This window comes from Streptomyces sp. NPDC020884 (genome assembly GCF_044333935.1).
Classification (GTDB): Bacteria; Actinomycetota; Actinomycetes; order Streptomycetales; family Streptomycetaceae; genus Streptomyces.
On sequence record NZ_JBIRRY010000013.1, the window covers coordinates 1 to 110298 of the forward strand.

The window sequence follows — 110298 nt, forward strand, 5'->3', positions numbered from 1 at the left end:
CAGGGGGGACCCTGTGGGAGAGTAGGACGCCGCCGAACAATTTTTCCGGGAAAGCCCCGTGCCATTGGCACGGGGCTTTTCTGCGTTCCGGACCCCTACATCGGGGTGACCAGACGGGTGTCATAGGCCAGGATGACGGCCTGGACGCGGTCCCTCGCACCGGTCTTCGCGAGGATGCGGGTCACATGGGTCTTCACGGTGGACTCGGCGAGGTGAAGGCGGGCGGCGATCTCCGTGTTGGACCATCCCTGGCCGATGACCGTGAGGATCTCCCGCTCCCGTTCCGTCAGCGCGGTGATACGGGGGTCCGATGCGGCCGGTGCGCCGGGTACGGCCGGGAGGTGGTGGACGTACGCGTCGAGAAGGCGGCGGGTCAGGGCCGGGGCGACCACCGCGTCGCCGGCGGCCACCGCGCGGATGCCGGCGAGGAGTTCCTCGGGCAGGGCGTCCTTGACCAGGAAGCCGCTGGCGCCGGCGTCCACGCCCTGGATCCGGAGTTCGTGGAGCGGGCCGGAGGGGGCGGCGTCGGTGGTGAGGGTGGGCGTGGTGGTGATGTTCACGCCCGGGGCCGTCAGGCGGGCGCTCAGTGCTTCCGGCTGGGGGGTGACGACCTTGACGGACGCCCCGCCCGCCGAGCGGATCAGCTCGGCCACCGTGGTGTCGGCGAGGAGTCTGCCGCGGCCGATGACGATCAGGTGGTCGGCGGTGAGGGCCATCTCGCTCATCAGGTGGGACGAGACGAGGACCGTACGGCCTTCGGCGGCGAGGGAGGTGAGGAGGTTGCGGATCCACAGAACCCCTTCGGGGTCCAGGCCGTTGACCGGTTCGTCCAGGAGGACGGTGGCCGGGTCGCCGAGAAGGGCGGCGGCGATGCCGAGCCGCTGGCCCATGCCGAGCGAGAAGCCCTTGACCCTGCGGTGCGCGGCCCCGGTCAGTCCGGCGAGGTCGATGACCTCCTCGACGCGGCGGCGCGGGATGCCGTGGGTGTGGGCGAGGGCCATCAGGTGGTTGAGGGCGGACCGGCCCGGGTGGACCGAGCGGGCCTCCAGCAGGGCGCCGACCTGGGTCAGGGGTGCGGGATGGGTGGCGTAGGAGCGGCCGTTGATGGTGCAGCGCCCGTGGGTCGGGGCGTCGAGGCCGAGGAGCATGCGCATCGTCGTGGACTTCCCGGCGCCGTTGGGGCCGAGGAAGCCGGTGACCGTGCCGGGGCGGACGGTGAAGTCGAGGTCCTGGACGACGGTTCTGTCGCCGTAGCGTTTGGTGAGTCCCTGTGCCGTGATCATGCGGTCGACGCTACGGAGCCGGCGGGCGGCGGTCGTCCGACCGGGGGCTGGGTGTGGGCCCGGGTGTAGTACCGGGGTACGACGGGGGCCCGGGGGCGTGCGCGGGAGGGTGGTCTCCCGTTGGTGGCGGAAGCCCTGGTGGTGGCTGTGGGTGGGGCCGTGGTGGGGGGTTTAGTCGGTTGAACGGGGGGCGGGCGGGGGTGAGGATCGGGACATGGACTATGTGATGCGTGCCGTGCGGGCCGACGAATGGCCGCAGGCCAGGCAGTTGCGGCTGGATGCCCTGAAGGACCCGGCGGCCCCTGTCGCGTTCCTGGAGACGTACGAGGATGCCGTGGCGAGGTCGGACGTCTTCTGGCAGGAGCGTGCGGCCGCGGCGGCCGAGGGCGGGAAGGTCCGCCAGTTCGTCGCGGAGTCGCCCGAGGGGGTCTGGGTGGGCACGGTCACCGTGCTCGTCGAGAGCCCGCGGGACGAGGTGCGCTTCGGGGAGGCCGCCGTGGTGGACCAGGCTCACCTGGTCGGTGTGTTCGTCCGTCCCGAGTCGCGGGGGACCGGGGTGACGGACGCGCTGTTCCGGGAGGCCGTCGCGTGGGCCTGGTCGCTGTCCGCGCCCCGGCTGGAGCGGGTGCGCCTCTATGTGCACGAGGACAACCCGCGGGCTGCCGCCTTCTACCGGCGGTTCGGGTTCGCCCCTTCCGGGCAGCGGATGCCGGTTCCGGGTGGCCGGGGCGAGCAGGAGCTGGAGTACGTCCTCGGGCGGGAGGGGTAGGGGCGGGGCTCCGCCGGGCAGTCCTCAGCCGATGCCCGGGGCCGGAGCGTGCAGCTGTTCCTGCCAGCGGGCCCGGCCCTGTTCCCGTGAGCGGAGCAGCACGAGGGCGGGCATGCCCCGGGTCTGGCCGGTGGCCAGCAGCTCCGGGAGTTGGGGAAGGGGCGCCACGGCCGCGACGTCGTCGAGGACGAGCGTCATTGGTGGGTCGAGCCGACCGTCAGATGACCGTGCGGCCATGCGGCGGCCGTGCTCGACCACGTCTGCGGCGAGCGCGGTGAGGAGGGGCATCGCGCCGGGGCGGGAGCGGGAATCCTCGATGGGGTCGCCCACCAGATAGAGCGTTCCCCCTTCGGCCGCAAAAGATTCCAGCGCGAGGGAATCCGCTCGGTTCGCCGTGCAGGCCTCGCGGATGTGCACCGTGGACAGCGCGGCGAACGCCCGTACCGTCAGTTCCTGGGCCACTTCGCGCCGTTCCGGATAGGCGGTGAGGGCGGACTCCAGCAGTCCGGCGAGTCCGGACGCGGCCTTGGGGTGCGTACGGAGGAGGCGTACCGGTTCGTGGGCGCCGGCCCCGGAGGCCCAGCGGACGACCTGGCGGAACGGGCGGCCGTCCACCGCCGCGGCGTGCAGCCAGCACTGGAGGAGCGTCTGCGCCGTGTCGGCCACCGCCGCGTCGATCCGGGCCTGCGGGCGTACCGGGGCGAGGAGGGCGGCCGCGCGGGCGGCGGCGACGTCGGGGAGTTCGCAGCCCGTGGTGGGCGACCAGTGGAGGCGGGCCGGGGTGTCGCAGAGGTGGCCCGGGTCGTAGAGGAGGACCGGGCCGAGCTTGCCGCGGGCGTCCTTCGTCTCGGCCCAGACCGTGGGGTCCGAGGTGACGACGAGTGCGGGGCCGTTGGCGTCATGGATGGCCTGGACGACGGTGGGGCGCCGGTCGGGGGCCCCGGCGTAGACGAGGAGAGGGGCGCGGGGGGAGGGGAGGAGCGTGGAGGGGGCGGTCTCGGGGGAGGGCGTGGTCCCGGCCCCGGGTGAGGGCTTTGCCTCGGCTGCGGGTGAGGGCTGTGCCTCGGCTGTGGGCGAGGGCGTTGTGTCGGTTGTGGGCGGAGGCGTTGTGCCGGCTTCGGGGGAGGCGGGCAGGTGTGCGGCCGGGGGTGTGTGGGGGCTCGGGTGCGGGTGGGGGCTGGGGGGTGCCGCGGTGGTGGCCTGCTTCTCGTATGGCCCGAAGGCCTGTTCCTCGCGGCGTCGTTCCCGTACGGCACGGCCACGGGCCACGACTCCGAGGACGAACACCGTGAGGACCAACAGCACCATCAGTTCGCCGATGAACAGGCCCCAGAACAGGCCGTATCCGGAGAGCTGGGCCGGGGGTGTCTGCGGCCAGGCGGCGGCGAGGTCCTGGGGGGCCGTGGCCAGTTCGCGCAGGGCGAGCGGGGACCGGGCCAACGTCAGGCCGTCCGGCCAGGCCCCGTGGGCGAAGAGCCCGGCCAGGCCGGTGGCCGTCCAGGCGATCAGGGTGGCCGCGAAGAGGAGGACCAGGAGGCCGATCAGCAGGCCGTCGGGGATGCCGCCGCCGCCCTGGGACCGGTCGGGTCCGTCGTGATGGGCAGGGCCCCGGCCCCGCGCTGCCTGGCGTGCCATGTCATGCCACCGTTGACTCTGAGGACTCGTTCATCCGTTGCTGGTGCTCGATCCGGGCCGCCCGTTGTTCCGCCTCCAGTTCGGCGGCGCGGATGTCCTCGGGGAGCTGGTCGTCCGAGGAGCCCTCGGTCATGGCGCGGTCGGTGAAGACCAGGGGGCGTTCGGCTTCGGTGATCAGGTGTTTGACGACCTGGACGTTGCCGTTGACGTCCCAGACGGCGATGCCGGGGGTGAGGGTCGGGATGATCTCGACGGCCCAGCGGGGCAGGCCGATGACCCGGCCGGTCGCTCTGGCCTCGTCCGACTTCTGGGCGTAGATCGTGCGGGTGGAGGCCATCTTGAGGATGGCCGCCGCTTCCTTCGCCGCGGCTCCGTCCACCACGTCGCTGAGGTGGTGGACGACGGCGACGAAGGAGAGGCCGAGCCGGCGTCCGAACTTCAGGAGGCGCTGGAAGAGCTGCGCGACGAAGGGGGAGTTGATGATGTGCCACGCCTCCTCGACCAGGAAGATGCGCTTCTTGCGGTCGGGCCTGATCCAGGTGTGCTCCAGCCAGACGCCGACGATCGCCATCAGGATCGGCATCGCGATCGAGTTGCGGTCGATGTGCGAGAGGTCGAAGACGATGAGGGGCGCGTCGAGGTCGATGCCGGCGGCGGTGGGGCCGTCGAACATGCCGCGCAGGTCGCCGTCGACCAGCCGGTCCAGGACGAGGGCGACGTCCAGGCCCCAGGCCCGTACATCGTCTATGTCCACGTTCATCGCCTCGGCGGACTGGGGCTCGGGGTGGCGCAGCTGTTCCACGATGTCCATCAGGACCGGCTGACGGTCGGTGATGGTCGCGGTCACGTAGGCGTGGGCGACCTTCAGCGCGAAGCCGGACCGTTCGTCGAGCCCGTGACCCATGGCGACTTCGATGATCGTACGGAGCAGGGCGAGCTGGCCGGTGGTGGTGATGGAGGGGTCGAGGGGGTTGAGGCGGATGCCGCCGTTGAGTGCTGCGGTCGGGTCGAGACGGATGGGGGTTATGCCCAGCTCCTGGGCGATGAGGTTCCATTCGCCGACGCCGTCCTCGCCCTGGGCGTCGAGCACGACGACCTGGCGGTCCCGGAAGCGGAGCTGGCGCAGGACGTAGGTCTTCTCCAGGGCGGACTTGCCGTTGCCGGACTCGCCGAGGACGAGCCAGTGCGGGGCGGGGAGCTGTTGTCCGTACAGCTGGAAGGGGTCGTAGATGTAGCCCTTGCCGCTGTAGACCTCGCGGCCGATGATCACGCCGGAGTCGCCGAGGCCGGGGGCGGCCGTGGGGAGGTAGACGGCCTGGGCCTGGCCTGTCGACGTACGGACGGGGAGGCGGGTCGTTTCCACCTTGCCGAAGAGGAAGGAGGTGAAGGCATCCGACAATGCGGACAGGGGGTCTCGCATGGTGGGGTGCCCTCTCTTGTGGCGGTGGTGGCGGTGTGGCGGTTGCTGCGGTTCTGCCTGTGGGTGGGGGTGGAGCCGGGGTTGGTCGATACGTCGTCAGCGGCGGATGCCCGTGGCGAACGGGAGCGTGTTCACGAAGGCGCGGTGGTGCTCGCGGTCGCACCACTCCAGCTTGAGATAGGACTTGCCGGCCGAGGCGCGGATCGTGCGCTTGTCGCGGGCGAGCGCCTCGGGTGAGCGGGACGACACCGTGATGTACCCCACCAGGTTCACTCCGGCCGCGCCGCTGGCGAGATCTTCACCCCGCTGGTCGAGCCGGCCGTGGGCGGCGATGTCGCGGGGGTCGACGGTGCGGTTCATCTTGGCCTGGCGGCTGGCCTCGGCGTCGTCGTTGGTCTTCTCGGTCAGCATGCGTTCGATGGCGACCTCGGTGGGTTCGAGGTCCATGCAGACGGCGACCGTACGGATGACGTCGGGGGTGTGGACGAGGAGCGGGGCGAGGAAGTTGACGCCGACGGGGGTCATCGGCCATTCCTTCACCCAGGCCGTGGCGTGGCACCAGGGGGCGCGGGTGGTGGACTCGCGGGTCTTGGCCTGGAGGAACGTCGGCTCGACCGCGTCCAGTTCGGCGGGCCAGGCGTTGCGCTTGGTCATGGCCTGGATGTGGTCGATGGGGTGGTCGGGGTCGTACATGGAGTGCACGAGGGAGGCCAGCCGGCTCTGGCCGAGCGGCTGCCGTACCCGGATGTCGGCCTCGGCGAGGCGGGCGCAGATGTCGGTGAGCTCGCGCGCCATGACGACGGCGAGGCCGGCGTCGCGGTCGAGCTTGCGGCCGCCGTGGGGGCGGGCGGCGCGGGCCATGGCGTTGGCCTCGGCGGCCAGTTCGCGGCTGTAGTGCATGCAGGCGACGAGGTAGGCGCGGTGCTGCTCGCTGGAGGTGGAGACCATGGACTGGAGCTGGTCGTAGGACTCCTGGAGCCAGCCCGGGGAGGCCTTGTCGCCGCGCTGGGCGACGTCCTTGGCGTGGGCGTCGGGGTCGGCGGGGAGGGTGCGGGCGAGCATCTGGAGGCGGGTGACGAAGCCGTCGCCGTTGGCCACGTGCTTGAGGAGGGTGCCGAAGCGGTCGACGAGTGCTTCCTGGTCCTCGCTGTCGCGGAGGCCGACGCCGGGGCCCTCGATCTCGATGGCGGCGGTGACGGTGCGCCGGTCGGCGTGGAGGAGGACGGCGATCTCGTCGGGGCCGAAGGGGGCGGCGAGCCAGCTGATCCGGCCGATGCCGGGGGGCGGGCCGATCTCGACCTCACGGCCGTCCGCGCTGACGCCCGCTTCCATGGCGGTGGAGCGGTAGGCGGTGCCGCGGCGCAGGGAGCGTTTGAAACTGCGGTTGATCTCGAACCACTTGTAGAAGGTCCGCCCCTTGTACGGGACGTACACGATGGCGAGGGCCAGCATGGGGAAGCCCACGAGGCAGACGATGCGCAGGGAGAGGACGGGGACGAGGAGTCCGCTCATCATGCCGAGGAACGCGCCGACGATGATCAGGGCGATCTCGCCGGTCTCGCGGTTCTTGCCGACGATCGCGTTCGGCCGGGCGCGGCCGATGAGATACGTGCGGCGGGGCGTCATCGTGTGGGACTGGGTCGTCAACGCCCGCCACCTCCTGTGCTCGAGTTGCCTGTGCTGCCGAAGCCGCCTCCGCCTCGGGAGGGTCGGCTGCTGTGGGGGGTGCCGGAGGTGGGTGCGGAGCCGCTGCGGGGCGAGGGTGCGGCGGAGGGGACAGATCCGCCGCCTCCTCCGCCCCCGCCTCCGCCGGAGGAGCGGGAGCTGTGGGCGGCGACGCCGCCGCTGGCCGGGTTGGCGGGACGGGCGCCGCCTCCGCCGCTGTTCTGGTCGTTGCGGCCGCTGTGGGTCTTGATGCCCTGGGAGACGAGGGCGGCCGGGGAGCTGATCAGGGCGGCGGCCTGGGCGCCGTCGGTGGCCTGCTTGCGGTTGGTGCGGGCGCCCTGGATCTCGTCGCCGAAGCCGGGGACGAAGCGGTAGATCATGGCGGAGGCGAAGATGGCCAGCAGGATGATGGAGAGGCCGGAGACGACGGCGGAGAAGGCGTCGGGGCCGTCGCCCGCGGAGAGCGCTCCGGCGAGGCCGAGGACGATGACGATGACCGGCTTGACCATGATCACCGCGATCATGATGCCGGCCCAGCGGCGGACGTGGCCCCACATGTTCTTGTCGACGAGGCCGGCGTAGACGACGATGCCGAGGAGCGCGCCGACGTAGAGCAGGGCGGCGCGGATGACGAGCTCCAGCCACAGGATGCCGGCGGCGAGGATCGAGACGAGCGAGACGACGATCAGCATGATCGGGCCGCCGCCGATGTCCTCGCCCTTCTTGAGGGCTTCGGCGAACGAGCCGAAGAAGACGTCGGTCTGGCCGCCGGTGGCGGAGGAGATGACCTCGGTGACGCCGTCGGTGGCGGAGACGATCGTGTAGAGGATCAGCGGGGTGAAGGCCGAGGCGAGGACGGTGAGCCAGAGGAAGCCGACGGCCTCGGAGATCGCGGTGGTGAGGGGGACGCCGCGGATGGCTCGTTTGGCTACGGCGAGGAGCCAGAGGACGAGGGTGAGGATGGTGGAGGCGGCGAAGATGACGGCGTACTGCTGGAGGAACTTGGGGTTGGTGAAGTCGACGTTGGCCGTGGAATCCACGGCCTCGCTGAGCTTGCCGACGATCCAGGAGGCGGCGTCGGCGCAGCCTCGGGCCAGGGAGGAGAGGGGGTCGAGGGCGTCGGTGGAGGGGACGTCCTGGGTGCGTGCTCCTGCTCCTTCGCCGCCTTCACAGTAGTCACGAGCCGGGCCTGCGATCAGCTCGCAGGGGTCGCTGCTGCCACTGGGCGTCGGTGTGGGAGTCGGGGCAGCTGCTGCCCGAGTCGCGAACACAAGTACCGAGGCTTGCGCGGCTGCCGTGGTGAAGCCGAGTGACCAACGACGACGGCTATCGGGCATAGGTGAACCCCCCGAACTGGTTGACCGCGTCCGCGATCTCATCCGATCCGGACACGGGGTTGTCGCCCGTTACAGGGGAAGGCCCATTCCGCTGGCTGGTTTTGAGTACCTTCCAGTCGGAACCGTTCCACTTCAGCTGCATGGTCACGGTGAACCATCCACTGGTAACCGGTTTTGTCGACTTATCACCGGTCAGTCCGAAAAGGCCGGAGCACCAGACTTCGACCTCTGCCGTACTCGATGAGTAGGACTTCAGCTTCGTTCCGGCCGGGAGAGTGCGGTTGACGAAGGTGGAACCGTCCGGGGCACTCCCGTCGGTATCGAGGCCAATCTGCGCCAGGAACCCCTGCGAGTAGTCGGCATCGAATCCGGACTGGAGCTTCGCTGTCGTACTGCTGTCCGCGATGGACTCAACGATCTCTCGACGTCGATCCTCGTTGAACATCTCCGCAGAACCCAGCGCCACCGCATAGTTCGCCGCTGCGCTCTGCGCCCCCTGCTCGTCGCGGGCGAAACCGGAGGCGATCGTGCCGTTCTTGCCCGGGACGGGCTTGGTGCCCGTGGCTGCCGTCGGGCCGCTTCCCGCGGTTCCGGTTCTCTTGGCGCCGGGGGAGGCGTCGTCGTCGCTGCTGCCGCCGCCGCGGTTGGCGAAGGCGATGGCAGCGATGAGGAGGACCACGACACCGGTGATCGTCACGAGGGAGCGGGAGTTCCGGACGGGGCGGCGCGTGTGAGGGTGGCCCGCGTCGCCGTCGGGCAGACGGGTGCGGGTCTGCCGGGTGCCGCCGAGGGTGCTGTACGGGTCGTCCGGGCGGCTCCCCTGGTCCTTGCCGCGGTAGTCGTGCTCGTCACCGGGACTCATGCCGCGTTCGCTCCCTCGGTCGTGTGCGGATCCGCGCAGGACGACGGTAGCTGTGCTGGTTGCCGCTTGAGCGCGGTGTGGTGACTCGACATCAGGGAAACGCAACCTCAGCCGGTGGGCACGACGGGCGGATGGTGGGGAGCGGGCGGGGACGGCCCGGAGAGGGATGGCCGACGGTGGGTCAGACGGCCATTCCGTACACGATCGTGAACAGGGTCCCCAGGGAGCCGATGATGAAGACCCCTGTCAGTCCTGCCACGATCAGGCCCTTGCCCTGTTCCGCGCTGAACGTGTCGCGCAACGCCGTCGCTCCGATGCGCTGCTTCGCCGCGCCCCAGATCGCGATGCCGAGGCAGAGCAGGATGGCGATGGCCATCACCACCTCGATCATGATGCGCGCCTCGTTGCCCAGCGTCCCGAACGGCCCCCAGTCCGGAGCGATTCCGCCGATGATGGTGGTGATATCGCCCTTCTCTGCTGCCAGGATCATGTAAGTCACCGCCCCTGTTGGGTAGTTCGCTGCCCGTGCCGTCCGGCGCGGGTCGCCTTCTATCTTCGCTGATGAAACGGCGCTCGCACGACGCCTTCCCGGGTCTCTTTACCCGGATCTCGCACGCTTGACCGGGGCGGCCGCCCTGACCTGCGGCTCGTCCCGGCTGCTCACGCATATGCCTGGTTACTCTGTGTATCACGGAGTGTGACCATGAGCAACGACGGTGGCCATGGGTTCCTGATGCGGTTGCAGCGTTCGCGGGCCATGCCGTGTTCGTATGCGCCGTTCGAGAGCCGTCGGTGCGCCGGTCGGCATCCGGTCCGATGCTTCGTCAGGCGTCGCTGGGGAACGGTGCGCTGCGGGTGGGTGGGGAAGTGGCCGGGGCTCCCCGGCGCTCGCCGGCGAACGACCGCTCGTCCTTCCACTTCACGTGTTCCCCGTACTCCGCGTACGTCGCTTCCACGCAACCCGCGCATCCACGTGCGGTCCGGCGGGGGTCAGCGGTCGGTGCGGTGCCGGGGCAGCCGGGTGCGGCGGGTGCGGCGGTAGTAGGAGACGGTGACTGCCCCGAGAAGGGGGCCCCAGAGAACGAGCGGCTGGTAGATGACGCCGACCAGGAGACGGCCTGCGGGGGTCATGTCCGCGTGGGGGTACGTCCACCACAGCGGCATCGCGGCCCAGATCGCCGTCAGCGCCAGAGCCCCGGCGGCGGCCGGTACGACAGCGGCCAGGGGGTGAACGGGGCGGCTGCCGATGACGGGTACCCAGCGGGGCACCGTCTCGCCCCACTGCCGCACCAGCCCGAGGGACAGCAGGGCGAGCAGCTCGCAGACGACGCTCAGCGTCAGCATCCACAGCTTGCCGCCCGGGGTGTCGAACGGTGCGAACCCCGCCTCGGTGTACCCGGACGGGAACCCGGACGCCATCGCCAGCCGCCACAGTCCGGTCGGCAGCACGACCAGCGTGATCAGCTGAGCGGCGCGGACCGCCCACCGCGGCGGGGGTGGGTGCGGGGGAGGAGAGGGAGGCGCGGGGGTGGAGCCGGTGGGTCGTTCCTGCCGGGTGCGCGTCATGCATCCCATCGTGGTCCGGGGGGCGTGGTGTGGCGTCAGCTTCTGATCCCGAGTGCGCGGTTCTGCGGTACGAGGCCGGGGGCGGGGCCTCCGCCGTGCGGCGGAGGGGGGCTCGGCCGCGGGCCCGGCGCGGGAGCGGCGAGCGGTGCGCCCGTGCCTGTCCAGGTGCGCGTGTTCGTGGCCGTTCCCGCCTCCCCTTCGTTCGGGTGAACCGTCCGGCTCCACAGCAACGGCGCGTCCGCTTCGCCCGGCCGGGAATCACGGGACCGGGCGTGTACGGAGCGGGGCTCCGGAGCGGTGGCGGACGGCATGTCGTACACCGCGGATTTGGCACAGTGCCGCTCCACGATCAAGAGAATGGGGTGAGCGGTGTGGGTGGAGCAACCGTGGTCGGGCAGCCGAACGACGGCTCGGGGCAGCTGGGGGCGCCGGCTGGATCGGCGGGGCCGGCCGAGGACGGGGACCTCCGGCACAGCGGTGCTCCGTGGCTGCGGGCCGCCGGTGGAGCCGACCATCTGGTCACACACCTCGGCCCGGTGAAGAGCGAACTGGAGGCGGCGCACCGGGGTGTGACCGCCGGAGCCGGAGCGCTGTCCGCGCTGGCCGAACTGAGCACCGTCCGGGCTTCCTGGGAACGCCGGATCGAGGAAGCGCGCGGCGAGTGCGGGAGCCTCGCCGGGAAGCTGCGGGCGGTCGTCCGAGGCCAGGCGCAGGTCAACGAGGCGGTGAGGAGCGGCTTCGACGGGGTGAAGATGCCGAGCGGTGGCGGCGCGCGGTGAGCGGGCGGGGTGGCGGGGCGGGTGCCACGCTGACCTGGGCCGCGTTACGTGAGGTGAGGTGCGGCGAGCTGGAGGAAGCCGCGGACGGCTGGGGCCGGGTGAGCAACCGTGCCGACGCGGCCCGGGACCGTGTCGAGGGCCAGCTCCTGCCCGGTCTGCGGGATACCCAGAAGGGGGAGGCGGCCGGAGCGGCGGTGAGGCGGTTGCGCCGGCTGGGGGCGAACCTTCAGTACGTCTATACCGAGTGCGGGCTGCTGCGGACCACGCTGAACAGCCTGGCCCATGAGATCAGGACCCAGCAGCGGGTGTTGCAGGGGGCGCTGGACGATGCGGCGGCACTGAGGTTCACGGTGCACGCGGACGGTTCGGTGACGTATCCGGCGGCGGGCGAGGGGCTGGTCGACGGGAAGCCGTTGGCGGGCGGGACGGCGTCCGGGGTTCCGAATCCGGGCATGGTGACGCCTTCGGGGCTCGTCGCACCCAACCCGAACGCGGGCAAGGCCCAGGACATCGCGGACCGGGTGGCGCAGGCCGTGCGGACGGCGGCCGATGCGGACTGGCGGTACGCCAAGATCCTTCGGTCGCTGAAGGCCCATCAGGGCCTGGGCGTTCCGACCGCGACGTGGACGGACGCCGCGGCCGATGCGGCGGCGGTGCGGCAGGCGGCGCGGAGTTACCTGAGGAACGCGATCCCGCACGAGGCGAGTCCGGCCGAGCGCAAGGAGTGGTGGGCCGGTCTGACGGACGAACAGCGCGAGGAGTACCTCGCGGTGTACCCGGATCAGATCGGCAACCTGGACGGGATCCCGGCCCTGGTGCGGGACGCGGCCAACCGGGACAACCTCCAGCTGTTGATGGGGAAGCTGGAGGGGCGGGACGACGACGATGCGGCGACGAAGCTCGCGGCGCTGCGGGAGATCGACCGGCAGTTGCGGGCGGAGCGGGGGGCGGGTGAGCCGCCCATGTACCTGCTCGGGATCGGGGATCAGGGGAACGGTCGGGCGATTGTCTCGTATGGGAATCCGGATACGGCGCGGAATGTGGCGGCTTATGTGCCGGGGTTGAATACGTCGTTGGATGAGGAGTTTGCTGTGGGGGATTTGAAGAGGGCGCGTGATCTGTCCATCGCGTCCAATCGTCATGGGGCACCGGCTGCTGCTATCACCTGGCTCGGATACGACGCGCCGCAGTCGCCAGATGGGCTCAGTACGCTTTCTGTTGCTGCAGGCAGCAGGGCAGAGGAGGGTGGCCTGGCTTTCCGTGGGTTCATGAATGGAATCGAGGCTACCAATGAAAATCAAGATCCACATATGACTGCTATCGGTCATTCCTACGGTTCACGGACCGTAGGTGCTGCTACGCAACATCCCGGTGGAATTCCGGGTGTCGACGACATTGTGTTCGTCGGTAGTCCAGGGGTGGGAGTCGACAGAGCCGAAGATCTGGGAGTGGGGCGAGAGCATGTATTTGTCGGAGCTGCGGCGAACGATGTCGTGACCAAACTTCCCTCGAAGGGCGAGTCGGTTGTGGGGGCGGCTGAGGTGTTGTTCGGCGGTCCGGTGAGCTATGCCGTCGGAGGTGTTGCCGACCGAGGGAACGACGATGTCTGGTTCGGCAAGGATCCGGCCAGCGAAGCGTTCGGGGCGAGGCGATTCGAGGTGGGGGATGGTCCGCCCCTGATCGGGAGAGGGAAAATGACGATTGACGCGCATTCCGAATATTTTAATCCGGAGCTGGACAAGACGTCGGTGGAGAATATGGCGCTGATCACTGCGGGGCGTTCGCAGAATATCAAAACGGAAAACCCGCGGTGAACTCTCGAAACCAGTCGACAATGGTGATCTTCCTTGCGGGGGCGTTGCTGACTGGCTGTATCGGAACGCGAGGGGAAAATATGAACATGCAGGGAGCTGCCGAGCGCGCGGACGAGATCCTCGATAGCGTTCTCGCTGAGATCGAGCCGAGTGTCAAGTGGGTGCATGGCCCTACGACCGCAGGGAGCTGTACCGTCACTCGACGGAGGACAGTCATGACCGTGGTCTCCGCCCGGCGGCGGGGGAGTCTCCTCGGTGTGGTGGACCGTTTCTGGCGCAAGAATGGCTATCGCATGACAGCCATCAACAACGATGTGGACGTCCCTGCGATCTATGCGAAAACCCAGGACGGGTTTCAAGTGACCTTGATCGTGGCCGACAAGGGGCAAGTGCACTTCGATGTGGACAGCCCATGCGTCCGCCGCTCCGAGGTCGCCGATTCCACCAGCCGGGCCACCGCGTTCCTCGAGCCGGAGGCGAAGCTCATCCCCCGCCCCAACATCCACTCCGACTTCTGGTCGGCCGGCGCCCCCGAGATGGCCGCGGCAGGCGGGTCGTGATCCGGGCAAGTTGACTCAACTGTGCTGCTGCGTGGGGACTTTGAGCCCTCGATTGGGCCCTGGGGCCCATGTCGTGTCCCCCGCCCGTGTGGTCGCATACGCGGAGTGACTGATCTGTCGCCCGTTCCGCCCACTCATGAGGTAGGGGACTGCTCTTGTCCGGCATACGAAGAAGCGCGGTTCCTGTAGGCGTCGATGTAAGCGCTGCCGTAGCGGGTTCGGGTGGGCGGTTGATGCCCCGGGCGTTGCAGGCGGCCCTGATCCTTCTTCATGTTCTCTTCGTGGCCACCCTGGTGGGTGCGATTCGGGCCCTGTCCACGGCGTCATCGGTGGACGCGGTCGACGGGTACCTCCTCGGGCTGCTGCTCTACGCGTCGTTACCCGGTGTCGGCGCCTTCGTGCTGTCGCTGTACGTCCGCAACGGTGGGGTCCGGGTCTGGTACGGGCTCCTCGCCGTTCAGGTCTGGATCGTCCTCGGCGCGCTCGCGGAGCTGGGCGGCGGGGCCGAGGGCCAAGGTGTCGCGCGGTTGGTGATACCGGCGGCCGGCATCGTGCTGCTGTGCCGGCCGGAGAGTCGGCGATGGTTCCGGAGCGGTCTGGAGCAGCGGGCCGAGCAGCGGCTGTTCAGTTTCGGCCGGATGATGAAGCTGCGCCGCGACGGCGGGCAGACCGCGCTGGAGTACCTGGGTCTCGTGCTGGTGGTCGTCGCTCTCGTCGGCGGGCTGACGGCCACGGGGACCGGTCAGCAGCTCACCGCGGAGATCCGCAGCGCGATCTGTGAACTGACCGGCGGTTCGTGTCCTGCGCCGGGGCGCGACGTCGTGGCCGGTGGCGGAGACGCCGAGGGTGGCACCGATGGTGCCGGCGGCGCCGACGGCGGTGTCGCCCAGGGCGCCGGTGCCGACGCTGGTACGGAGGGCGGCTCGGAGGGCGGCTCGGACGGCGGCAGCAGCGCGGGCAGGGGCGACGAGTCGAGCCTCACCGGTGGTACCGGCAGCACCGGTACCAGCGGTGACACCGGAGGGGCCGCGACCACCGGAAGCACAGGCGGTACCGGAAGCACCGGAAGCACCAGCAGTACGGGCAGTACGGGCAGTACAGGCGGTACAGGCGGTACGGGCAGTACCGGCGGTACGGGCGGTACGGGCGGAAGCGGTGGCAGTCGGGCCGGTGGCGGCGACGCCGGCGGTCCCCAGGGCAACGCCTCGTCTCCCGTCGGCGACGGCACCTTCCCCCAGAGCGACGTCATCGTGCCGGTCAACGCGGGTAGACCCGCGGGTCCCAACGGCGGCGGGTTCCTCGACGGGTTCCTCGGGGACGGGCTGGGCGGTGACGTCCAAGGGATCGTCGACGCGGTCCTGCGGCCGGGCGAGAGCGGGCGGAGCATCGTCGACCAGTGGGGGCGCGACACCCACGGTGCGGGCGAGAAGTGGGCGGAGGGCGACTACATCGGCGCCGCCTGGGACTGGAACAAGGCCGTCGGCGGTGCGGGCGCGGGGCTGGTGATACCCGGTTCCGGGGCGCGGGTCGACACCGAGGTGCGGGACGCCGAGCGCGCGCACCTGAGCGAGCGGATCCCGCAGAACGCCACGCCCGCCGAGCGCAAGGCCTGGTGGGACGGGCTCTCGCCGGAGGAACGCGAGCGGTACATCGAGCTGGTCCCGGAGCGGATCGGCAACCTCGACGGCATCCCGGTCCTCGCGCGCGACGCCGCCAACCGCCGTAACCTCCCGGCGCTGATCGACAAGCTGGAGGGGGTCGACACGGACAAGGCCCGTGACCAGCTGGCCGGGCTGCGGGAGATCGAGCGGCAGCTCAAGGAGGACGGCAAGCCGCCCATGTACCTGATCGGCATCGGCGACGAGGGCAACGGGCGCGCGATCGTCTCGTTCGGCAACCCCGACGCGTCCCAGCACGTGTCGGCGTACGTACCGGGGCTCAACACCTCGCTCGACGAGGAGTTCGCCAAGAACGACCTCGGGCGGGCCCGGGACACCGCGATCGGGGCGCAGGGGTACGACGACTCCACCGCGTCCATCGTCTGGCTCGGGTACGACGCGCCGCAGCTGCCGGACAAGGACGGGGTGGCCGGCTACTTCGCCGTCATGGGGACGGGGCGTGCCGAGAAGGGCGGGGCGGCCTACCGCGACTTCATGGGCGGGATCTCCGCGACGAACGGGAACAAGGACCCGCACCTGACGGCCATCGGGCACTCCTACGGGTCCCGGACCGTCGGCGCCGCGGCGGCCCGCCCCGGCGGGATCCCCGGGGTCGACGACATCATCCTCGTCGGCAGTCCGGGCGTCGGCGTCGATCACGCCGTGGACCTCGGCGTCGGCAGTGAGCATGTCTTCGTGGGGGCCGCCGCCAATGACCCGGTGACCAAGCTGCCCTCCAAGACACAGGTCGTGGTGGGCGGCATCGGGCTCATCGCGGGCGGACCTGGCGGGGCCTACCTCGCCGGGGATCTGGCCGATCCGGGTGACGACGACCTGTGGTTCGGGAAGGATCCGGCGAGCAGGGCGTTCGGTGCCCGGCGCTTCCCGGTGGCCGACGGGCCCCCGCTCGTGAGCGGGAGCGGTGTCAGTCTGGACTCGCACTCGAACTACTTCAGCCCGGAACGCGACGCCGTGTCCGCGGACAGCATCGCCCTGATCGTGTCGGGCAACGCCGACCGGCTCAAGATGGAGGAACCGAAGTGAGGCGAGCGAAGCGGACCCTGCCCCTCGTCGCGGTGGTCCTGGCCCTGGGCGTTGCGCTGTCCGGGTGCGGGACCGAGAGCGCGCGCGGCGACGGCGTACAGAGGGGAACGGAGGGTGAGGTGGGAAGCGGGATGGACATGCAGGAGGCCGCCGAGCAGTCCGACGCGATGCTGGACGCCGTGCTGAAGGGCATCGACCCCGATGTGCAGTGGGCGCACGGGCCGACCACCACCCGGGCCTGCGGGGTGACCCGCCGGCGGACTGTCATGACCGTCGTCTCCGCCGAACGCCGGCAGACGTTCCTGGACCGGGCGGAGACGTTCTGGCGGAAGAACGACTACCGGATCAAGGCCGTCAACAAGGACGAGAAGTTTCCGGCGGTCTACGCGGTCACCAAGAGCGGATTCGGCGTCAGCGTCTCCTTCCGCGGCAAGGGGCAGGCCTTCCTGGAGGCCGACAGCCCTTGTGTGAAGGAGTCGAAGGTCGCCGCCCCCGCCGCCGAGCCGAACGGCCCCGCGTACAAGGACGTCTATCCGCTGCCCCGCCCCAACGTCCGCTCCGACTTCTGGTCGGGGAGCGGCGGCTGAGAGCCCATCAGGCCGGATCCGAGCATCAGGCCTGTTCCTGGCATCAGGTCTGTTTCGAACAACTGGCCTGTTTCGGCCGTCAGGCCTGTTGTTCGTGAGCCGTCGACGCCCCCGTGTGCTTCGGGTGCGCCGGTGGTGTGCCGCGGATGACTCGTACACACCGTCGAAAACACCTCTGAAGCGCGCCTCGATGGGGGATGGTTGAGGGGTGCGGAAATTCTGGGTGTTCGGTGGCATCGGCGTCGGCATGGTCATGTGCTTCCTGGCGCTGCTCGTCGTCGGTACGTACTCGGCCGCCGCCGGTCTCGCCGGGTCGGGAGGCGGCGGTGCCGTCGCGCTGGCCAAGGGGGCGGTTCCGGCGCGGTTCCAGCCGCTGGTGCAGAAGTGGGGCAACCTCTGCCCTGCCATCAACCCGGCGCTGCTGGCCGCGCAGCTCTACCAGGAGAGCGGCTGGAACCCGAGCGCGCAGAGCCATGCCGCCGCACAGGGCATCGCCCAGTTCATTCCCGGTACCTGGGCCACGCACGGGATCGACGGCAACAAGGACGGGAAGCGGGACGTCTGGGATCCGGCCGACGCGATCCCCTCGGCCGCCTCGTACGACTGCGAGCTCGCCGGGTATGTGAAGAAGGTCCCCGGTGACCCGACGAGCAACATGCTCGCCGCGTACAACGCCGGCGCCTACGCGGTGATCAAGTACGGCGGCGTCCCGCCGTACAAGGAGACGCAGAACTACGTCAAGATCATCCGCTCGCTGGAGAAGAGCTTCGCCCGGCCCGTCGGCCGGGTCGCGCCCTCCCGGCAGGCCGCCGGGGCCATCTACTTCGCGCAGAAGAGGCTCGGCACTCCGTATCTGTGGGGCGGCAACGGGACGCCGGAGCAGCAGGGCCGGTTCGACTGTTCGGGGCTGACCCAGGCGGCGTACCGCACCGTGGGCATCGAGCTGCCGCGCGTCGCCAACGACCAGTACAACGCGGGTCCGCACCCCTCGCGGGACGAGCTGCTCCCGGGGGATCTGGTGTTCTTCTCCGACGATCTGACCAACTCGCGCGCGATCCGGCACGTCGGGCTGTACGTCGGCGGCGGCTATATGATCAATGCGCCGTTCACCGGGTCGGTCATCCGGTTCGACAAGATCGATACGCCGGACTACTTCGGTGCGACACGGGTCACCAAGGACGGTGCCGCCGCGCTTCCGACGGATCTGCCCACGGGGTGACGGATCTCTCCGCTCGGGGCTCCCGGAGGCGTCAAGGGTGCTGACGGGCAGTCGGCCGTGGCCGGAACTCTCCGTGAAGCCTGGGCCCTGAGCTGCGACGACGAGTCACTCTTCGATAACGTCATGGTGATCATTCGGTGGAGAACGGAACGCGCACGACAGTCGGGCCGTTCCCTGGACAGAGTGACGGGAACGGAATGCGCACTGACCATGCGTCGCAGTGATGCAGTGTGCAGTGGAGTGCAGCGATGCAGTGCACTGCGGTAGCGGATCGCACCGGACACGGGGGTTCGACCACGGCGGCGCGCAAGGACGCGCGTCGCAGCAGATGAAGCAGACAAGGCAAGGGGCCGCAGCAGATGGCTGGACTCGAACTCGACGGGTCGAACCCGGACGTCAGCCTGCTCTACGACATCAACGGACTCGCCAAGGCGGCTCCGACCTGGTTCGACCGGGTCATGGAGTTCGTCGGTGAGTACGGGATCATGCTCGGCCTGGTTCTGGTGGGTCTGTGGTGCTGGTGGAGCATGCGCAAGCGCGGGACGGCCGAGGACTCGGTGACGGCTGCCGCCGCCATCGTCTGGGCCCCGCTCGCCGCCGCCATCGCGATCCTCATCAACATCCCGATCCGTGGCTTCGTCGAACGGCCGCGCCCCTTCAACGATCATGACGGCCTCGATGTCCTGATCCACGGCAAGACGGACTTCTCGTTCGTCAGCGACCACTCCACCCTGGCGATGGGCATCGCCGTCGGCATCTTCGTGGCGAACCGCAAGTTCGGCTTCGTCGCGATCGGCCTCGCGCTCTTCGCGGGCTTCAGCCGGATCTACATGGGCGTCCACTACCCGACCGATGTGATCGGCGGGTTCGCCCTCGGCACGGCCGTCGCCCTGCTGCTGGCACCGCTCGCCATGGCCCTGCTGACTCCGCTGATGGCGGCGGTCGCCCGCTCACCGCGCGTCGGATGGTTCGTCCGGTCGAAGAACGCCGCTGCGGACGCGGACGAGCAGGGTGGGGCGAGGGGTATCCCCGAGCCGCGGCCCGGCTCCGGACGGGGCGACCCGGGGGAGAAGGACCTGGCGGCCTGAGGGCCTCCCCTCTCCCCGCTCCCCTCTTGCTCCCTCTCCTGCTGTTGCTTCTTCTTCGGTGATCGATCTGTTTTCCCGTTCCCCCAGGCGCTCCGAGCGCCTGGGGGAACGTGCTGAACAGGCTCGGGTGCGGTCAGGGGGTGGCGATGTGGTTGGCGGCGTCGGTACGGGCCAGGTCCCGGGATCTGCGCGCCGGTCCCGACCAGCCGCAGGTGCAGCGGGCCAGGCAGAACGAGCCGCGTTCGATCGTCGTGGCGCTGTGTCCGGCCGGCGGGTCCGAAGGGGACGCTGCCGAGAGGGCCGCCGAAGGGGCCGTTGAGACAGCCGCCGAGGGAGCCGTCGATACAGCCGCCGAGGGGGCCGTTGATACAGCCGCTGAGGGGGCCGGGGCGGTCCGGAGTCGGGTGTGCGGGGCGGTGGTGCGGGCCAGGGCGGGGGGATCCTCATGCACCCGACCACGGTACTGGCCGCAGCCGGCGAACGGGGGGTCCGGGGCTGGGCCTCCCGCCCCACCGGGGGCCTCACCCGACCGTCCCGCCGCCCCACCCGCTCCTCCCCGCGCGCTCGGCACCCCCTCCCTGCCCCCTCCCTGCCCCTGCCCGCCCCCGCATCCTGCGGGTGGGACGCGCCGGGGCGGCGTGACGGGGGGCGTCGGCGGTCGTTATGCGGGGCGGGTGAGGGCTCGGCCGGGCGGTAGTCGTTGGGGGTTGGCAGGCGATGGTGGTGCAGCAGTACAGGGACGGAGGCGGGGCCCTTGCTGCTCGCGCCTTCGCCGTGGCCGGGGTGATCGCGGTCACCGGCGGGTGCTTCGGCGGGGGCGGGGGAAGCGGCGCGGGCGACGGCTCCGGGCAGCGCTCCGTGGCCGCCGATCGTCCGCTCGACGTGCTCGGGCAGGCGGCGGACGTGCTCGTCGAGGCGGGCGGTGCGGAGACCCGTACGTCGATGGAGACGGCGGCCGGCGGGACGCGGGTGACGATCCGGGGGCAGGGGGCGTACGACTTCCGCAAGCAGATGGGGCGGCTCAAGGTGGTGCTGCCCGAGGACGCCGCGGGCGCGGACGGCCACCGGCCGATCACCGAGCTGCTGACCCCCGGGGCGCTGTACATGAAGAACCGCGGCGCCGGGGTGCCCGACGACAAGTGGGTCCGGATCGACACGACCACGCTGCGGGACGGGAATCTCGTCACCGGCGGGGTCACCGACCCGATGGCCGCCGCCGAACTGCTGCGCGGTGCGGCCGATGTGACGTATGCGGGGAAGTCCGAACTGGCCGGGGTGACGGTGCATCACTACCGGGGCGTCGCGGACCTCGGCCGGGCCGCGCGGGCCGCCTCGCCGCAGTCGCGCGGGGCGCTGAGCGCGGCGGCGAAAGGGTTCAGCAAGGACGCCGTCCCGTTCGACGCCTACCTGGACGAGGAGGGCCGGCTGCGGAAGGTCCGGCACCGCTTCACCTTCTCCTCGGACGGTCCGGAGGTGTCGGTGGTGTCGACGCTGCTGCTGTACGGGTTCGGGCTGCCGGTCACGGTGACGCTGCCGGACGAGGACGCCATCTACACCGGCGAGATCCGGCAGGGCTGAGCGGTGGAGGGCCCGGCGGGGCGGACCGGACGGCGTGGGTGTCACCCGGGGCGGGGGCCGGAAGCCGCGCTGCCCGAGAGGGTCACCCGGGGGCCGGAAGCCGGCCTGCCCGAGAGGATCACCCGGGGCCGGACGCCGCCCCGGGGCGGCGCTGTGCGGCCCGTCGTGGTTCCCGGGGGAGGGAGGCGGCCGGGACGGGCCGGGCGGTGGGGGGCCGGTTGGGAGGGGGCCCAAATGGTCCGTCCGTGCCATGCGCGGTGCGTATCGCGCTCCCTACGCTAGGAAGCCGGTGTGGCCAGTGGCCGGGGACGGCCGGTAGACGGCAGAGAGAGGTGACGCAGGTGGTGACGCTCAGCGCTCCGAACGCTCAGGACTGTGTGGCCCTCGCCGAGATCGAGCTGTGCGGTGAGCTGATGATCGCCGCGTCGGCGGCGGGTGAGGAACGCCTCAGTCCCGACCGTATCGACGAGGTGCTCGACGTACGGGGCGCGGAGTGCTGGGCGACGGTCCCCCGGCAGGCCGCTCGTCAGGGGTGACATCCGCGACACCCGTACCGCCACCGCTCGGGCCGCCGCGCCTCAGGTGCGGAGCAGCCGGGCGATGGCCTTCGTCGCCTCTTCGACCTTCGCGTCGATCTCGCCGCCGCCCTTGACGGCCGCGTCGGCGACGCAGTGGCGCAGGTGCTCCTCCAGCAGCTGGAGGGCGAAGGACTGGAGGGCCTTGGTGGACGCCGAGACCTGGGTGAGTATGTCGATGCAGTAGACGTCCTCGTCGACCATGCGCTGGAGGCCGCGGATCTGGCCCTCGATCCGGCGCAGGCGTTTGAGGTGCTCGTCCTTCTGGTGGTGGTAGCCGTGGATGCCGCGGTCGTGGTCGGTGACGATGTCCGCAGGGGCGGCCGCACCGGTGCCCGGGGCCGCCACGCCCGCCGATTCCGTCCCTGTGGTCCCGGTCGTGGTCATCTGCGTCCTCCCGTTGTTGTTCTCAAGTGTCCCGCTGAGTGCTGGATTGTTGAACGTCACGCTCTGGCGTCTTATACCCCCACCGGGTATATCGTAACGAATCCTGTCGAAACGTGACCGGGGGCCCGTGCTGATCGCCCTGTTCGATGGGCGACACTGAAGAACGCCGGTTAGCCGTGGCCGGATGATGCGCCTAGCATCAGCCTGACCGAATCCAAAGCATCCCGAGGACCCCACGTGCGCTTTCGTCTGACCCCCAGGGAGACGAGCTTCTACGACATGTTCTCCGCGTCTGCGGACAACATTGTCACGGGCTCGAAACTCCTGATGGAACTGCTCGGGGCGGATTCTGCCTCCCGAGTCGAGATCGCGGAGCGTATGCGGGCAGCGGAGCACGCGGGGGACGATGCCACCCACGCGATCTTCCACCAGCTGAACTCCTCCTTCATCACGCCGTTCGACCGCGAGGACATCTACAACCTCGCCTCGCAGCTCGACGACATCATGGACTTCATGGAGGAGGCCGTCGATCTCGTCGTCCTCTACCAGGTCGACAAGCTCCCCAAGGGCGTCGAGCAGCAGATCGAGGTGCTGGCGCGGGCCGCTGAACTGACCGCCGAGGCCATGCCGGGGCTGCGGACCATGGACAACCTCACCGAGTACTGGATCGAGGTCAACCGCCTGGAGAACCAGGCCGACCAGATCCACCGCAAACTGCTGGCCCAGCTCTTCAACGGCAAGTACGACGCCATGGAGGTGCTCAAGCTCAAGCAGATCGTGGATGTGCTGGAAGAGGCGGCTGACGCGTTCGAGCACGTCGCGAACACCGTGGAGACCATCGCGGTCAAGGAGTCCTGAACCTCGTGGACACCTTTGCGCTGATCGTGACCATCGGCGTCGCGCTCGGCTTCACGTATACGAACGGCTTCCACGACTCGGCGAACGCCATCGCCACCTCGGTCTCCACCCGGGCGCTGACCCCGCGTGCGGCTCTGGCGATGGCGGCGGTGATGAACCTCGCCGGCGCCTTCCTGGGCCAGGGGGTCGCCAAGACCGTCAGCGAAGGCCTGATCGCCACGCCCGTGGGGCAGAAGGGGATGGGGATCCTGTTCGCGGCGCTGGTCGGCGCGATCATCTGGAATCTCGTCACCTGGTACTACGGCCTTCCCTCCTCGTCCTCGCACGCCCTGTTCGGCGGCATGGTCGGGGCGGCGTTGGCCGGCGGCACGGACGTCATCTGGTCCGGGGTGCTGGAGAAGGTCGTCATCCCGATGTTCATCTCCCCGTTCGTCGGCCTGATCGCCGGCTATCTGGTGATGGTCGGCATCATGTGGATATTCCGGAAGTCCAACCCGCACAAGGCCAAGCGCGGCTTCCGGATCGCGCAGACGGTCTCGGCGGCGGGCATGGCGCTCGGCCACGGCCTCCAGGACGCGCAGAAGACGATGGGCATCGTCGTGATGGCCCTGGTCATCGCGGACATCGAGGGCCCCAACGACGAGATCCCGGTCTGGGTCAAGATCGCCTGTGCGCTGATGCTCTCGCTCGGTACGTACGCGGGCGGCTGGCGCATCATGCGGACCCTCGGCCGCAAGATCATCGAGCTGGACCCGCCGCAGGGCTTCGCGGCGGAGACGACCGGCGCCTCCATCATGTTCGGGTCGGCGTTCCTGTTCCACGCCCCGATCTCGACGACGCACGTCATCACCTCCGCGATCATGGGCGTCGGTGCCACCAAGCGGGTGAACGCCGTGCGCTGGGGCGTCGCGAAGAACATCATCCTGGGCTGGTTCATCACCATGCCGGCCGCGGCGCTGGTCGCCGCGCTGAGCTACGGAGCGGTTCTCCTGCTCTTCGGCTGAGTCGCCGGTGCGCGGTGATCCGGCCGGGTTGGTTACACGTGTGGGTCCGCCCCCGTTCTCGTACGAGAACGGGGGCGGACCCTTTCGCCTTGTGGTGGCACCGCCATGCAGCACCGCAAGGCTGTCTGTGGGGTGGAGCGGGTCGGGTCAGCCGAAGCGGCCGGAGATGTAGTCCTCCGTGGCCTGGACCGACGGGTTGGAGAAGATCCGCTCCGTGTCGTCCATCTCGATGAGCCGGCCGGGCTTGCCGACCGCCGCGAGGTTGAAGAACGCGGTGCGGTCCGAGACGCGGGCCGCCTGCTGCATGTTGTGCGTCACGATGACGATCGTGAAGCGCTCCTTCAGCTCGCCGATCAGGTCCTCGATGGCGAGCGTCGAGATCGGGTCCAGCGCCGAGCACGGCTCGTCCATCAGCAGGACCTGCGGCTCGACCGCGATGGCGCGGGCGATGCACAGGCGCTGCTGCTGGCCGCCGGAGAGTCCGGAGCCGGGCTTGTTGAGGCGGTCCTTGACCTCGTTCCAGAGGTTCGCGCCGCGCAGGGACTTCTCCACGACCTCGCTCAGCTCGCTCTTGCGGTAGCTGCCGTTCAGCCGCAGGCCCGCCGCCACGTTGTCGAAGATCGACATGGTGGGGAAGGGGTTCGGGCGCTGGAAGACCATGCCGACCGTGCGGCGCACGGTGACCGGGTCGACGTTGGCGTCGTAGAGGTTCTCGTCGTCCAGCAGCACCTTGCCCTCGACGCGGCCGCCGGGGGTCACCTCGTGCATCCGGTTCAGGGTGCGCAGGAAGGTGGACTTGCCGCAGCCGGACGGGCCGATGAAGGCGGTCACGGAGCGGGGCTCCACGGTCATCGAGATGTCCTCGATGGCCTTGTGGTTGCCGTAGAAGGCGCTGAGGCCGCTGATGTCGATGCGCTTGGCCATGGAAATCACTGCTTCTTTCGGGAGGTCGCTGTGGCCGCGTCAGCGACCGGTCTTCGGGGCCTTCCAGCGGGCGATGCCGCGGGCCACCAGATTCAGGATCATGACGAAGGCGATCAGCACCAGGGCGGCTGCCCAGGCGCGGTCGTAGGACGCGACCTCGCCGACCTTGTACTGCTCGTAGATGTAGAACGGCAGCGAGGACTGGTCGCCTTCGAAGGGGTTCGTGTTGATCAGCTGGCTGCCGAAGACCACCAGGATGATCGGTGCGGTCTCCCCGGCGACGCGGGCGATGGCCAGCATGACGCCGGTGGTGATGCCGCCGATCGCGGTGGGCAGGACCACCTTCAGAATGGTGCGCCACTTCGGGATGCCGAGGGCGAGGGAGGCCTCGCGGAGCTCGTTGGGGACGAGCTTGAGCATCTCCTCGGTGGAGCGGACCACGACCGGCACCATCAGGATGGTCAGGGCCAGGGAGCCCATCAGGCCCGACGACTCGATGCCGACGATCAGCATGATCGACAGGATGAAGAGACCGGCCACGATGGACGGGATGCCCGTCATCACGTCGACGAAGAAGGTGACGGCCTTGGCCAGCGCGCCCTTGCCGTACTCCACGAGGTACACGGCGGTCAGCAGGCCGAGCGGGGTGGAGATCACCGTGGCGATGCCGACCTGCTCCAGGGTGCCGATCAGCGCGTGGTAGACGCCGCCGGTGTGCTCGGCGCCGAGCACGCCGGCCATGGAGTGGGTGAGGAAGTAGCCGTCGAGGCGCTCCGAGCCGCGGACGATCGTCGTCCACAGCAGCGAGGCCAGCGGGACGATGGCGATGAGGAAGCAGACCCACATCACGCTGGTGGCGAGGCGGTCCCTGGCCTGGCGCTGGTTCTCCACGATCGTCGTCACGACGTAGGAGATGGCCAGGAAGAACAGGGCCGAGAGCATGCCCCACTGGATGCGACTGTGCCAGCCGGCGGCCAGCGGGATGCCGACGCCGAGCGCGACCGACACGACGGCGAAGCCGAGCGGTGCGAGGCGGGGCAGGGAGCGGCTGCCGAGGCTGCTCTTCGGAGTGGGCGATGCGGGCGTCGGGCGCTCGATGACGCCGGTGGGTGCGTGGCTCATGCGTTGGCCCCCGAGTACTCCTTGCGGCGGGCGATGATGAGCCGGGCCGCGCCGTTGACCAGCAGGGTGAGGACGAAGAGGACGAGGCCCGAGGCGATCAGGGCGTCCCGCCCGAACGGTCCGGCCTCACCGAACTTGGCCGCGATGTTCTGGGCGAACGTCCCGCCGCCCGGATTGAGCACGTGCAGCGAGATGAGGAAGCTCGGGGAGAGGACCGTGGCGACGGCCATCGTCTCGCCGAGCGCGCGGCCGAGGCCCAGCATCGAGGCGGAGATGATGCCGGAGCGGCCGAAGGGCAGCACCGAGAGGCGGATGACCTCCCAGCGGGTGGCGCCGAGCGCGAGTGCGGCTTCCTCGTTCATCTTCGGGACCTGGAGGAAGACCTCCCGGCTGACGCTGGTCACGATCGGCAGGATCATGATCGCGAGCAGGATGCCGACGGTGAAGAGCGAGCGGGGGATCCCGATCTCGGTCTTGTCGAAGAAGTACGTCCAGCCGAAGAAGTCGTCGAGCCAGAGGTTGAGCCCCTCCAGGTACGGCACCAGGACGAGGGCGCCCCAGATGCCGTAGACGATGCTCGGCACGGCGGCCAGCAGGTCCACCACGTACGCGATCGGGGCGGACAGCCTGCGCGGCGCGTAGTGCGAGATGAACAGGGCGATGCCGACAGCGATCGGAACCGCGATGACCATCGCGATGATCGAGCTGACGACGGTGCCGAAGAGCAGGACCGCGATGCCGAAGACCGGGGGGTCGCCGGCCGGGTTCCAGTCGAAGGTGGTGAGGAAGTTGCCTTCGTTGCCCGAGATGGCGATGGCGGAGCGGTAGCTGAGGAACACGGCGATCGACGCCATGATCACGAGCAGCAGGATGCCCGAGCCGCGGGAGAGGCCCAGGAAGATCTTGTCGCCCATGCGCCCGGTGGACCGGGGGCTGGGCCGTGGGACCGGCGGCGCCGGTGGCGTGTCTATCGGTGTGGTGGAAGCCATGGTCTTTCCGGTCTGTGTGAGGGAGCGGTGAGCTCCCCTGGCGGCGGTGCACCGGATGGAGAGTGGGCGGGAGGCGGGCCGGTCCGGAGGGGTGCGCCGGGCCGGCCTGCCGGGGACGCGTCGCGTCGGTGGCGCGGGGCCGGGGGGCGGCCGGGTCCGGGTGGGACCCGGCCGCCCCGGGTGTTACGAGAGGGAGCCGACGGTCTCGCGGACCTTGGCGTTGATCTCGGCCGGGATCGGGGCGTAGCCCGCGTCGGTCAGGATCTTCTGACCGTCGTCGGAGGCGGCGTAGGAGAGGAAGGACTTGACGGTGTCGAGGGTCTCGGGCTTGTTGCCGGTGTCGCAGACGACCTCGTACGTCACCAGGACCAGCGGGTAGGCGCCCTCGGCCTTGGTGGTGTAGTCGAGGTCGAGCGCCAGGTCCTTGCCGGTGCCCTTGATCTTGGCGGCGGCGATGGCCTTGGAGGCGTTCTCCGAGGTGGCCTTCACCGGGGTGGCGCCACCGGTGTTGATGTCCACCGTGGTGATGTCCTGGGACTTGGCGTAGGAGAGCTCGAAGTAGCCGATCGCGCCGTCGACCTGCTTCACCTGGGCGGCGACGCCGGAGGAGCCGGACGCGGCCTGGCCACCGGGGGCCGGCCACTTCTTCTCGGCCTCGTACTTCCAGTCGCTCGCGGCGGCCGCGCCGAGGTACTTGCCGAGGTTCTGCGTGGTGCCGGAGTCCTCGGAGCGGTGGAAGGCCTGGATCGCCTTGTCGGGCAGGTCGACGCCGTCGTTGAGCTTGGCGATGGCCGGGTCGTTCCACTTCTTGATCTTGCTGTCGAAGATCTTGGCGAGGGTCGAGGCGTCAAGCGTGAGGCTGTCGACGCCCTCCAGGTGGAAGCCGACCGCGACCGGGCCGCCGACCATCGGGAGGTTGATGCCCTGGCCGGTCTTGCACATCTTCTTGGAGTCGGCGACCTCTTCGGGCTTCAGCGCCGAGTCGGAGCCGGCGAAGCCGACGGTGCCCTGGTTGAAGGCGACGATGCCCTCGCCGGAGGAGGACGAGTTGTAGTTGATCTCCACACCGGAACAGGCGGCCATGTAGTTCTTGACCCAGAGGTCCATGGCGTTCTTCTGCGCGCTGGAGCCGGAGGCGCGCAGCTGGCCCTTGGCCTTGCCGCAGTCGACGTCCGACGCGGCCGTCGTCTTCTCGCCGGTGCCGGCGGTGCCGCCGCCCGTGTTGTCATCCGAACCGCACGCCGTGAGGACCAGGGCGCCGGAGACGGCGAGGGCACCGAGCGCGGTGGCACGAAGCCGGTTCTTGCGCTGAAGCTTCACTTTCGGGTGTTCCTTCCAGGAGCCGCCGTGGTCAGTTCGTTCTACGACGGCGTGCGATGAGGAGAGGTGCTGTGGCTTGCCGCCGCGCACCGTGTACGTCCGAAATTAGGCAGAACAGGTGAAGCCGCCTACGGGGGAGAGTGAACGGCAGGTGAACCGTGTCGGGCAGGCGGGTGCGGCCCGGCCCGGGGCGGTGGGCAGGACGCGGATCAGGGCCGAGGTCAGGGCGCTGATCAGGGCCTGGGGCAGGACGCGGCTCAGGACCCGGGGCAGGGCGCTGTTCAGGGCCCGAGGTAGGGCCCGGGGCAGGGCGTTGTTCAGGGTGCGGCGAGGGCGGCCAGCAGGGCGGTCAGCTGTCGGCCGTCGCGGGGCTGGGTGAGGCGGGCGCGGGCGGCGTCGGGGGCCAGCCACAGGATGCGGTCCACCTCGTCGTTGGCGGTGAAGGAGCCGCCCGTCGCCTCGGCCGCCCAGTACGCGACCTCCTTGGGCCGGCCGTCCACCTGGTAGCGGGAGGTCGGCAGCGGCTCGTCCGGGGCGCAGTGGTGGCCGGTCTCCTCCAGCACCTCCCGTACGGCGGCGGCCCGCGGGTCCTCGCCGCGCTTCAGCTTGCCCTTGGGGAAGGACCAGTCGTCGTAGCGCGGCCGGTGGACCAGACAGACCTCCACCCCGTGGCCGTCCGGGGCGCGTCGCCACAGCACGCAGCCCGCGGCCAGGACGGTGCCGGCCTTGGCGCGGTGTGCCGCGGGCCCGTGGCTCACGGGCTCCCGGCTCATGGGGCGGTCATGGCCGCGGCGTACGGCCAGGTCTCCCGGAACACCGCCCGCGCCGCCTCCACGTCGTGGCGCTGGTCCGCGTGGAGCACGCCCAGCGCGTACGCCGTGGCCGGCGCGATCCGGGGGGTGCGGGCCGCCGAGGCCGCCGCCGCGGCCGCCTCCACGGCGTCCCGGTGCAGGTCGAGGGCGTGCCCCGGAGCGGCCAGGACCGGGTCCGCCGCGCCGAGGACGACCTCGTGGGCGTACCGGTGCAGCCGCAGCAGCAGACGGGCCTGGTGCCACGCCGCGTCCTGCGCCTCGTTGTACGGCTCCGTGTCGTCGGGCGGCAGGACGGCCACCGCGGCGAGGAGGCGTTGCTCGGCGCGTTCGGCGGGCTCCAGGAGGGCCTCGGCGGTCCGGCCCGCGCTGCCGGGAGCCAGCGGTACGTCCGAGGCCAGGAGCGCGACGGCGTCGGCGACCGCGTGGAAGCGGGAGGAGCCCAGCGCCTGGAGGGCCGCGGAGTGGGACCGGGTCCGGGCGAGGGTGAGGCGGCGTTCCAGCAGCGCCCCGGCCCGTGCGGCCCCGACCCCGAGGGCGGCGCGGCCCTGGGCGTCGGAAGCGGCGCTCTCCCCGGGGGCGCGGGTGCCCCGGGCGGCGGGCAGGGCCGGGCCGGCGAGCTGGTGCAGGGCCTCGACGAGCCGGGTGAGATGGCCCGCGTAGGCGTGCTCGCGGGCGAGTACGCCGGAGAGCCAGGCCAGCTCGGCGCGGAGCTGATCGGCCCAGAGCGGGTCGAGTGCGGCCCGGAAGGTGTGCAGGGAGCCGCTGATCCGGCGGGCCGCGCGGCGCAGTGTGCGGGTGGCCGCCGCGGCGTCCTGGCCGCCGGAGTCGGCGGGGGCGCTGTGCTCGTGGTGCAGGCGCAGGCTGCGCAGGAAGTCCGCGGCCTGCCCCCGGAGGTAGGGCGCGAGGACCGCCTCCGTGGTCAGGTCCCCGGCGGGGGCGGGGGCGGGGGCGGGGGCCGGGCGGGACCCGGCGGGGTCGGGGAGGCGAGCCGCTGCGGTGCGGTCGGCGAAGCCCGCCGTACCCGGTCCCGTACCCGTACCCGGTCCCGTCTCCGTACCCGTTTCCGCCCCCGGGGCCTCGGCGGGCGGGGTGTCCGGGGGTGTGCCCGGGGCCGGGTCCGTCGTCGGCCGGGTCGTCGTCTGCTGGTCAGGGCGTCGCACGCCTGCGCCTCCGGGCGTCGATGAGCATTTCCTGGACGTGCCGCAGCGGCTGGCCGTCCGCGTCCGTGGCGTGCCGGGTCCAGTTCCCGTCGGGGCCCAGGTGCCAGGAGGAGGTGGTGTCGGCCATACCGGTCTCCAGGAGTCGGCTGAGTGCGGCGCGGTGGGCGGGGTCGGTGACCCGGACCAGGGCTTCGATCCGGCGGTCGAGGTTGCGGTGCATCATGTCGGCGCTGCCGAACCACACCTCGGGCTCGCCGCCGTTGCCGAAGGAGAAGACCCGGGAGTGTTCGAGGAAGCGGCCGAGTATGGAGCGGACCCGGATGTTCTCGGAGAGGCCGGTGACGCCGGGGCGGATGGCGCAGATCCCGCGCACCCAGATGTCGACGGGGACGCCCGCCTGGGCCGCCCGGTAGCAGGCGTCGATGATCGCTTCGTCGACCATCGAGTTGACCTTGAACCGGACGTAGGCGGGGCGGCCCGCGCGGTGGTGGGCGATCTCCTTGTTGATCCGGGCGATCAGCCCGTCGCGCAGGGACTTCGGGGCGACCAGGAGGCGGCGGTAGGTCTCGCGGCGGGAGTAGCCGGAGAGCCGGTTGAACAGGTCGGAGAGGTCCGCCCCGACCTGCGGGTCCGCCGTGAGCAGGCCGAGGTCCTCGTACAGCCGGGCCGTCTTGGGGTGGTAGTTGCCGGTGCCGACGTGGGAGTAGCGGCGCAGCGTGTCGCCCTCCTGGCGGACGACCAGGGAGAGCTTGCAGTGGGTCTTCAGCCCGACAAGTCCGTACACGACATGGCAGCCGGACTCCTCCAGCTTGCGGGCCCACTTGATGTTGGCCTGCTCGTCGAAGCGGGCCTTGATCTCGACGAGGACGAGGACCTGCTTGCCGGACTCGGCGGCGTCGATGAGGGCGTCCACTATCGGGGAGTCGCCGGAGGTGCGGTACAGCGTCTGCTTGATCGCCAGCACGTCCGGGTCGCCCGCCGCCTGCTCCAGGAACGCCTGGACGGAGGTGGAGAACGAGTCGTACGGGTGGTGGAGCAGGACGTCGCGTTCGCGCAGGGCGGCGAAGATGTCGGGCGCGGAGGCGGACTCCACCTCGGCCAGGTCCCGGTGGGTGCCCGCGATGAACTTGGGGAACTTCAGCTCCGGCCGGTCCAGCGAGGCGATGGCGAACAGGCCGGTCAGGTCGAGCGGTCCGGGCAGCGGGTAGACCTCCGCGTCGGACACCTTCAGCTCGCGGACCAGCAGATCGAGGACGTACGGGTCGATGGACTCCTCGACCTCCAGGCGGACCGGCGGGCCGAAGCGGCGGCGCATGAGCTCCTTCTCCAGCGCCTGGAGGAGGTTCTCCGCGTCGTCCTCCTCGACTTCCAGGTCCTCGTTCCTGGTGACCCGGAACATGTGGTGCGCCAGCACCTCCATCCCCGGGAACAGCTCCTCCAGGTGCGCCGCGATGATGTCCTCGATGGGCACGTACCGCTGGGGCGAGGCCTCCAGGAAGCGGGTCAGCAGCGGCGGGACCTTGACCCGGGCGAAGTGGCGGTGGCCGCTGACCGGGTTGCGGACGACGACGGCGAGGTTGAGGGAGAGCCCGGAGATGTACGGGAAGGGGTGCGCGGGGTCGACGGCCAGCGGGGTCAGGACCGGGAAGACGCGCTGCCGGAAGAAGGTGAACAGGCGGGCCTGCTCCTTCTCGGTCAGGTCCGGCCAGCGGATCAGCTGGATGCCCTCGTCGGACAGGTCCGGGGCGATGTCCTGCTGGTAGCAGGCGGCGTGCCGGGCCATGAGCTCGCGCGAGCGGGTCCAGATGAGGTCCAGGACCTCGCGGGGCTGGAGGCCGGAGGCGGAGCGGGTGGCGACGCCGGTGGCGATGCGGCGCTTGAGGCCGGCCACCCGGACCATGAAGAACTCGTCGAGGTTCGAGGCGAAGATGGCCAGGAAGTTAGCCCGTTCGAGGACGGGGGTGGCCGGGTCCTCGGCCAGTTCCAGGACGCGTTCGTTGAATGCGAGCCAGCTGCGTTCGCGGTCCAGGAAGCGGCCCTGGGGCAGCTCGTCGCCGTCCCGGTCGGGCTCGTAGGCGTCCGCGTCGGCGTCGAGGTCGGGATCCAGGTCGGCCGCGGTGGAGAAGCCGACCCCGTTCGAGGCGGGGGTGGCGTGCGGCCGGTGGGCGGCGAGTGAGCCGACCGACGGCTGGGCGGCGGGCTGGACCGGGACCTCGGAGCTGGGCTGCTGGCTCATGGACCCATTGTTCCGCGTGGAGGGCTCTGCGGGCGCGTCGGAGCCGGGAAAGATCGCGGAAGGCCCGGGAAACCCCGGGTCACGGCCGGGGGAGCCGCCGGAGGAGCCGTGGGGGGCGTTTCCCCGGGCTCTCCCGTTGCGGCGGGGGGCGGGCACAGCTGGCTGCATCCCGTGAGGGTCGCAAGGGCGTCTGAATGGCCGGTAACGGCGACATGACGTACAGGAAGCGGTGTGCCTGCGGGTGGGCCTCGTCGTCACCGTACGTGTTCGCCGTCCGGGCCCACCCCTCGCGGGGCCCGGACGGCGGGTTCCGCCGGACGGGTCCGCTCAGCCGTGGAGGCGGCGCAGGGTCCGGAAGGCGGCGAACACGGCGAGCGCGGCGAGGGCCAGCAGGATGCCGGTCTCGACGAGCTGGAGGGGCCAGTAGTGCGAGGCGGGATGGTATTCGGTGAACTGCCGGTCGGCCCCGAGTCCGGTCAGGCACTCCCGGGGGGCGGCGGAGGAAAGGCAGGTCTCGGCCGGGAGCCGTTCGCCCGTGTCCGTCAGGAAGCCGAGGTCGACCGTCCAGGCGTCCTCGGGGCGCCCGCGGGACCGGAGCACCTCGTGGACGTCGGTCCGGCTGGGCCACAGGCCGGCGCGCGTGGCGTGCAGCGTCGCGGTGACCGCTCCGTACGCGAGCACGGTCAAGGCCATCGCGGGAACGGTGCGCCGCAGCAGGAGGCCGACGAGGGTGCCGAGGGCCAGGGCGAACAGGGCGTTGGCGACCGGGACCGTGCCGGACACCGTGAAGGTGAACCACTCGTGCCAGGCGACCGGGTATTCCGCCCCGGCCCGGGGCCGGGCCCACGCGAGGACGGCGGCCGGCGCGACGGTTCCCGCGACCACCGGCACGGCCGGTGCGGCAAGGCGGGCGGTCAGCCATTGGACGGGCGACACGGACTGGGTCCAGGACAGCCGGAAGGTGCCGTTCTCCCATTCACGGGCGATCAACGGGCCCGCCACGAAGGCTCCGACGACCGCGGGCAGGACCACCAGCACCAGGCTCGCGTAGTCGGGTATCCGGCTGAGCTCCAGCATGCTGTCGGCGTAGTCGCGGGCCGGCTGGTAGCAGGAGCGTACGGAACCGTCCTGCGTACAGCCGCTGTTCGCGAAGTCCGCCACGAGGTGGTCGGCCCGCAGCGCCGCGGCGACCAGGACGGCGGCCATGGCGGCGAGGAACGCCCCGGCGCTCCACAGGCTCCGCCGGTGCACCCGCAGCAGCACCCGGGCGGGCCCGCGCAGGGTGACGGGCACGGCTGTGGCGGTGTCCGCGTCCGGACGGGTCAGGGTGCTCATGCCGCAGCCACCTCCTCACGGGCTCCGTCGGAGGCGGCGCTCGCGCTCGGCGTCAGCAGCGGCGGGGCGTCCGGGGAGCGGAGGTGGGCGAGGAGCAGCTCCTCCAGGGACGGTTCCGTGACGGCCCAGGCGGCGGTGTCCACGGGGCCCTCCTTCCTGACCAGGGCGGTGAGCTGACGTCCCGTCGTGCGGGCTTCGACGACGGTGTGCGGGGCCAGGTCGCGGGCCCGGCCGGTGAGCAGGGCGTGCGCGCCGACGATGTCGTCGCTCTCGCCGCCCAGCCGGATGCGCCCGCCGTCGACGAACAGGAGGTAGTCGCAGACGCCCTCCAGCTCGGTGAGGATGTGCGAGGACATCACGATGGTGGTGCCGTGCTCGGCGGTCTCCGCCATCAGGACGCCCATCAGCTCGTGCCGTGCGAGCGGGTCGAGGTCGGCCATCGGCTCGTCCAGCAGCATCAGTTCGGGCCGCTTGCCGAGCGCGAGGGCCAGCGCGAGCCGGGTCCGCTGCCCGCCGGAGAGGGTGCGGACGCGGGCGCTTCGCGGCAGCGTTCCGGCGATCCGGTCGGCGGTGGCGCGGTCCCAGCGCCCGGGGTTCAGCTCGGCCCCGGCCCACAGGGTGTCGGCGACGGTGAGCTGCGGGTACAGGGGCTTGTCCTGGGAGACGAAGGCGATGCGGCCGCGTACGTCGCCGGGGTCGGTGGAGCCGAGGACGGTGAGGGAGCCGGCGCTGGGCCGGTCCAGCCCGGCCGCCAGGTTCAACAGGGTGGACTTGCCCGCGCCGTTGGGCCCGACGAGGGCGCAGACGCGCCCGGCGGGCAGCCGGAACGAGCAGTCGTGCAGGGCCCGGTGGCCGCGGCCTCCGCGCCCGTAGGTCCTGCCGAGGCCGTGTGCCTCGATCGCGACGCCGGTCATCGTTCCTGGTCCCCCTTGTACGTGCTGTCCAGTACGGCGGCGAAGAGCGCGCCGACGTCGTCCTTCTCCAGGCCGGCCGACCGGGCCCGGCGGGCCCAGTCGGCGAGTTCGGTGCGCAGCGGTGCGTCGGCGGCGGCCGCGCCGCCCAGCGTCCGGCGGACGAAGGTGCCGAGGCCGCGGCGGGCCTCGACGAGGCCCTCGCGCTCCAGCTCCCGGTACGCCTTGAGGACGGTGTTCGGGTTGATGGCGGTGGCCTCCACGACCTCGCGGGCGGTCGGCAGCCGGTCGCCCGGTTCGAGCACGCCCAGGCGCAGGGCCTGCTTCGTCTGCTGGACGATCTGGAGGTAGGTGGCGACGCCGCTGCGCCGGTCGATGCGGAATTCGACCGCTGCGGACTCCCTCATGAACACCACCCTTTCACTAATTGAGTAGTGAAAGGGTGGTGCAAAGAAGGGGCGGCGTCAAGTGACGCCGCCCCGGACCGGTCCGACGGAGGGTTCAGGACTCCGTGCGGTACATCAGATCGACCTCGTGCGTGGTGAACCCGATCCGCTCGTACACCGTGACGGCCGCCGTGTTGTCCGCGTCCACGTAGAGCATCGCGGTGGGCAGCGCCTCGGACGCCAGGTGGTGCAGGCCGATCGAGGTCAGCGCCTTGCCGAGGCCGCCGCCCTGGGCCTCGGGCAGCACGCCGACCACGTACACCTCGCCGAGCCGCTCCTCGGCGTGCACCTTCGTCCAGTGGAAGCCGACGATCTGCCCGTGCTGCTCGGCCAGGAAGAAGCCCTTCGGGTCGAACCAGGGCTCCGCCTTGCGGTCGTCCAGGTCCTGCTGGGTCAGCGTTCCCTGCTCGGGGTGGTGAGCGAAGGCCTCGCGGTTCACGGCGAGCCAGGCCGCATCGTCACGGCCGGGCTCGAAGGTCCGTACGGTGACGCCTTCGGGCAGCACCGGATCGGCGAGGTCGAGCGGGATCAGGCTCCGCCTGAGCTGGCGCAGCTCGCGGAAGAGGGAGAGGCCGAGGACCTGCGCCAGGTGGCGGGCGGCGGAGCTGCCGCCGTGCGCCCAGACCCGCAGCCGCTTGCCGGTCGCGGCGAGGAGGGCCGCGCCGAGCGCCCGGCCGTGCCCGCTGCCGCGCCGGTCGGGGTGGACGACCAGTTCGGCGGCCGGGGCCTCGACCGGGTCGGTGTCCTCGAGCTGGGCGTACCCGGCGAGCGCGCCGTCGACGGTGAGGAGGAAGTGCCGTACGCCGTCGCGGTGTCCGCCCCGGATCCGGAGCCTGCCCTGCTCGGAGACCGCCTGTCGGCCGTCGGACCGGGCGGCCTCGGCGAGCAGGGCGAGGACGGTGTCGGCCTGGCCGGAGTCGAGTGCGTCGAGGGTCTGAACCTCGCGCCCGGGAGCGGGGAGGGGTGCGTCAGTCGTCATGCCTCCGAGCGTACGGCGAGGCGTGCGCCCGGCGGTGTGGCGCAGGGCGCACGCGCGACAGCCTGTCGCGCGGCTGTGTCCACCGGGCCGGTGGGCGCGCATCCGCCACGCCGTGACGGTTCTGCCCCGATATGTGATCCGAAGGGGTGAGGGTTCGCCCTCCTGACCGTCCCTGACAAGCCATTTGGCCGGATGGCAACCAGTCCGTAACCCCGAACACCTGTTGCGCTACGCGCGTTGACTCTAGGCTGCGGCACGCAGGATTCCCGACCTGACACCAGCGACACCACTGACACCACTGACACACAAGGGGACCGATGTCAGCGACTCCGCAGAAGAACCGTGCGACACGGCGGGTGCTCGCCGCCGCGGCCGGTCTGGCCACCGTGGGCGCACTCGTCGCCGCGATGCCGGCCGGTGCCCATGACCGGGGCAACGGGCACGGCCACGGCCACAAGCCCCGTACCGTCGACGTGCAGTTGCTGTCGTTCAACGACCTGCACGGCAACCTGGAGCCGCCGGCCGGTTCCGCCGGCACGGTCAGCAAGACGCACGAGGACGGCACGGTCGAGGCGATCCCGGCCGGTGGCGTCGAGTACCTGGCGACCTCGCTGCGCACCGCGCGCAAGGGCAACCCGTACTCCGTCACGGCGGCCGGCGGCGACATGGTCGGCGCGAGCCCGCTGCTGTCGGGCCTCTTCCACGACGAGCCGACGATCGAGGCGCTGAACGGCCTCGACCTGGACGTCACGGCGGTCGGCAACCACGAGTTCGACGAGGGCGCGGCCGAGCTGGCCCGCCTGCAGAACGGCGGCTGCCACCCGGTCGAGGGCTGCTACGAGAAGGGCAAGAAGTTCAAGGGCGCGGACTTCCCCTACCTCGCGGCCAACGTGACCAAGGAGAAGACCGGCAAGCCGCTGCTGAAGCCGTACACCGTCTGGAAGAAGAACGGCGTCAAGATCGGCTTCATCGGGGTGACCCTGGAGGGCACCCCGGACATCGTCACCGCGAACGGCGTCAAGGGCCTCAAGTTCCACGACGAGGTCGAGACGATCAACAAGTACGCCCGTGAGCTGGACCGCAAGGGCGTCAAGTCCATCGTGGCCCTGATCCACGAGGGCGGGGCCCCGGCCTCCACCTCGTACAACTACGACTGCGACAGCCCCGGCGCGGGCGACGGCATCTCCGGCCCGATCGTCGACATCGCCAAGGGCATCACGCCGAAGGTGGACGCCCTGGTCACGGGCCACACCCACCAGGCGTACGTGTGCACCGTCCCGGACCCGTCGGGCAAGCCGCGCATGGTCACTTCGGCCTCGTCGTTCGGCAAGCTGTACACGGACACCACGCTCACCTACGACCGCCGCACCAAGGACATCGTCCGTACGTCGGTGAAGTCCGCGAACCACGTCGTGACCCGGGACCAGCCCAAGGCCACCGACATGACGCGCCTGATCGACCGCTGGAACAAGCTGGCGGCCCCGATCGCCTCCAAGCCGCAGGGCTGGATCAGCGCCGACATCAACGGCCGCGGCTCCACGGCCCCCGAGAAGCCGCTCGGCAACGTCATCGCCGACGCCCAGCTCGAAGGCCTCGCCCCGGCCGACAAGGGCGGTGCGGAAGTCGCGTTCATGAACCCGGGCGGCATCCGCGCGGACCTGGTGCACAAGGCGTCCGGCAGTGAGGGCGACGGGGTCGTCACCTACGGCGAGGCGTTCACCGTGCAGCCGTTCACCAACATGATGAACGTCGTCGACCTCACCGGAGCGCAGTTGGTGACCGCCCTCCAGCAGCAGGTCAGCGGCGGCAACGAGGCCAGCCCGAAGATCCTCCAGGTCTCCAAGGGCCTCACCTACACGCTCGACCTGACGAAGAGCGGCGCGGACCGCGTGGTCGCCGACACCATCCAGCTGAACGGCGAGGCGATCGACCCGGCGCGCACCTACCGCGTCGCGATGAACGAGTTCCTCGCGGGCGGCGGCGACGGCTTCGCGGCCCTCGGCGAGGGCACGAACAAGCTGGTCGGCGCGTCCGACCTGGACCTGTTCAACGCCTACCTGGCGGCCCACTCCACGGCCGCCGCCCCGCTGGCCCCGCCGGCGACGGACCGGATCACGGTCGTTCAGTAGCAGTCGCCTCGCGCTTCCACGGCGCGTACGGGAAGGGGCGGCGGGCCGTGCGGGCCCGCCGCCCCCTTCCTGTTGCCCTGGCCGTTCGGCCCCCGGGGCGCGGCCCCTAAAGTAGGCAGCCGGTCGTCGGACGCACGGCTTCCCAGTCCCCAAGGAGCATGCCGGGTGAGCAACGTACTGACCATGACCGGCGTCCGGCGAAGGGCCCGGGACCACGCGCCGACGACGGTCCAGAACATGATCGACTTCAACGACGGGTCGGGGCCGCCCCGGGTGGTCGCGTACGTGGAGCGTGAGGTGCCGCCGGGCGGCGTACCCGCCTACCTCGCGGCCCGCGGGAGCGGTGCCCGCGCCTTCGCCCTGTGGGCCGACGAGCACCGCCGGGAGCGGGTGGCCGCAGTGGTGACCCGCTCGGCCGACGGGGGTGTCGCCACCTTCGAGGTGCTCGGCGCGCACGGCGAGCCCATCGGCACGATCGTCCGCGAGAAGGCGCTCCGAGGCCGGGGCCTGCGCACCCGCTGGACCGTGACCCCGGCCGGCGGCCCCGAGGCGGTGGGCTACAAGGGCCGGATCCTGTGGTGGTTCGTGTGGTGGCTCTGCCTGCCCCTGATGGTGCTGGTCCTGGTCCTGTCCGTCTTCGACGGAACCCCCGGCAACGAGGGGGGCGCGGCGCGCGGCCCCCGGCGCATCCGATGGCGCGCGGGCGGCCGGATGCCCCTGGAGTTCAGGTCCGGCGGCGACAAACTGCATCTGCACGCACCGGACCTGGACTGGCGGCTCGGGGCCGCGCTGGTCGCCCTGGTGCGCAGCTTCAGCACGGGGTGGGACGGCGGCAAGAAGTGAGGGTGGTGTTTCGGGGCCGCGCACAGTAGAACTGGGCCCATGGCCGATCAGCAGCCGCCCCCGCCCGCCCCGTGGGGCCGGCCACCCGGTGCGTCCTGGGCGTACGCGCCGCCGCGGGCCCCGGAGATCGATGAGGGCTACCGGCGGCGGGCGCGGATCTTCACGCGGCTCGCGATCGTCCTGGGGTCCCTCCTGGCGAGCGCGTTCGCGGCGAGCGTCGTCCTCCTGGTGCAGGCGGACAAGAGCGTGGACAACGCCGCCTACGGCTACCTCGCCCTCTTCCTCTGGGGCGGGATCTTCCTCGCGATCCCGCTCCTGCTCGCGTTCGCCATCCCCGCTGTGGTCATGAACCGGCGGGTACGGCAGCAGCGCCGGGCGTGGACCACCCCCGCGTAGGACGCATGAAGCGATGACCCTGCGTTCCGATGTGGCCGAGTTGCTCGCGGGGGCCGGCATCCTCGACGTGGACCTCGACGATGCCGTCGCGGACGAGCACGTGCGATCGTCCGCGTACCGACGCGTCGTCCTGGCCACCGCTTCCTCGCCGAGCCGCGACCGCGACCGCGCGATCGTGGCCACGATCCTGCGCGACCCCGTCGACCTGGTGTCCAAGACGGCGGTGGTCGCCCTCGTGGACGGGATCGCGATGGAGGCGACCGGTCCTGCCGAGTTCCGGCAGTGGGCGGCCGGACTCCTGCCGGAGATCGAGCGGGCCTTGGCGGAGGTATGGTGCGCGTTCATCCGCCACCGCATCCACGACTGGCTGTTCTCCCTGTCCGTCGCGGACGGTCACGTGCCGACGCCGGTCGAGCTGGCGAAGGTCACGGACTGGATGCAGCGACGCCTCGCCGAGAAGGCGACGTCCCCGGCGGCGCTGGCGCTGCTCGCCGAGTCGGGCAGGAGAAGGAAGACCCGGAACATCGCGAGGAACCGAGCCGGAAGCCGGAAGTGGAGAACGCCCTGAGCCGGTAGGGGATGGAGGCAGGTGCGCAGCGTGTTGAGCGCGAGGCCGGCCGGTCAACCTTGCGCCCGGCCATCGGGAGCCCGGCTCGGGCCGGCCCCTCGACCCGGCCGCCCCACCGGCCCGGTCGCCGTGCTGACCGGCTCGGGCAGGACCTTCGACGGCACCGGGATTCCGCCGCATCTCACGGAACCGGTCTTCACCGACGAGGAGTTCGACCAGAAGAGGGACTCGGCCTTCGACCGGGCGGTGAGCGTCCTGCGGAGCCCCGGCGCCGCTGTTCGTCCTTGACGCCGTGCGCGGGTCCGATCACTCTCGGACAGGCCGCGACGGATGGCCCGACGACAGGAAGGAGGGCCGTCGATGACTTTCGGACGCCCCGGCAGGACGGCCCGCCCGGAGGAGGAGCCACGCGTCGAGGGGCATCTCGCCGTCGGCGTGATCGAGGACTCGATCGAGGACGGCCCCAGCGAGGTGCAAGGCCCCGACACGCTCATCATCAGCGCCGACGTGCCGGGACACGGCGTTCTCCGCCGGAGAGCGACCTGCCCGCTGCCGGTACCCGGCAGCGGACGCCGCATGGTCGGACAGGCCGTCGGCCTCCGGCACCACACCCACGACCCCGACGACATGGACGACGTGCTCGTCGTCCGGTGGCCGGTCGAGGTCAGGAGGGCCCTGGAGCCGTTGCGTCCCGAGGGGCCCGGGGCGGGACGCGCACGGGCATGGAGGCTTCTCGCTCGGTGCAGTGCGCTCGTCACGGTGGGAGGCATCCTGCTGACCGTGGTGACGCTCATCGGCTTCGTGTTCACCGCCGGCGAGCTGTTCGCCGAACTCCCGGGATGGTTCCGGCCCGGCGCGGTGCTCGCCGCGAGTGCGGGCGCGGCGGTGCTGGGGCCGTTCGCGTTCGTCTTCTGCGCTTCCCGCAAGGCAGCGGCTCCGTCCCGCTCCCGGCTCACATCGCTGCGGCCGGCCACGAGAGGGCGAAGTACCTGACGCGTTCGTCCTCGCCGACCGGCCGCATGCCGGCCGCCGTCATCACGTGCTGGGACGCCGCGTTGTCGTGGTCGGCGTCGCCCTTCACCGAGGCGATGCCCTGGGACCGCGCGAACGACAGCAGGGCGCGGAGGGCCTCGGAGGCGTAACCCCGGCCCCGGGCCGACGGGGCGAGGCCGTAGCCGATCGTGACGCTGCCGTGCTCGTCCGGCGGGCGGTGGAAGCCGACGCCGCCGATCGCCCGGCCGTCCGTGATGCGGCGGATCACGTACGGGCCGAACGGCCGGGGATCGCCGGTGCTTGCGCAGGCTTCCAGGAAGCGCCGGGCCACGGCCACATCCCCCTCGGAGGGATAGCCGTCGTCCCAGCGCGCTTCGGCGTCCGGCTCGCCCGTCACCATCTGTTCGGCCTCGTCCACGGATATCGGATGCAGCAGGAGCCGCGCGGTCACCAGGTCGGTCATGGCAGGGAGGTGTATCACGCGGTAAGGGCGGGACGCGCGTGGATTTCGGACGCAGGGGCGGGGGCCGGAGGGAGAGGGCGGGGGCTGCTCAGGTGGGGAACTCCCCGCACCATGCCCGGCTGATCAGGTGCTTCGGCAGCCGCGGCAGCGTCGCGTCCACGGGGAACTCGCCGTCCTGGGCCAGGCAGGCCAGGGCGAGCGGGCCGAGGGCCACGTGGCCGCGGGGGTCCGGCGAGCCGGTCCAGTAGCGGTCGTGGTGGGCGACGGACTCGGCCAGGGTCTCCGCGAACGCCTCGTGGTTGCGGGTGATGAGGCGGTGGAAGAGGGCGGCGGGCTGGTAGTCGATCAGGTTCAGCAGGTCGGGCGCGGTGCCGGTCGCGACCTTGGGGTCGGACGCCTCCATCGTGGCGATGAGCTTCTGGACGATGTCGTCCATGGACTCGCCGCGCCAGTAGGTCTGGAGCGTGTCGATCCAGTGGAACAGGTAGGCGTCCTGGGCGGGTTCGGCGCGGCGCAGGTCCTCCAGCGGGACCTGGGCGAGGCGGGTCAGGCGGTCCCGTTCGCGGCAGACGAGGGCGAACCAGAACGCGTCCAGCCAGGCGCGGCCGTTCGCCTGCGGGGACGGGCCGGTGGCGGGCAGGGCGATCACGCGGTCGCCGACGCGGTATTCCGCCGGGCCCGCCTGCGGGAGGGCGGTGGCGAACAGGGCGTCGCCGAGCTGCATCGCGGTGACCCAGGCCTCCCAGGTCTCCAGCTTCGCGCCGTCGGGGTCCTCCGCGCAGCGGGCCAGCGCGTGCGCCGTCGCCGCGCGGAACGCCTCGGGGAGTGCGGTCGGGTCCTGGGGGAGGTCGGCGGTGAACTGCTGTGCGGTGGAAGCGAGTTGGTTGATGTCGGGGGTGGTGCTCGGCGCGGCCGGCTCCGGGGGGACCTGGCCTTCCGCGTGCAGGCTCCGCATCAGGTCCATCAGCTCCTGCGGCGGCACCACCTGCATCGCGCGGGTCTGCTCGTCGAACGAGGTGAGGCGGACCAGGCCGTCCCGACGCCACCAGTACAGCAGCGGGTTGAGGGAGCCGGGACCGTCCTCGTACGCGCCCATCGCGTACATCCCCAGGTCGTTGACCGCGTCCACCACCGTGCCGTCGACGATCGGGTGGAACGCCAGCAGATGCCGGGTCGGTACGACGACGAGCGCCCCGGCCTCCGGCAGGTCGTGGCCCGTGAGGGAGCGGGCCAGGTCGCCCAGGACCAGCGCCTTGCTCGCCACGAAGTGGGAGTCGCCGTACACCGAGTGCAGGAGCGCACCCGATGGCGTACGCAGCTCCTCGTGCTCCACCGGTTCGGCCAGCAGGTTCGCCCGGCCCGCCGCCTTCAGCGCGTCGAGGCCGGCGCGTTCGACGTCCGTGTCGGTGAGCATCCGCACGGAGTCGGGGGCGTCGAGGGCGAGCGCGGTCACCAGGCCGTCGGCCGGCTGCCAGACGTAGCCGTAGCCGGATCCTCCGTCCGCCGGGAGCGTCTCGGCCGGCAGCAGGCGCAGGACGGCTCCGCGCAGCAGTTCCTCCGGGCTCTCGCCGCCCCGCGCCACCGTGTCCAGCGACGTGAAGTGCTGGGCTATCAGCGCCGGCCAGCGTTCCGGGTCCTCGGCCCCGCAGCGCTGGGCCAGGGTCGTGAGGTTGTGCGTGGAGCGTTCGCGTACCGCTGTCGCTCCGTCCATCTGCGGGCGCGAGCCGTCCCGCGCGCTCAGGTCGTCGGCCACCAGGCGGCGCAGATGGTCGGCCCGGTCGGCGGTCAGCGCGGGCAGGTGGGCGTCGGGTGCGTTGCTGTCGTTGTCCTGGGTCACCCGGAAACCCTACTGAGGGGCTCCGCCTCCCGGAGCGCGCGGCCGCCCGGGAGGAGGATGCGCCGGCTACACGACCGCGGTCACTTCTTGACCGGGCACACCGCGCCCGCCGCCATGTTGTACGTCGGCGCGGACTTCGTCACCCCGCGGCCGGTGCCGAGCTGGATGAGGATCTCGTCGGAGAGCAGGTCCTCCTTGCCCTTCAGGGCGTCCGCGACCTTCGTGTCCTTGGGGAAGACCATCTCCGCCGCCACGTTGTCCTGCACGATCCGGGCGAGGTTGTCGAGGGCGGTGAACACCGGGTCGGCCGGGTTCTCCAGGCCGGGCAGGTCGATCAGGTGCGTGGCGACCTTCGCCGGGTTCATGCAGTCCTTGATGATGATCGTGTTCTGGTTCAGCACGCTCGTCGTCCACTGCGAGATCACCACGCAGTACAGGTCGGCCCAGCCGACCTCGCCGACCTTCGTGCGCCAGGCCTTCATCTGGTCCTGCACGCCCTTGATCTGGGCCTGCGCCGCATGCTCCATGTTGGTGCGGATGTCCGGGTAGACGCTGCCGGAGAAGTCCTCGAAGGTCTTCATGTCGAACGACCGCGTCGTCACCGAGGTGTCGATGAACCGGAGCGCGGCGTCCAGGATGTTGCCGCACGAGGTCGTCAGCGCGGCCGGGAGCCCGGCGTCGGGAAGGTTCCGGCGGGCGGTCGTGAGCGTGGCGGCGTACGCCTGGAGCGGCGGGATCCACGCGGTGGAGGTGTCGTCGTCGAACGCCACCATCAGCAGGTCGTGCGGGTCGATGCGGTCGGCGTTCGGGAGGTTGGGGAGGTGGTCCGCCAGATACGAGGCGATCACCGAGAAGATCCCGAGCGGTACGTGAGCGATGGACTTCGCCAGCTCGAACGTCTCCGCCACGGGGTTGGCGCTCTCCCGGCCGCTCTCCGTCACCAGCGTGAAACGGCCGCCCCTGGCGTCGTTCTGCACGACGATCACCGGGGAGAGGTGCTTGATCAGTTCTGCCTTCAGCACGGCGTAGTTGGTGCGCATGCCGGTGTTGACGGCGAGGAGCGAGTCCTTCGCCTGCTGCGGCGAGACCCTCACCGCGCCCGCCGCGCCGTCGGCGGTGGCCGCCGCTGCCTGCGGGGTCGCCGCGTAGCCCAGGAGGGCCGCGGTGCCGATGCCGGAAGCGCCGGTTATGAAACCTCTACGGGTAGCCATCTTCGTCTTCTCCGTTGGGGATAGTGGTGCGATCTCTGGCGGAGTGGGGGGAGTTGGGGGGCTGGGGGGAAAGTGCTCATGGGGTTCACTTCCGTTGGGGGGTGTGGGGGGCCGTGGGGGCATGGGGGTACGGGGGTGGCGCGGGGCGCTTCTCGGTGCGGCCCGCGCCACCGTCGGGGGAGGGCGGGGCTACGTCAGGGACTTCTGCGTCGGGACGACCACCCCGTACAGGTCCTGGACCGTGGCGAGAGCCGACTCGTGCAGCTGCCGCGCCGGAATGCCGTTCGGGTTGCCGTTGAGCGGCAGCGGACGGGTCGCGGAGGCGTCGGCCACCACGGTCGGGCTGTTGCCGTTGACGAACGCGCCCTGCGTGGTGAAGAGCGTGCACATGTTGGTCATGAACCCGGCGATGATGACGTTCTTGCGCCCGGCCTTCTTGACCTCGTCGGCGAGGTTCGTGCCGTGGAAGCCGTTCGGGACGCTCTTCTCGACGACGGGCTCGCCCTTGACCGGCTTCACGGCCGGGATGATCCGGCCGGCCTCGGACGTGAGGTCGTAGCCCTTGTCGACGATGTGGATGACCGGCGTCCTGGCCGCGCGGGCGCGCTTCAGCAGGGCCGCGGTGTTCTCCACGGCGGGCTTCCAGCCGTCGAGTTCCATCACGCCCTCGGTGTAGGTGTTCTGGTAGTCGACGAGGATCAGCGTCGCGTCGGCGAGCGTCGCGGGCGTCTCGTCCAGCTTGTTGAGCTCCCGCAGCGTGGTCGTGTCCTCGGCGACGTTCCCCGAGGCGTTCGTCGCGGGCGCGCTCGACGAGGGCGAGGCGCTCGCGGCGTCGTCCTTGCCGGTCGCCGCCTCGGAACTCCCGCCGCACGCGGTGGCGGTGGCGGCGAGGACGGCGGCGACGCCGATCGCGGTGGCGGTGCGGAGCAGCTTCATCGGGCGATCTCCTTCTGGGATGCGACGACGACCCCGTACAGGTCGCCGATGGTGGCCAGGGCGCTGTAGTGCACCTGGCAGGCGTCGAGGTCGGTCCCGGCGACCGGCAGGGAGCGGGTCGCGCAGGCGTCGGCGACGACGGTGGGGCGGTTGCCGCGCAGGAACGCGCCCTGCGCGGTGAACGCCACGCACATGTGGGTCATCCAGCCGGCGATGATCACGTCCCGGCCCTCGGGGACGTGCTCGCCGAGGTCGGTGCCGTGGAAGGCGTTCGGGGCCTGCTTGACGACGACGGCCTCCCCGTCGGCCGGGGCGACGGACGGGTGGATCTGTCCGATCTCGGCCCGGATGTCGTACGGGGTTCCCTCGCCGCCGTCGTTGATGACGTGCACGACCTTCGTCCCGGCCTCGCGGGCCCGGGTCAGCAGCTGCGCGGCGGCGTCCAACGAGGCCTGCCAGCCGTCGAGTTCCATCACGCCACGGGTGTAGGTGTTCTGGAGGTCGATCAGGATCAGCGTCGAGCCGGTCAGGGTGGCCGGGGTCGCGTCGAAGCCGTTGAGTTCGCGCAGGGTGGTTCGGGACATGGGTGTGCCGCCTCGGGGGTCGTACGCCGGAAAGGGAGGGAGGGATGAGCTCGGGTGGCGAGCTGTCCTCCACGCTAGGACCCGGCGGCGATGTCTACAATGACGTCTGACATGCAGATACCGACATGCGTCTCGGGTGGCCGCCGCCACCGGAGGCACGGCTGATCAGGGAGGTCGGCATGGGCGTCCCCGGACGGCTCGTCGTCATCGTCCTCTTCGAGGGCGTCGACCTGCTCGACGTCACCGGGCCGCCGGAGGTGTTCTCGCTCGCCCGGCGCGAGACCGACGACGCGGCGGGGTACGAGGTCGTCCTGGCCGCCGCGTCCCTGGAGCCCGTCACCACCGGGGCCGGGGTCCGCATCCTCCCCGACCTCACCTTCGACGAGGCGGCCGGGCGGAGCATCGACACCCTTATCGTCCCCGGCTCGGTGGAGGTCGACAGCGAGCGGCGGGTGCACGCCCTCGTCGACCCCGAGCTGGTGGAGCGGGTGAAGCAGCTCGCGGCGCGCACCCGGCGCGTCACCTCCGTCTGCGTCGGGGCGCATCTGCTGGCCGCCGCCGGTCTGCTCGACGGCAAGCGCGCCACCACCCACTGGTCGACCGCGCGGCAACTCGCCGCCGATCACCCGGAGATCGAGGTCGACGCCGACCCGATCTTCATCCGCGAGGGCGATGTGTGGACCGGGGCCGGGATCAGCGCCTGCCTCGATCTGTCGCTCGCTTTGATCGCCGACGACCTCGGCGAGGAGATCGCGCTGCGCGTCGCCCGGCAGCTCGTGATGTACCTGAAGCGGCAGAGCGGGCAGAGCCAGTTCAGCGTTCCGCTGGAGCAGATCTCCACGACGCGGCGCATCGAGGACCTCCGCCACCACATCCTGCGCAACATCGGCCTTCAGCTCACCGTCGTGGACCTCGCGGAGTACGCCCATGTCAGCGACCGCCATCTGACCCGGCTCTTCAAGTCCGAGCTCGGCACGACCCCGCACGCCTACATCGAGTCCGTACGGGTCGAGAAGGCCCGTAACGAGCTGGAGTCCTCCGACGCCACCCTCGAACGCATCGCGTCCGTCTGCGGGTTCGGCACGACGGACACCCTGGTACGGGCGTTCCGGCGGCGGTTGAACACGACGCCGACCGAATACCGGCGCAGGTTCCGGTCCTCGCACGTGGTCTGAGCGCTCAGACCGCGTCCCCGGGGAAGTCCGCCCGTACCGTCAGGCCGCCGTCGGGGTTGGCGACGGCCGTGATCGTGCCGTGGTGGGCGCGCACCACCGCGTGGGCGATGGCGAGGCCGAGGCCGTGGCCGGTGCGGTCGCTGCGCACCCGGGGAGCGGCGCGGTGGAACGGTTCGAAGAGGCGGTCGGCGTGCTCGGGATCCAGCGGGGGACCGGAGTTGGCCACCTCCAGGGAGACCGGCCCGTCGCCGAAGACGGCCACGTGCACCCAGCCGCCCGTGTCCGCGTCCGGGACGTTGTGGGTGAGCGCGTTGTCGACGAGGTTGTGCACCAGCCGGCGCAGCAGCGCGGTGCTGCCCGCGCGCAGGTGCCCCGGCTCCAGGTCGGTCTCCAGGGTGATCCCGGCGGACCGGGCCCGCCCGGCCAGCTCCCCGCAGGTCTCCGCGGCGATCTCGGCGAGGTCGACGGGCTCGGTGTCGGGGCGGGCATGTTCGGCCCCGGCGAGCTGGAGCAGGCCGTGCACGATCTCGATGCTGCGTTCGTTGACGGCGGCCAGCCGCGGGGCGAGCCGCAGCAGTTCGCGGCCGGAGTCGTCGGCCGCCGCCAGTTGCAGGGCGGTACGGGTGGTGGCCAGCGGGGTGAGCAGTTCGTGCGAGGCGTTGGCGGCGAAGCGCTGATGGGCGGCGAAGGAGCGTTCCAGCCGGTCCAGGGTGTCGTCGAAGGTGTCGGCGAGCGCGCGGAGTTCGTCGTGCGGGCCGGTGGCGTTGATCCGGTAGGAGAGATCGCCCTCGCCCGCGCGGGCGGCCGCCCGGCCGATGGTGTGCAGGGGGGCCAGCAGGCGGCGGGACAGCAGCCACCCGGCGGCCAGGCCCACCCCGGCCACCAGCGACGCGCCCGCCACGGACACGGTCAGCACGGTGGACCACACGTCCTCCTTGGAGCGGACCACCTGGGTTTCGGCGTACGGGGGCGGCGGATCGGCGGTGCGGAACGGCGTGGGCAGGCGGTCGGACGGGAGACCGGGTACGAAGTCGGTGTGGACGGGCGCGGTGCCCAGGTCGTACGACGGCAGGAACCGCATGCCGAGGTAGACCGCGGCCACCATCAGCGCCCCGGACACCACCAGGACGCCCGCGAAGCCGAGGAAGAGCCGGGTGTGGATGCTGACCCGGCGCTCACGGGTCCCGGGGGCCCCGCGCTTCCGGGTCCCGGAGGCCTCGCGCTCCCCGCTCACGCGCGCTCCGCCAGGTAGTAGCCGGCACCGACCGCGGTGTGCAGCAGCGGCGGCTCGCCCAGTTTGCGGCGCAGGGTGTGGACCACGAGGCGTACCGCGTTGGTGAACGGGTCGGCCGCCTCGTCCCACGCCTTCTCCAGCAGGTACTCCGCGCTGAGCACCCCGCCCTCCGCCCGCATCAGCAGTTCCAGGACGGCGAGTTCCTTCGGGGTGAGCCGGATCTCCCGGCCCGCCCGCTCGGCCCGCCGACGGTGGGTGTCCAGGGCCAGGTCCGCGACGGACAGCGTCGGCGCGTGCGCGGGGGCGGCGCGGCGGTAGAGCGCGCGGAGCCGTGCCACCAGCTCCGGGAAGTCGAAGGGCTTGGGGAGATAGTCGTCGGCCCCCAGCCCGAGGCCCGCCACCTTGTCGCCGAGGCGGCCCGCCGCGGTCAGCATCAGGATCCGGCAGCCGGGGTGCTCGGCGACCGTACGGCGGCAGACCTCGTCGCCGTGGACGCCCGGCAGGTCGCGGTCGAGGATCACGATGTCGTAGTCGTTGACGGCCAGCTTCTCCAGGGCCGCCTCGCCGTCGTGGACGGTGTCGGACGAGATGCCCTCGCGGCGCAGGCCGAGCCCGATGACCTCGGCCATGAACTCCTCGTCCTCGACGATCAGCACGCGCATCGCCGGTGTCGCCTCTCCTCGCGCGGGGTGGGCCGCCCGCCGGAGCGGATGCGCCACTTCTGTGCATACGTCCCACGGTGGGCGCGTCCCCCATGACTATCAGAGCCCGCATTTCGACGACGTATGAAAGCCCGCCCGGCGCGGTCCGCCGCCGAACGCCGCCGATAACGCCCGCTTCCTAGCGTGAGCCCTCCGTCCGTCGCCGACCGTGAAGAGACCGATTCCCATGAACCTGTTCAAACGGGCCTGGTGGCGTCTGACCGCCACGCCCGGCAAGGCGCTGCTGCTGACCGGCCTGTTCTTCGTCATCTGCGCCCTCGTCCTGTCCGGCTTCCTGATCCGGTCGGCGGCCGACCGTGCCGCGGCGGACGCGAAGCGCACCGTGGGGGCCGTGGCCACGCTGTCCCTCGACATCAACGCGCTGATGGCGGCCGGGCAGGCGGAGGGAGGCGGCGCGGCCGGTCTCCGGATCGACCCGAAGGACCGGCTGCGCAGCGGACAGGCCGACCGCCTCGGCACCTCGCCGCTCGTCACGCGGTTCAGCTACAGGGTGGAGTCCGCCGGGCAGCCGACGGACCGGCTGAAGCTCTACCGCGCCGTACCGCCGCCGCCCGCCACCGACACCGGGTCGGGCGACTTCTTCAAGATCGACGGCGTACGGGATCTGGCGGCGACGCCCGCCTTCCGCAACGGCACCTCGAAGATCATCGCGGGCCGGGGCATCGGCCCGGACACCGGGGACGGCGTCCTCGTCCTGGAGAAGCGGCTGGCCGAGGCCAATGAGCTGAAGGTGGGCGACCGGGTCACCGTGCGCCCCTTCCGCGGCGACGGCAGCACCCCGGAGCCGCAGGAGTTCACCGTCGGCGGCATCTACAGCAGCGACACCGCCTCCAGCGGCCAGTACGCGCCCGCGCTCGCCGACCCGGCCAACCTGATCTACGCAGCCCCGGACGTGGCCGGTTCCCTGTCGGCCGTCACGCCGACCGACGAGGGCTCGGACATCCAGGAGGCCACCTTCACCCTGCGCTCCCCGGACGACCTGCCGGAGCTGCGGAAGGCGGCCGAGAAGCTCGGCCTCGACCCGGAGATCTATCCGCTCGCGGTGAACGACAAGCAGTACCAGCAGCTCGTCGGGCCCATCTCCCGGACGGCGGGGTTCGCCACGCTCACGGTGTGGCTGGTCTCGCTGGCCGGACTGGCGGTCGTGTCGCTGATCGTCGCGAGTGCGCTGCGCGAGCGCCGCCAGGAGCTCGGCATCCTGCTGGCCATGGGCGAGCGCAAGCCGCGGCTGCTCGGCCAGCACCTGGTGGAGATCGCCGCCTGCGCGCTCATCGCCATCGGCCTCGCGGTACCCGCCAGCCAGGCCCTCGCCGCGACCGTGGGCAGCGGGCTGCTCGCCGGTGAGGTCTCCGAGGCGCAGAACGACAAGGACAGCGCCGAGCGGAACGACTACGCCAACTCCATGGGCGCGGCCCCGGAGGAGGAGCCCGCGGCGGAGCCCATCGACGCACTCGACGTCCGGCTCAGCGCCGCTGACATCGGCAAGGTCGGCGCGGCCGGTCTCGGCATCGCCGCCGCGGCCACCCTCGTACCCGGCTACCGCGTCCTGCGCCTGAAGCCCCGCCAGATCCTCACGAAGGGTGACTGACCATGCCGCACACCCCCACGGCCACCGCCGCCGACGCCGGCGAGGCCCCGGTCCTTCAGCTCGTCGGGGTCAGGAAGAGTTACCCCGTCGGCAGCCGGGGCCGGGAGCGCACGGTCCTCAAGGACGTCACCCAGGACTTCGAGCAGGGCCGTATGTACGCGGTCGTCGGCCCCTCCGGCAGCGGCAAGACCACCCTGCTCTCGCTGGCCAGCGGCCTCGACGCACCCAGCGGCGGCACGGTCCGCTTCCGGGGGCGGGAGCTGGACCGGCTGGGCCTGGACACCTACCGTCGCCGGCACGCGGCCACGGTGTTCCAGTCCTTCAACCTTCTCGGCTATCTGACCGCCGTGCAGAACGTCACCTCGGCCATGGAGATCACCGGCGCGGCCCGGCGCGGCCGCAAGGACCGGGCCAACGAACTCCTCGGCCTGCTCGGCATCGCGGAGGAGGACCGCCACCGCAGGATCCAGCAGCTCTCCGGCGGACAGCAGCAGCGGGTGGCGATCGCCCGCGCGCTCGCCTGCGAGGTGGACGTCCTCTTCGCCGACGAACCCACCGGGAGCCTCGACCAGGACACCGCGGCCGACATCGTCGAGGTGCTGCGCGGACTGGCCCACGACGAGGGCAAGTGCGTCATCGTGGTGACCCACTCGGCGAAGGTGGCCGAGGCGTCGGACGAGGTGCTGCACCTCAAGCGGGGCAAGCTGTCCCGCCGTTGAGGGCCGCGGCCCCGAGGCGAGGGGAGGGGCGGGGGCCCGTGCGGGCCCCCGCCCCTCCCCTGCGACGCTTCACCGCGGCGCGGCGCGCTGTCAGGAGTACGTGGCCTTGAGGGTCTTCACCGTGCCGGACGGCAGGGCGAAGGACGCCGAGGCGAAGCCCTCGAAGGTGCCGCCGGGGCCGACCAGGTTCCGGGAGACGTCGCCCGCCCAGTTGCCGGTGCGCCGGGTGCACTTCGGGTCGCACAGGTCGAGGCCCTTGGACGTGCTCGTGCCGTCGTTGACCGCGCCGACCCGGACCGTGCGGGGCTCGATCCACTTGTCCTTGGCGGGGTGCACGGCGATCTGGCCGCGCTCCTGGTTGACGGCGCGGTGGCTGCGCTCGTGCCGTCGTACGCAGACCTCGCCCGCGCCGGCGTAGGTCACGCACTTCTCCGCGACCTGGAACCAGCCGCTCCAGGAGGCGGAGACATCGAAGCTGCCGACGTTGGTCTCGCCGCGCACCGTGTAGCTGCCGGCGACGGTCTTCACCGAGGACCAGGGGGACGACCAGGCGGCGGTCTGCTGGGGACAGCCGCCGGCGCACACCTCGCCGAGGCCGCCGGAGGTGGACCAGACGTAGGAGGTCGGCTTGACCCAGTTGCCCTCGGTGGGGTTCACGGTCACGCGCGCCCGGTAGCCGTTGATCTTCCCCGCACTGGTGACGCGCTTCTGCACCTCCGCGCACACGGAGGCGACCGGCTGGGCGTCGACGTTGACGGTCTTGCAGTTCTTGTCGTGAGCCCCCCAGGTGTCGGCGGCGACCGCGACGGACGGGGCGACGAGGGTGGTGCCGACGGCGGCGGCGGTGGAGACGAGGGTCAGCAGGGTGGCGGTGAATCTGCGCACAGGTTCCTCCGGGCGTGAGGGGCGTGAGAGGCGAGAGACGGGTGTGGCGGGTGTGACGCATGCCGGTTATCGGCACCCACAGGTCTGACGACGCCCCACGGCCGGTCGCGGTTGCAGGGGCGACGGCCTCGAGGGGCGCTCGCTCAGTGACCGGGCTGTCCCTTCGCCGGTGCGGCCTCGCCGAAGATGTGCCGGTACGCGCCGGGCGTCGTCCCGAGGGCGGCGCGGAACCGCCGCCGCAGGTTGACCGCCGAGGACAGCCCGACCCGGACGGCGACCGTCTCGACCGGCAGATCGGTCCGCTCCAGCAGCGACCGGGCCGCGTCGACGCGCTGCTGGAGCAGCCACTGTCCGGGGCTGGTGCCGATCTGACGGACGAACCGGCGGGCGAAGGTGCGCGGGGAGAGACCGGCGTACGCGGCCAGCCGGTCGACGGACAGGTCCGTCCCCAGCCGCGTCAGCGCCCACTCCAGGACCGGGGCCAGCGAGGCGTCCGGGTCCGCGCCCCTGGGGACGGGCGGTGCCGCGTACGGGAGTTGGCTGCCGTCCCGGTGCGGTGGCAGCACCATGCTCCGGGCCACCTGCGCGGCGTAGAAGGCCCCCAGGTCGGAGCGTACGAGGTGGAGGCAGAGGTCGATGCCCGCGCCGCTGCCCGCGCTGGTCGCCACATCGCCGTGGTCGACGTAGAGCACGTCGTCGGCGACGCTCACCTCGGGGAAGGCCTCGGCCAGCCGGCCGCTCCGCCGCCAGTGCGTGGTCGCGCGACGCCCCGCCAGCAGCCCGGCCCGTGCGAGGACGAAGGCGCCCGTGCAGATCGACACGATGCGCGCCCCGCGCCGGTGCGCCGCCCGCAGGGCGTCCAGGACGTCGTCCGGCACGGGCCCGCCGGGCGGCTGCCAGCCCGGCACGATCACGGTGTCCGCCCGCCGCAGGGCGTCGAGGCCGCTCTCGACGAGCAGCGCGTGCCCGACGGTGGTCCGCAGGGGGCCGGGCCGCCGCGCACAGACCTCGAAGGTGTAGTGCGCGGGCAGATCCGGGCGGACGCCCCCGAAGACCTCGGCGGCACAGGCGAGTTCGAAGGGCGACTGCGGCTCGTTGAGCAGCGCCACCACATGATGCCGGGACGCGGATGCGGACGCGGATGCGGGCATGGCAGAAAAGTACCCGAGGATGTCATGTCGGACACTCGTCCGGGCCGGTCGTTCCGCGTCACGCTGGGGCCATGAGCAAGGAGAGCCGGTCCGACACGGCGAGCACCCTGAAGACCGTCCTGCACATCGACGACGTGGAACCGCACGAGGTGGCCCCCGGGATCCTGCGCCGCAGGCTGCCCGGCACGGCGTACGCCCGGGGCTGGCTGATCGACTTCGCGGCGGGCGCGGAGTGGCCCGAGATCGACCGACACCCCACCGAGGAGCGGTACTTCGTCCTGACCGGTGAGGTCATCGACGGCGGCGAGCGCCACGGGCCGGGAACGTACGTCGTGTTCGCGCCGGGCAGTGAGCACCGGCCGCGCACGGAGACGGGGGCGCGGATGCTCGGCATCTCCCTGATGGCCGCCTGAGCCGGGGCCGACGCGCCGGGGCCGTCCGCCCGGAACAGGGGACCGGGCGGACGGCCCCAGCGCGTCGTGGGCGGGTGCGGAGCCCGTGCCCAATCCCCCGGCCGTGCGGCTACGAATCACCTGTGAGAGATCGACCGGCTCCCCGCACGGCAGGTGGGACCCATGACTGCACGTTCGCTGCTCACCCCTGATCTTCCGCCCCGCTGTGCCACGCCGGACCTTCCCGGAGCGTGCGTCCCGACGCTGCCGCCGTCGCCCGAGGCCTCAGCTGCCGCTTCCGGAGACGCCGCGCAGACCGCGGCGGTGGGCGCGGTTGGTGGCCATCAGGACGTCCAGGGCGTCCCGGGTGGTGATGAGCTCGTCGATGTGGGCGGAGATCCGTTCCCGTTCCTGCTCCATCCGCTCCATCGCCGCGTCGGATGACTCCTCGCTGGGGGCGTCGACGCAGGGCAGGAGCTCCTTGACCGTGCGGCTGGACAGGCCGGCGGCGTAGAGGCGCTGGATGAAGTGGACCCGGTCGACCTCGGCGTCCGTGTAGTGCCGCTGGCCGCTCGGGCTGCGGGTGCTGGCCAGGAGCCGCTGCTCCTCGTAGTACCGCAGGGACCGGACGCTGGCCCCCGTGGCGGCCGCGAGATCTCCGATGCGCATGCCCATCCCTCCTGCCCGGTCGCCGACGGAGTTGCCGTACGGCCTTGCCCCTCACATTGATGTCAGGTTTTAGCGTAGCGCTGTGCCCGGCTCGCGGGCGCTACGGGATATCCAGCTAGGAGCTTTGCGATATGAGCCAGAGCCTTTTCGACAGCCACCGCCTCGGTGACCTGGTGCTGCCCAACCGGGTGGTGATGGCGCCGATGACCCGCGTCCGGGCGGCCTCCGGAGGGCTCGCGACCCCCTCGATGGCCACGTACTACGCGCAGCGGGCGAGCGCCGGGCTCATCGTGAGCGAGGGGGTGCAGCCGAGCCTGATCGGGCAGTCCAACCCCGGCACGCCCGGACTCCACACCGACGAGCAGGTCGCCTCGTGGCGGCCGGTGACCGACGCCGTGCACGCGAACGGCGGCCGGATCTTCGCCCAGATCATGCACGGCGGCCGGGTCTCGCACCCCGACACCACCGGGCTGCGGCCGGTCGGCCCCTCCGCCGTCGCGGCGGTCGGCGACGTGTTCACCCCGACGGGCCCGCAGCCCGCGCCGACGCCGCGCGCCCTGGAGACGGCCGAGGTGCCCGAGCACGCCGGGTCGTACGCGTCGGCCGCCCGCCGGGCCGTCGACGCGGGCTTCGACGGCGTCGAACTCCACGGTGCCAACGGCTACCTGATCTCCCAGTTCCTCTCCTCGAACGCCAACCGCCGCACCGACCGGTACGGCGGGTCCCTCGCCAACCGGGTGCGGTTCGCCGTCGACGCGGTGGCGGCGACCGTCGACGCCGTCGGTGCGGACAGGACCGGCATCCGGCTCTCGCCGGGCGGGACGTTCTGGGGCGTCGAGGAGCGGGACGTGCCCGAGCTCTACGCCCTGCTGCTGCGGGAGTTGGCGCGTCTGGAGCCGGCCTATGTGCACCTGGAGGCGACCGCCGACGAGGACGTGCTGATCGCCCTGCGCCGGGCCTGGCCCGGCGCGCTGATCATGAACCCGGTGCTGCCGATGGGGGCGAAGCGCGCCGGGCGTTCGGACGCGGACCGGTGGCTGGGGCTGGGCGCCGATCTCATCAGCTTCGGCCGGGCCTTCCTCGCCAACCCGGACCTGGTCGAGCGGCTGCGCGGCGGGCTGCCGATCGCTCCGGAGGACGAGGCGACGTACTTCCAGGGGGGCGACACGGGGTACGTCACCTATTCCTCGTACCAGCACGCGGGCTGAACGGGCCGGGGCCCGGGGGACCCGCCCTCTTCCCGCCGTGACGTGCGCCCGTCAGAATCCAAGGGCCCAGCCCCCCACGGCCCTTGGAGGCACCCCGCATGTCCACCCCCGCGCGCACGCCCAGGTCCCTGCCCTCCCGCAGAGGCTTCCTGGCCGGAGCCCTCGCCGTCTCCGCCACCGCCGTCATCGGCGCCGCACCCGCCGTCGCCGCCACCCGGGAGGCGGTCCGGGGGACGCAGGACTGGATGGCGGCGCTGCCCGACGGCACCGCCCTCCAGCGGCTCACGATCCCGGGCACGCACGACTCGGGGGCCCGGTTCGGCGGTCCCTGGTCGGAGTGCCAGAACACCACGATCGCGCAGCAGCTGGAGAGCGGCATCCGCTTCCTGGACGTACGGTGCCGGCTCATCGACGGCTCGTTCGCGATCCACCACGGGGCGTCGTTCCAGAACATGATGTTCGGCGACGTCCTCGTCGCCTGCCGGGACTTCCTGGCCGCGCGGCCGACCGAGACCGTGCTGATGCGGGTCAAGCAGGAGCACTCCTCCGCGAGCGACGGCGAGTTCCGGGCGGTCTTCGACGACTATCTGGACGTGCGCGGCTGGCGGTCCCTGTTCCGTCTCGACCCCGCCCTCCCCGACCTCGGCGGGGCCCGGGGCAAGGTCGTGGTGCTCGCGGACAACGGCGGGCTGCCCGGGGTGCGGTACGCGGACCCGGCCCTCTTCGACATCCAGGACGACTACATGGCGGAGCCGTTCGCCAAGTATCCCAAGATCGAGGACCAGTTCCGCAAGGCGGCCGAGCAGCCGGGGAAGTTCTTCATGAACTACGTCTCCACCGCCGCCCTGATGCCGCCCCGCTGGAACGCCGACCGGCTCAACCCGCAGGTGCACTCCTTCCTGGACCGCGCCGAGAACGCCGGGTGGACCGGGCTCGGCATCGTGCCGCTGGACTACCCCAACCAGCGGTCCGGGCTGGTCGAGTCGCTGATCCGGCACAACCCGACGGGGTGAGCGGCGGCCGCCGGGGAATCAGCTCCCCGGCGGCGGCGTCGGCGCCCCCGGCAGCGTCAGCGCCGCCACGGTGCCGGGGCCGTCGTCCGGGGCCGGGCGCAGCGCGATCTCGCCGCCCGTCTGGTGCACGGTGCGGGCCACGATGGACAGGCCCAGGCCCGAACCGGGGAGCTGGCGGGCGGTCGGGGAGCGCCAGAAGCGTTCGAAGACGTGCGGGAGGTCCTCGGCGGGGATGCCGGGGCCCCGGTCCCGGACCGTCAGCTCGCCCCGGTGCAGCCGCACGTCGATCGTGGAGCCCGGCGGGCTGAACTTCACCGCGTTGTCCAGGACGTTGACGATCGCCCGCTCCAGGGCGGCCGGTTCGGCGCGTACGTACCAGGGGGCCAGGTCCTCCGTGACCGTCAGCTCGGGGCCGCGCAGGCGGGCGCGGCGCAGGGCGGTGCGGGTGATCTCGTGCAGGGCCACCACCTGGAGCGGGCCGGGCTCGGCCGCGTCGGGGCGGGCCAGCTCCTGGAGGTCGCCGATCAGTGCGGCCAGCTCCGTCATCTGGGCCTTCACCGAGGCCATCAGCGCCTTGCGGTCCTCCGGCGGAATCATCCGGCCGGTCTCGTCGCTGCGGGCCAGCAGCTCCACGTTCGTCCGGAGCGAGGTCAGCGGGGTGCGCAGCTCGTGGCCCGCGTCCGCGATGAGCTGGGCCTGCCGGTCGCGGGAGGTGGCCAGTTGCGCCGTCATCGAGTTGAACGAGCTGGAGAGCCGGGCGATCTCGTCCTCGCCGTCCACCGGGATGCGTACGGTCAGGTCCTCGGTCCGGGCCACGTGCTCGACGGCCTCGGCCAGTTCGTCGACCGGCCGCAGCCCGGCGCGCGCGATCCACAGTCCGGCCGCGCCCGCGCCCAGGACGCCGATGCCCGAGACGACGAGCAGGACCCAGGCGAGCTGGTTCAGCGGATCGGTGACCTGCTTCATGGAGACGGCCACGGAGACCGCGAGACCCGGGCGGCCCGGACCGGCGGGTGAGGTGTGGACCCGCATCTCCGTGCCGTCCTCGGCCGTCGTGGTGTGCGTCGCGTCCTCGCGCAGCCCGGCGGCGACGGCCCGGTCGGTGGCATCGATCGGGATGGCGGACTTGCCGGGCACCGTGCACGGCTTCTCGCCCACGGCCGGCACCAGCTGGATCGTGTACGGGCCCACGATCTGGAAGTCGCCGGCCAGCCCGCTCGTGCAGGACGTCGCCAGCAGCCCGATCGCGTCCCCGTTCGGCCGCACCTGGGACAGCGTCGTGTCGAGCTGTTCGGTCAGCCGGTCGCGGGTGGTCAGCCAGCACGCGGCGGCCACCGCCGCGACCGCCACCGCGACCGCCGTGGCGACCAGCATCGCGAGCCGGGAGCGCAGCGGCAGCGCCCGGAAGCGGCGCACCGGGCTCACGCCTCCCCGCTCCCGCCCGTACGCAGCGCGTAGCCCACCCCGCGCACGGTGTGGACGAGGCGCGGCTCGCCGCCCGCCTCCGTCTTGCGGCGCAGGTACATCACGTACACGTCCAGGGAGTTGGAGCTCGGCTCGAAGTCGAAGCCCCAGACGGCCTTGAGGATCTGCTCCCGGGTCAGCACCTGGCGCGGGTGGGACAGGAACATCTCCAGCAGCGTGAACTCGGTACGGGTCAGCTCGACCCGCCGCTCGCCCCGGGTGACCTCGCGGGTGGCCAGGTCCATCCGCAGGTCGGCGAAGGACAGCACGTCGTCGTCGGGGAGGTCCGCACCGGCCGCCGAGGCGTAGGAGCTGCGGCGCAGCAGGGCCCGGATGCGGGCGAACAGCTCGTCCAGCTCGAACGGCTTGACCAGGTAGTCGTCCGCGCCGGCGTCGAGGCCGGTGACCCGGTCGCCGACGGTGTCGCGGGCGGTGAGCATCAGGATGGGCGTGGTCGAGCCGGTGGCCCGGATGCGGCGGGCGGCGGTGAGGCCGTCCATCCGGGGCATCTGGATGTCCAGGACGATGAGGTCGGGGGCGTAGGCCTCGGTCATCGCCAGGGCGTCGTACCCGTCGACCGCGACCCGCGTCCCGTACCCCTCGAAGGCGAGGCTGCGCTGGAGCGCCTCGCGCACGGCCGGCTCGTCGTCGACGATCAGGATGCGCTGGGGATCGTCTTCGGCGGGGCTCATCGCTGCTTGTCCTCTTCTCGTTCCGGCCGGCGGAGTGCTCTCAGCCTTGCACGGCCCGGGTGCCGCGCGGGATCAGGAACCGTCGCCCGCGCGCAGGGTGTCCAGGTCGGCCTTGAGGGTGTTCACCGGGATCGCGAAGCCGAGGCCCACGCTGCCCGCCGCGGATCCGCTGCCCTCGGCCGAGGAACTGGGCGCGTACATCGCGGAGTTGATGCCAATGATCTCACCGTCCATGTTGATCAGCGCACCGCCGGAGTTGCCGGGGTTGAGCGAGGCGTCGGTCTGGAGTGCCTTGTACGTCGTCGTCTTCTCGCCCGTGTCGCCGTTGAACTGCCGGCCCCCGAACTCGAACGGCCACTGCCCGCTGTCGCCGCCCTGGCCCTGGCCCTGCCCCTGGCCGGAGTCGCTGCCGGAGTCGTCCTTGGCGACCGTGACGTCCCGGTCGAGCGCGGAGACGATGCCGCTGGTGACCGTGCCGGTCAGGCCCTCGGGCGAACCGATCGCCACGACCTGGTCGCCCACCTTGACCTGCGAGGAGTCGCCGAGCGCGGCCGTCTTCAGCCCGCTCGCGCCCTGGAGCTTGATGAGCGCGAGATCCTTGTCGGGGTCGGTGCCCACGACGTCGGCGGTGTAGGTCTTGCCGGTGGAGAGGGTGACCTGGATCTGCTGCGCGCCCGCGATGACGTGGTTGTTGGTGACGATCTCGCCGTCCTCGGTGATCACCACACCCGAGCCGGTGGACTTGCCCGCCGACGAGGTCGCGCCGATCTCCACGATGGTGGGCGAGACCGCCTCCGCGACGCCCGAGACGGTGCCCTTGCTGCTCTGCGAGACGGTGGTGCCGTTGACCGCGCCGCCGGAGCCGGTGGCGCCCGCCCCGCCGTCGGTGAGCTGCCCGACCAGGGTCGCGGTGCCGCCGCCGATCACGCCCGCGGCGATCGCCACCGCCGCCAGCAGGGCCACCGGCCGCTTCGCCCGGCGCTCACGCCGCCCGGGGGCGGGTGCCGGGGCGGGGGCGTACGGGGGCGGCGGCGGGTAGCCGCCCGCCGTGCCGTCGTACGCCGTGCCGTGGGAGTCGTACGCCGTGCCGGTGGAGGAGGAGTACGGGGTCGGGTCCTGGTCCGTCGTGTACGCGCCGCTCGGGCGAAGGTTCTCCGTCATGTGCACCAGGCTGTTCGGCGAACATGAGAAGGGCCTGAGTACGTCCTGAGAAGCCCGGAAGAACCGCGTATGCCCGCTGTAAAGGGCGAGGCGGGTCAGGAGGCCGGCGAGGGCTCCCCGCAGCCGCAGGAGCGCCGGACCACCAGCGCGGAGGGGAACTGCTTCAGCCGCTCCCGCCGCGATCCGGAGACCCGGAGCGAGTCGTCCAGCACCAGGTCCACCGCCGCCCGCGCCATCGCCGGGCGGTCGGAGTAGACCGTGGTCAGCGGCGGATCGGTGAGACCCGCCTCCTTCACGTCGTCGAAGCCCGCCACCGCCAGCTCGCCCGGCACGTCGATGCGCAGCTCCCGGGCGGCCCGCAGCACGCCGAAGGCCTGGTCGTCCGTGGCGCAGAAGATCGCCGGGGGCCTGTCCGGGCCCGCCAGCAGCCCGAGGGCCACCTGATAGGCGTCGTAACGGTTGTACGGGGCCTGGAAGAGCCGGCCCTCGGTGGAGCGGCCCGACTCGTGCATCGCCCGGCGCCAGCCCTCGACGTGGTCGGCGACCGGGTCGCCGACCGCCGGGGTCGACTCCACGCCGCCGAGGCAGGCCACATACGCGTTGCCGTGCTCCAGCAGGTGCCGGGTGGCGAGCTGGGCGCCGCCCACGTCGTCGGTGACGACGGCGACGTCGTCGATCGCCTCGGGGCGCTCGTGCAGCAGGACGACCCGGGCGTCCCAGGCCTCGATCTCGGCCGCGGCGCGCTCGCTGGGGCCCTGGCTGACCAGGATCAGCCCGGAGACGCGCATACCGAGGAAGGCCCGCAGATAGTGGACCTCGCGCTCGTCGCGGTAGTCGGAGTTGCCGACGAGCACCATTTTCCCGCGTTCGGCGGCGGCCTGTTCGACCGCGTGCGCCATCTCCGCGAAGAACGGCTGCCGGGCGTCCGGCACGATCATGCCTATGAGGTCCGTGCGGCGCGAGGCCATGGCCTGGGCGACCCGGTCGGGCCGGTAACCCAGCTCCTTGATCGCGGCGAGCACCCGCTCGCGCGTGGCCGGGGCGACCGGCCGGGGTCCGTTGTTGATGACGTAACTGACGACCGCGGTCGACGTTCCCGCCAGTCTCGCCACATCGTCCCGCGTCACCTTGGCCACGCGCCGCAGTCTACGCGGATGGACCCAGGGGGTGTCCGGTGGATCAGGACCGGGATCACGGCGTCCGGCACGGCACCTCGCGGCGTTCCCGAAACGTCCGAATCGCTCCGCGATGAGGACGCTCCGGCGCCTTGCGATGCACCGCACCGGACGCCGCGCCCTGTCCGGCCCCGACCCACCGGACACCCCCTACCTCTTGGCAGCCTCTACCTGCGCTTCTTCCGTCACCTCGGCGGTCGGGGACTGCTCCGAACGGGTGAGGGCTTCCCTTTCCCTGGACTGCCGCTGCTGGGCGGCCCGCTCCTTCGCCTCCTCCGCCGCGCGCTCGACCTTCTCCGGGGTGACGAAGCGGTAGCCGACGTTGCGCACGGTGCCGATCAGCGACTCGTGCTCGGGGCCGAGCTTGGCGCGCAGCCGCCGCACGTGGACGTCGACCGTCCGCGTACCGCCGAAGTAGTCGTAGCCCCAGACCTCCTGGAGGAGCTGGGCGCGGGTGAATACCCGGCCCGGGTGCTGGGCGAGGTATTTCAGCAGTTCGAATTCCTTGAAGGTCAGGTCCAGGACCCGGCCCTTGAGTTTCGCGCTGTACGTCGCCTCGTCGACGGAGAGATCACCGTTGCGGATCTCCATCGGGGAGTCGTCGGAGGTGATCTGCTGGCGGCCCATGGCCAGCCGCAGCCGGGCTTCGACCTCGGCCGGTCCGGCCGTGTCCAGCAGGACGTCGTCGACGCCCCAGTCGGCGGTGACGGCCGCGAGACCGCCCTCGGTGACGACGAGGATCAGCGGGCAGCCGGGTCCCGTGGACCGCAGCAGCTGACAGAGCGAGCGCACCTGTGGAAGGTCGCGACGCCCGTCGACGAGGATCACATCGGCGCCCGGGGTGTCCACGAGGGCCGGGCCCTCGGCGGGGGCCACCCGCACACTGTGGAGCAGGAGCCCGAGGGCGGGGAGCACCTCCGTCGACGGCTGGAGTGCGTTCGTCAGAAGCAGCAGTGAACTCATCGCCGCCCACCTGCCTGGTTCGGTCGATCGTGTTGCACGGTTCGCTCGCCCATTACGTCGGTCCTCCTCGTTCCCTGCGAGAGGGGCACTCCCGGGTCGGACCCGGGGGAGTATGCGGCACTGCTTCGTACGTTCTGCGTCATGCGGGTTTTACGGTGCGGTCCCGCGCCCTGGGACCGCTGAGCTTGTGGAAACGTCGCCGTAACAACGCCGGTAAAGCACAAAAGGACCCGGGGGCTGCATTGCCCGGATCCTCTTCGCAGCAGAATAGCCCACATGAGTTCTGTGTCCGAGGGCCGATTCCTGAGTTCTTCTGTTCCCTTGCTCACGCGACCCCCGCGCTTCGCCACGTTGCTGACCGATGACGGCGTACCGGTCGAGGCGGTGTACGAACCGTGTACGGCGGGTTCCGGGGCGGCGGGGGACGAAGCGGCCGGGACTCCTGCGAGGACCCCCGCGATCGTCGTCGCGCACGGATTCACCGGTTCGGCCGAGCGGCCCGCCGTACGCCGTGCGGCGCGGGCGTTCGCCCAGCGTGCGGCCGTGATCACGTTCTCGTTCCGGGGCCACGGGCGATCCGGCGGGCGCTCCACGGTCGGCGACCGCGAGGTGCTGGACCTGGCGGCCGCGGTGGCCTGGGCGCGGCGGCTGGGCCACCCGCGGGTGGTGACGGTCGGGTTCTCGATGGGCGGCTCCGTGGTGCTCCGGCACGGCGCTCTGTATCCGCGGGATCCGCTGGCCGGGGATGCGTCCGTCCGTGTACCGGCGCGCGAGGGGCGCACAAGGAGTGCGGGGGCGCATTCGGACGCGGTGGTCTCCGTCAGCTCTCCCGCCCGCTGGTACTACCGGGGGACGGCCCCGATGCGCCGGCTGCACTGGGTGGTCACCCGCCCCTCGGGCCGCCTCGTCGGCCGCTTCGGATTCCGTACCCGCATCGCCACCGAGGACTGGGACCCCGTCCCGCTCTCCCCGGTCGCCGCGGTCCCGCTCATCGCCCCGGCCCCGCTGCTCCTCGTGCACGGCGACCGGGACCCGTACTTCCCGCTGGACCACCCGAGGATGCTGGCGGATGCTGCCGGGCCGGGCGGTGCGGAGCTGTGGCTGGAGCGGGGCATGGGCCACGCGGAGAACGCGGCGGACGACGCCCTTCTGGCCCGCATCGCGGCCTGGGCGACGGCCGCACCGCCCGGGTGACCCATCATGGAGAGCTGACGCACGAGCGTCCGAGAAATCGACCGAAGGAGTGGCGCCATGGCAGCGGGGACGATCCGCTACTGGGCTGCGGCCAAGGCCGCCGCGGGCACCGCGGAGGAACCGTACGCGGCGGCGACCCTCGCCGAGGCGCTCGACGCGGTGCGCGGCCGGCACCCCGGCGAGCTGAGCCAGGTGCTCCGGCGGTGCTCGTTCCTCGTCGACGGGAACCCCGTCGGGACCCGCGGGCATGAGACCGTACGCCTTGCCGAGGGCGGCACGGTCGAGGTGCTCCCGCCGTTCGCAGGAGGGTGAACCGCAGGCCATGAGCAGCAACGATCAGCAGTACCCGTATCCGTACGACCCCGAGCGCCAGCAGCCGTCGTCGCCGCACTGGCCCGACGGCACGGCCGGGCAGCCCGCCGCGCCCCCGGAGCCGGCCGCCTCCGACCAGGGCGGTACGCAGACATGGCAGGCGCCGACCTGGGACACGCAGTACCAGCCGACGATCCGCCCGGACGGGGACGACGGCCGGGGCCGGGGCCAGGGCCCCGGTCACGGGCAGCCGCGACAGCCGGATCCCTACGGTGCGTCGCAGCCGGATCCGTACGGACAGCAGCAGCCGGATCCGTACGGGGTGTCGCAGCCGGATCCCTACGGACAGCAACAGGATCCGTACGGGACGCGGCAGCCGGATGCCCACGGACAGCAGCAGCCGGACCCCTACGGGACGCGGCAGCCGCAGGCCTACGGACAGCAGCAGCCGGATCCGTACGGGACGCGGCAGCCGCAGGCCTCGTATCAGCCGCGGCACCCGGACCCCCAGCAGCCGCACCAGGGGCAGCACCAGCCCCAGCAGCCGTACCGGCCCTCGGCGGCCGACACCGCCTATCTGCCGCCCCAGGGAGCCTCGGGCTCCCACCCGCTGCCGCCCGAGGCCCCGGCCCCGCACGCCGAGCCCGTCGTGCCCGCGCCCGCGTCGGCGCCCATGACCGGGCAGCAGGCGCCCGCTGACCCCGGCCACGGCGCGCCCGCGACGCCGGGCGACGCCCGGATGACCGACGCCCAGCGGGCCCGTGCCGAGGGGCGCTCGCCGATCATCGCGCCGGGGATGCAGCCCGCGGCGCTCACCGCCCTGCTCGGCCTGCTGCTCGCGGGGGGCGCGGCGATCGGGCCGTACGCCCTGCTCGTCCCGGTCGTGCTCCTCCAGGCGGTGACGGCCGCCGGATGGTTCCGGCTCAACGGCATGTGGCCCGCCCGCCAGGGCATCGCGCTCGCCTTCGCCGGGGGGCTGGTCGCCGACGTCGCTCTGCTCGCGGCGGGCCGGGAGCACGGTCCCGCCGCCCTCCTGGGCACCCTGGGCGTCTGGGTGCTGCTCACCGTGGTCCTCCAGCTCCGCAGCCACGCCGGGGCCGACGAGCGGATGTACGGGCTGATGGCCACCGTCGTCTCCGCGTCCCTCGCGGTGCTCGCCGGCGGCCACCTCGCCGCGCTCCCGGACGCGGTGACGGTCGGCGGGGTGGCGGTCGCGGCGGCCGTGCTCGCCCGTGCGCTGCCGCTGCCCGGCGCGGTCTCCGTCGCGGTGGCCCTGCTCGCGGCTGCGGGCGCGGGGGTCGCGATGGGCGGCCTGACGGACTTCGGCGCGAAGGGCGCACTGCTCGGTCTCGCGGCGGGCGGGGCCGCGCTCATCGGGCTGCGGGTGGCGAGCTACGACTACCCGTCCCGCTTCGTGCACCTGACCGCCGGGGTGGCGCTGCCCCTGACCGCCGCGGCCCCGGCCGTGTACATGGTCGGCCGCGCCATCCTCTGACCGCCGGTACGGCCACGGCTGCTGACGGCCCCTCGGGAACCGATCGGGGGCCGTCGGTCGTCGATCACCCAGGGCGTCCACTCCTGCCGCAGTAGGCTCACGGACGCCAGGGGGACCGATCGGCTCAGGGTGGGGAAACGAGACATGCGCGCACTGCGAATACTGCTGGTCCTGGTGGTGGTGCTCGGCGGCCTGTTCCTCGCGGTCGACCGCGCGGCCGTCTACTTCGCCGAGTCCGAGGCCGAGGACCGGGTCACGATCAGCGGGGGCGGCGCGGCCACGACGGAGGTCTCGATCAAGGGATTCCCCTTCCTCACCCAGCTCGCCGGTTCGCAGCTGGACCGGGTCGACGTCAACCTCACCGGCATGAAGACCAGCGCCGCGGGCCGCACGATACGGGTCAGCGAGGTCCGGGCCCAGCTCCACGACGTGAAGCTCGGTTCCGGCTACCGCAGCGCCACGGCCGCCCGCGCCACCGGCACCGCGCTCGTCAGTTACGAGGACCTGACGGCGGCGGCCAGCGACGGCGTCGTCGTGGAGTACGGCGGCAAGGGCAAGGCGAAGGTCACCGGCACCGTCGAGATCCTCGGCCGCCCGATCTCGCGCAGCGTGCTGTCCACCGTGACCCGCGTCGACGGCCACACGATCAAGGTGCGCGCGGACGAGGTGCCGGGCGGGGGCATCCCCGGCGTCGAGGAACTGGTCCGCAAGAAGACCGACTTCGAGGGCGACATCGACGGGCTGCCGAAGGGCCTGGAGCTCCGGCAGGTCGAGGTGACCGAGAAGGGCCTGGAGATCTCCGTGACCGGCTCGGACGTTTCCCTGACGGGCTGACCGAGCCGCCCGATCCGGATAGTGAGACGCCCGCGTCCGATCCGCAGATGCGGGGAAGGCTCAGGAAGCCCGGCAAGGGACCCCCGGGCTCACCCGTCCTTCCTCCGTCTCACATCACGGATGATCGTGTCTCATCATGCGACACGACGGTGACATCTCCTCCCGTACCTCCCTACGATCGACCCATGAAGCGACAGGCGGATCTCACGAAGCGGCGGGCAGTAGACCTGTGCCGCGTCGCCGCCATGCTCTGTCGCACCTTCTGAGCGGGGCGTTCGCACCGTCCCGTTTCCCCCGGCCCTTCGACCGTTGTCAGGGCCGGCCCCGTGCCCCGTACGCGCCGCGTTCCGTGCCTCCGCGCGTACACCCGCACCCAGCAACTCCGCATCTCGCACCACCCCGCCGCAGACTGCCCCGGAGGAGAACAACATGAGCCGCAGCGACGTCCTGGTAGACGCCGACTGGGTCGAGGCCCACATCGACGACGCGCAGGTCGCCATCGTCGAGGTGGACGAGGACACCTCGGCGTACGAGAAGAACCACATCAAGAACGCGATCCGGATCGACTGGACCAAGGACCTCCAGGACCCGGTCCGCCGTGACTTCGTCGACCAGGCCGGCTTCGAGAAGCTGCTCGGCGAGAAGGGCATCGGCAACGACACCCTGGTCGTCCTCTACGGCGGCAACAACAACTGGTTCGCCTCGTACGCCTACTGGTACTTCAAGCTGTACGGCCACGAGAACGTCAAGCTCCTCGACGGCGGCCGCAAGAAGTGGGAGCTCGACTCCCGCGACCTGACCGACGCCGTCCCGACGCGCCCGGCCACGCAGTACACGGCCAAGCCGCAGGACGAGTCGATCCGCGCCTACCGCGACGACGTCGTGAAGGCCATCGGCAGCCAGAACCTGGTCGACGTGCGTTCGCCCGACGAGTTCAGCGGCAAGCTGCTCGCCCCGGCGCACCTCCCGCAGGAGCAGTCGCAGCGCCCCGGCCACGTGCCGAGCGCCCGCAACATCCCGTGGTCGAAGAACGCCAACGACGACGGCACCTTCAAGTCGGACGACGAGCTCAAGGCCCTCTACGAGGACGAGCAGGTCGACCTGGCGAAGGACACCATCGCCTACTGCCGCATCGGTGAGCGCTCCGCGCTCACCTGGTTCGTGCTCCACGAGCTCCTCGGCCAGGAGAACGTCAAGAACTACGACGGTTCCTGGACCGAGTACGGCTCCCTCGTCGGCGTGCCGATCGAGCTCGGCGCCAACAAGTAGCGCCACCAGCAGTCCCGACCGACCTGCACGACCCCGACCAGAAGGACAGAACCATGTGTGGAGCACAGGCCGGTGGCCCCGACGCCTCGACGATCAAGTCCGGTGAGACCACCATCCAGGGCAGCGTGACCCGCGACGGCGAGCCCGTCACCGGTTATGTGCGGCTGCTGGACTCGACCGGCGAGTTCACCGCCGAGGTCCCGACCTCGGCGACCGGACAGTTCCGGTTCTACGCGGCCCAGGGCACCTGGACGCTCCGCGCCCTGGTTCCGGGCGGCAGCGCCGACCGCGTGGTCGTCGCGCAGACCGGCGGTCTCTCCGAGGTCGCCATCGCCGTCTGATCCTTCACGGATCCGCGGCGGGCCGGTTTCCCGCGGCCCACAGAACGGCCGAAGGGCCGCACCCCAGGGGGTTGGACGCCACCTGACGCGGGGTGCGGCCCTTCGTCCTGTCCGGATCCCTCCGGCCGGGTGGGCGGGGAGCCCGCACCGTCCTACGCTGGAGGCATGTACGCCCGACGCAGGCGGAACTACTTCCTCATGATGGGCGGATGCATCGCGCTCTTCGTGTCCGCCTGGGCCGTGGTGCGCCTGTGGTCCATGCCGGTCGCCATCGGCATGTGCGTGGTCGCCATGGTGATCCCGCCCGTCGCCGCGATGGTCGCCAACCGGCGGGGCCCGGACGACCGGTGGTGGGACGACCCCTCCGGGGACCCGAAGTCCGACGAGTGGTGGGACGAGCTGGACGGCAGGAAACGCCACTGACGCCCTTGGCGCCCCTGGCCTACCCGGGCCTCCGGGTCAGTAGACGAGCGCCTGGGTGTCGTCGGCCATGGCCTCCTGCACGAAGAGCTGCGCGCCCGCGATCCGTACGCCCTCCAGTACGTCCTTCTCGGCGATGTCGCGCCGGGCCGCGCACTGGGTGCACAGGGTGATCCGGCCGCCCGCCAGGATCGAGTCCAGCAGATCGGGCAGCGGGGCGGCGTGCGGCAGCTCGAACTCGGCGGCCCGCCCCGGCAGCGCGAACCACGAGGACTCCCCGGTCAGCCAGAGCGAGACCTCCACCCCGCTGGCGACGCCCACGGCCGCCACGGTGAAGGCCTGCGAGCAGCGCTCGGCGGCCTCGGGCCCGGCGGTCACCTTGATCACAAGCTTCTTCGGCATGTGCCGAACTGTAATCGTCCGGCAGGCGGAACCAGCTGCTCGCCCGAGACCCGCGGCAGCGGCCCGGGGCCGCTACCTGAACGAGAAGGCCGGGCCCCCACCCATTAGGCTGGGGCCCGGCCCTGTCACTGCCGTCACCCGCTCGTCACGAGGAGCCCCCTGTGCTTGAGGCATTCTTCACCGCCCTGCTGATCCTGGTCTGCGTGGGCGTCACCGCCTTCGCCGCGCTCACCGTGAAGAAGCTGTACCAGGGCCAGCGCTGACCCTCGTCGTGCCGGTCCGCACCCGATGCGCACCGAACCGTTCCGCCCCTCTCTCACAGATCGTCTGAGCCGCTCATGATCGAGATTCCGTCCGACCTCCACCCGGACCTCGTCCCGCTGGCCTTCCTCCTCGGCAACTGGGCGGGTGCGGGTGTGTCCGACTTCCCCGGCGCCGAGAAGTGCAACTTCGGCCAGGAAGTCACCTTCAGCCACGACGGCCGCGACTTCCTGGAGTACGTCTCCCGTACCTGGGTCCTGGACGACGAGGGCAAGCAGGTCCGGCCGCTGGAGACCGAGAGCGGCTACTGGCGCATCGACAAGGACCGCAAGGTCGAGGTCGTCATGGCCCGCGACCAGGGCGTCATCGAGATCTGGTACGGCGAGCTGGCCCACCAGAAGCCGCAGATCGACCTGGTCACCGACGCGGTGGCCCGCACGGCGGCCTCCGGCCCGTACAGCGGGGGCAAGCGGCTCTACGGGTACGTCAAGAGCGACCTGATGTGGGTCGGCGAGAAGGCGACCCCCGAGGTCGAGCTCCGTCCCTACATGTCGGCGCACCTGAAGAAGGTCGTCACCCCGGAAGAGGTCGCCGAGATGGCGCGGAACCTCGAGGACATGCCGGACGACGGCATCGCGTTCTTCAAGTAGCGGGACCGGTCCGGGAGACCCGCCGGGGTTTCACCGCACGCCCCCTAGACTGGGCGTGTGGTGAGCACCGACTGGAAGACCGATCTTCGGCAGCGCGGTTACCGGCTGACGCCCCAGCGCCAGCTCGTCCTGGAGGCGGTCGACGCCCTGGAGCACGCGACTCCGGACGACATCCTGTGCGAGGTGCGCAGGACCGCGTCCGGCGTGAACATCTCCACGGTGTACCGGACCCTGGAGCTCCTGGAGGAGCTCGGCCTGGTCAGCCACGCGCATCTGGGGCACGGCGCCCCCACGTACCACCTGGCCGACCGCCATCACCACATCCACCTGGTCTGCCGGGACTGCAAGGACGTCATCGAGGCGGACCTCTCCGTCGTCGCCGATTTCACCGAGAAGCTCCGCGCCGACTTCGGCTTCGAGACCGATATGAAGCACTTCGCGATCTTCGGCCGCTGTGCCGCGTGCACCGCGGCCAAGGAGGCAGCGGAGGAAGCCTCCGCCAAGTCGTAGGCTGGGCACATGAAGAGCCCCCTGCTGTCCCTGCCAGGCGCCGTCCCCGCCGAAGGCCGCGACGAAGGTGTCGCCGCGCACTACGGCGACCTGTTCCGCGAGCAACGCGCCCTCGCCGACGGCAACGGCTTCGTCGACCTCTCCCACCGGGGCGTCGTCACCGTCACCGGCGACGACCGGCTGGCCTGGCTGCACCTGCTGCTCACCCAGCACGTCAGCGACCTCGCCCCGCACCAGGCCACCGAAGCGCTCATCCTCTCCGCCAACGGGCACATCGAGCACGCGATGTACCTGGTGGACGACGGCACGACCGTGTGGATGCACGTCGAACCCGACACCCAGGCCGACCTGATCGCCTACCTGGAGTCGATGAAGTTCTTCTACCGGGTCGAGGTCGCCGACCGCACCGGGGACCTCGCGGTCGTCCACCTCCCGGCCGGCTCCATCGCGGAGGTCCCGGAGGGCGTGGCCGTCCGGGAGACCCCGCAGGGCCGGGACCTGTTCCTGCCGCGCGCGGACCTGGAGGCGTACGCCGCCGACCACGGCCCCGCCGCCGGGATCCTGGCGTACGAGGCACTGCGCGTGGAGGGGCACCGGCCGCGCGTCGGCTTCGAGACCGACCACCGCACCATCCCGCACGAGCTGGGCTGGATCGGCACCGCCGTCCACCTCCAGAAGGGCTGCTACCGGGGCCAGGAGACCGTGGCCCGGGTCCACAACCTGGGGAAGCCGCCGCGCCGGCTGGTCTTCCTGCACCTGGACGGCAGCGAGGTGCACCTGCCCGGACACGGGACGCCGGTGCGGCTGGCCGCCGACGGCGAGGAGGGCCGTCAGCTCGGCTTCATCACCACGTCGGCCCGCCACCACGAGCTGGGCCCGATCGCACTGGCCCTGGTCAAGCGGAACGTGGCCGTCGACGCGGAGCTGATCGCCGGGGACACGGCGGCGGCCCAGGAGACCGTCGTCGAGCCGTAGAACAGGCCCCCCGGCCGACGTACGGCTACACCTCGATGATCACCGTGAACGGGCCGTGGTTCGTGAGCGAGACCCGCATGTCCGCTCCGAACCGGCCCGTCTCCACCCGCGCCCCCAGCGCCCGCAGCTGCGCCACCACCTCGTCCACCAGCGGCTCGGCGACCTCGCCCGGCGCGGCGGCGTTCCAGGTGGGCCGGCGGCCCTTGCGGGCGTCCCCGTAGAGAGTGAACTGAGAAATCACCAGGAGGGGCGCATCCACATCCGAACAGGACTTCTCGCCCTCCAGGATGCGCACCGACCAGAGCTTGCGGGCCAGCTGCGCCGCCTTCTGCGGGGTGTCGTCATGGGTGACCCCGACCAGCACACACAGGCCCTCACCGACGATCTCCCCGACGATTCCGGGGGCCGGGGAGCCGTCCGCCGCACCGGCGACGGAGACGCTCGCGCCGTCCACCCTCTGTACCACTGCACGCATACAGACCAACCTATCTTGGGCTGAACGGGTACAGAACACCTGCGTCGGCACCGTGCGGGGTGGCACGATGCACGATGTCGGTGTGCCGACGCACCGGTCGAGGGGACGGAACAGCATGAGTACATATGGAACCGGACAATCTCCCGGTGCCGTACCGGGCGCACGTCACCGCACCAGCACCCTGCGGTCACCCGTACAGCGCAGTCTGCCAGGGCAGGGCCCCGTGCTGGCGCCCGCGACGGTCGCGCCCGCCACCGTGCCCGAGCAGTCCGGCGGCGACGCGGGCTTCGGCGGGCTGCGGCTGCCGGAGCTGCGGACGCTGCGCCGGGACGCCCAGCGCGACGAGGCCGATCTCAGCTACGTACGCCGGCTGGTGCAGGGCCGGATCGACATCCTGCGCGCCGAACTGGCCCGACGCCGCGATCCGGAGGCGCCGGTCGAGGACGCCGCGGTGGTCGACCGGCTCTCGGAGATCCTGGCCGACACCCCGTCCCGGCACCGCTCCTCCGCCCGGCACGTCACGCTGACGACGCCGCGCGGCGACGAGTTCCGGCAGCTCGCCGCCGAGAACCTCGCCGAGGTCGAGCTCTCCGACCTGGACGCCCGGACGGACGAGGAACTGCACACGGCGATGGGCCGGCTGGTCCGCTACGAGCAGCAGGTCTCCCGCCGCCGTCACGAGCTCCAGCGCACCGCCGACGATTGCAGCGCGGAGATCGCCCGCAGGTACCGTGACGGGGAAGCACAAGTGGACGACCTGCTCGCCTGAAGCGATCCTTCCGGGCGCGGGTCCCGCACCCCCGTCCCCGGAAGGCCACCATGACGACCACCGACGCCCCGTCCGGCATATCCACCGCTCCGGTCCCCGCCCCGCCCGTCCTCGCCGAGGTCGTGCGCTCCGGGTTCACCGAGGGGCGCCACCGGGGGGCGCTGGTCCTGCTGGCCGCCGACGGCAGCGTGGAGCGGGCGATCGGAGATCCGGCGGCGCCGGTCTTCCCCCGGTCCTCCAACAAGCCGATGCAGGCCGCCGCGATCCTGCGGGCCGGCCTCGACCTGTCGGGCGAACGGCTGGCGCTGGCCGCCGCGAGCCACTCCGGCGAGCCCTTCCACCTCGAGCTCGCGCGCACGATGCTCGCCGAGCACGGGCTGAGCCCCGCCGATCTGCAGACCCCGCCGGACCTGCCGCTGGACCCGGTGGAGGCGGAGGCCTACCTCGCGAGCGGGAACGTCCGCGAGCGGATCACGATGAACTGCTCCGGCAAGCACGCGGCGATGCTCGCCGTCTGCGTCCGCAACGGCTGGGACACGGCCACCTACCTCGACCCCGCCCACCCGCTCCAGCAGCTCGTGGGCCAGGTCGTCGCCGAGGCCGCGGGCGAGCCGGTCGCGGCGCTCGGCACGGACGGCTGCGGGGCCCCGCTGATGGCGATCGGGCTGACCGGCCTGGCCCGCGCCTTCCGGTCCTTCGTGCTGGCGGAGCCCGGGAGCGCCGAACGCCGGGTCGCGGACGCGATGCGCGCCAACCCGGAGTACGTCGCGGGCACCCGGCGTCCGGACACCTGGCTGATGCGCGAGGTGCCGGGGACGCTCTCCAAGATGGGCGCCGAGGCGGTCCAGGCGGTGGCCCTGGCCGACGGCCGGGCCCTCGCCTTCAAGATCGACGACGGGTCGGTCCGAGCGCTCGGCCCGGTGCTGGCCCGCGCCCTGGAGCTGCTGGACGTGCACGCCCCGGTGGTCGCCCGGATCGGACGTTCGCCGCTGCTGGGCGGGGCGGCGGAGGTCGGGGAAATTCGCGCGACATTCTGAGGACCGCCTGCCTAGCGTGGAGGGATGAGCCTCGATGTCCGCACCATCACCGCGCCCGACTACCCCGACTGGCAGAGAGCGGTGCAGAACGGCTTCCTGACCCCCGGCAGGCCGGGCGAGGACGACATCGCGGACCGGCTCCTCACCACGGATCTCTCCCGCATCCAGGGGGTGTTCGACGCCGGGCGCTGCGTGGCGACGTTCCGTTCGTTCGCCCAGGAGCTGACCGTCGTGGGCGGGGCCACCGTGGCGGCCGACGCGATCAGCGGGGTCACGGTGGCGCCCACGCACCGCCGGCGCGGACTGCTCAGCGGGATGATGGCGACGGACCTGGCGGCGGCCAAGGAGCGCGGCGAGCCGGTGGCCTCGCTGATCGCCGCCGAGTACCCGATCTACGGGCGGTACGGCTTCGGCCCCGCCGCCTGGAGCGCCGTGTGGGAGGTCTCCGTGCACCGGGCCGGCCTCGACCCGCGCCGCTCGGGGCAGCCGGCGGGCGGCGGCCGGATCGAGATGGTGGACGGCGCGGACGTCCGCAAGATCGGCCCCGAGGTGCATGGAGCGCTCGCGGCCCGGCAGCCCGGCGTCGTCACCCGCGGCGAGCGCTGGTGGCGGCTGCGCACGGGGGTCGCGCCCCGCTCGGAACACGAGAAGTGGAGCGAGCCGTTCTACGTCGTGCACCGCGCCGCGGACGGTGAGGTCGACGGCCTGATGACGTACAGCGCGGACGACAAGTGGGACGACGCCAAGCAGCCGCGGAACACCGCCTCCGTACGGGACATGATCGCGCTGAACCCGGCGGCCGAGCGGGCCCTGTGGCACTACCTCTGCTCGGTCGACTGGATCACCACGGTCCGCTCGGGCTACCGCGCCCCCGACGACCTGCTCCCGCTGCTGCTCCCGGACCCGCGCGCGGCCCGGATGATCACCAACGCGGACTGGCTGTGGCTGCGGATGCTGGACGTGCCGCGCGCCCTGGAGGCCCGGACCTACGGCACCGGGGCGTCGCTCGTCCTGGAGGTCCGGGACGACGCGGGGCTGGCCGGGGGCCGCTTCCTGCTGGACGCCTCGACCGACGGCGCCCGGTGCGCCCCGACCACCCGGAGCGCCGATCTGGCCCTGGACGTCGCCGAGTTGGCGACGCTGTATCTCGGCGACGAGTCCGTGCGGCGGCTGGTGGACCTGGGCCGGGCCGAGGAGTTGCGGACGGGGGCGGCGACGACGGCGGACGCCGTGTTCCGTACGGGCCGGCGGCCGTGGTGCCCGGACGTGTTCTGAGCCCTCGCCCGCCGTCGCCGGGACCGCGTCCCGGTGCGGGCGGTCAGCGCGTCCGGATCCGGAACAGCGTCCCCGAGACGCCGACCGCCACGGCGAGCAGCCCCGCGGCCCAGGCGAGCGCGATCCAGGGGGTGTTGCCCACCTCCTGGCCGAGCAGCAGCCCGCGCAGGGACTCGATGGCCGGGGTGATCGGCTGGTGGTCGGCGAAGCCGTGCAGCCAGTCGGGCATGTTCTCGGTCGGGACGAAGGCGCTGCTCGGGTAGGGCAGGAACGACATGAAGAACGTGAAGCCGCTCGCCGCCTCCGGGGTCCGGGCCAGCAGGCCGATCGCCGCCGAGATCCAGGACAGGGCCACGATGTAGGCCACCAGCACGACGCCGACCAGGAGCCAGCCGCTCCAGGAGGCGGCGGGGCGGAACCCGATCAGCAGCGCGACGCCGAAGACCAGGGCGGTGGCGCAGAGGTTGCGGACGGTGCTGGCCGCCACGTGCCCGGCCAGCACCGGCGTACCGCCCACGTCCAGCGAGCGGAACCGGTCGATGATGCCGCCCTTCATGTCCTCGCTGACGGCGGTGGCGGTGGTCGCGGCGCCGAAACCCGCGGACAGCAGCAGGACGCCCGGGACCACGTACATGACGTACGAGTCGTAGTCCGTCCCGGTGTCGATCGCGCCGCCGAAGAAGTAGACGAAGATCAGCATCAGCATGATCGGCAGGGCCAGGGACGTGATCAGCGCGTCGGTGTTGCGGCTGCTGATGCGCAGGGCGCGGGCGGCCATGACGGCGGTGCGGGTGAGCGGACCGGGCCCGGGACCGGGGCCGGTGTTCTTCGCGGAGCCTTCGGGCTGCCGGGCCGGGCTTCTCCGCTGAACGGCGGTGTCAGACATGGGCGGTTGCCTCCGGGGTCGTGGGCGCGTTCGAGGTGAGGGCGAGGAAGACGTCGTCGAGGGTCGCGCTGTGCAGGCTGAAGCGTTCGATCCCGCGGCCGTCCGGGTCGATCTCGTCGAGCAGGGCGCGCACCTGGGCCGCCGAGCCGTCGGTGGGGATGCCGAGCGTCAGGGTCTCGGGGGAGTGGTGGACGGCCCGGCCCGCGAGGCGCAGATACGCCTCGTTGCTGGTCAGGACCAGGTCGAGGCGGTGCCCGCCGACGCGTGACTTGAGGTCGGCCGCGGTGCCCTCGGCGGCGATCCGGCCCTGGTTCAGCAGGGCGATCCGGTCGGCGAGGCGGTCGGCCTCCTCCAGGTACTGGGTGGTGAGCAGGACGGTCGCCCCGCGTGCGGCCAGCTCGCGGACGACCTCCCAGAGCTCCTGGCGACTGCGCGGGTCGAGGCCGGTGGTCGGCTCGTCCAGGAAGAACACCCCGGGCTCCGGCGATCCGACGAGCCCGGCCGCCAGGTCGAGGCGGCGGCGCATACCGCCGGAGTACGTCCGGACGGGGCGGTGGGCCGCCGCGGTGAGCTCGAAGCGTTCCAGCAGCTCCCCGGCCCGGCGTCGGGCGGCGGCCCGGGAGAGCCCGGTGAGCCGGGCCATCATCCGCAGGTTCTCCTCGCCGGTCTGGGTCTCGTCGACGGCGGCGAACTGGCCGGTGAGGCTGATCGACCGGCGCACCGCGCTCCGGTCGGCGACGACGTCGTACCCCGCGACGCGGGCGGTGCCGGAGTCGGCCTCGGTCAGCGTCGCGAGGATCCGCACGGCCGTGGTCTTGCCCGCCCCGTTGGGCCCGAGCAGGGCGAAGACGGTGCCGCGCCCGACCTGGAGATCGATGCCGTCGAGGACCCGGACGGCGGGCTTTCCGTAGGACTTGGTGAGGCCGTACGCCTCGATGGTGTGCGGGGTGCTGCCGGTCGGGCCGGTCGGGTCCATCGCCTCGGGCATGGCCGATCCTCCTTCTGCGTATGGCATACGCGTTATTGCGTAAGCATTACGCATCCCTAGGATGGGGTCAAGGCGCACGAGGGCGCGGGGTGCGGACGCGATGTCGGGCAAGGGGACGCGGTGACGGAGAAGAGCGGCTCGGGCGGTGACCTGCCGGCCAGCCTGGAGGCGGCCTGGGGGCTGCGGGACCGCCCGGCAAAGGGCCCGAAGCCCGGTCTGAGCCTGGAGCGGATCGTGACCGCCGCGGTGGGCGTCGCGGCGACCGACGGGCTCGCGGCCGTGTCGATGGGACGGGTCGCCCAGGAACTCGGCGCGTCCACGATGTCGCTGTACCGGTACGTCTCCGCCAAGGACGAGCTGTACGTCCTGATGCAGGAGGCCGCCGTCGGTCCGCCGGAGCCCCTGTCCGCGCTGCGGACCGGCGCGGGCTGGCGGGCGGCGCTCACCGCATGGGCGGCCGCCCAGCGCGACCGGTACCGCGCCAACCTCTGGGCGCTCCGGATCCCCATCGGCGGCCCGCCCGCGACCCCCAACTCGCTCGCCTGGTGGGAGCAGGGGCTCCAGACGCTGGAGGGCAGCGGGCTCGGCGAGGGCGACAAGATCTCGGTGATCCTGCTGGTCTCCAACTTCGTCCGCAGCGAGGCGCTCTTGATGAGCGACCTGGCCGCCGCCGTCGCCACGCGCGGCGTGTCGCCCGAGGAGCTGTCGGCGTCCTACGAGCGCACCCTCAAGCGGCTCGTCGACCCCGAGCGGCACCCCGGGATCACCCGGCAGCTGGAGTCCGGGGTCATGAGCGAGCCGGACGACCCGGAGTACGAGTTCACCTTCGGCATGGGCGTGCTGCTGGACGGGGTGGAGGCGCTGATCGGCAGGACGGCCGACGGCTCCCGCGCCCCGGACGACGACGTCAAGTCCGCTTGAGGTCAAGGGCGTACGCTTCATGGTCATGAGCGGAGAGAAAGCCGGGAGCGCGTCCGACAACGACCCCGGGAACGGCGTCGGCGGGCAGGCCGCCGACCCAGCGCGGCAGCGTCGCCCGGCCCCGGCCGGTCTGCGGGAGCGCAAGAAGCAACTCACCTACCAGGCGGTCTCCGACGCGGCCATCGCGATGTTCCTGGAGCGCGGCTTCGACAAGGTGTCCGTGGCGGAGGTGGCGGCCGCGGCGGACATCTCCAAGCCGACGCTGTTCCGGTACTTCCCCGCCAAGGAGGACCTGGTGCTGCACCGGTTCGCCGACCACGAGGACGAGCCCGCCCGGGTGGTCGCGGGACGCCCCTCCGGCGACAGCCCACTGGACGCGCTGCGCCGCCACTTCCTGGACGGCCTCGACCGGCGCGACCCGGTGACCGGCCTGTGCGGCGTGCCCCAAGTGCTGGCGTTCCTGCGCCTGTTGTACGGAACACCGTCACTGGTCGCCCGCCTGCACGCCTACCAGGACCGCTCCGAGGCGGCCCTCGCCCGCGCGCTCGGCGGCGGGCTGCCCGACCGCCTCGCGGCCGGGCAGATCATCGCCGTCCTGCGCATTCTGGCCCTGGAGAACTGGCGGCGGATCGACGCGGGGGAGAGCGTGGACCGCGTCTACGCGGGCGCGGTGCAGGCGGCCGAGGAAGCGTTCGTCCAGCTCCGGACAGGCCTGGAGCCACGGCCGCGCGGCTGAGGAGGCGCGGGCGGGCGGCCTCGGCGCGGAGGGGCGTGGGCCGGTCGGCGGTGGGCCTGTGGGCCGGTTGGGCGGCAGGGCAGCCGTGCGGCTGGGCGGCCATGCGGCTGGGTGGCCGTGCGGCCTCCGATCGGTCCACGGCCGGCCCGCGGTGGTCAGTCGGCGAGCAGGGCGGCGGTCAGTGCGCGGCGATGGTCCGCCAGCCAGGCCTGGTGCCGGTCCCACTCCGCGCGGCCGCTCTTCTCGTACGCCGCTGTGTACACCGCGTCCCCCCGCGCCACCCGTCGCTCGACGAACGCCCGGCACACCGCGGTGGCCTGCTCGATCGTCGGGGGCAGGGCGGCCCGGTCCGCGCGCCCCAGCCCGTAGCCGTCGGCTAGAACGCGCAGCCGGTGCGCCGGGTCGAGACCGGGGCGGCCCCGCATCGGCGCCCAGTAGCGCGCCGTCATGGCCACGTCCCACACCGGGCGGCCCGGCGAGGCCAGGTCGAATTCGATGAGGGCGGCGGCGCGACCGTCCCGGAACACCACGTTCTCCAGGCACACATCGTTGTGGCAGATCAACGCGCCGGGAGCCGTCGCCCCCTCCGGGTCGGCCAGATCGGCGGGCCAGCCCGCCGCGCGGTCGAACGGAACGGCGGCCGCCGTGTCGTGCATCCGCCGGAGCAGCGCCCCCACGGAGTGCAGGACCTCGTCCGTCCAGGTCCAGTCCGGGTGCGGGGGGACGGCGACCTCGCCGTGGACGTACGAGAGCCGCTCGCGGCGTCCGGAGGCGGAGACCCCCAGGGGGACGGGCAGGCCGTCGAAGCCCTGCCCCCGCAGCGCCCGGAGGTGGGTGTGCAGCAGGGCGACGTGCGGCGGAGCGGGGCGTTCGACGGTGTCGCCGTGGCGCAGGACGGCTCCGGCGTTGGCCAGTCCGCCGGTCAGCACTTCCGGTTCCCGGTCCACGGGGCTCGGCACTTCCGGTTCCCGGTCCACGGGGCTCAACGCTCCCGGTCGGGCTGCGGGGCCCGCTCCGCGCAGGGGCCCAACGCCCGGCGCAGGTCGGCCGGTTCGCGGTACAGGACGCCGGTCATGCCGAGGGCGGTGGCCGCGTCGACGTTCTCCTGCCGGTCGTCCACGAACAGACACCGCGTCGGCGGTACGCCCACCCGCCCGGCCGCGATGCGATAGATGGCCGGGTCGGGCTTGGCCACCTGCTCCACCGCGCTGCTCACGACCGCGTCGGCCAGGTCGGTCAGGCCCAACAGGGCCAGGTCGTCGTCCAGTTGGAGGGACGCGTTGGTGACGAGCACCAGGGGGACGTGGGCCCTGGCCCGCCGCAGCAGTGCCACCACCTCCGCGTCCGCCCGGAACGGCGCGTCCGCGAGGGCCCGGCCCAGCTCGCGGGCCCGCTCCGGCCCGACCCGCCCCGCGAGTCCCGCGGCGATCGACTCCACCCAGGCGTCCGGCGTGATGCGGCCCAGGAGCAGCGGGAGGTCGACCTCGGGTGCGTAGGCGACTTCGGTCGTGGCGCCCTCGGGCAGTCCGGCGGCCCGTTCCAGGGCGGCGAGCGGGGCGGTGTCGTAGAAGCGGACGACGTTGTCGAGATCGCAGAGCACGGCGTCGAAGGCGATGTCGAAGGCGATCGGGTTGCGGTCGTCGCCCGGGGCGTGGCGCGTGCTCATGCCTGGTTCTCCTTCAGTGGCCTTCGCTGCGGTGGTGCGGTGCAGCTGGGCTCCCGTGCTGCTGTGCTGCGTGGTCGACCATAAACGGCCGCCGGACCGTTCATGGTCGACCACAGTCGCCCTTGCGGGCGGCTTGCGGGACAACCGCGTCACCGGTGCCCCACACTTGGAGGCGGTCAGCCGGTCAGCGCCCGCCAGGTCACCGGCCCCGCCTGGCCGTCGACCACCAGGCGGTTGACGCTCTGGTAGCCGCGTACGGCGTTCGTGGTGACGGAACCGAACCCGCCGTCGACCGCCAGTCCGGCGCTGCGCCGGTTCAACGCGGTCTGCAGGGCCCGGACATGGGACCCGTCGGCGCCCTGTCGCAGGGTGTAGACGAGCACGGGCCAGGTGGCCGGGCCGACCTGGCCGTCGGCCACCAGCCCCTTGGAGCGCTGGAACGCCTTGACCGCGTCGACCGACACGGATCCGTAGTTTCCGTCGGCGACCAGTGCGCGGCCGCGCTGGGTCATCAGGTGCTGGACCACGACGACCGTCGCTCCGCTCGCGCCGGGGTCGATCCTCGGCCAGCCGCCGCCCAGGTCCACACCGCGGGCGGCCAGGAAGCTGACCGGGTTCACCGTGGAGCCGAGGCTTCCCGAGTGGGTCTCGAAGTGCAGGTGCGGTCCGGTCACGTTGCCGGTGGCTCCCATGTCGGCGATCCGCTGTCCGGCCGAGACCTTGGCGTTGAGGGCGACCCGGTAGGCGCTGAGGTGCCCGTAGTACGTGTACTGGTTGCTGCCGTGCGAGATCACCAGGGCGTTGCCGGTCCGGCCCCCCAGGCCGCCTCCCCACGACCGGCGGATGACCGTGCCCCCGGCCGCCGCGTAGACGGCGGTTCCGGTCGAGTTGGTGACGTCCTGGCCGGCGTGGGCCCCACCGCCCCGGGGTGCGCCGTAGTGGCCTCCGGCCGGGAAGTGGCCCAGGGCGGGATTGGCCCATTTACCGTTCTTCGCCGTGGCGGCCGCCGCGGTGGACGCTCCGGCCGACAGGCTCAGGGCGACCACGCCGAGTCCCAGTCCTGCCAGGAGCCCCCGACGGGACAACGCCGGGAACGGACCCTCCTCGTCCACCGGCATTTCGGCCGGTGAGGCGGTCGTCGCACAGGATTGGCACATCATGTCTCCCTGAAAGCGGGTGGAGTACGGGGGATGCGTGATCGGAGGGGGTCTACCCGCATAGACGTTAGGGTCGCCCGGCCGTCCTGTCAGGGGCCCACGGGCCCAGGACGGGGCCCAACGCCCGGCCCAATTTCCGGCCCGACTCCGGGTCCAACGCCCGGCTCGACGCCCGGCCCAACTCCCGGTCCAGTTCCCGGCTCGACGCCCGGCCCGACAATGCCCGGCCCGACTTCCTTCCCCGTTCGCCGGGCGGCGCGCCCGGACGTCCCGCCGGTGCGGGCCGGCCGGAGCATCAGGGCCGCGACGACGAACGCCGCGGCGAGGAGCCCCGCGCCGACGGTGAACGCCAGCCGGTAGCCCCCGGTCAGTGCCTCGGCCGAGGAGAGTCCGGCTGCGTCGAGGGCCTCGGTCCGCCCGGCGGCCAGGGTGGACAGGACGGCCACACCGAGGGCCATGCCGATCTGCTGGGTCGTGTTGAAGAGGCCCGAGGCGAGCCCGGCGTCGTCGTCGCCCGCGCCCGACATGCCGAGCGAGGTGAGCGCGGGGAGCGCGAGTCCGAACCCGGCCGCGAGCACCATCACGGGGAGCAGGTCGCTCACGTAGTCCGCCCGGACCGGCAGCCTGGCGAGCAGGCCGAGGGCGGCGATCAGCAGCCCGATCCCGGTCAGCAGGACGGTCCGCTCGCCGAACCGGGCGGCGAGCCGCGCGGAGAGCCCCAGGGAGACGGCTCCGATGACCACGGCGGCCGGCAGCATGGCGAGGCCGGTGGCGGCGGCCCCGTAACCGAGGACCTTCTGCAGGTAGAGCGCCATGACGACCTGGAACGCGAAGAGCGCGGCGACCATCAGCATCTGGACCAGGTTGGCTCCGGACACGCTGGGCGAGCGCAGGATCCGCAGGGGCATGAGCGGGGTGCGGGCGGTGGCCTGCCGTACGACGAAGGCGGCGAGCAGGCCGAGGGCGAGGCCGCCGAGACCCAGCGTGTGCGCCGAGAGCCACCCGTACGCCTCCACCTCGACGACCGTGTAGATCCCGAGCATCAGACCGGCGGTGACGAGCAGGGCTCCGAGCGCGTCGGCCCCGGCGGCGAGGCCGGGGCCCCGGTCGGCGGGCAGGACGCGGCGGGCGACCAGAAGGATGGCGAGGCCGATCGGAAGGTTGATGAAGAAGATCCAGTGCCAGTTCAGGGCGTCGGTGAGGACGCCGCCGATGACCTGTCCGATGGCGGCTCCGGCCGCGCCGGTGAAGGAGAACACGGCGATGGCGCGGGCGCGTTCGGCGGGCTCGGTGAACAGGGTCACCAGAATGCCGAGGGCCACCGCGGCGCTCATGGCGCTGCCCACGCCCTGCGCGAAGCGGGCGGCGATCAGCACGGCGGGCGAGGAGGCGGCCCCCGCGACCAGCGAGGCCGCCGTGAACAGGACGGTCCCGGCCAGGAACATCGGCCGGCGGCCGATCAGGTCGCCGAGCCGGCCGGCCAGCAGGAGCAGGCTGCCGAAGGCGATCAGGTAGGCGTTCACCACCCAGCTGAGCCCGGCGGGCGTGAACCCCAGGTCGTCCTGGATGGCCGGCATCGCGACGGTCACGATCGAACCGTCGAGCACGATCATCAGCATCCCCGTGGCGATCACGCCGAGGGCGAGTGCCCGGGTCCGGGGTGAGGGAGGCGGCGGCTGCGCCGGGCGGTGTGCGGTGGCGGTGGGCAGGGCGTCGGCAGACATGGGTCCACTCCTGTCGATGGAGGCGACGACAGGAGTGACCGTAGCAGATGGTTTTGTTGCGGACTATCTCTTACGGTCCGCTCGACTTCCTACTTCGCGGTCTGGCGCGCCCGGCGTACCGCGCGGGGGCTCTCCACAGGGGTTGCCAGGTGTCCGGCGGCCAGTGCGTTCAGGGCCTTGAGGAGGGCCGCGCGGTCGGCCGTGCCCAGGGCGGTCAGGGCCTCGCCGTGGACGCGGTCGACGATGGCCTGACTCCGTTGCGCGAGAGCGGCGCCCTTCTCGGTGACCGCGATGATCCGGGCGCGCCGGTCCCGGCTGGAGGGCCGGCGCTCGGCGAGCCCGGCGCTCTCCAGCGCGTCGACCGTCACGACCATCGTGGTCTTGTCCATGTCGCCGATCTCGGCGAGCTGGATCTGGGTGCGCTCCTCCTCCAGGGCGTGGACCAGGACGCAGTGCATCCGGGCGGTCAGGCCGATCTCGCCGAGCGCCGCCGACATCTGGGTCCGCAGGACATGGCTGGTGTGGTCCAGGAGGAAGGAGAGGTCGGGCGCGGTGCGGGCGGGCGTCATGGCGGTCATGGCGTCCAGGGTAACCATTCGATCCGTGGTGGATCATCCGGAAAGGGATGGTTGGCGGTCGCCCGGCCGGTGGCATCCAGCCGGGCGGCAGGCCTCCGTCACCCGTCACCCGTCACCCGTCACGCGCCAAGCGATCGCTAGGCCTGGTTGCGCGTCCTGCCCGCCATCCCCGGGATCTCCAGATGCAGGCACGCCGCGAAGTGGACGTTGCCCATGCCCGGTCGCAGGAGTGTCGACAGCCGGATGTCGTGGGTGAACGTGAGGGAACGGCCCGCCAGCTGGGGGTCGTTCAGGGTGGGGACCGTCACGGTGGCGGGCTGGGTCGGGTCGAGTTGGACGTCGTAGCCGCCGCCGGTGGCGGTGATGGCCACCGGGGAGCCGTGGATGTCCAGGCCGCTGGGGGCGTGGATCGTGTAGTCGAGCATGGTGTTGCGGCCGTCGCGGATGTTCTGCGGCAGCAGGTCCTTGTCACCCGTCTCCACGCGGGCTCCGTTGGCGTCCAGCACGGTGTTGCCGTGCATGCAGTACGTGTGCACCTTGACGCCCGGGGGCACCCGGAACTCGCCGTTCGCCTGGTCCCAGGAGCCGTGGCCGCTGAGGACGATCCCGTCGGTGCGGCCGGGGGTGCTGTGGGCTTCCCATTCGTCGTTGGTGCCGGCGTGGACCGTCGGACGGGATTCGGGCGCGCGCTGCACGGCGGCGGCGGGGGCCGCTTCGGTGGCGTGCTGGTCGCCGTGGGCGTGGGCATGGGTGTCGGCGTGGGTGGGCTGGGGGTGCGGCCGGCTCATCGCCCGGCGTGCGTTCGCCTCCGCCGCGCGCTCGAAGTGGTCGGACGGATCACTGACGCGCAGCCCGGAGCCGTTGTCCGTACCGGCCACCGGGCCCTGCCGCTGCTGGATGACATGGGTCAGTTCATGGGCGAGCGTGTGCTTGTCGCCGCCGCCCTTGCCCAGGACGACATGGCTGCCCGAGGTGTAGGCGCGGGCGCCGATCTCCGCTGCCGAGGCCCTGGCGTCGGCGCCGTCGTGGATCCGTACGTCGGTGAAGTCGGCGTCGAGCCGCGACTCCATCTCCGTACGGACCGAGTCGTTCATCGCCCGGCCCGGACCGCCCAGCACCCCGTGGACGGAGGAGCGCTGCACCGCGGGCCCTTCGGTCTGCTGCTCGTGGCCGCAGCCGGGGCCGTGCCGGTCGTGCGGCGCGGCCGTCGCTCCGCGGTGGCCCGCGCGCCGGAGCATCTGCACGACCGCGGCGTTGCCGACACTCCTCTGGAGCCCCGGAAGGCCCGAGGGGCCGTCGGTCACGGATGCCGGGCGGGCCGACGGGCGGGCGGGCCGGGTGTTCTCCTCGGCGTTGCTCTGCTGGCGCATCCGCTCGCTCCTCTTCCCTGTCCCTCCGGCTTCACCTTCGGCTTCCGAGGCTAAGGGCTTCGGCACGCTCCCCGCGAGGGCCCGGAGGGCAGTGCCGAGGGCATCGAACGGGAAGCCGCCGGCTGCCGGACGGGCGGACGGTCTCAGCTCTTGACGGCCTCGGCGATGTGCAGGGCGGCCTGCGAGGGCGTGCGGCGCGTGGTGTCGACGACCTCGGCCTCGTCGTGCAGCCAGGTCCGGGCCGCCTCGGCGTAGGGCTCGAGGTGGCGGAGGCGAAAGGGGGAGTCGGGGCCGAGGACGGTGTCGCCCGCGATCCGCCCGCGCAGGGTGTCCTGGTCGGCATGGAGGACGAAGTGCCGTACGGCGATGCCGTGCTGGGCGAGGCCCGAGCTGATCTCGCGCCAGTACGGCTCGACCAGGACGGTCATGGGGATCACCAGCGTGCCACCGGCGTAGTCGAGGACGCGGCGGGCGGTCTCGACGACGAGCGGCCGCCAGGGCGGCCAGTGCTGGAAGTTGTCCGTCTCGGGCAGTCCCGGCGTGATGTCCATGAGCGTCTCGCCGACCTTCTCGGCGTCGAACACCCGTGAATCCGGGATCAGTTGCTGCACGAGTGCGCTGGTCGTCGTCTTGCCGACGCCGTGGGTGCCGTTGAGCCATACGATCATGAGGCCCACGCTAACGCTGTGCGGACCGGGGAGCCGGCGCGGCAGGGATCCGGTACGGCTCAGGCGATATTCGGGGCGATTTCCCGGCCCGCCCGGCACGTCATCCGCCCGCGGCGTCCTCGGCCTCGGCGTCCTTGGCCTCGGCGTCCTCGGCCTCGGCCTCGGCGTCCTCGGCCTCGGCCTCGGCGTCCTCGGCCTCGGCCTCGGCCTCGGCCTCGGCCTCGGCCTCCCAGCGCAGCAGGTCGCCCGGCTGGCACTCGAGTGCCTCGCAGAGCGCGGCGAGCGTCGCGAAGCGCACCGCCTTGGCGCGGCCGTTCTTGAGTACCGCCAGGTTGGCGGGGGTGATCCCCACGCGGTCCGCGAGCTCTCCCACGGACATCTTCCGGCGGGCCAGCATCACGTCGATGTCGACGGCGATCGGCATCAGATCACCTCGTCCAACTCGACCTGCATCCGGGCGGCTTCGACATCGCGCGCGACGGCCTGGGCGAGCAGCATCCGCAGCACCAGCACGATGAGGGCGACCCCCAGGACGGCCACGCCCACTCCGCCCATGATGACGGTCACGCCCGGGTCGTCCCGCTGGCCCGGGGCGTTGAGGGCCGTGACCGCGAACCACACGAGGGCAACCGCCACGATCGCGCCGATCACGCCGTCCACGTAGCGGAAGGCGCTGCGGGAGAACACGGTTCCGTGTCGCACCATCGTCACCAGCCGCCCCACGGAGAACACGGCGACCTGCACCGCCACCAGGCCCAGGACCGTGAGCACGCGCAGCGGGGTCAGCGGGAGCGACCCGTCCTCCGGGTCGTTCCCGCTGACCAGCATCCACACCATCAATGCCTGCACGAACACGGTGCCGGCGAACACCACCACGAGCACCGCGCGAAGCGCACCCACTGTCAGCTTTCCCATGACCCACCCCTCCATCGAATAACAATGGAAACCTATCGAATGTCGATAGCTCAAGCAAGGGCTGGGACAGCGGACGGGCGGCGCTTTCGCGCCGTGCCGGGTTGCTGCCGCGTGGACGCGGGGTCGGGCCCTACTTCAGGTGCCGGACGAAGAACTGGGCCGCGGCGTCCCCCGCGAACCGAGGGACGCCGGCGTGCCCGCCCATGTTGGCGTGCAAGGTCTTCTCCTCGGCGCCGAAGGCGTCGAACAGGTCCAGGGCCGCCTGCCGCTCGTTCCCTTCGTCGTCCCACTGCAGCAGTACGTGCAGCGGAACGGTGACCCGGCGGGCCTCCTCGAACATGACGGCGGGCACGAGACTCCCGGCGAACAGAACGGCGGCCGAGATGCGCGGTTCGACCACCGCGAGCCGGATGCCGATGGACATCACTCCCCCCGAGTACCCGACCGGGCCGCCGATCTCGGGCAGCGACAGGAGGGCGTCCAGGGCGGCCTGCCACTCCGGGACGGCCCTTTCGACGAGCGGGAGGACGAGGGCGTCGGTGATCTCGTCGTCTACGGAGCCGGCCTCCAGCGCCCGGCGCAGGTCGGCGCGGGCCTGCTCGACGGCGGCCCATCGGGGCCGGTCACCACTCCCGGGCAGTTCGATGGTGGCCGCGGCGAAGCCGTCCGCCACCGCGTCCCGGGCCCGCGCCACCAGCCGCGGGTACATCTTGCTCAGTCCGAGCGGGGGGTGGCCGAGCAGGATCAGCGGCACCGGCGCGGATGCGGCTGCGGGCGTCCACAGGATGCCGGGGATCTCGTCGAGGGTGAACTCGCGCTCGACGACGCCGTCGTCGAGGCGCTGTTCGGAGGTGAACTGCATGGTCGTGCCTTTCGGGAGAGCTCGGAAACGGCGCTCCCGGACGATCTATCGCCCGACCATGACCCCGGAGGGGAGCACCCAGGTGCATACGTTCACGGGTACCACCTCCTCGTTCTCTCGCAGGGCCTCCGGAAACGTAGCAGCGGTCGCGGTGGTCCACCAACCGGGTTTTCGCGCGTGTCCTGTTTCAGATAAGTGTGGGTGGTCCCCTGGTCGAGCGCGCCGCGCTCGGCGGGCTCCGGTTCGGTGGTGCGGATGCCGCCTCCTCCGCGCCACTCGTCGGCCCCCGGCCGCCTCTTTGTCCGCTGTCGCAGCTCCCGCCCCTACCGCTCGGCAGTCAGGGCTTCGGAGGCCATCTCCTGGATGGAGGCAGCGGCGGGCTCCGCAGGCTGCCTCCATCCAATGGGGTCAGAGGGCCAGTTGGTCGAGGATGCCGGCCACTTCCGCCGGCTTGAGCAGGAACCCGACGTGGCTGGTGGCCAGGGTGTGCACGTCGTACGGGTTGCCCGGCGTCAGTGCGTTGGCTTCGGTGATCAGGCGGTCCTGCATGGCCAGGGGAAGCGATCGGTCTTCGGTAAGACGGATGTAGGAGCGGGCGACGGTGCCCCAGGTGTCCGCGTGGCCGCGAGCGTCGGACATCATCACCGCCAGGGACTCGTCCGGCTGCAGGATGTTGAGGAAGGCCAGGAACTGTTCATCGCTGCTGTCCGCCATCATCGCTGCTTTGAGCCCGGCCAGCATGACCGGGTCGGCGGTACGGTAGTTCGCCCGGCCGACGCCGAGTTCGGCGGGATTTCCGACGTTCAGCGCGGCCAGCGGAGCCATCAGGTTGTCGGCGAACTCGGGCTCCTGCATGTATGCGATGGGGTTGGAGCGTTCCACGCACGACCAGCCGGAGATGTAGACGAGCCGGTCCACCAGATCGGGAATCGTGTTGCCTACGCCCGTGATGGTGGTTCCACCGAGGCTGGCGCCAACCAGGACCACCGGACCGTGCTCGGCCACCCGCCGGACGACGTCGACGACCATGTCGACGTTGTCCTGAAGGGTGACCCCGGCCAGCTCGGACGGTTCGGCCGCCCACGCGTCAAGGTCCTGCGGGGCCTGGTAGGCAGCAGAGTACTGCGCGTCGAAGCCGTGCCCCGGCAGGTCCACGGCGAAGCTGCGGTGCCCGAGCAGCGCCAGTTCGCGCTGGATGGGAGCCCACATGAACGAGTTGGTGCACACGCCGTGCACGAGCACGAACGTCGGATTGGCCTCGCGGGCCCGGCGCGGACGGGGAGAGTTACTGGAGACAGATGTCATACGGGTCAGTCCTATGTCCGGTGGGGTGGCGCAGCGGGCATGCCTGAAGGGCTGATGCCGACGCGGTGCGCCGCCTGAGGTCGAAGAGAGAAACGGGCACGCCCGTCGCCAGGCGCAGCACGGTTCAGTGGCCGGGCGCACGCAGGCCGACGGCAGGGATCAACCAGCGTCAGCCGCCGGGTCAGGGGCAGCACACGACGTGGATGGCCTCGCCGGCAAGAGTGCGCGTCGACGGTCAGGGCCGAGCGGCACCCGCAGGGCAGCGTCGCGATACACCACGGTCTGCTGCGGGTTCCTCGGCTGGCGCCGGTCGCTGAGCGACTGCGGCGGCAGACGTCTTAGGCGTTACGGAGACGAACGAACATGTAGGACATGCCGAGGACCCTACCAAGACCACGGATCACTACTCCATGGCGCGTCAGGTCTCGTCGTCCTCGTCCAGTTCCGGTGCGTCCGGGTCGCGCAGCGGGCGCAGGGCGTCTCCGGCGTGATCACCGGGACAGCCGCAGCGTTGGCCGGCCGCTCGTCGAGCGCAATGAGCGAGGTACGAGGGAGGACCGAGCGGGACATCCGCAGCGCGTCCGCCCAGCCCGGCCGCATCGGCTCCGGAGTCATCGCCCGCGCCAGCAGAAGTGCGGCATCCACCAACCGGGTTCTTGTGCGGCCTCCGAGCGTGCCGTGCGACACTTTTGCAAGCAGGTGCTTGCAAAAGTTAGCAAGGGTGTTGCACTATCGAGTCATGGCATCACTCAACGTCGGCAATCTCGGCGAGTACCTGCGGGAGCAGCGCCGTGCAGCACAGCTCTCGCTGCGGCAGCTCGCCGATGCCACCGGGGTGTCGAACCCGTATCTCAGCCAGATCGAGCGCGGTCTGCGCAAGCCCAGCGCGGACGTGCTCCAGCAGGTCGCCAAGGCGCTGCGGATCTCGGCCGAGACCCTGTACGTCCGTGCGGGGATCCTCGACGAGCGGGAGCGGGAGGAGCTGGAGACGCGGGCGGTGATCCTGGCCGACCCGTCGATCAACGAGCGGCAGAAGAACGTGCTGCTGCAGATCTACGACTCCTTCCGCCGCGAGAACGGATTCGGCCCCGGGCCCGACGCGGACGTGAACGCGGACGCGGAGGCGGATGCCGATGCCGATGCCGACGCGGGCGGCGATGCCGGGCCCCGTAACGGCGACGACGCCGGTACGGACGTCACCAAAGACCAAGACCCTCACAGCTAGCAGCTGATCCTGATGATCCGGGAGGACCACAGTCATGGCCATCACCGATGACCTGCGCAAGACCCTCACCGACCCCACCCCCCTCTACTTCGCCGCCGGTACGGCCGACCTGGCCGTCCAGCAGGCGCGCAAGGTCCCGGCGCTGATCGAGCAGCTGCGGGCCGAGGCGCCCGAGCGGATCGACGCCGTGCGCAACACCGACCCCAAGGCCGTGCAGGAGAAGGTGACCACGCAGGCCAAGGAGGCCCAGGCCACCGTGCAGGCGAAGGTCACCGAGGTCTTCGGCTCGTTCGACGCCGCCGACCTGAAGAAGCTGGGCGAGAGCGCCCAGGACCTGGCGCTCCGCAGTGTGGGCGTGGCCGCCGAGTACGCGATCAAGGCCCGGGAGACGTACGAGAAGGTCGCCGAGCACGGCGAGCAGACCGTACGGACCTGGCGCGGCGAGACGGCCGACGAGATCGTCGAGATCGCCGCCGTCGTCGAGGCCGAGCCGAAGACCGGTCCCAAGGCCGCGACCAAGAGCGCCCCCGCCGCCGGCTTCGCGAAGCCCGCGGCCCCGGCCAAGCCCGCCGCCCCGGCGAAGCCGGCCGCGACGAAGGCCGCGCCCGCCGCCAAGCCCGCCGCGCCCGCCGCCAAGCCCGCCGCGACGAAGGCCGCGCCCGCCGCCCCGGTGAAGTCCGCCGAGGCCAAGGCCGCGCCCGCCAAGAAGACCCCCGCGCCGCGCAAGCCCGCGGCCAGGAAGACGCCGCCGACCGCCGGCAAGTGACCCCCACGGGTCCTTCCGGGGCGCGGTACGCGTGACCGGGGCGCGGGGCGGGCACCTTTACGGGTGGCCGGCTCGTTGTCCCGGTACCTTGGCCCTTCCGGCCGCAGGGCGCTCATCCACTCACTAGGCGGTAGACACCATGTTGCTCTCAGCGTTCGGCTCGGTCCTCCAGCTGCTCTATCTGGCGATGCTGGTGCTGGCCGTGGTCGCGTTCGTCTTCGCGGCGACCGCCCGTGAGGACGCCTACCGTGCCGCCGACAAGAAGAAGAAGTCGTTCTGGCTGGTGATCCTCGGTGTCGCCGTCGCGGTGAACCTGCTCATCCCGATGCTCTTCCTGCAGCTCGCGGGCGTGGTCGCGTCGATCGTGTTCATGGTCGACGTGCGCCCCGCGCTCAAGGCGGTCTCGGGCGGCGGCAGCGGTGGCCGCAGCGGCGGCTCCAGCAGCGACGGTCCGTACGGTCCCTACAACGGCGGGCGCTGAGCCCTCGCCGCCCTCGCGGGCGGGGACGACGGCCGGTCGACGGACGCGGGGTGGGAGCGCGATGCGCTGCCGCCCCATCGTCGTATCCGCTCCGGATCGCGGCCCAGCAGCAGGACCGCCACATCGTCGGTCAGCTCGCCGCCGTTCAGCTCCCGCACCTCGGTGACCGCCGCCTCCAGCAGTTCATCGCCCGCCAGCCCCTGTTCCAGCCGGCTGTTGACCATCGCGACCATGCCGTCCTGACCGAGCCGCTCGCTGCCGCCGGTTCCCACGCGCCCCTCGATGAGCCCGTCCGTGTACATCATCAGGCTCCACGCGGCGCCCAGCTCGACCTGCCGGCGCGGCCAGCGGGCCCGCGGCAGCAGCCCCAGCGCCGGGCCGCCGTCCTCGTACGGGAGCAGCCGGGCGGGCCGGCCGTGCCGGGCGAGCAGCGGCGCGGGGTGTCCGGCCAGGCAGAGTCCGGCCCGTCGCCCGTCGGGCGCGATGTCGACGGTGCAGAGCGTCGCGAAGATCTCCTCGCTCTGCCGCTCGTGCTCCAGCACCTGCTGGAGCGTGGAGAGCAGTTCGTCCCCGCACAGCCCGGCCAGGGTCAGCGCCCGCCAGGCGATCCGCAGCTCCACGCCGAGTGCGGCCTCGTCCGGGCCGTGTCCGCAGACGTCGCCGATCATCGCGTGCACCGTGCCGTCCGGGGTGCGGACGACGTCGTAGAAGTCGCCGCCGAGGAGTGCGCGGCTGCGGCCGGGGCGGTAGCGGGCGGCGAAGCTCAGGCCGGAGCCGTCCAGCAGCGGGGTGGGCAGGAGGCCGCGTTCCAGGCGGGCGTTCTCCTGGGCGCGCAGCCGGGACTCGGTCAGCTGGTGCTGGGCGATGTCGGCGCGCTTGCGCTCCACGGCGTACCGGATGGCGCGGCTCAGGATGCGGGCGTCCAGCTCGCCCCGGAAGAGATAGTCCTGCGCCCCGACGCGTACCGCCTCGGCCGCCAGCTCCGTGTCGTCCTGCGCGGTCAGCGCGAGAACCGCGTGCAGCGGGGCGATGCGGAGTACGTGGGTGAGGGCCGCCAGCTCGCCGGCCCGCTCGGAGACGGGCTCGGGCCGGGGCCCGGTGCGGGAGGCCCCCGTGCCGGCCGGGCCTGTCTCGGCGGTGGGCGTGCCGGGCCCGGTCCCGGCGCCCGTGACCGGCAGCGCGAGGTCCAGCAGGATGCAGTCGACGTCGTCGGTGAGCAGCCGCGCGGCCTCGGTGAGGTTGCGGGCGGTGCGGACACGGACGCGGGTCCCGGCCGCTGCCGAGAGTTCGGGAACGGTGATGGTGGTGCCCGCCGGGTCGTCCTCGATCACCAGCAGGGTGAGGTCGCCGTGGGAGGTCTCCGCAGCGGGAGCGGATCGCTGCTGCGGTACGGGTACGGGCATCGGTTCTGGTTTCCTTCCCTCCCCCCGAGGGCGCGGCGGGTCGACGATCGACGATCCGCCAGTCGGGGACGATAGCGGTCCGCGGTGGGGGAACGGAATGGCGCAGGGGGACCGGCCCCTGTCATATGCGCCGCCATAAGCCGCGTCCCGCCACGGATCCGGCGCGATGGGCCGCCGTGCGGGCGGGGAAGCGCCCATGACAAACATCACGCGCCCATGAGCGGCGGCGTGGTCCCGCTCACGTGGCCCCGGTCACGTGGTCCCGCTGACGTGTTCTGTCTGTACGACGTTCCGAGTCCGTGCGGCGTTCCGTATGCGTCCGGTGTTCCTACTTGTCCGGGCGGACCACGCCGAGGATCTTCATCGAGCCCGCGCCCGCCAGCGTGACGTTGCGGCCGGGGCGCGGGGCGTGGACGATCGCGCCGTCGCCGACGTACATCCCGACATGGCTGGCGTCGGCGTGGTAAATGATCAGGTCGCCGGGGCGCATGTCCTGGATGTCGATACGCGGCAGCAGTCGCCACTGCTCCTGCGAGGTGCGGGGTATCGGGCGCTTCGCCGCCAGCCACGCCTGCGAGGTCAGCCCGGAGCAGTCGTAGGAACCGGGGCCCTCGGCGCCCCAGACGTACGGCTTGCCGATCTGTGCCGTCGCGAAGGCCACGGCCGCCGCTCCGCCCTCGCTCGCCCGGCCGCCGACACCCGTGACCACGCCGGAGGAGAGCCAGTCGATCTGCGCCCTGTTCGCGGCCTCCTGCTCGAGCTGGCGGAGCCGGTCGCGCTCCTTCTTCTCCAGCTGTGACTCGAGCTTCTCCGCCGCCTTGATCTGGGCGTTGATCTTCTTCTTGGCCTTGGCCTGCTTGACCCGGTTGCTCTCCAGCTTCTCCCAGTTGGCGCTGGCGTCCTGGGTGTACGTCTCCAGGTCCGTCTGCGTCTGGTCGAGGTCGGCCAGGAGCGACTTGGAGGCGTGCTGGCTCTGGCGGACCTTGTTGATCCCGTCCAGGAAGAGCTTCGGGTCGTTGCTCAGGGCCAGTTGCGCGCCGGGCGGCAGGCCGCCGTTGCGGTACTGCTCGCGGGCCTGGGCGCCGGCCCGGTCCTTCAGCGCCGCGATGCGCGCCTGGCCGTCGACGATCGCCTTGGCCAGCTTCACGATCTCGGCGGACTGCTTCTTCGTCTGCTCCTTGGCGAGGTTGTACGCGTCCGTCGCCGCGCCCGCCTTCCGGTACAGCGTCTCGATCTGCTCGCGGACCTTCTCGAGGTCGGCGTTGGAATAGCGGGTCGGCGGGTCGGCGGGGGAGGAGGACGGGGAGGGGTCCGGAACGGGGGCGGCCATGGCCTGGCCCGTGGACGTCAACAGGGCCAGCGCACAGACCAGCGTGACGGCGGCAGTGGCACAGTGGCGTCGGTTCACGAGCTCCCCCTCCGGGCGGTTTCTCCGGGCCCGCCTCCGGACGAAGGCGACGAAGTCGACAAAGGCAATGAATGCGAGAAAAGCAAGAGAAGCCGGGTAACGCACATCTGACTTACCGTCAGTAACTTTTCGGCAACGTCGCGATCGTGCCATGTCGTCCCGTAAAGCAACAGAGGCCGACGGCACCTGACGCGTCACCTACCGCCCTCACCGGGCCACTTCGCATGATTTCCCCCGGCTCGCGCGGCGCTCCGATCTGCGCCCTCCCCACCCACTGGGACGAACGATGCCCCTGCGACGTTCCCGGAGCGGCGGAGTTCTGCTCTTTCCGGGCGACTGTTCAGCGGCTGTCGGGCCGCAGGGCGTCCCACGCCACGGTGATCTCGCCCTGCCGCCACCGCCGTACCCCGTCCGTCACCGGCCAGTCGGCCGCCACCGCCCGCACCGCCGCGATCCACCGCTGCCGCGCGCCGAGCGAGGCGTACGGGGAGGCCGTCGCCCAGGCCCGGTCGAAGTCCCGCAGGAAGGCGTGGACCGGCTCGCCCGGCACGTTGCGGTGGATCAGGGCCTTCGGCAGCCGTTCCGCGAGGTCCGACGGGCGCTCCAGCGAGCCGAGCCGGGTCGCGAAGGTGACCGTGCGCGGCCCCTCGGGGCCCAGCGCCACCCAGACGTGCCGGCGACCGATCTCGTCACAGGTCCCCTCCACCAGGAGGCCGTCCGGGGCGAGGCGGGAGCACAGCCGCGCCCAGACCCCGGCCACCTGCTCCTCGTCGTACTGGCGCAGCACGTTCGCCGCCCGGATGAGCAGGGGCGGGGCGTCCAGCGGGACCTCGAAGCCGCCGTGCACGAAGGAGAGGCCCTCCCGGGCGTACGGCTGCGCGGCGGCGACCCGCTCCGGGTCGATCTCGATGCCCGCCACCGCGGTGCGCGGCTCGGCGGTGCGCAGGCGGTCCAGGAGCTCGACGGCGGTCCAGGGGGCCGCCCCGTACCCGAGGTCGACGGCCAGGGGCGTCGCGGCGCGGCGCAGCGCGGGGCCGTGTGTGTCGGCGATCCAGCGGTCCATGCGGCGCAGCCGGTTCGGGTTGGTGGTCCCGCGGGTGGCGGTGCCGATGGGGCGCTGGCGCATGCGCTGAGCGTATGCGACGCGGCGGGGCGTCCGGGGGTCCGGACGGCCCGGCCGTCCGCGCCGGACGACGCGCCGCCCGGCATCGTAATGATTTGGCAAAGCCGGAAATGAAAGGCGGGATTCCACTGTTCTCGCCCTTCGGAGGGCCGCCGTGCCCTCTCCACAGCATGCCCCGAGTGAGGAGGACCGACGAGGTGAGCCAGTACGTCTCCCGGCTCGGTTCCACCCGGTCGGCCGCGAGGCTCAGGTTCCCCGGAGCCTCGCGCAAGCCGCGCCGCATCGCGATGCTCTCCGTGCACACGTCCCCGCTCCACCAGCCCGGAACGGGCGACGCCGGCGGGATGAACGTCTACATCGTCGAGCTGGCCAAGCGCCTCGCCGCGATCAACATCGAGGTCGAGATCTTCACCCGGGCCACCACCGGCTCGCTGGCCCCCGCGGTCGACCTGGCCCCCGGCGTCCTGGTCCGGCACGTCGACGCCGGGCCCTACGAAGGCCTCGCCAAGGAGGACCTGCCCGCGCAGCTCTGCGCCTTCACACATGGCGTGATGCAGGCCTGGGCCGGTCAGCGCCCCGGCTACTACGACCTGGTGCACTCCCACTACTGGCTCTCCGGCCAGGTCGGCTGGCTGGCCGCCCAACGCTGGGGCGTCCCGCTCGTGCACGCCATGCACACCATGGCCAAGGTCAAGAACGCCGCGCTCGCCGAGGGCGACACCCCCGAGCCGCCCGCCCGGGTCATCGGCGAGACCCAGATCGTCCGGGCCTCCGACCGGCTGATCGCCAACACCGCCGAGGAAGCGGACGAGCTCGTCCGCTTCTACGACGCGGACCCGGCCGCCGTCGCCGTCGTGCACCCCGGCGTCAACCTGGACCGCTTCCGCCCCTTCCCCAAGGGCTCCGAACCGCTTCGTCCGGGGGACGCCTCATCCGCCCGCGCCGCCGCGCGGGCCCGGCTCGGCCTGCCGCAGGACGCGCTGATTCCGCTCTTCGCGGGCCGCATCCAGCCGCTGAAGGCCCCGGACGTGCTGCTGCGCGCGGTGGCCGTGCTGCTGGACCGGGACCCGTCCCTGCGGTCCCGCATCGTCGTGCCGGTGGTCGGCGGCCCCAGCGGCAGCGGGCTCGCCAAGCCCGAGGGGCTCCAGAAGCTGGCCGCCCGGCTGGGCATCGCGGACGTCGTACGGTTCCACCCGCCGGTGGGCCAGGACCGGCTCGCGGACTGGTTCCGGGCCGCGTCGGTGCTGGTCATGCCCTCGTACAGCGAGTCCTTCGGCCTCGTCGCCATAGAGGCCCAGGCGGCCGGCACCCCGGTCGTCGCGGCGGCCGTGGGCGGGCTGCCGGTGGCGGTCCGCGACGGGGTCAGCGGCTTCCTGGTGCCGGGACACGAGCCGGAGGCGTACGCCCGTGCGCTCGGGCGGTTCGCGGACGCGCCGGAGCTGGTCGAGCGGATGGGAACGGCCGCCGCGGCGCACGCCCAGTCCTTCGGCTGGGACACGGCCGCATCGGCGACCGCCGACGTGTACACGGCCGCGCTCTGCGACCACCGCCGCCGGGCCCGTACGCACCACGGCTGACGGGGCGGCGGGCGACGCCGGTCCCGTGGCGTGCGCTCTGTGCCGCTGTCGTACGCTCGCTGCATGGCTGACGTACCGGACGAAACCGCAGCGGCCCAGGTCATCGAGGCGACGCTGAACGACGCCGGGCTCGTATGGGAGAGCCCGGGGCGCGGCAACTACGTCGTGACGCTGCCCGGCACCCGCAAGCTGTCGACGACCTGCTCCTTGATCGTCGGCAAGCACGCGCTCTCCCTCAACGCGTTCGTCGTCCGGCACCCCGACGAGAACGACGCCGAGGTGCACCGCTGGCTGCTGGAGCGCAACCTCCGCCTGTTCGGCGTGAGTTACGCGATCGACTCGCTCGGCGACGTCTATCTGGTCGGCAAGCTGCCGCTGTCGGTGGTCACCGCCGAGGAGCTGGACCGGTTGCTCGGTTCGGTGCTCGAAGCGGCCGACGGAGCGTTCAACAGCCTCCTGGAGCTCGGTTTCGCGAGCTCGATCCGCAAGGAGTACGCGTGGCGGGTGTCGCGCGGCGAGTCCACCCGGAATCTGGACGCGTTCAGTCACCTGATCCAACGCCCCTCCGCCGGCTGACGGAGTCGGTGCGGTAGGCCGCCGACGCACGGGGCTTCCCTGCGCCACCGAGCCGTTCCATGCTCACCGCCAACGCACATATGAACGTCATTCACATACATGAAAGGCGGCTCGGGGTATGGCGACACAGCGGGGCAGTGGCCGGGAGAACGGCCGGGGAGGCGTCGGCAGACGCGCGATCCTCGGCAGCGCCGTGGCCGTGGCGGCGGCCGCCGCCACCGGAGCCGCGACCGTGGGGACGGCCCGAGCGGCGGCCCGTGTGCCGGGCGGTCTGTCGGGAGGTGTGCCTGCCGGTGGGTCGGCCGGTGGGTCGGCCCCCACCGCGGCCCGGACGCCGGGAGCCCGCCCGGTCCGGGACGCCGCCCTGTGGCGGGAGTTCGCCGCCGCCCCCTTCACCCACCCCCAGATCCCCTTCATCGGCCGGGCCGGCTACCGCGCGGGGGCCGGCCTTCCGGGCCGCCGTTCCGGGGGCGCGCGCCCCCGCGGCTTCGTCACCGACGTCGTGCGCGACCACGGAGCCCGCCCCGACGGCTCGGCCGACGCCGCGCCCGCGATCAACCGTGCCATCGCCGCCGCCGGAGAGCGCGGCGGTGGCACGGTGACCATCCCGGCGGGAACGTTCCGCATCGACGACCTCATCCGTATCGGCCACAGCGACGTCGTGGTGCGCGGCGCGGGCAGCGGCGCGACGAAGCTGCTCGCGACCCGCAGTCTCACCGAGCTGATCGGCGTCTACGGCAGCCGCTACGGCGGCGACAAGTCCAGCTGGTCCTGGGCCGGCGGGCTGATCTGGCTCTGCCCGCAGGAGCGCTGGGCCTCGCTCACCGACGCCATCCGGGCCGAGGAGTGGCCCTTCGAGGGCTGGACCGGCAACCGCCGCGACGCCTGGCGCACCCTCGCCACCCCGGCCCCCGCCCGCCGGGGCGACCGCACGATCACCGTCCCCGACGCCCGTCGGCTGAAGCGCGGACAACTCGTCCTCCTGCGCCTCGCCGACGACCCCGAGCACACGCTGCTCCAGCACATGGCGGGCGACGGAGCGGGGGCGCGGGCGTACGTCTGGGCCGACAAGACCAAGCTGACCTCGTACGTCCCCTACGAATGGCCGGTCCGCATCACCGCCGTACAGGGCCGCCGCGTCACCCTGGAGCGCCCGCTCCCGCTCGACCTGCGCCCCGCCTGGGACCCCCGGCTGACCACGCTCGTCACCCCGCTCACCGGCTCCGGCGTCGAGGGCCTCACCCTGGAGGCGGTCGAGCAGCCGCAGGCCCCGCACCTGCTGGACCAGGGGTACAACGGCCTCGCGTTCCAGTGCGCGTACGACTGCTGGGCCGACGACGTCACCGTCCGGCACGTCGACAACGGCTTCGGCCTGATCGGCGCGTCCGCCTGCACCCTGCGCCGTACGAAGGTGGAGGGGCGCGGCGCGCACCACCCCTACTACTGTCGCGAGGGCTCGCACGACAACCTCGTCGAGGACTTCACCGTTGCCGCGCGCACCACCCCCGCGCCCTCCGGCACCCAGCTCCACGGCATCAACGTCGAGGGCCTGTCCAGCCACAACGTCTGGTCGCGGGGCCGGATGGAGATGGGCACGTTCGACTCGCACCGGGGGATGCCGTTCGCCAACGTGCGCACCGACATCACGGTGAACAACAACGGCGTCCACGGCGGCGACGCCGGCGCGGGCCCGCTGTTCGGGGCGCGCTTCACGCACTGGAACATCCGGGTCACCAACGAACGGGCCGGACTGATGAAGATCGACGGCCTCGCCCCGTACAGCGCGACCGTGGGCATCAGCGAGGTACGGGAGTTCGGCCAGATCGACGTCCCCGACTTCACCGGCGACCTGCACACCCGCCTGGAGGCGTACGGAACCCCGGAGGCGGTCCGGCCGGCCAACCTGTACGACGCACAGCGGGGCGTGCCCGTGCGGTGAGCGCGCCGGTCAGCCGCCGCGACGGACCGCGTCCAGCGCCTCGACGAGGTGGGGCGCGACCAACTCCCACGTGGAGTCGGCGGCTTCGGACCCGACGGCGCGCGGCACGGTCTCGACGAGCATGATGAGGTAGAGGTAACTCCGGTAGAGCGCGAGCCGGGTCCGTGACGCGTCCGTGAACTCCACCTCCGCGCCGCTGGACCGCGCGTATCCGGCAAGGAAGTCCCGGTCCTGCTCGATGTCCCCGAAGAGTGCGAGCGAGACGAAGTCGGCCACCGGGTCGCCCCAGAACATCCGCTCCCCGTCGATGACCCCGCCGATGGTGCGCGTTCCGGGCTCCCCGGTGACCAGCAGGTTGCCCGGCCAGAGGTCGAAGTGGACGAGGGCGGGCCGGGCGACCTCGTCCAGGACGGGGGCCGCGCCCGCCAGGATCGTACGGATGCGGCCTACGGGGTACGGCAGCCGGGCGCGGAAGGTCTCGGCGTCGGCGAGCACGGCCTCGGTCATCGCCGTGAACGCGCCGCGCCACGTGGGGGCGAGCGGCCCGAACGGCTCGGCGGGATAGCCGAAACCGGACCCGGCGGCCTGGGTCACGGCATGCAACCGGCCGACGATTTCCCCGAGTTCGGCACGCAGCCGAGACGCGTCGCCGGCGTCCGGCGCGCTGCTCAGCTCGTGCCAGGGGCGGCCGGGTCGGGCGGTCATGACCAAGTACGCACCGGTCGGCGAGGCCGGATCCGGTTCGCTGCGGACGACACGGGGGATCGCGGGCCCGCCGGCCCCCGCGGCGGCGGCGTAGAACGCGACCTCGTTGACGAGCAGGTCGCGTTCGTACCGCAGGGCGGCGGTGTGCGGCGGGGGCGTCTTGACCACCCAGTCGCGGCCGTCGGTGAGCGTGACGCGGGTGACGGTGTTGTACGTGCCGTCGGTGGGGGTGGTGCGCGAGGCGATGTCGCGTTCGCCGACCCCGAGGGCGTCGAGCACGCGGAGAAGGCGGGCGGGAGGTGCGGCGGGGACCTGGTCGGACACGCTGTTGACGCCCTTTCGACGGCCGGGTTGCACGAGGGGTGTGCGGCGGGCTGAACGGCGGTGCTCCACAGCGGGTTCACCGGGTGATCACAGCAGAATCACGATCACGGGCGGGTGCCGCTGGACCGATCATCGATCACAGGTTCGATCGTAAAGTGTGGGTCACTGCGACGGTCCGTCCCAGACGGCTTCGAAGTGCCGCACGGGGGAGGGGCGGTTGCTCCCCGAACCGGAGAGAAGAACCATGCGCGCCACTGCCGTACGCCGTACCGCCCTCGCCGCCTCCGCGGCCGCTCTCGTCCTGCTGGCCACCGCCTGCGGCGGCTCGTCGGACACCGACGCCAAGGACGGGAAGGACGACAAGGGCTCCGCGGGCGGGAGCAGCTCGGCCCCGAAGGCCCCCGCCGAGGCGCTCACCGCCGCCGAACTGGAGAAGGCCACGCTCGCCCAGGGCGATGTGAAGGGCCGCAAGGTCACCGAGGCCGGTCCGGACGACGAGGTCCCGGCCGGCGGCGTCACCGTCGACAAGGAGGCCTGCCTGCCGGTCGCCCACGCCATGTACGGCGTGGCGCAGAAGGGTTCGGTGGCCACCACGAAGCGCAAGGTGATCGACGAGCCGAAGGCCGGCGGCAAGAAGTCGCTGGAGGACCTGGCGGACGGCGAGGCCGGGGACGGGTTCAAGGACGCCTTCGACCTGACGTCCACGTTCGTCGCGCTCAACTCGTACGAGGGGACGGCGGGCCTGGACGCGTTCGCCGCGCTGAAGAAGGCCGCGGCGGACTGCGCGGGCGGCTTCACGGCCACGGTCGCCGGTACGCCGACGAAGGTCGCCTCGGTCACCGAGGAGAAGGTCACCGGCGGCGACGAGTCCGCGGCCTGGACGGTCACCTCCGACGACGACGGCGACCAGGCCCCGTTCAAGCTGGTGGCGCTGCGCAAGGAAAGCGCCGTGGCGACGTTCTTCGCCTTCAACCTGGCGGCTGCGGGCGGCGACGTGAAGTTCGAGGTGCCGGCGGAGGTCGTGGCGGCCCAGGACAAGAAGCTCGGCTGAGGTACGGACGCGGGCCTCTGTCCTGGTGGATCGTGGATCAGGGCAGGGGCACGAGCCGGACGACGGTGACGGTCAGGACGGACCGGGAGACGTAGTAGAGGACGATGGCCCCGTAGACGGTCGCCTCACGCCGGTCCCCTTCGCTCTTGACGGCGGAGGAGGCATGGCCGTACGGCTCCTCGCCGAGGGTGCGGGCCATCTCGTCCCGGAAGGACTCGCCGCCGCGCATCTTGGCCAGGGTGTCATCGGCGGGCGGTGCGTAGGAGATGCGGAAGCTCAAGCGACGCTCCGCCTCTCGGCCTCGTCCTGCGCCAGCCGGTCCAGGATCTTCTCGGCCTCGGGATCGGGGACGGCCTCCAGCATCCAGTGCCGCATGACGGCCTGAATCTCGTGCACCCCGGCGTCGTTGATCGCGAGGTCGAACTCCTCGCGTCTCTCCTCGGGCAGCGCGGCCCGGATGTCCGGGATGCTGTTGGGCACCTCGACCTCGGCACCGCCGACGAAGGTCCTCAGAGACTCACCCATGATCGCTCTCCTCGATCTCCTTGCCCTGGAAGCAGACGGACGGCTTGGGCCCACCGTAGTGCGTACGAGGGGTATTTCGGCCTGTCCGACGGGGTCACGGATCAGGCACGGACCGGGCTACGGATCGGGGTACGGGACCGGGCTGGGGACTGCCGACCGGGGTACGGGACCGGGCCGGCTGCGGGTATGCCCCGGCTCAGCCCGCGCTGCCCGACGCGGCAGCAGCCGCCTCCGCCGCCGCCGACTCCGCCGCACGGACCGCCAGCGGGTCCCGCCCGAGCCTCGCCGCGACCCGGTCGCGCAGGATCGCGTACTCCTCCTGAAGCCGCCGCCACTCGCTGACGGGCGGCCGGACTATGACGTCACCGCCGACGACGACCTCCTCGGGCCCGAACTGCTCCCGCGTCAGATCGATTTCCACGCCCATGCCCAGGCGGTTCCACCAGTGGAAGTCGACGCGCACCCCGTCGACATGCACCTCACCCCGGATCAGCTCCCCGCCGAGCAGATCGTTGACCACCATGGCGGTCACCCCGCACTGGTCCCGCGCCGGATTGTCCGGAGTCCAGCGGTCCCGGAACTCCGGGGTGGAGGTCTCGGCGCTCCAACTGTCGCGGAGAGCCTGTTCGATGTCGGTGAGCAGGTAGGTCGCCATGATGACCATGGTGGCAGGGGGCACTGACAACGCCTCCCCGCCGCATCATCCGGCTCCGGCGGCGCAGCCCGGCACTCGCCGGGGTCAAGGGGGAGCCGCAGTCCTCGTCGACCCGCCATCAATCACGTCGACAGAGCCCCCGGTGGCCCGGCAGAGTGGTCGCCCGTGACGAGCAGCGAACTGTGGACCCGTGCGACCGCCGACCGCTACGACGCCGAGGAGGCCGAGAACTCCTCGGCCGCCGCCCTCGAACCGACCCTCGCCTTCCTCGCCGAGCTCGCCGGAGACGGCCGGGCCCTGGAGTTCGCCATCGGGACCGGGCGCGTGGGTGTGCCGCTCCGGGCGCGGGGCGTGCCGGTGGTGGGCATCGAACTGTCCGAGCCCATGGCGGCGGTGCTCCGGCGCAAGGTCGACGAGGAGACCCTCCCGGTGGTCATCGGGGACATGGCGACCACCGTCGTCCCCGGCGAGTTCACCCTCGTCTACCTCGTCTACAACACCATCTCGAACCTGCTCACCCAGGACGAGCAGGTCGAGTGCTTCCGCAACGCGGCCCGCCATCTCGCGCCCGGCGGCCGGTTCGTCATCGAGCTCTGCGTGCCGCCGCTGCGGTTTCTGCCGCCGGGCCAGGTCGCGGTGCCGTTCGACGTATCCGAGCGGCATCTCGGCTTCGACACCTTCGACCTGGTCGAGCAGATCCTCGTCTCGCACCACTTCACCCGCGACGGCGAGGACGGCCGCTACCGCCGGGGCGCTTCCCGACACCGGTACGCCTGGCCGGCGGAGCTCGACCTGATGGCCCGCATCGCCGGTCTGGAACCGGAACGCCGCGTCGGGGACTGGGACGGGGTGCCCTTCACCGAGGACTCCGGCCGGCACATCTCGGTCTGGCGCAAGCCGGCGGCCTGAGGCTCCAGCGCGGAACGGCAGGCACGCCATGCGGCATTTCTCCGCGTCGGTGCTGCTGGACGCCGGGGAGAACGCCAAGGCGCCGGCCAAGTACGGCCAGAACATGACTGTCCCGTGCGTCCACGGTCCGCCGGCGCGGGAAAGCCCCCCACCGTGCGAAGAAAATTGCAGGTGGGGGGCTTACAGCTGGTTGCTTACTTCTTCTTGCCCTGGTTCTTCACGGCCTCGATGGCCGCCTTCGCCGCGTCCGGGTCGAGGTACGTGCCCCCCGGCTTCAGCGGCTTGAAGTCGGCGTCCAGCTCGTAGGAGAGCGGGATGCCGGTCGGGATGTTGAGGCCCGAGATCTCCTCGTCCGAGATGCCGTCCAGGTGCTTGACCAGGCCGCGGAGGCTGTTGCCGTGGGCGGCGACCAGGACCGTGCGGCCCGTGAGGAGGTCCGGGACGATGTTGTCGAACCAGTACGGGAGCATGCGGACGACGACGTCCTTCAGGCACTCCGTGTCCGGGCGCAGCTCCGGGGGGAGGGTCGCGTAGCGCGGGTCCTCGAACTGGGAGTACTCGGCGTCGCGGTCCAGCGGCGGCGGCGGGGTGTCGTACGAGCGGCGCCACAGCATGAACTGCTCCTCGCCGAACTCGGCGAGTGTCTGGGCCTTGTCCTTGCCCTGGAGCGCACCGTAGTGGCGCTCGTTCAGGCGCCAGGAGCGGCGGACCGGGATCCAGAGGCGGTCGGCGGACTCCAGGGCCAGCTGCGCGGTGCGGATCGCGCGGCGCTGGAGGGAGGTGTGCAGGACGTCGGGGAGCAAGCCGGCGTCCTTGAGCAGCTCACCGCCGCGGACTGCTTCCTTCTCGCCCTTTTCGGTGAGGTTGACGTCCACCCAGCCGGTGAACAGGTTCTTCGCGTTCCATTCGCTCTCGCCGTGGCGGAGGAGGATCAGCTTGTACGGTGCGTCGGCCATGAGCCCGAGCGTAATCGAACCCGTGCGGCCTCCGCGCGCCCGCCCGCACCGCGGACAGCCCCCCGGTGAGGAAGCGTTCGGCCGCGGGACGATTGACGGCGGGCGTCAATCCGGTGGCGTGCGAGGATCCTGTCTTCGTAACGTTCGGAAGGTCGTCGGGACTATTACCCGACGTACTCGTTCCGTACGTCCCGTGGGGGGAACCGCATGTCATTCGCCGGTCTCAGGACAGCCGCCCGCGAGAGCGTCTCCGGGCTGCCCCGGCAGTTCTGGTGGCTGTGGCTCAGCACGCTGGTCAACCGCCTCGGGGCCTTCGTCGCCACCTTCATGGCCCTGTACCTGACGCTGGAGCGCGGCTACTCGGCCTCGTACGCCGGTCTCGTCGTCGCCCTCCACGGGCTCGGCGGGGTCGTCTCCTCGCTCGGCGCCGGTGTGATGACCGACCGGCTCGGGCGGCGGCCCACCATGCTGATCGCGCAGACCTCCACGGCCGTGTCCGTGGCGGTGCTCGGGTTCATGGAGCACCCGTTCGCCATCGCGGGCGTGGCCTTCCTCGTCGGCATGGCGAGCAACGCCTCGCGCCCCGCCGTCCAGGCGATGATGGCCGACATCGTGCCCCCGAAGGACCGGGTCCGGGCCTTCTCGCTGAACTACTGGGCCATCAACCTCGGGTTCGCGGTCTCGTCCGCCGCGGCCGGGTTCATCGCCGAGTACAGCTACCTCGCCGGCTTCGTCGGCGAGGCCCTGATGACGCTCGTGTGCGCCGTGGTCGTCTTCGTGAAGGTGCCCGAGTCGCGCCCCGAGCGGGAGCCCGCCAAGACCGTCGGCGGCCGCCGCGTCAAGGACGAGGTGCGGCTCTCCACCGTCCTGCGCGACGGGCGCTTCATGGGGGTCGTGGGGTTGTCGTTCCTGGTGTCGCTGATCTTCCAGCAGGGGCACGTGGGACTGCCGGTGGCGATGGTGGAGGACGGGCTCTCCAGCTCCGACTTCGGTACCGCCATCGCCGTCAACGGCGTGCTGATCGTGGTTCTCCAGATCCCCGTCACCCGCTTCATCGAGCACCGCGACCCGCGCCGCCTCCTGATCATCTCTTCGGTCCTCGCCGGATACGGCTTCGGGCTGACGGCCTTCGCCGGGTCGGTCGGCGTGTACGCACTGACCGTGTGTGTCTGGACCCTCGCCGAGATCGTGAACGCGCCCACCCAGACGGGCCTGGTCGTGCAGCTGTCGCCGGCTCAGGGCCGGGGCCGCTACCAGGGGATGTACACGATGTCCTGGTCGGTGGCCGCGCTCGTCGCGCCGCTGATGTCCGGCTTCGTGATCGACCACTACGGCGCGGCCTGGCTCTGGGGCACCTGCGCGGTGCTCGGCACGGCCGCCGCCCTCGGCTACTGGCTGCTGATGCGCAACCTGCCGCGCGATGAGCCCGCCGCGGTGGACCTCCTGCCCGAGCCCGCGCCCGTACCGGCCGTGGCCCGGCCGGACCAGGCCGAGCCCACCGCCGAGCCGGCGGCAGCTGTCGAGCGCGCGGTCTGAGCTCGCGGTCTGAGCAGGCGGTCTGAGTGAGTGGGCTGAGCGAGGGGGGTGAGCGAGGGGGGCGAGCGGGCGGTCCGAGTGAGGGGGCGAGCGGGCGGTCCGAGCGGGAGACGTAGTGCGGGCGGTGCCCGGTCCGGGTGAGAAGCCGGGCGGGCACCGTCCGTTTCGTGCGCGGCGCGGGTCAGCCGGAGCAGCCGCCGCACTGGCACGGGGCACCGGACTGGCAGCCGCACCCGCAGCCCGAGCCGCAGCCGCAGGCGCCGAGCACGGTCAGGTGCACCACTTCGGTCGGGGTCTCCTGCTGGGGTTCGGTCATGGGGGAATCGGCCATGGTCCCTCCTCAGGGCGTACGGCTGGGGCGGCGGTCGGCAGGGTGCACCGCCGCCATCCCATTGCATGCCCATCCCGGCGGGCGCATCAACGGCGCACGCGCGCAGGAACGTATGTGCGACTCGCGTACGCCGGTGACGCTCCGGTGCGACGTCGCCGCACCGGAGCGGCCGTCACGCGCCCTCGACCGGGGCCGCCGCCTGGATCTCGTCCGCGTGCTCGCCCGTCACCAGGTAGACCACGCGCTTGGCGACCGACACCGCGTGGTCGGCGAAGCGCTCGTAGTAGCGGCCCAGCAGCGTCACGTCGACGGCGGTCTCGATGCCGTGCTTCCAGCGGTCGTCCATCAGGTGCTGGAAGAGCGTGCGGTGCAGCAGGTCCATCTCGTCGTCGTCCTGCTCCAGCTGGAGTGCCAGATCGACGTCCTTGGTGATGATGACCTCGGCCGCCTTGGCCATCAGGCGCTGGGCGAGCTGGCCCATCTCCAGAATGGTGGCGTGCAGGTCGTGCGGGACCGCCGTCTGCGGGAAGCGCAGCCGGGCCAGCTTCGCCACGTGCTGGGCGAGGTCGCCCGAGCGCTCCAGGTCGGCGCTCATCCGCAGCGAGGTCACGACGATGCGCAGATCGGTCGCCACCGGCTGCTGGCGGGCCAGGAGCGCGATGGCGCGGGCCTCCAGGTCGTGCTGGAGGTCGTCGACCTTCTGGTCTCCGGCGATCACGTTCTCCGCCAGCGTCAGGTCGGCGTCGAGCATGGACGTGGTCGCCCGTCCGATCGCCGAGCCCACCAGCCGGGCCATCTCGACCAGGCCTTCTCCGATCGAATCGAGTTCCTCGTGGTAAGCGTCGCGCATGGAAGTCCCTCTCCAGTTCCAACTGAGGCCGGGGTCTCGGACCGACCCCCACGCTCCCACGGTGCGGCCGCAACGCGTCCGGATCCAACCCCCTAAGTGAACCGGCCCCATCCCCTCGGTGAACTCTGGGCGACGAGTGTTCGAGATGGCACTCGGACGGCTGGGAGGGAGTCGTCGCACCCGCATAACCTTGAAGCATGGACGTGAACGCGGCGGTCGCCGCAGCTGCAGCGATCGCCGGGCTGTGCACCGGTGTGATCGCCATGCTGGCGTTCCGCTGGAGCGAGCGCGACCTGAAACGACCCACCCGTACGTCGCTCCGGCCGGACGGCAACGCCGCCCTTCCCCCCGGAGTGGACACCGTCCTCTCCGTTCTCAGCTCCTCCGCCGTCGTCCTCGACGAGAGCGACGGCGTGGTGAAGGCCAGCTCCGCGGCGTACGCCCTGGGCCTGGTCAGGGGTGGCCGGCTGGCCGTCGAGCCCATGCTCAACATGGCCAGGGACACCCGGCGGGACGGGGAGATACGCCAGGGAGAGCTGGACCTGCCCCGGCGCGGTACGGGCCGGGGGGACACCCTCGCCGTCTCCGCCCGGGTCGCCCCGCTGGGCTCGCGGCTGGTGCTGCTGCTCGTCGAGGACCTCACCGAGGCCCGCCGGATAGAAGCGGTACGGCGCGATTTCGTCGCCAACGTCAGCCATGAGCTCAAGACGCCGACCGGAGCGCTCTCGCTGCTCTCCGAGGCGGTCATGGACGCCTCCGAGGACCCGGAGGCGGTGGAGCGGTTCGCCGGGCGGATGCAGATCGAGGCGACCCGGCTGACCAACCTCGTCCAGGAGCTCATCGACCTCTCCCGGGTGCAGAACGACGACCCGCTGGAGGACGCCGAGCCGGTCAAGGTGGAGACGCTGGTCGCCGAGGCGATCGACCGCTGCCGCCAGCAGGCCGGCTCGAAGCAGATCACCATGGCCTCCGCGGGAGCCGAGGGCCTCACCGTCTGGGGCAACCGCGGCCAGCTCGTCGGCGCGCTCGGCAATCTCGTCGAGAACGCCGTCAACTACAGCCCCGCCCACACCCGCGTCGGCATCGCGGCACGCCGCATCGCCTCGCCCGGCGGGGACCTCATCGAGATAGCCGTCACCGACCAGGGGATCGGCATCTCCGAGAAGGACCGCGAACGGGTATTCGAGCGGTTCTATCGCGTCGACCCGGCCCGCTCACGGGCCACCGGTGGCACCGGTCTCGGCCTCGCCATCGTCAAACACGTGGCCGCCTCGCACGGCGGGGAGGTCACCGTCTGGAGCTCCGAGGGACAGGGCTCCACCTTCACCCTCCGGTTGCCCGAATCGGGCGCCACGAGGGAGCGCACCACCGGCGGACCGCTTATCGTCAACGGCGACGACGAGGGGCCGTACGAGACCGACACCTTTGACCCCTTCCCTGCCCCGGAGGCTCGACCGTGACCCGAGTGCTTGTCGTCGAGGATGAGGAATCCTTCAGCGACGCCCTGTCCTACATGCTGCGCAAGGAAGGTTTCGAGGTCGCCATCGCGGCGACCGGCCCCGACGGGCTGGACGAGTTCGAGCGCAACGGCGCCGACCTGGTCCTGCTCGACCTGATGCTGCCCGGTCTGCCCGGCACCGAGGTGTGCCGCCAGCTCCGCAGCCGCTCCAACGTCCCGGTGATCATGGTCACCGCCAAGGACAGCGAGATCGACAAGGTCGTCGGGCTGGAAATAGGAGCCGACGACTACGTCACCAAGCCCTTCTCCTCCCGTGAGCTCGTCGCCCGCATCCGCGCGGTCCTGCGCCGCCGGGGTGAGCCGGAGGAGGTCACCCCGGCCGCCCTGGAGGCGGGCCCGGTCCGGATGGACGTGGACCGGCACGTGGTCACCGTCTCCGGCGGCAAGGTCGACCTCCCGCTCAAGGAGTTCGACCTGCTGGAGATGCTCCTGCGCAACGCGGGCCGCGTGCTGACCCGGATGCAGCTCATCGACCGGGTCTGGGGCGCGGACTACGTCGGCGACACCAAGACCCTCGACGTCCATGTGAAGCGCCTGCGCGCCAAGATCGAGCCCGACCCGGGTGCGCCGCGCTATCTCGTCACCGTGCGGGGCCTGGGGTACAAGTTCGAGCCGTAAACCGAAGGACGCGGGCTTGCGCGGTACGCCGAAGGGCGCCTCCCGGCCGGGAGGCGCCCTTCGGCGTACGAGCCTGTGTTACGGGGCTGGGGGCCGCCGGGTCAGCGGGCCGCGGGCTGCGAGGCGGCGTCGCCCGCGCCCTGCGTGCCCGCGTCGCCCTGGGCCCCGGTCTCGCCCTGCGCACCGGTCTCGCCCTGGGCGCCCTCGGTGCCCGCGCCGTTCGCCGCACCGGTCTCGCCCTCGGGCGTGCCGGGGGTCTCCGCGTTGCCGGACGCGGTGCCCGACGGCGTCGGGCTCGGCTTCGGCGCGGGCGCCTCCGCCTTCGGGCTGGGGCCGAAGTCCTTGAAGAAGCCCTCCGCCGGGAAGACGCTGGCGCCGAGGCCGACGTCGCCGGTCCGGCTGAGCTTGAAGACGACCTGCTGGACGTCGCCGGCGCGCGCGGCCTCGCCGCTGTTCTCGATCACGGCGGCGGCGTTGCCCTTGCCGCCGATGACGACCTTGCCGCCGGCCGGGACCACGATGGGGCCCTTGCCCTCGGCGGCCTGGAGCGTCACCTCGACGTCGCTGCCGGGCAGCGTGACCGCCTCCAGCACCTCGCGCTCGGTGCCGTCGTTGAACAGCGTCGCGGCGACGACGGCGGGGCCGTCCGCGCCGCCCTCGGGCTGCGTGAGCACGTTCACGTTCTGGATCTTGATGCTGCCCACCGAGGTGGCCGCGTTGTCCGGCCTGACCTTGAGCGTCTCCGCGTTGTTGCCGGCGGCGCAGGCGGACAGGGAGACGATCGAGAACGCGGTGGCGGTGGCGGCGAGAGCGCCGTGTCGAAGGCTGCGGCTCACGGCGGCGGCATCTCCTTGAACGATCGGACTGCGGGCTTCGGACGTCGAGCGTCGAACGGCGGTGGAAGCCGCCCTAAGGGTGTGTCAGCGGCCTTAGGCTACCGAGCCGCCGCGCCCGCCCCGCACCCGACCCGCCCCAAGGGTGCGTACGCCTCTCGCCCGGGGGCGCCGAGGGGAGCGGGACGGCTCTCCCGGCAAGCCAGCCAAGGGGTACGAGCGGTGTTCTACCGGCCGGTACGTCATGTGCCGTTCACATAATCCGCGTGATCAATTCTTCCGCCCGTGCCGTGCCTTCTTCGCCATTCCCCGCCGCGCGGCTTCTTCGCCCTTCGTGTTCCCGCTTCGTGTTCGCGCCGCGTTCGGAGGGGAAAGGGGCCGCACGGTGCGTGGCTTGATCAAATTCATTGCGGCCGGGAAGTTACGTCCGTACGGGTGAGCGATCACCGAACGGGGTGTGGAATGATGGCCCCCTCGAAGCCGACAAAACGGGACTTTCGCCCTCTTCTGTAGGGCTTCCGGCTCGTGTGACGTGGATGTTTCGCTCCGGGCGCACAGTGGCTCCGACCTGCGAATACCGTCTTCCGGATGCCTTCCGCAGCACGTCCGTGTTGCTGTTGTCAAGCCCCGAGATATGCCCTGACCTGCGAAAACGCCATTCAGGAGATGCGATTCTCGTGTTACTCTGGATAGCCACGGAAGGGGTACCTGTCACATGACGTTCAAGGTTGGCGACACCGTGGTCTATCCCCATCACGGGGCCGCGCTGATCGAGGCTATCGAAACTCGCCAGATCAAAGGCGTGGACAAGACCTACTTGGTGCTCAAGGTCGCCCAGGGCGACTTGACGGTTCGTGTGCCGGCGGACAATGCGGAGTTCGTGGGCGTGCGCGACGTAGT

Annotated in this window: 111 protein-coding genes and 3 pseudogenes (1 of these 114 only partly in view); 51 read left to right on the plus strand and 63 right to left on the minus strand. The window is 71.8% G+C overall.

From position 1 onward, the window contains the following. Positions 1-95 precede the first annotated feature (95 nt). A complete protein-coding gene (locus ACH4UK_RS32965) occupies positions 96-482 on the minus strand; it encodes a DNA-binding response regulator (RefSeq protein WP_398362716.1) in 387 nt (128 codons plus the stop codon). Then, positions 462-1283, minus strand: a pseudogene (locus ACH4UK_RS32970) (ABC transporter ATP-binding protein); the annotation flags it as partial. The pseudogene ACH4UK_RS32970 and the gene ACH4UK_RS32965, both read right to left, overlap by 21 nt. Positions 1284-1497: 214 nt before the next feature. Between ACH4UK_RS32970 and ACH4UK_RS32975 the strand changes: the two are divergent. Continuing rightward, positions 1498-2052, plus strand: a complete 555-nt coding sequence (locus ACH4UK_RS32975) for a GNAT family N-acetyltransferase (protein ID WP_398362330.1) — start codon at positions 1498-1500, stop codon at positions 2050-2052. Between the two features lie 24 nt (positions 2053-2076). Here ACH4UK_RS32975 and ACH4UK_RS32980 read toward each other — a convergent pair whose 3' ends face one another. The 7 genes from ACH4UK_RS32980 to ACH4UK_RS33010 all read right to left on the minus strand — a co-directional run bounded on the left by ACH4UK_RS32980 (position 2077) and on the right by ACH4UK_RS33010 (position 10537). Then, positions 2077-3687 carry a type IV secretory system conjugative DNA transfer family protein gene (locus ACH4UK_RS32980; protein ID WP_398362332.1) on the minus strand — a complete coding sequence of 537 codons (1611 nt, stop codon included), beginning with the start codon at positions 3685-3687 and terminating at the stop codon, positions 2077-2079. A gap of 1 nt (position 3688) precedes the next feature. Continuing rightward, a complete protein-coding gene (locus ACH4UK_RS32985; protein WP_398362334.1) occupies positions 3689-5107 on the minus strand; it encodes an ATP-binding protein in 1419 nt (472 codons plus the stop codon). Positions 5108-5203: 96 nt separating this feature from the next. After that, on the minus strand, positions 5204-6754 hold the full coding sequence (locus tag ACH4UK_RS32990; protein ID WP_398362336.1) for an SCO6880 family protein: 1551 nt from the start codon (positions 6752-6754) through the stop codon (positions 5204-5206). Then, positions 6751-8109 (minus strand): hypothetical protein, encoded by a 1359-nt coding sequence (locus ACH4UK_RS32995; protein WP_398362337.1) that lies wholly within the window; start codon positions 8107-8109, stop codon positions 6751-6753. The genes ACH4UK_RS32990 and ACH4UK_RS32995 overlap by 4 nt, the downstream gene beginning before the upstream one ends. Continuing rightward, positions 8099-8971: a hypothetical protein gene (locus tag ACH4UK_RS33000; protein WP_398362339.1), complete on the minus strand. Its 873-nt coding sequence runs from the start codon at positions 8969-8971 to the stop codon at positions 8099-8101. Before ACH4UK_RS33000 ends, ACH4UK_RS32995 begins: the two co-directional genes overlap by 11 nt. 181 nt (positions 8972-9152) lie before the next feature. Next, a complete protein-coding gene (locus tag ACH4UK_RS33005; protein WP_003968086.1) occupies positions 9153-9461 on the minus strand; it encodes a hypothetical protein in 309 nt (102 codons plus the stop codon). A 500-nt stretch (positions 9462-9961) separates the two neighbouring features. Then, positions 9962-10537 carry a hypothetical protein gene (locus ACH4UK_RS33010; protein WP_398362341.1) on the minus strand — a complete coding sequence of 192 codons (576 nt, stop codon included), beginning with the start codon at positions 10535-10537 and terminating at the stop codon, positions 9962-9964. A gap of 362 nt (positions 10538-10899) precedes the next feature. Here ACH4UK_RS33010 and ACH4UK_RS33015 point away from each other — a divergent pair, with 362 nt between their 5' ends. The 9 genes from ACH4UK_RS33015 to ACH4UK_RS33055 all read left to right on the plus strand — a co-directional run bounded on the left by ACH4UK_RS33015 (position 10900) and on the right by ACH4UK_RS33055 (position 21400). Beyond that, the gene (locus ACH4UK_RS33015; RefSeq protein ID WP_398362343.1) at positions 10900-11316 is read left to right on the plus strand and encodes a hypothetical protein; all 417 of its coding nucleotides are present in this window, start codon (positions 10900-10902) and stop codon (positions 11314-11316) included. Next, positions 11313-13130 (plus strand): alpha/beta hydrolase, encoded by a 1818-nt coding sequence (locus ACH4UK_RS33020; RefSeq protein WP_398362345.1) that lies wholly within the window; start codon positions 11313-11315, stop codon positions 13128-13130. Before ACH4UK_RS33015 ends, ACH4UK_RS33020 begins: the two co-directional genes overlap by 4 nt. A 215-nt stretch (positions 13131-13345) precedes the next feature. Then, entirely contained in the window at positions 13346-13690 is a 345-nt protein-coding gene (locus ACH4UK_RS33025; protein ID WP_398362347.1) for a hypothetical protein, read from the plus strand. A 233-nt stretch (positions 13691-13923) separates the two neighbouring features. Then, on the plus strand, positions 13924-16392 hold the full coding sequence (locus tag ACH4UK_RS33030) for an alpha/beta hydrolase (protein ID WP_398362349.1): 2469 nt from the start codon (positions 13924-13926) through the stop codon (positions 16390-16392). Continuing rightward, positions 16389-16979, plus strand: coding sequence for a hypothetical protein (locus tag ACH4UK_RS33035; RefSeq protein ID WP_398362350.1), 591 nt, complete (start codon positions 16389-16391; stop codon positions 16977-16979). Before ACH4UK_RS33030 ends, ACH4UK_RS33035 begins: the two co-directional genes overlap by 4 nt. A gap of 223 nt (positions 16980-17202) precedes the next feature. After that, complete coding sequence (locus ACH4UK_RS33040) at positions 17203-18198, plus strand: NlpC/P60 family protein (protein WP_398362718.1); 996 nt, start codon at positions 17203-17205, stop codon at positions 18196-18198. A 359-nt stretch (positions 18199-18557) separates the two neighbouring features. Continuing rightward, complete coding sequence (locus tag ACH4UK_RS33045; protein WP_398362352.1) at positions 18558-19286, plus strand: phosphatase PAP2 family protein; 729 nt, start codon at positions 18558-18560, stop codon at positions 19284-19286. A gap of 717 nt (positions 19287-20003) precedes the next feature. After that, positions 20004-20864, plus strand: coding sequence for a hypothetical protein (locus ACH4UK_RS33050; RefSeq protein WP_398362354.1), 861 nt, complete (start codon positions 20004-20006; stop codon positions 20862-20864). A 332-nt stretch (positions 20865-21196) separates the two neighbouring features. After that, positions 21197-21400 carry a hypothetical protein gene (locus tag ACH4UK_RS33055; RefSeq protein ID WP_398362356.1) on the plus strand — a complete coding sequence of 68 codons (204 nt, stop codon included), beginning with the start codon at positions 21197-21199 and terminating at the stop codon, positions 21398-21400. A gap of 42 nt (positions 21401-21442) precedes the next feature. Here ACH4UK_RS33055 and ACH4UK_RS33060 read toward each other — a convergent pair whose 3' ends face one another. Next, positions 21443-21826 carry a metal-sensitive transcriptional regulator gene (locus ACH4UK_RS33060; RefSeq protein ID WP_398362358.1) on the minus strand — a complete coding sequence of 128 codons (384 nt, stop codon included), beginning with the start codon at positions 21824-21826 and terminating at the stop codon, positions 21443-21445. A gap of 237 nt (positions 21827-22063) precedes the next feature. On the opposite strand from ACH4UK_RS33060, the gene ACH4UK_RS33065 reads away from it, so the two are divergent. Beyond that, positions 22064-22684 (plus strand): DUF47 domain-containing protein, encoded by a 621-nt coding sequence (locus ACH4UK_RS33065; RefSeq protein WP_398362360.1) that lies wholly within the window; start codon positions 22064-22066, stop codon positions 22682-22684. A 5-nt stretch (positions 22685-22689) separates the two neighbouring features. Next, a complete protein-coding gene (locus tag ACH4UK_RS33070; RefSeq protein ID WP_398362362.1) occupies positions 22690-23688 on the plus strand; it encodes an anion permease in 999 nt (332 codons plus the stop codon). 147 nt (positions 23689-23835) lie between these two features. Here ACH4UK_RS33070 and pstB read toward each other — a convergent pair whose 3' ends face one another. From pstB to mshD, 11 genes are all read right to left on the minus strand, one after another. Beyond that, positions 23836-24612 (minus strand): phosphate ABC transporter ATP-binding protein PstB, encoded by a 777-nt coding sequence (pstB, locus tag ACH4UK_RS33075; RefSeq protein ID WP_398362364.1) that lies wholly within the window; start codon positions 24610-24612, stop codon positions 23836-23838. A 39-nt stretch (positions 24613-24651) separates the two neighbouring features. Beyond that, positions 24652-25734: a phosphate ABC transporter permease PstA gene (pstA, locus tag ACH4UK_RS33080; protein ID WP_398362365.1), complete on the minus strand. Its 1083-nt coding sequence runs from the start codon at positions 25732-25734 to the stop codon at positions 24652-24654. Beyond that, a complete protein-coding gene (pstC, locus tag ACH4UK_RS33085) occupies positions 25731-26723 on the minus strand; it encodes a phosphate ABC transporter permease subunit PstC (protein WP_398362367.1) in 993 nt (330 codons plus the stop codon). Before pstC ends, pstA begins: the two co-directional genes overlap by 4 nt. 183 nt (positions 26724-26906) lie before the next feature. After that, on the minus strand, positions 26907-28043 hold the full coding sequence (gene pstS / locus ACH4UK_RS33090) for a phosphate ABC transporter substrate-binding protein PstS (protein WP_398362369.1): 1137 nt from the start codon (positions 28041-28043) through the stop codon (positions 26907-26909). 317 nt (positions 28044-28360) lie between these two features. Then, positions 28361-28816 (minus strand): NUDIX hydrolase, encoded by a 456-nt coding sequence (locus ACH4UK_RS33095; RefSeq protein ID WP_398362371.1) that lies wholly within the window; start codon positions 28814-28816, stop codon positions 28361-28363. After that, positions 28813-30015: a CHAD domain-containing protein gene (locus ACH4UK_RS33100; protein ID WP_398362373.1), complete on the minus strand. Its 1203-nt coding sequence runs from the start codon at positions 30013-30015 to the stop codon at positions 28813-28815. The genes ACH4UK_RS33095 and ACH4UK_RS33100 overlap by 4 nt, the downstream gene beginning before the upstream one ends. After that, positions 30002-32251: an RNA degradosome polyphosphate kinase gene (locus ACH4UK_RS33105; RefSeq protein ID WP_398362375.1), complete on the minus strand. Its 2250-nt coding sequence runs from the start codon at positions 32249-32251 to the stop codon at positions 30002-30004. Before ACH4UK_RS33105 ends, ACH4UK_RS33100 begins: the two co-directional genes overlap by 14 nt. Before the next feature lie 327 nt (positions 32252-32578). After that, the gene (locus ACH4UK_RS33110; protein ID WP_398362377.1) at positions 32579-33586 is read right to left on the minus strand and encodes a hypothetical protein; all 1008 of its coding nucleotides are present in this window, start codon (positions 33584-33586) and stop codon (positions 32579-32581) included. Then, the gene (locus ACH4UK_RS33115) at positions 33583-34500 is read right to left on the minus strand and encodes an ABC transporter ATP-binding protein (RefSeq protein WP_398362379.1); all 918 of its coding nucleotides are present in this window, start codon (positions 34498-34500) and stop codon (positions 33583-33585) included. Before ACH4UK_RS33115 ends, ACH4UK_RS33110 begins: the two co-directional genes overlap by 4 nt. After that, positions 34497-34904 carry a GntR family transcriptional regulator gene (locus ACH4UK_RS33120; RefSeq protein WP_398362380.1) on the minus strand — a complete coding sequence of 136 codons (408 nt, stop codon included), beginning with the start codon at positions 34902-34904 and terminating at the stop codon, positions 34497-34499. Before ACH4UK_RS33120 ends, ACH4UK_RS33115 begins: the two co-directional genes overlap by 4 nt. 94 nt (positions 34905-34998) lie before the next feature. After that, positions 34999-35922 carry a mycothiol synthase gene (gene mshD, locus ACH4UK_RS33125; RefSeq protein WP_398362382.1) on the minus strand — a complete coding sequence of 308 codons (924 nt, stop codon included), beginning with the start codon at positions 35920-35922 and terminating at the stop codon, positions 34999-35001. Between the two features lie 317 nt (positions 35923-36239). On the opposite strand from mshD, the gene ACH4UK_RS33130 reads away from it, so the two are divergent. From ACH4UK_RS33130 to ACH4UK_RS33155, 6 genes and pseudogenes are all read left to right on the plus strand, one after another. Continuing rightward, complete coding sequence (locus tag ACH4UK_RS33130; RefSeq protein WP_398362383.1) at positions 36240-38051, plus strand: bifunctional metallophosphatase/5'-nucleotidase; 1812 nt, start codon at positions 36240-36242, stop codon at positions 38049-38051. Positions 38052-38216: 165 nt separating this feature from the next. Next, positions 38217-38894 (plus strand): hypothetical protein, encoded by a 678-nt coding sequence (locus ACH4UK_RS33135; RefSeq protein ID WP_398362385.1) that lies wholly within the window; start codon positions 38217-38219, stop codon positions 38892-38894. Positions 38895-38933: 39 nt separating this feature from the next. After that, positions 38934-39290 carry a hypothetical protein gene (locus ACH4UK_RS33140; RefSeq protein ID WP_398362387.1) on the plus strand — a complete coding sequence of 119 codons (357 nt, stop codon included), beginning with the start codon at positions 38934-38936 and terminating at the stop codon, positions 39288-39290. 13 nt (positions 39291-39303) lie between these two features. Then, positions 39304-39858 (plus strand): hypothetical protein, encoded by a 555-nt coding sequence (locus ACH4UK_RS33145; protein ID WP_398362389.1) that lies wholly within the window; start codon positions 39304-39306, stop codon positions 39856-39858. A 132-nt stretch (positions 39859-39990) separates the two neighbouring features. Further along, positions 39991-40146, plus strand: a pseudogene (locus ACH4UK_RS33150) (protease); the annotation flags it as partial. A 72-nt stretch (positions 40147-40218) separates the two neighbouring features. Beyond that, entirely contained in the window at positions 40219-40851 is a 633-nt protein-coding gene (locus ACH4UK_RS33155) for a hypothetical protein (RefSeq protein WP_398362390.1), read from the plus strand. On the opposite strand, the gene ACH4UK_RS33160 is transcribed toward ACH4UK_RS33155, so the two are convergent. From ACH4UK_RS33160 to ACH4UK_RS33180, 5 genes are all read right to left on the minus strand, one after another. Further along, positions 40811-41314 carry a GNAT family N-acetyltransferase gene (locus tag ACH4UK_RS33160; RefSeq protein ID WP_398362391.1) on the minus strand — a complete coding sequence of 168 codons (504 nt, stop codon included), beginning with the start codon at positions 41312-41314 and terminating at the stop codon, positions 40811-40813. The genes ACH4UK_RS33155 and ACH4UK_RS33160 overlap by 41 nt on opposite strands. A gap of 88 nt (positions 41315-41402) precedes the next feature. After that, on the minus strand, positions 41403-43151 hold the full coding sequence (locus ACH4UK_RS33165; RefSeq protein WP_398362392.1) for an immunity 49 family protein: 1749 nt from the start codon (positions 43149-43151) through the stop codon (positions 41403-41405). An 80-nt stretch (positions 43152-43231) separates the two neighbouring features. Then, positions 43232-44362 (minus strand): hypothetical protein, encoded by a 1131-nt coding sequence (locus ACH4UK_RS33170; protein ID WP_398362394.1) that lies wholly within the window; start codon positions 44360-44362, stop codon positions 43232-43234. A 189-nt stretch (positions 44363-44551) separates the two neighbouring features. Continuing rightward, positions 44552-45298, minus strand: a complete 747-nt coding sequence (locus ACH4UK_RS33175; protein ID WP_398362396.1) for an isochorismatase family protein — start codon at positions 45296-45298, stop codon at positions 44552-44554. Next, on the minus strand, positions 45295-45882 hold the full coding sequence (locus ACH4UK_RS33180) for a cysteine hydrolase family protein (protein WP_398362397.1): 588 nt from the start codon (positions 45880-45882) through the stop codon (positions 45295-45297). Before ACH4UK_RS33180 ends, ACH4UK_RS33175 begins: the two co-directional genes overlap by 4 nt. 179 nt (positions 45883-46061) lie before the next feature. Here ACH4UK_RS33180 and ACH4UK_RS33185 point away from each other — a divergent pair, with 179 nt between their 5' ends. Further along, on the plus strand, positions 46062-47057 hold the full coding sequence (locus ACH4UK_RS33185) for a GlxA family transcriptional regulator (protein WP_398362399.1): 996 nt from the start codon (positions 46062-46064) through the stop codon (positions 47055-47057). A 4-nt stretch (positions 47058-47061) separates the two neighbouring features. Here the strand turns inward: ACH4UK_RS33185 and ACH4UK_RS33190 are convergent, their stop codons facing one another. Both ACH4UK_RS33190 and ACH4UK_RS33195 read right to left on the minus strand, forming a co-directional pair. Beyond that, the gene (locus ACH4UK_RS33190) at positions 47062-48291 is read right to left on the minus strand and encodes a sensor histidine kinase (protein WP_398362400.1); all 1230 of its coding nucleotides are present in this window, start codon (positions 48289-48291) and stop codon (positions 47062-47064) included. After that, positions 48288-48953: a response regulator transcription factor gene (locus ACH4UK_RS33195; protein ID WP_398362402.1), complete on the minus strand. Its 666-nt coding sequence runs from the start codon at positions 48951-48953 to the stop codon at positions 48288-48290. The genes ACH4UK_RS33190 and ACH4UK_RS33195 overlap by 4 nt, the downstream gene beginning before the upstream one ends. Before the next feature lie 226 nt (positions 48954-49179). Between ACH4UK_RS33195 and ACH4UK_RS33200 the strand changes: the two genes are divergently transcribed. Next, on the plus strand, positions 49180-50601 hold the full coding sequence (locus ACH4UK_RS33200; RefSeq protein WP_398362404.1) for an ABC transporter permease: 1422 nt from the start codon (positions 49180-49182) through the stop codon (positions 50599-50601). A gap of 2 nt (positions 50602-50603) precedes the next feature. After that, positions 50604-51320 carry an ABC transporter ATP-binding protein gene (locus tag ACH4UK_RS33205; protein WP_398362405.1) on the plus strand — a complete coding sequence of 239 codons (717 nt, stop codon included), beginning with the start codon at positions 50604-50606 and terminating at the stop codon, positions 51318-51320. Positions 51321-51410: 90 nt separating this feature from the next. Here ACH4UK_RS33205 and ACH4UK_RS33210 read toward each other — a convergent pair whose 3' ends face one another. Further along, a complete protein-coding gene (locus tag ACH4UK_RS33210) occupies positions 51411-52205 on the minus strand; it encodes a hypothetical protein (RefSeq protein WP_398362407.1) in 795 nt (264 codons plus the stop codon). Between the two features lie 143 nt (positions 52206-52348). Further along, complete coding sequence (locus ACH4UK_RS33215; RefSeq protein ID WP_398362409.1) at positions 52349-53356, minus strand: GlxA family transcriptional regulator; 1008 nt, start codon at positions 53354-53356, stop codon at positions 52349-52351. A 71-nt stretch (positions 53357-53427) separates the two neighbouring features. Here ACH4UK_RS33215 and ACH4UK_RS33220 point away from each other — a divergent pair, with 71 nt between their 5' ends. Then, entirely contained in the window at positions 53428-53769 is a 342-nt protein-coding gene (locus ACH4UK_RS33220) for a cupin domain-containing protein (RefSeq protein ID WP_398362411.1), read from the plus strand. 264 nt (positions 53770-54033) lie between these two features. Here the strand turns inward: ACH4UK_RS33220 and ACH4UK_RS33225 are convergent, their stop codons facing one another. After that, a complete protein-coding gene (locus ACH4UK_RS33225; RefSeq protein ID WP_398362412.1) occupies positions 54034-54417 on the minus strand; it encodes a MerR family transcriptional regulator in 384 nt (127 codons plus the stop codon). A 131-nt stretch (positions 54418-54548) separates the two neighbouring features. Between ACH4UK_RS33225 and ACH4UK_RS33230 the strand changes: the two genes are divergently transcribed. After that, entirely contained in the window at positions 54549-55625 is a 1077-nt protein-coding gene (locus ACH4UK_RS33230; protein ID WP_398362413.1) for an alkene reductase, read from the plus strand. Between the two features lie 98 nt (positions 55626-55723). Continuing rightward, positions 55724-56638: a phosphatidylinositol-specific phospholipase C gene (locus ACH4UK_RS33235; protein ID WP_398362415.1), complete on the plus strand. Its 915-nt coding sequence runs from the start codon at positions 55724-55726 to the stop codon at positions 56636-56638. An 18-nt stretch (positions 56639-56656) separates the two neighbouring features. Here the strand turns inward: ACH4UK_RS33235 and ACH4UK_RS33240 are convergent, their stop codons facing one another. The 5 genes from ACH4UK_RS33240 to ACH4UK_RS33260 form a co-directional block, all read right to left on the minus strand. Then, positions 56657-58012, minus strand: coding sequence for a sensor histidine kinase (locus ACH4UK_RS33240; protein ID WP_398362719.1), 1356 nt, complete (start codon positions 58010-58012; stop codon positions 56657-56659). A gap of 47 nt (positions 58013-58059) precedes the next feature. Next, positions 58060-58794 (minus strand): response regulator transcription factor, encoded by a 735-nt coding sequence (locus tag ACH4UK_RS33245; RefSeq protein ID WP_398362417.1) that lies wholly within the window; start codon positions 58792-58794, stop codon positions 58060-58062. 72 nt (positions 58795-58866) lie between these two features. Continuing rightward, complete coding sequence (locus ACH4UK_RS33250; RefSeq protein ID WP_398362419.1) at positions 58867-59955, minus strand: S1C family serine protease; 1089 nt, start codon at positions 59953-59955, stop codon at positions 58867-58869. 95 nt (positions 59956-60050) lie between these two features. After that, the gene (locus ACH4UK_RS33255) at positions 60051-61091 is read right to left on the minus strand and encodes a LacI family DNA-binding transcriptional regulator (RefSeq protein ID WP_398362421.1); all 1041 of its coding nucleotides are present in this window, start codon (positions 61089-61091) and stop codon (positions 60051-60053) included. Positions 61092-61280: 189 nt separating this feature from the next. Next, positions 61281-62093 (minus strand): response regulator transcription factor, encoded by an 813-nt coding sequence (locus ACH4UK_RS33260; RefSeq protein WP_398362423.1) that lies wholly within the window; start codon positions 62091-62093, stop codon positions 61281-61283. A gap of 276 nt (positions 62094-62369) precedes the next feature. Here ACH4UK_RS33260 and ACH4UK_RS33265 point away from each other — a divergent pair, with 276 nt between their 5' ends. The 7 genes from ACH4UK_RS33265 to ACH4UK_RS33295 all read left to right on the plus strand — a co-directional run bounded on the left by ACH4UK_RS33265 (position 62370) and on the right by ACH4UK_RS33295 (position 67961). After that, complete coding sequence (locus ACH4UK_RS33265) at positions 62370-63287, plus strand: alpha/beta hydrolase (RefSeq protein ID WP_398362425.1); 918 nt, start codon at positions 62370-62372, stop codon at positions 63285-63287. A 57-nt stretch (positions 63288-63344) separates the two neighbouring features. Next, positions 63345-63599, plus strand: a complete 255-nt coding sequence (locus tag ACH4UK_RS33270; RefSeq protein ID WP_398362427.1) for a MoaD/ThiS family protein — start codon at positions 63345-63347, stop codon at positions 63597-63599. 10 nt (positions 63600-63609) lie between these two features. Continuing rightward, complete coding sequence (locus tag ACH4UK_RS33275) at positions 63610-65094, plus strand: hypothetical protein (RefSeq protein WP_398362428.1); 1485 nt, start codon at positions 63610-63612, stop codon at positions 65092-65094. Positions 65095-65238: 144 nt separating this feature from the next. After that, positions 65239-65928 (plus strand): DUF2993 domain-containing protein, encoded by a 690-nt coding sequence (locus ACH4UK_RS33280; RefSeq protein WP_398362430.1) that lies wholly within the window; start codon positions 65239-65241, stop codon positions 65926-65928. A 429-nt stretch (positions 65929-66357) separates the two neighbouring features. After that, positions 66358-67197, plus strand: coding sequence for a sulfurtransferase (locus tag ACH4UK_RS33285; protein WP_398362431.1), 840 nt, complete (start codon positions 66358-66360; stop codon positions 67195-67197). Positions 67198-67250: 53 nt separating this feature from the next. Beyond that, positions 67251-67538, plus strand: a complete 288-nt coding sequence (locus ACH4UK_RS33290; protein WP_398362433.1) for a DUF1416 domain-containing protein — start codon at positions 67251-67253, stop codon at positions 67536-67538. Positions 67539-67703: 165 nt separating this feature from the next. Then, complete coding sequence (locus tag ACH4UK_RS33295) at positions 67704-67961, plus strand: DUF3099 domain-containing protein (RefSeq protein ID WP_398362435.1); 258 nt, start codon at positions 67704-67706, stop codon at positions 67959-67961. Between the two features lie 36 nt (positions 67962-67997). Here ACH4UK_RS33295 and ACH4UK_RS33300 read toward each other — a convergent pair whose 3' ends face one another. Next, on the minus strand, positions 67998-68360 hold the full coding sequence (locus ACH4UK_RS33300; RefSeq protein WP_398362437.1) for a DsrE family protein: 363 nt from the start codon (positions 68358-68360) through the stop codon (positions 67998-68000). A gap of 338 nt (positions 68361-68698) precedes the next feature. Here ACH4UK_RS33300 and ACH4UK_RS33305 point away from each other — a divergent pair, with 338 nt between their 5' ends. The 3 genes from ACH4UK_RS33305 to ACH4UK_RS33315 are packed head-to-tail and all read left to right on the plus strand — an operon-like array spanning position 68699 to position 70756. After that, complete coding sequence (locus tag ACH4UK_RS33305; protein WP_398362439.1) at positions 68699-69271, plus strand: FABP family protein; 573 nt, start codon at positions 68699-68701, stop codon at positions 69269-69271. Positions 69272-69328: 57 nt separating this feature from the next. After that, positions 69329-69781 carry a Fur family transcriptional regulator gene (locus ACH4UK_RS33310; protein ID WP_398362441.1) on the plus strand — a complete coding sequence of 151 codons (453 nt, stop codon included), beginning with the start codon at positions 69329-69331 and terminating at the stop codon, positions 69779-69781. A gap of 9 nt (positions 69782-69790) precedes the next feature. Continuing rightward, entirely contained in the window at positions 69791-70756 is a 966-nt protein-coding gene (locus ACH4UK_RS33315) for a YgfZ/GcvT domain-containing protein (RefSeq protein WP_398362443.1), read from the plus strand. Positions 70757-70781: 25 nt separating this feature from the next. Here ACH4UK_RS33315 and dtd read toward each other — a convergent pair whose 3' ends face one another. Beyond that, positions 70782-71231: a D-aminoacyl-tRNA deacylase gene (gene dtd / locus ACH4UK_RS33320; protein WP_398362445.1), complete on the minus strand. Its 450-nt coding sequence runs from the start codon at positions 71229-71231 to the stop codon at positions 70782-70784. A 115-nt stretch (positions 71232-71346) separates the two neighbouring features. Here dtd and ACH4UK_RS33325 point away from each other — a divergent pair, with 115 nt between their 5' ends. Genes ACH4UK_RS33325 through ACH4UK_RS33335 form a run of 3 tightly spaced genes read left to right on the plus strand, consistent with a single transcriptional unit; the run spans position 71347 to position 74312 of the window. Next, on the plus strand, positions 71347-72000 hold the full coding sequence (locus tag ACH4UK_RS33325; protein ID WP_398362447.1) for an ABC transporter substrate-binding protein: 654 nt from the start codon (positions 71347-71349) through the stop codon (positions 71998-72000). A gap of 50 nt (positions 72001-72050) precedes the next feature. Next, a complete protein-coding gene (locus ACH4UK_RS33330; RefSeq protein WP_398362449.1) occupies positions 72051-73037 on the plus strand; it encodes an asparaginase in 987 nt (328 codons plus the stop codon). 24 nt (positions 73038-73061) lie between these two features. Further along, positions 73062-74312 carry a GNAT family N-acetyltransferase gene (locus tag ACH4UK_RS33335; RefSeq protein ID WP_398362450.1) on the plus strand — a complete coding sequence of 417 codons (1251 nt, stop codon included), beginning with the start codon at positions 73062-73064 and terminating at the stop codon, positions 74310-74312. Positions 74313-74355: 43 nt separating this feature from the next. Here ACH4UK_RS33335 and ACH4UK_RS33340 read toward each other — a convergent pair whose 3' ends face one another. Together ACH4UK_RS33340 and ACH4UK_RS33345 are read right to left on the minus strand one after the other, a co-directional pair. After that, a complete protein-coding gene (locus ACH4UK_RS33340; RefSeq protein WP_398362451.1) occupies positions 74356-75198 on the minus strand; it encodes an ABC transporter permease in 843 nt (280 codons plus the stop codon). Then, complete coding sequence (locus ACH4UK_RS33345; protein WP_398362453.1) at positions 75191-76186, minus strand: ATP-binding cassette domain-containing protein; 996 nt, start codon at positions 76184-76186, stop codon at positions 75191-75193. Before ACH4UK_RS33345 ends, ACH4UK_RS33340 begins: the two co-directional genes overlap by 8 nt. Positions 76187-76306: 120 nt before the next feature. On the opposite strand from ACH4UK_RS33345, the gene ACH4UK_RS33350 reads away from it, so the two are divergent. Next, a complete protein-coding gene (locus ACH4UK_RS33350) occupies positions 76307-77107 on the plus strand; it encodes a TetR/AcrR family transcriptional regulator (protein ID WP_398362455.1) in 801 nt (266 codons plus the stop codon). Between the two features lie 19 nt (positions 77108-77126). After that, positions 77127-77843 (plus strand): TetR/AcrR family transcriptional regulator, encoded by a 717-nt coding sequence (locus ACH4UK_RS33355; RefSeq protein ID WP_398362456.1) that lies wholly within the window; start codon positions 77127-77129, stop codon positions 77841-77843. Between the two features lie 155 nt (positions 77844-77998). Here the strand turns inward: ACH4UK_RS33355 and ACH4UK_RS33360 are convergent, their stop codons facing one another. The 12 genes and pseudogenes from ACH4UK_RS33360 to ACH4UK_RS33415 form a co-directional block, all read right to left on the minus strand. Next, positions 77999-78820, minus strand: a complete 822-nt coding sequence (locus tag ACH4UK_RS33360; RefSeq protein WP_398362458.1) for a phosphotransferase — start codon at positions 78818-78820, stop codon at positions 77999-78001. A 5-nt stretch (positions 78821-78825) separates the two neighbouring features. Beyond that, positions 78826-79509, minus strand: a complete 684-nt coding sequence (locus ACH4UK_RS33365; protein ID WP_398362460.1) for an HAD-IA family hydrolase — start codon at positions 79507-79509, stop codon at positions 78826-78828. A 176-nt stretch (positions 79510-79685) separates the two neighbouring features. Further along, on the minus strand, positions 79686-80666 hold the full coding sequence (locus ACH4UK_RS33370; RefSeq protein ID WP_398362721.1) for a peptidoglycan-binding protein: 981 nt from the start codon (positions 80664-80666) through the stop codon (positions 79686-79688). A gap of 89 nt (positions 80667-80755) precedes the next feature. After that, a complete protein-coding gene (locus ACH4UK_RS33375) occupies positions 80756-82390 on the minus strand; it encodes an MFS transporter (protein ID WP_398362462.1) in 1635 nt (544 codons plus the stop codon). An 89-nt stretch (positions 82391-82479) separates the two neighbouring features. Next, the gene (locus ACH4UK_RS33380) at positions 82480-82968 is read right to left on the minus strand and encodes a MarR family winged helix-turn-helix transcriptional regulator (RefSeq protein WP_398362463.1); all 489 of its coding nucleotides are present in this window, start codon (positions 82966-82968) and stop codon (positions 82480-82482) included. A 137-nt stretch (positions 82969-83105) separates the two neighbouring features. Beyond that, positions 83106-84338, minus strand: a complete 1233-nt coding sequence (locus tag ACH4UK_RS33385) for a DUF4157 domain-containing protein (RefSeq protein ID WP_398362465.1) — start codon at positions 84336-84338, stop codon at positions 83106-83108. A 143-nt stretch (positions 84339-84481) separates the two neighbouring features. Further along, complete coding sequence (locus ACH4UK_RS33390; RefSeq protein ID WP_398362466.1) at positions 84482-85006, minus strand: AAA family ATPase; 525 nt, start codon at positions 85004-85006, stop codon at positions 84482-84484. A 100-nt stretch (positions 85007-85106) separates the two neighbouring features. Continuing rightward, positions 85107-85430, minus strand: coding sequence for a helix-turn-helix domain-containing protein (locus ACH4UK_RS33395; protein ID WP_398362468.1), 324 nt, complete (start codon positions 85428-85430; stop codon positions 85107-85109). After that, positions 85430-85921 (minus strand): DUF2975 domain-containing protein, encoded by a 492-nt coding sequence (locus ACH4UK_RS33400; protein WP_398362470.1) that lies wholly within the window; start codon positions 85919-85921, stop codon positions 85430-85432. Before ACH4UK_RS33400 ends, ACH4UK_RS33395 begins: the two co-directional genes overlap by 1 nt. 130 nt (positions 85922-86051) lie before the next feature. Beyond that, the gene (locus tag ACH4UK_RS33405) at positions 86052-86783 is read right to left on the minus strand and encodes a dienelactone hydrolase family protein (RefSeq protein ID WP_398362472.1); all 732 of its coding nucleotides are present in this window, start codon (positions 86781-86783) and stop codon (positions 86052-86054) included. Positions 86784-87191: 408 nt separating this feature from the next. After that, on the minus strand, positions 87192-88088 hold the full coding sequence (locus ACH4UK_RS33410) for an alpha/beta fold hydrolase (RefSeq protein ID WP_398362473.1): 897 nt from the start codon (positions 88086-88088) through the stop codon (positions 87192-87194). Positions 88089-88565: 477 nt separating this feature from the next. Continuing rightward, positions 88566-88751, minus strand: a pseudogene (locus tag ACH4UK_RS33415) (integrase); the annotation flags it as partial. Between the two features lie 76 nt (positions 88752-88827). Between ACH4UK_RS33415 and ACH4UK_RS33420 the strand changes: the two are divergent. The 3 genes from ACH4UK_RS33420 (at position 88828) to ACH4UK_RS33430 (ending at position 90560) form a co-directional block, all read left to right on the plus strand. After that, positions 88828-89313 carry a helix-turn-helix domain-containing protein gene (locus ACH4UK_RS33420; protein WP_398362475.1) on the plus strand — a complete coding sequence of 162 codons (486 nt, stop codon included), beginning with the start codon at positions 88828-88830 and terminating at the stop codon, positions 89311-89313. Positions 89314-89347: 34 nt separating this feature from the next. Then, entirely contained in the window at positions 89348-90079 is a 732-nt protein-coding gene (locus ACH4UK_RS33425; protein WP_398362477.1) for a hypothetical protein, read from the plus strand. A gap of 139 nt (positions 90080-90218) precedes the next feature. Then, on the plus strand, positions 90219-90560 hold the full coding sequence (locus ACH4UK_RS33430; RefSeq protein ID WP_398362479.1) for a DUF2516 family protein: 342 nt from the start codon (positions 90219-90221) through the stop codon (positions 90558-90560). Here ACH4UK_RS33430 and ACH4UK_RS33435 read toward each other — a convergent pair. The 3 genes from ACH4UK_RS33435 to ACH4UK_RS33445 all read right to left on the minus strand — a co-directional run bounded on the left by ACH4UK_RS33435 (position 90542) and on the right by ACH4UK_RS33445 (position 94497). Then, positions 90542-91963 (minus strand): PP2C family protein-serine/threonine phosphatase, encoded by a 1422-nt coding sequence (locus ACH4UK_RS33435; protein ID WP_398362481.1) that lies wholly within the window; start codon positions 91961-91963, stop codon positions 90542-90544. The genes ACH4UK_RS33430 and ACH4UK_RS33435 overlap by 19 nt on opposite strands. Positions 91964-92291: 328 nt before the next feature. Beyond that, positions 92292-93371 carry an NlpC/P60 family protein gene (locus tag ACH4UK_RS33440; RefSeq protein ID WP_398362482.1) on the minus strand — a complete coding sequence of 360 codons (1080 nt, stop codon included), beginning with the start codon at positions 93369-93371 and terminating at the stop codon, positions 92292-92294. A gap of 340 nt (positions 93372-93711) precedes the next feature. Next, complete coding sequence (locus ACH4UK_RS33445; protein WP_398362484.1) at positions 93712-94497, minus strand: class I SAM-dependent methyltransferase; 786 nt, start codon at positions 94495-94497, stop codon at positions 93712-93714. Positions 94498-94691: 194 nt separating this feature from the next. On the opposite strand from ACH4UK_RS33445, the gene mshA reads away from it, so the two are divergent. From mshA to ACH4UK_RS33460, 3 genes are all read left to right on the plus strand, one after another. Beyond that, positions 94692-96071, plus strand: a complete 1380-nt coding sequence (gene mshA, locus ACH4UK_RS33450) for a D-inositol-3-phosphate glycosyltransferase (protein ID WP_398362723.1) — start codon at positions 94692-94694, stop codon at positions 96069-96071. Positions 96072-96134: 63 nt separating this feature from the next. Continuing rightward, positions 96135-96647: a YbjN domain-containing protein gene (locus ACH4UK_RS33455; RefSeq protein ID WP_398362486.1), complete on the plus strand. Its 513-nt coding sequence runs from the start codon at positions 96135-96137 to the stop codon at positions 96645-96647. A 118-nt stretch (positions 96648-96765) separates the two neighbouring features. Beyond that, positions 96766-98586 (plus strand): glycosyl hydrolase family 28-related protein, encoded by a 1821-nt coding sequence (locus ACH4UK_RS33460; protein ID WP_398362488.1) that lies wholly within the window; start codon positions 96766-96768, stop codon positions 98584-98586. A gap of 9 nt (positions 98587-98595) precedes the next feature. Here the strand turns inward: ACH4UK_RS33460 and ACH4UK_RS33465 are convergent, their stop codons facing one another. Beyond that, complete coding sequence (locus ACH4UK_RS33465) at positions 98596-99615, minus strand: phosphotransferase family protein (RefSeq protein WP_398362490.1); 1020 nt, start codon at positions 99613-99615, stop codon at positions 98596-98598. Between the two features lie 244 nt (positions 99616-99859). On the opposite strand from ACH4UK_RS33465, the gene ACH4UK_RS33470 reads away from it, so the two are divergent. Next, on the plus strand, positions 99860-100666 hold the full coding sequence (locus ACH4UK_RS33470; protein WP_398362491.1) for a hypothetical protein: 807 nt from the start codon (positions 99860-99862) through the stop codon (positions 100664-100666). A 37-nt stretch (positions 100667-100703) separates the two neighbouring features. Here the strand turns inward: ACH4UK_RS33470 and ACH4UK_RS33475 are convergent, their stop codons facing one another. From ACH4UK_RS33475 to ACH4UK_RS33485, 3 genes are all read right to left on the minus strand, one after another. After that, positions 100704-100946, minus strand: a complete 243-nt coding sequence (locus ACH4UK_RS33475) for a hypothetical protein (RefSeq protein ID WP_398362493.1) — start codon at positions 100944-100946, stop codon at positions 100704-100706. Continuing rightward, positions 100943-101191: a hypothetical protein gene (locus ACH4UK_RS33480; protein ID WP_398362495.1), complete on the minus strand. Its 249-nt coding sequence runs from the start codon at positions 101189-101191 to the stop codon at positions 100943-100945. The genes ACH4UK_RS33475 and ACH4UK_RS33480 overlap by 4 nt, the downstream gene beginning before the upstream one ends. Positions 101192-101387: 196 nt before the next feature. Then, entirely contained in the window at positions 101388-101846 is a 459-nt protein-coding gene (locus tag ACH4UK_RS33485; RefSeq protein WP_398362497.1) for a hypothetical protein, read from the minus strand. Positions 101847-102011: 165 nt separating this feature from the next. On the opposite strand from ACH4UK_RS33485, the gene ACH4UK_RS33490 reads away from it, so the two are divergent. Then, complete coding sequence (locus ACH4UK_RS33490; protein WP_398362498.1) at positions 102012-102755, plus strand: class I SAM-dependent DNA methyltransferase; 744 nt, start codon at positions 102012-102014, stop codon at positions 102753-102755. 194 nt (positions 102756-102949) lie between these two features. Here ACH4UK_RS33490 and ACH4UK_RS33495 read toward each other — a convergent pair whose 3' ends face one another. Further along, the gene (locus ACH4UK_RS33495; protein WP_398362500.1) at positions 102950-103711 is read right to left on the minus strand and encodes a phosphoglyceromutase; all 762 of its coding nucleotides are present in this window, start codon (positions 103709-103711) and stop codon (positions 102950-102952) included. A gap of 207 nt (positions 103712-103918) precedes the next feature. Here ACH4UK_RS33495 and ACH4UK_RS33500 point away from each other — a divergent pair, with 207 nt between their 5' ends. After that, complete coding sequence (locus tag ACH4UK_RS33500; RefSeq protein ID WP_398362502.1) at positions 103919-105247, plus strand: MDR family MFS transporter; 1329 nt, start codon at positions 103919-103921, stop codon at positions 105245-105247. Positions 105248-105428: 181 nt separating this feature from the next. Here ACH4UK_RS33500 and ACH4UK_RS33505 read toward each other — a convergent pair whose 3' ends face one another. Both ACH4UK_RS33505 and phoU read right to left on the minus strand, forming a co-directional pair. Then, positions 105429-105578, minus strand: a complete 150-nt coding sequence (locus tag ACH4UK_RS33505) for a hypothetical protein (RefSeq protein WP_164494140.1) — start codon at positions 105576-105578, stop codon at positions 105429-105431. A 172-nt stretch (positions 105579-105750) separates the two neighbouring features. Then, positions 105751-106428 (minus strand): phosphate signaling complex protein PhoU, encoded by a 678-nt coding sequence (phoU, locus tag ACH4UK_RS33510; RefSeq protein WP_398362504.1) that lies wholly within the window; start codon positions 106426-106428, stop codon positions 105751-105753. A 197-nt stretch (positions 106429-106625) separates the two neighbouring features. Between phoU and ACH4UK_RS33515 the strand changes: the two genes are divergently transcribed. Both ACH4UK_RS33515 and ACH4UK_RS33520 read left to right on the plus strand, forming a co-directional pair. Then, positions 106626-107888: a sensor histidine kinase gene (locus ACH4UK_RS33515; protein WP_398362506.1), complete on the plus strand. Its 1263-nt coding sequence runs from the start codon at positions 106626-106628 to the stop codon at positions 107886-107888. Next, the gene (locus ACH4UK_RS33520; protein WP_003968183.1) at positions 107885-108565 is read left to right on the plus strand and encodes a response regulator transcription factor; all 681 of its coding nucleotides are present in this window, start codon (positions 107885-107887) and stop codon (positions 108563-108565) included. Before ACH4UK_RS33515 ends, ACH4UK_RS33520 begins: the two co-directional genes overlap by 4 nt. Before the next feature lie 101 nt (positions 108566-108666). On the opposite strand, the gene ACH4UK_RS33525 is transcribed toward ACH4UK_RS33520, so the two are convergent. After that, positions 108667-109401 carry a DUF461 domain-containing protein gene (locus ACH4UK_RS33525; protein WP_398362508.1) on the minus strand — a complete coding sequence of 245 codons (735 nt, stop codon included), beginning with the start codon at positions 109399-109401 and terminating at the stop codon, positions 108667-108669. A 712-nt stretch (positions 109402-110113) separates the two neighbouring features. Between ACH4UK_RS33525 and ACH4UK_RS33530 the strand changes: the two genes are divergently transcribed. Beyond that, positions 110114-110298 carry the start of a CarD family transcriptional regulator gene (locus ACH4UK_RS33530; protein WP_006380568.1) on the plus strand. It continues 298 nt past the right edge of the window, so 185 of the gene's 483 nt are visible here — the first part of the coding sequence; it begins with the start codon at positions 110114-110116; its stop codon lies beyond the right edge, outside the window.

Bases quoted from the DNA above. Each gene is read 5' to 3' on its own strand.
- ACH4UK_RS33240 (WP_398362719.1), bottom strand. From the start codon at position 58,012: ATGCTGGTCGCCACGGCGGTCGCGGTGGCGGTCGCGGCGGTGGCCGCC.
- ACH4UK_RS33405 (WP_398362472.1), bottom strand. From the start codon at position 86,783: ATGCAGTTCACCTCCGAACAGCGCCTCGACGACGGCGTCGTCGAGCGC.
- ACH4UK_RS33480 (WP_398362495.1), bottom strand. From the start codon at position 101,191: ATGGGTGAGTCTCTGAGGACCTTCGTCGGCGGTGCCGAGGTCGAGGTG.
- ACH4UK_RS33335 (WP_398362450.1), top strand. From the start codon at position 73,062: ATGAGCCTCGATGTCCGCACCATCACCGCGCCCGACTACCCCGACTGG.
- ACH4UK_RS33115 (WP_398362379.1), bottom strand. From the start codon at position 34,500: ATGACCGGCGTCGCGATCGAGGCACACGGCCTCGGCAGGACCTACGGG.
- ACH4UK_RS33500 (WP_398362502.1), top strand. From the start codon at position 103,919: ATGTCATTCGCCGGTCTCAGGACAGCCGCCCGCGAGAGCGTCTCCGGG.
- ACH4UK_RS33010 (WP_398362341.1), bottom strand. From the start codon at position 10,537: ATGACGCGCACCCGGCAGGAACGACCCACCGGCTCCACCCCCGCGCCT.
- ACH4UK_RS33385 (WP_398362465.1), bottom strand. From the start codon at position 84,338: ATGCGCCAGCAGAGCAACGCCGAGGAGAACACCCGGCCCGCCCGCCCG.
- ACH4UK_RS33265 (WP_398362425.1), top strand. From the start codon at position 62,370: ATGAGTTCTGTGTCCGAGGGCCGATTCCTGAGTTCTTCTGTTCCCTTG.
- ACH4UK_RS33130 (WP_398362383.1), top strand. From the start codon at position 36,240: ATGTCAGCGACTCCGCAGAAGAACCGTGCGACACGGCGGGTGCTCGCC.
- ACH4UK_RS33295 (WP_398362435.1), top strand. From the start codon at position 67,704: ATGTACGCCCGACGCAGGCGGAACTACTTCCTCATGATGGGCGGATGC.
- ACH4UK_RS33290 (WP_398362433.1), top strand. From the start codon at position 67,251: ATGTGTGGAGCACAGGCCGGTGGCCCCGACGCCTCGACGATCAAGTCC.
- ACH4UK_RS33050 (WP_398362354.1), top strand. From the start codon at position 20,004: ATGGTGGTGCAGCAGTACAGGGACGGAGGCGGGGCCCTTGCTGCTCGC.
- ACH4UK_RS33230 (WP_398362413.1), top strand. From the start codon at position 54,549: ATGAGCCAGAGCCTTTTCGACAGCCACCGCCTCGGTGACCTGGTGCTG.
- ACH4UK_RS33140 (WP_398362387.1), top strand. From the start codon at position 38,934: ATGGCCGATCAGCAGCCGCCCCCGCCCGCCCCGTGGGGCCGGCCACCC.
- ACH4UK_RS33505 (WP_164494140.1), bottom strand. From the start codon at position 105,578: ATGGCCGATTCCCCCATGACCGAACCCCAGCAGGAGACCCCGACCGAA.
- ACH4UK_RS33110 (WP_398362377.1), bottom strand. From the start codon at position 33,586: ATGAGCACCCTGACCCGTCCGGACGCGGACACCGCCACAGCCGTGCCC.
- dtd (WP_398362445.1), bottom strand. From the start codon at position 71,231: ATGCGTGCAGTGGTACAGAGGGTGGACGGCGCGAGCGTCTCCGTCGCC.
- ACH4UK_RS33485 (WP_398362497.1), bottom strand. From the start codon at position 101,846: ATGGCGACCTACCTGCTCACCGACATCGAACAGGCTCTCCGCGACAGT.
- ACH4UK_RS33305 (WP_398362439.1), top strand. From the start codon at position 68,699: ATGATCGAGATTCCGTCCGACCTCCACCCGGACCTCGTCCCGCTGGCC.
- ACH4UK_RS33315 (WP_398362443.1), top strand. From the start codon at position 69,791: ATGAAGAGCCCCCTGCTGTCCCTGCCAGGCGCCGTCCCCGCCGAAGGC.
- ACH4UK_RS33365 (WP_398362460.1), bottom strand. From the start codon at position 79,509: ATGAGCACGCGCCACGCCCCGGGCGACGACCGCAACCCGATCGCCTTC.
- pstB (WP_398362364.1), bottom strand. From the start codon at position 24,612: ATGGCCAAGCGCATCGACATCAGCGGCCTCAGCGCCTTCTACGGCAAC.
- ACH4UK_RS33160 (WP_398362391.1), bottom strand. From the start codon at position 41,314: ATGACCGACCTGGTGACCGCGCGGCTCCTGCTGCATCCGATATCCGTG.
- ACH4UK_RS32980 (WP_398362332.1), bottom strand. From the start codon at position 3,687: ATGGCACGCCAGGCAGCGCGGGGCCGGGGCCCTGCCCATCACGACGGA.
- ACH4UK_RS33025 (WP_398362347.1), top strand. From the start codon at position 13,346: ATGACCGTGGTCTCCGCCCGGCGGCGGGGGAGTCTCCTCGGTGTGGTG.
- ACH4UK_RS33005 (WP_003968086.1), bottom strand. From the start codon at position 9,461: ATGATCCTGGCAGCAGAGAAGGGCGATATCACCACCATCATCGGCGGA.
- ACH4UK_RS33235 (WP_398362415.1), top strand. From the start codon at position 55,724: ATGTCCACCCCCGCGCGCACGCCCAGGTCCCTGCCCTCCCGCAGAGGC.
- ACH4UK_RS33370 (WP_398362721.1), bottom strand. From the start codon at position 80,666: ATGTGCCAATCCTGTGCGACGACCGCCTCACCGGCCGAAATGCCGGTG.
- ACH4UK_RS33275 (WP_398362428.1), top strand. From the start codon at position 63,610: ATGAGCAGCAACGATCAGCAGTACCCGTATCCGTACGACCCCGAGCGC.
- ACH4UK_RS33280 (WP_398362430.1), top strand. From the start codon at position 65,239: ATGCGCGCACTGCGAATACTGCTGGTCCTGGTGGTGGTGCTCGGCGGC.
- ACH4UK_RS33455 (WP_398362486.1), top strand. From the start codon at position 96,135: ATGGCTGACGTACCGGACGAAACCGCAGCGGCCCAGGTCATCGAGGCG.
- phoU (WP_398362504.1), bottom strand. From the start codon at position 106,428: ATGCGCGACGCTTACCACGAGGAACTCGATTCGATCGGAGAAGGCCTG.
- ACH4UK_RS33495 (WP_398362500.1), bottom strand. From the start codon at position 103,711: ATGGCCGACGCACCGTACAAGCTGATCCTCCTCCGCCACGGCGAGAGC.
- ACH4UK_RS32995 (WP_398362337.1), bottom strand. From the start codon at position 8,109: ATGCCCGATAGCCGTCGTCGTTGGTCACTCGGCTTCACCACGGCAGCC.
- ACH4UK_RS33205 (WP_398362405.1), top strand. From the start codon at position 50,604: ATGCCGCACACCCCCACGGCCACCGCCGCCGACGCCGGCGAGGCCCCG.
- ACH4UK_RS33185 (WP_398362399.1), top strand. From the start codon at position 46,062: ATGGGCGTCCCCGGACGGCTCGTCGTCATCGTCCTCTTCGAGGGCGTC.
- ACH4UK_RS33180 (WP_398362397.1), bottom strand. From the start codon at position 45,882: ATGTCCCGAACCACCCTGCGCGAACTCAACGGCTTCGACGCGACCCCG.
- ACH4UK_RS33330 (WP_398362449.1), top strand. From the start codon at position 72,051: ATGACGACCACCGACGCCCCGTCCGGCATATCCACCGCTCCGGTCCCC.
- ACH4UK_RS33000 (WP_398362339.1), bottom strand. From the start codon at position 8,971: ATGAGTCCCGGTGACGAGCACGACTACCGCGGCAAGGACCAGGGGAGC.
- ACH4UK_RS33390 (WP_398362466.1), bottom strand. From the start codon at position 85,006: ATGATCGTATGGCTCAACGGCACCCACGGCGTCGGCAAGACGACGACC.
- ACH4UK_RS33260 (WP_398362423.1), bottom strand. From the start codon at position 62,093: ATGAGTTCACTGCTGCTTCTGACGAACGCACTCCAGCCGTCGACGGAG.
- ACH4UK_RS33375 (WP_398362462.1), bottom strand. From the start codon at position 82,390: ATGTCTGCCGACGCCCTGCCCACCGCCACCGCACACCGCCCGGCGCAG.
- ACH4UK_RS33300 (WP_398362437.1), bottom strand. From the start codon at position 68,360: ATGCCGAAGAAGCTTGTGATCAAGGTGACCGCCGGGCCCGAGGCCGCC.
- ACH4UK_RS33175 (WP_398362396.1), bottom strand. From the start codon at position 45,298: ATGAAGCTGCTCCGCACCGCCACCGCGATCGGCGTCGCCGCCGTCCTC.
- ACH4UK_RS33445 (WP_398362484.1), bottom strand. From the start codon at position 94,497: ATGCGCCAGCGCCCCATCGGCACCGCCACCCGCGGGACCACCAACCCG.
- mshD (WP_398362382.1), bottom strand. From the start codon at position 35,922: ATGACGACTGACGCACCCCTCCCCGCTCCCGGGCGCGAGGTTCAGACC.
- ACH4UK_RS33170 (WP_398362394.1), bottom strand. From the start codon at position 44,362: ATGGCTACCCGTAGAGGTTTCATAACCGGCGCTTCCGGCATCGGCACC.
- ACH4UK_RS33380 (WP_398362463.1), bottom strand. From the start codon at position 82,968: ATGACCGCCATGACGCCCGCCCGCACCGCGCCCGACCTCTCCTTCCTC.
- ACH4UK_RS33435 (WP_398362481.1), bottom strand. From the start codon at position 91,963: ATGCCCGTACCCGTACCGCAGCAGCGATCCGCTCCCGCTGCGGAGACC.
- ACH4UK_RS33515 (WP_398362506.1), top strand. From the start codon at position 106,626: ATGGACGTGAACGCGGCGGTCGCCGCAGCTGCAGCGATCGCCGGGCTG.
- ACH4UK_RS33395 (WP_398362468.1), bottom strand. From the start codon at position 85,430: ATGCCGATCGCCGTCGACATCGACGTGATGCTGGCCCGCCGGAAGATG.
- ACH4UK_RS32975 (WP_398362330.1), top strand. From the start codon at position 1,498: ATGGACTATGTGATGCGTGCCGTGCGGGCCGACGAATGGCCGCAGGCC.
- ACH4UK_RS33215 (WP_398362409.1), bottom strand. From the start codon at position 53,356: ATGCCCGCATCCGCGTCCGCATCCGCGTCCCGGCATCATGTGGTGGCG.
- ACH4UK_RS33460 (WP_398362488.1), top strand. From the start codon at position 96,766: ATGGCGACACAGCGGGGCAGTGGCCGGGAGAACGGCCGGGGAGGCGTC.
- ACH4UK_RS33340 (WP_398362451.1), bottom strand. From the start codon at position 75,198: ATGTCTGACACCGCCGTTCAGCGGAGAAGCCCGGCCCGGCAGCCCGAA.
- ACH4UK_RS33425 (WP_398362477.1), top strand. From the start codon at position 89,348: ATGGCCATCACCGATGACCTGCGCAAGACCCTCACCGACCCCACCCCC.
- ACH4UK_RS33400 (WP_398362470.1), bottom strand. From the start codon at position 85,921: ATGGGAAAGCTGACAGTGGGTGCGCTTCGCGCGGTGCTCGTGGTGGTG.
- ACH4UK_RS33105 (WP_398362375.1), bottom strand. From the start codon at position 32,251: ATGAGCCAGCAGCCCAGCTCCGAGGTCCCGGTCCAGCCCGCCGCCCAG.
- ACH4UK_RS33410 (WP_398362473.1), bottom strand. From the start codon at position 88,088: ATGACATCTGTCTCCAGTAACTCTCCCCGTCCGCGCCGGGCCCGCGAG.
- ACH4UK_RS33060 (WP_398362358.1), bottom strand. From the start codon at position 21,826: ATGACCACGACCGGGACCACAGGGACGGAATCGGCGGGCGTGGCGGCC.
- ACH4UK_RS33345 (WP_398362453.1), bottom strand. From the start codon at position 76,186: ATGCCCGAGGCGATGGACCCGACCGGCCCGACCGGCAGCACCCCGCAC.
- ACH4UK_RS33145 (WP_398362389.1), top strand. From the start codon at position 39,304: ATGACCCTGCGTTCCGATGTGGCCGAGTTGCTCGCGGGGGCCGGCATC.
- ACH4UK_RS33355 (WP_398362456.1), top strand. From the start codon at position 77,127: ATGGTCATGAGCGGAGAGAAAGCCGGGAGCGCGTCCGACAACGACCCC.
- ACH4UK_RS33155 (WP_398362390.1), top strand. From the start codon at position 40,219: ATGACTTTCGGACGCCCCGGCAGGACGGCCCGCCCGGAGGAGGAGCCA.
- ACH4UK_RS33030 (WP_398362349.1), top strand. From the start codon at position 13,924: ATGCCCCGGGCGTTGCAGGCGGCCCTGATCCTTCTTCATGTTCTCTTC.
- ACH4UK_RS33045 (WP_398362352.1), top strand. From the start codon at position 18,558: ATGGCTGGACTCGAACTCGACGGGTCGAACCCGGACGTCAGCCTGCTC.
- ACH4UK_RS33220 (WP_398362411.1), top strand. From the start codon at position 53,428: ATGAGCAAGGAGAGCCGGTCCGACACGGCGAGCACCCTGAAGACCGTC.
- ACH4UK_RS33120 (WP_398362380.1), bottom strand. From the start codon at position 34,904: ATGAGGGAGTCCGCAGCGGTCGAATTCCGCATCGACCGGCGCAGCGGC.
- ACH4UK_RS33470 (WP_398362491.1), top strand. From the start codon at position 99,860: ATGCGCGCCACTGCCGTACGCCGTACCGCCCTCGCCGCCTCCGCGGCC.
- ACH4UK_RS33250 (WP_398362419.1), bottom strand. From the start codon at position 59,955: ATGACGGAGAACCTTCGCCCGAGCGGCGCGTACACGACGGACCAGGAC.
- ACH4UK_RS33200 (WP_398362404.1), top strand. From the start codon at position 49,180: ATGAACCTGTTCAAACGGGCCTGGTGGCGTCTGACCGCCACGCCCGGC.
- ACH4UK_RS33225 (WP_398362412.1), bottom strand. From the start codon at position 54,417: ATGCGCATCGGAGATCTCGCGGCCGCCACGGGGGCCAGCGTCCGGTCC.
- ACH4UK_RS33270 (WP_398362427.1), top strand. From the start codon at position 63,345: ATGGCAGCGGGGACGATCCGCTACTGGGCTGCGGCCAAGGCCGCCGCG.
- pstA (WP_398362365.1), bottom strand. From the start codon at position 25,734: ATGAGCCACGCACCCACCGGCGTCATCGAGCGCCCGACGCCCGCATCG.
- ACH4UK_RS33095 (WP_398362371.1), bottom strand. From the start codon at position 28,816: ATGAGCCGGGAGCCCGTGAGCCACGGGCCCGCGGCACACCGCGCCAAG.
- ACH4UK_RS33285 (WP_398362431.1), top strand. From the start codon at position 66,358: ATGAGCCGCAGCGACGTCCTGGTAGACGCCGACTGGGTCGAGGCCCAC.
- ACH4UK_RS33325 (WP_398362447.1), top strand. From the start codon at position 71,347: ATGAGTACATATGGAACCGGACAATCTCCCGGTGCCGTACCGGGCGCA.
- ACH4UK_RS33420 (WP_398362475.1), top strand. From the start codon at position 88,828: ATGGCATCACTCAACGTCGGCAATCTCGGCGAGTACCTGCGGGAGCAG.
- ACH4UK_RS33430 (WP_398362479.1), top strand. From the start codon at position 90,219: ATGTTGCTCTCAGCGTTCGGCTCGGTCCTCCAGCTGCTCTATCTGGCG.
- ACH4UK_RS32985 (WP_398362334.1), bottom strand. From the start codon at position 5,107: ATGCGAGACCCCCTGTCCGCATTGTCGGATGCCTTCACCTCCTTCCTC.
- ACH4UK_RS33245 (WP_398362417.1), bottom strand. From the start codon at position 58,794: ATGAGCCCCGCCGAAGACGATCCCCAGCGCATCCTGATCGTCGACGAC.
- ACH4UK_RS33195 (WP_398362402.1), bottom strand. From the start codon at position 48,953: ATGCGCGTGCTGATCGTCGAGGACGAGGAGTTCATGGCCGAGGTCATC.
- pstC (WP_398362367.1), bottom strand. From the start codon at position 26,723: ATGGCTTCCACCACACCGATAGACACGCCACCGGCGCCGCCGGTCCCA.